109 protein-coding genes and 1 riboswitch (1 of these 110 cut by a window edge) are annotated in these 113,781 nt (G+C 33.4%); of the genes, 21 read left to right on the forward strand and 88 right to left on the reverse strand.

The annotated features are described in order from the left end of the window. The 7 genes from T335_RS21640 to T335_RS20370 all read right to left on the reverse strand — a co-directional run. Window positions 1-709: the 5' portion of an ATP-binding protein gene (locus T335_RS21640; RefSeq protein ID WP_051569249.1), read on the reverse strand. The gene continues 1,418 nt to the left of window position 1, outside the view; only the first 709 of its 2,127 coding nucleotides appear in the window; the start codon lies at window positions 707-709; its stop codon lies off the left edge, out of view. A 287-nt stretch (window positions 710-996) separates the two neighbouring features. Then, a complete protein-coding gene (gene proC / locus T335_RS0109975; RefSeq protein ID WP_026477422.1) occupies window positions 997-1,803 on the reverse strand; it encodes a pyrroline-5-carboxylate reductase in 807 nt (268 codons plus the stop codon). 210 nt (window positions 1,804-2,013) lie between these two features. Beyond that, on the reverse strand, window positions 2,014-3,786 hold the full coding sequence (locus tag T335_RS0109980; RefSeq protein WP_026477423.1) for an ABC transporter ATP-binding protein: 1,773 nt from the start codon (window positions 3,784-3,786) through the stop codon (window positions 2,014-2,016). 18 nt (window positions 3,787-3,804) lie between these two features. Then, window positions 3,805-4,527, reverse strand: a complete 723-nt coding sequence (locus T335_RS0109985; protein ID WP_051569250.1) for an ABC transporter ATP-binding protein — start codon at window positions 4,525-4,527, stop codon at window positions 3,805-3,807. Window positions 4,528-4,538: 11 nt separating this feature from the next. Next, on the reverse strand, window positions 4,539-6,935 hold the full coding sequence (locus T335_RS0109990) for a hypothetical protein (protein WP_026477425.1): 2,397 nt from the start codon (window positions 6,933-6,935) through the stop codon (window positions 4,539-4,541). Window positions 6,936-7,055: 120 nt separating this feature from the next. After that, the gene (locus T335_RS22265; RefSeq protein ID WP_156943665.1) at window positions 7,056-7,232 is read right to left on the reverse strand and encodes a hypothetical protein; all 177 of its coding nucleotides are present in this window, start codon (window positions 7,230-7,232) and stop codon (window positions 7,056-7,058) included. A 51-nt stretch (window positions 7,233-7,283) separates the two neighbouring features. Further along, the gene (locus tag T335_RS20370; RefSeq protein WP_051569251.1) at window positions 7,284-8,555 is read right to left on the reverse strand and encodes a radical SAM/SPASM domain-containing protein; all 1,272 of its coding nucleotides are present in this window, start codon (window positions 8,553-8,555) and stop codon (window positions 7,284-7,286) included. 610 nt (window positions 8,556-9,165) lie between these two features. Between T335_RS20370 and T335_RS0110005 the strand changes: the two genes are divergently transcribed. Further along, entirely contained in the window at window positions 9,166-10,242 is a 1,077-nt protein-coding gene (locus tag T335_RS0110005) for an AI-2E family transporter (RefSeq protein ID WP_026477426.1), read from the forward strand. Between the two features lie 167 nt (window positions 10,243-10,409). Here T335_RS0110005 and T335_RS0110010 read toward each other — a convergent pair whose 3' ends face one another. The 6 genes from T335_RS0110010 to T335_RS0110035 form a co-directional block, all read right to left on the reverse strand. Then, window positions 10,410-11,906, reverse strand: a complete 1,497-nt coding sequence (locus T335_RS0110010; RefSeq protein ID WP_026477427.1) for a stalk domain-containing protein — start codon at window positions 11,904-11,906, stop codon at window positions 10,410-10,412. 259 nt (window positions 11,907-12,165) lie between these two features. Continuing rightward, on the reverse strand, window positions 12,166-13,062 hold the full coding sequence (locus T335_RS0110015; protein ID WP_242837280.1) for a sensor histidine kinase: 897 nt from the start codon (window positions 13,060-13,062) through the stop codon (window positions 12,166-12,168). 11 nt (window positions 13,063-13,073) lie between these two features. After that, on the reverse strand, window positions 13,074-13,871 hold the full coding sequence (locus tag T335_RS0110020) for an ABC transporter permease (RefSeq protein WP_026477429.1): 798 nt from the start codon (window positions 13,869-13,871) through the stop codon (window positions 13,074-13,076). After that, window positions 13,864-14,787, reverse strand: a complete 924-nt coding sequence (locus tag T335_RS0110025) for an ABC transporter ATP-binding protein (RefSeq protein ID WP_026477430.1) — start codon at window positions 14,785-14,787, stop codon at window positions 13,864-13,866. The genes T335_RS0110020 and T335_RS0110025 overlap by 8 nt, the downstream gene beginning before the upstream one ends. A 91-nt stretch (window positions 14,788-14,878) precedes the next feature. Then, window positions 14,879-15,559: a response regulator transcription factor gene (locus tag T335_RS0110030; RefSeq protein ID WP_026477431.1), complete on the reverse strand. Its 681-nt coding sequence runs from the start codon at window positions 15,557-15,559 to the stop codon at window positions 14,879-14,881. A gap of 302 nt (window positions 15,560-15,861) precedes the next feature. Beyond that, on the reverse strand, window positions 15,862-16,731 hold the full coding sequence (locus T335_RS0110035; protein WP_330371222.1) for an AraC family transcriptional regulator: 870 nt from the start codon (window positions 16,729-16,731) through the stop codon (window positions 15,862-15,864). A gap of 293 nt (window positions 16,732-17,024) precedes the next feature. On the opposite strand from T335_RS0110035, the gene T335_RS0110040 reads away from it, so the two are divergent. Further along, window positions 17,025-17,588: a cupin domain-containing protein gene (locus T335_RS0110040; protein ID WP_156943666.1), complete on the forward strand. Its 564-nt coding sequence runs from the start codon at window positions 17,025-17,027 to the stop codon at window positions 17,586-17,588. A 70-nt stretch (window positions 17,589-17,658) separates the two neighbouring features. Here T335_RS0110040 and T335_RS0110045 read toward each other — a convergent pair whose 3' ends face one another. Further along, window positions 17,659-18,354 (reverse strand): helix-turn-helix domain-containing protein, encoded by a 696-nt coding sequence (locus T335_RS0110045; RefSeq protein WP_026477434.1) that lies wholly within the window; start codon window positions 18,352-18,354, stop codon window positions 17,659-17,661. Window positions 18,355-18,473: 119 nt separating this feature from the next. Here T335_RS0110045 and T335_RS0110050 point away from each other — a divergent pair, with 119 nt between their 5' ends. Then, the gene (locus T335_RS0110050) at window positions 18,474-18,896 is read left to right on the forward strand and encodes a DMT family transporter (protein WP_026477435.1); all 423 of its coding nucleotides are present in this window, start codon (window positions 18,474-18,476) and stop codon (window positions 18,894-18,896) included. 11 nt (window positions 18,897-18,907) lie between these two features. Continuing rightward, window positions 18,908-19,387 carry a DMT family transporter gene (locus T335_RS20375; protein WP_034328222.1) on the forward strand — a complete coding sequence of 160 codons (480 nt, stop codon included), beginning with the start codon at window positions 18,908-18,910 and terminating at the stop codon, window positions 19,385-19,387. Window positions 19,388-19,443: 56 nt separating this feature from the next. On the opposite strand, the gene T335_RS20380 is transcribed toward T335_RS20375, so the two are convergent. The 7 genes from T335_RS20380 to T335_RS0110090 all read right to left on the reverse strand — a co-directional run bounded on the left by T335_RS20380 (window position 19,444) and on the right by T335_RS0110090 (window position 29,960). Next, a complete protein-coding gene (locus T335_RS20380) occupies window positions 19,444-21,366 on the reverse strand; it encodes a right-handed parallel beta-helix repeat-containing protein (RefSeq protein WP_051569252.1) in 1,923 nt (640 codons plus the stop codon). A 727-nt stretch (window positions 21,367-22,093) separates the two neighbouring features. After that, complete coding sequence (locus tag T335_RS20385; RefSeq protein WP_051569253.1) at window positions 22,094-23,737, reverse strand: esterase/lipase family protein; 1,644 nt, start codon at window positions 23,735-23,737, stop codon at window positions 22,094-22,096. A 510-nt stretch (window positions 23,738-24,247) separates the two neighbouring features. Further along, window positions 24,248-25,156, reverse strand: coding sequence for a hypothetical protein (locus T335_RS0110070; protein ID WP_051569254.1), 909 nt, complete (start codon window positions 25,154-25,156; stop codon window positions 24,248-24,250). Between the two features lie 171 nt (window positions 25,157-25,327). After that, a complete protein-coding gene (locus T335_RS0110075) occupies window positions 25,328-26,563 on the reverse strand; it encodes a metallopeptidase TldD-related protein (protein ID WP_026477437.1) in 1,236 nt (411 codons plus the stop codon). Between the two features lie 12 nt (window positions 26,564-26,575). Continuing rightward, window positions 26,576-27,913 (reverse strand): TldD/PmbA family protein, encoded by a 1,338-nt coding sequence (locus T335_RS0110080; RefSeq protein WP_026477438.1) that lies wholly within the window; start codon window positions 27,911-27,913, stop codon window positions 26,576-26,578. Window positions 27,914-28,135: 222 nt separating this feature from the next. Next, window positions 28,136-28,882, reverse strand: a complete 747-nt coding sequence (locus tag T335_RS0110085) for a DUF2087 domain-containing protein (protein WP_026477439.1) — start codon at window positions 28,880-28,882, stop codon at window positions 28,136-28,138. 199 nt (window positions 28,883-29,081) lie between these two features. Beyond that, complete coding sequence (locus tag T335_RS0110090) at window positions 29,082-29,960, reverse strand: polysaccharide deacetylase family protein (protein WP_026477440.1); 879 nt, start codon at window positions 29,958-29,960, stop codon at window positions 29,082-29,084. A 190-nt stretch (window positions 29,961-30,150) separates the two neighbouring features. Between T335_RS0110090 and T335_RS0110095 the strand changes: the two genes are divergently transcribed. The 3 genes from T335_RS0110095 to T335_RS0110105 are packed head-to-tail and all read left to right on the forward strand — an operon-like array spanning window position 30,151 to window position 33,766. Then, window positions 30,151-30,867 carry a response regulator transcription factor gene (locus T335_RS0110095; protein WP_026477441.1) on the forward strand — a complete coding sequence of 239 codons (717 nt, stop codon included), beginning with the start codon at window positions 30,151-30,153 and terminating at the stop codon, window positions 30,865-30,867. Further along, window positions 30,854-32,245, forward strand: coding sequence for a sensor histidine kinase (locus T335_RS0110100; protein ID WP_026477442.1), 1,392 nt, complete (start codon window positions 30,854-30,856; stop codon window positions 32,243-32,245). The genes T335_RS0110095 and T335_RS0110100 overlap by 14 nt, the downstream gene beginning before the upstream one ends. After that, window positions 32,246-33,766 (forward strand): hypothetical protein, encoded by a 1,521-nt coding sequence (locus tag T335_RS0110105; protein WP_026477443.1) that lies wholly within the window; start codon window positions 32,246-32,248, stop codon window positions 33,764-33,766. A 114-nt stretch (window positions 33,767-33,880) separates the two neighbouring features. On the opposite strand, the gene T335_RS22670 is transcribed toward T335_RS0110105, so the two are convergent. The 14 genes from T335_RS22670 to T335_RS22675 all read right to left on the reverse strand — a co-directional run bounded on the left by T335_RS22670 (window position 33,881) and on the right by T335_RS22675 (window position 47,701). After that, on the reverse strand, window positions 33,881-34,348 hold the full coding sequence (locus T335_RS22670) for a zinc ribbon domain-containing protein (RefSeq protein WP_026477444.1): 468 nt from the start codon (window positions 34,346-34,348) through the stop codon (window positions 33,881-33,883). 148 nt (window positions 34,349-34,496) lie between these two features. Then, window positions 34,497-35,435, reverse strand: a complete 939-nt coding sequence (locus T335_RS0110115) for an alpha/beta hydrolase (protein WP_026477445.1) — start codon at window positions 35,433-35,435, stop codon at window positions 34,497-34,499. Between the two features lie 135 nt (window positions 35,436-35,570). Then, window positions 35,571-36,482: a pseudouridine-5'-phosphate glycosidase gene (locus T335_RS0110120; RefSeq protein ID WP_026477446.1), complete on the reverse strand. Its 912-nt coding sequence runs from the start codon at window positions 36,480-36,482 to the stop codon at window positions 35,571-35,573. A 37-nt stretch (window positions 36,483-36,519) separates the two neighbouring features. Next, window positions 36,520-37,626, reverse strand: coding sequence for a PfkB family carbohydrate kinase (locus T335_RS0110125; RefSeq protein ID WP_026477447.1), 1,107 nt, complete (start codon window positions 37,624-37,626; stop codon window positions 36,520-36,522). Between the two features lie 250 nt (window positions 37,627-37,876). Next, a complete protein-coding gene (locus T335_RS0110130) occupies window positions 37,877-38,506 on the reverse strand; it encodes a TetR/AcrR family transcriptional regulator (RefSeq protein WP_026477448.1) in 630 nt (209 codons plus the stop codon). Window positions 38,507-38,547: 41 nt separating this feature from the next. After that, the gene (locus tag T335_RS0110135) at window positions 38,548-38,949 is read right to left on the reverse strand and encodes a hypothetical protein (RefSeq protein WP_026477449.1); all 402 of its coding nucleotides are present in this window, start codon (window positions 38,947-38,949) and stop codon (window positions 38,548-38,550) included. Between the two features lie 44 nt (window positions 38,950-38,993). Next, entirely contained in the window at window positions 38,994-39,395 is a 402-nt protein-coding gene (locus T335_RS0110140; RefSeq protein WP_026477450.1) for a hypothetical protein, read from the reverse strand. Between the two features lie 461 nt (window positions 39,396-39,856). Further along, the gene (locus T335_RS0110145; protein WP_034328227.1) at window positions 39,857-41,149 is read right to left on the reverse strand and encodes a HAMP domain-containing sensor histidine kinase; all 1,293 of its coding nucleotides are present in this window, start codon (window positions 41,147-41,149) and stop codon (window positions 39,857-39,859) included. Next, on the reverse strand, window positions 41,142-41,828 hold the full coding sequence (locus T335_RS0110150) for a response regulator transcription factor (RefSeq protein WP_026477452.1): 687 nt from the start codon (window positions 41,826-41,828) through the stop codon (window positions 41,142-41,144). Before T335_RS0110150 ends, T335_RS0110145 begins: the two co-directional genes overlap by 8 nt. A gap of 211 nt (window positions 41,829-42,039) precedes the next feature. Further along, a complete protein-coding gene (locus tag T335_RS0110155) occupies window positions 42,040-44,028 on the reverse strand; it encodes a CotH kinase family protein (protein WP_026477453.1) in 1,989 nt (662 codons plus the stop codon). Window positions 44,029-44,060: 32 nt separating this feature from the next. Then, window positions 44,061-44,732 (reverse strand): DUF4956 domain-containing protein, encoded by a 672-nt coding sequence (locus T335_RS0110160; protein WP_026477454.1) that lies wholly within the window; start codon window positions 44,730-44,732, stop codon window positions 44,061-44,063. Between the two features lie 15 nt (window positions 44,733-44,747). Beyond that, window positions 44,748-45,425: a polyphosphate polymerase domain-containing protein gene (locus tag T335_RS0110165; protein ID WP_026477455.1), complete on the reverse strand. Its 678-nt coding sequence runs from the start codon at window positions 45,423-45,425 to the stop codon at window positions 44,748-44,750. Window positions 45,426-45,984: 559 nt separating this feature from the next. After that, complete coding sequence (locus tag T335_RS0110175; RefSeq protein ID WP_026477456.1) at window positions 45,985-46,611, reverse strand: response regulator transcription factor; 627 nt, start codon at window positions 46,609-46,611, stop codon at window positions 45,985-45,987. A gap of 25 nt (window positions 46,612-46,636) precedes the next feature. Then, on the reverse strand, window positions 46,637-47,701 hold the full coding sequence (locus tag T335_RS22675) for a sensor histidine kinase (protein WP_026477457.1): 1,065 nt from the start codon (window positions 47,699-47,701) through the stop codon (window positions 46,637-46,639). 218 nt (window positions 47,702-47,919) lie between these two features. On the opposite strand from T335_RS22675, the gene T335_RS0110185 reads away from it, so the two are divergent. The 6 genes from T335_RS0110185 (at window position 47,920) to T335_RS0110210 (ending at window position 54,830) form a co-directional block, all read left to right on the forward strand. Then, a complete protein-coding gene (locus T335_RS0110185) occupies window positions 47,920-48,852 on the forward strand; it encodes an ABC transporter ATP-binding protein (RefSeq protein ID WP_026477458.1) in 933 nt (310 codons plus the stop codon). Window positions 48,853-48,863: 11 nt separating this feature from the next. Then, complete coding sequence (locus tag T335_RS0110190) at window positions 48,864-49,979, forward strand: ABC transporter permease (protein ID WP_026477459.1); 1,116 nt, start codon at window positions 48,864-48,866, stop codon at window positions 49,977-49,979. Beyond that, a complete protein-coding gene (locus tag T335_RS0110195; protein ID WP_026477460.1) occupies window positions 49,966-51,129 on the forward strand; it encodes an ABC transporter permease in 1,164 nt (387 codons plus the stop codon). Before T335_RS0110190 ends, T335_RS0110195 begins: the two co-directional genes overlap by 14 nt. Before the next feature lie 634 nt (window positions 51,130-51,763). Then, window positions 51,764-52,417 carry a response regulator transcription factor gene (locus T335_RS0110200; RefSeq protein ID WP_026477461.1) on the forward strand — a complete coding sequence of 218 codons (654 nt, stop codon included), beginning with the start codon at window positions 51,764-51,766 and terminating at the stop codon, window positions 52,415-52,417. Next, the gene (locus T335_RS0110205) at window positions 52,414-53,808 is read left to right on the forward strand and encodes a sensor histidine kinase (protein WP_026477462.1); all 1,395 of its coding nucleotides are present in this window, start codon (window positions 52,414-52,416) and stop codon (window positions 53,806-53,808) included. Before T335_RS0110200 ends, T335_RS0110205 begins: the two co-directional genes overlap by 4 nt. Before the next feature lie 83 nt (window positions 53,809-53,891). Beyond that, a complete protein-coding gene (locus tag T335_RS0110210) occupies window positions 53,892-54,830 on the forward strand; it encodes a hypothetical protein (RefSeq protein ID WP_026477463.1) in 939 nt (312 codons plus the stop codon). 302 nt (window positions 54,831-55,132) lie between these two features. On the opposite strand, the gene T335_RS0110215 is transcribed toward T335_RS0110210, so the two are convergent. The 3 genes from T335_RS0110215 to T335_RS22275 all read right to left on the reverse strand — a co-directional run bounded on the left by T335_RS0110215 (window position 55,133) and on the right by T335_RS22275 (window position 57,194). Beyond that, window positions 55,133-56,392 (reverse strand): acyl-CoA thioesterase/bile acid-CoA:amino acid N-acyltransferase family protein, encoded by a 1,260-nt coding sequence (locus T335_RS0110215; RefSeq protein ID WP_026477464.1) that lies wholly within the window; start codon window positions 56,390-56,392, stop codon window positions 55,133-55,135. 2 nt (window positions 56,393-56,394) lie between these two features. Then, the gene (locus T335_RS0110220; protein ID WP_026477465.1) at window positions 56,395-56,979 is read right to left on the reverse strand and encodes a PadR family transcriptional regulator; all 585 of its coding nucleotides are present in this window, start codon (window positions 56,977-56,979) and stop codon (window positions 56,395-56,397) included. Window positions 56,980-57,050: 71 nt separating this feature from the next. Continuing rightward, entirely contained in the window at window positions 57,051-57,194 is a 144-nt protein-coding gene (locus T335_RS22275; RefSeq protein ID WP_156943667.1) for a hypothetical protein, read from the reverse strand. A 171-nt stretch (window positions 57,195-57,365) separates the two neighbouring features. Between T335_RS22275 and T335_RS22565 the strand changes: the two genes are divergently transcribed. Next, entirely contained in the window at window positions 57,366-57,524 is a 159-nt protein-coding gene (locus T335_RS22565; protein ID WP_207640663.1) for a hypothetical protein, read from the forward strand. 212 nt (window positions 57,525-57,736) lie between these two features. Here the strand turns inward: T335_RS22565 and T335_RS0110230 are convergent, their stop codons facing one another. The 31 genes from T335_RS0110230 to nikA form a co-directional block, all read right to left on the reverse strand. Further along, entirely contained in the window at window positions 57,737-58,261 is a 525-nt protein-coding gene (locus T335_RS0110230) for a GNAT family N-acetyltransferase (RefSeq protein ID WP_026477466.1), read from the reverse strand. A 51-nt stretch (window positions 58,262-58,312) separates the two neighbouring features. After that, complete coding sequence (locus tag T335_RS0110235; protein ID WP_026477467.1) at window positions 58,313-59,188, reverse strand: AraC family transcriptional regulator; 876 nt, start codon at window positions 59,186-59,188, stop codon at window positions 58,313-58,315. A gap of 307 nt (window positions 59,189-59,495) precedes the next feature. After that, complete coding sequence (locus tag T335_RS0110240; protein ID WP_026477468.1) at window positions 59,496-59,888, reverse strand: RNA polymerase sigma factor; 393 nt, start codon at window positions 59,886-59,888, stop codon at window positions 59,496-59,498. A 315-nt stretch (window positions 59,889-60,203) separates the two neighbouring features. Then, window positions 60,204-61,595, reverse strand: a complete 1,392-nt coding sequence (locus tag T335_RS0110245) for a S41 family peptidase (RefSeq protein ID WP_026477469.1) — start codon at window positions 61,593-61,595, stop codon at window positions 60,204-60,206. Window positions 61,596-61,811: 216 nt separating this feature from the next. After that, the gene (locus T335_RS0110250) at window positions 61,812-62,153 is read right to left on the reverse strand and encodes a hydrogenase maturation nickel metallochaperone HypA/HybF (RefSeq protein WP_026477470.1); all 342 of its coding nucleotides are present in this window, start codon (window positions 62,151-62,153) and stop codon (window positions 61,812-61,814) included. Window positions 62,154-62,188: 35 nt separating this feature from the next. Beyond that, window positions 62,189-63,100 (reverse strand): DUF5692 family protein, encoded by a 912-nt coding sequence (locus T335_RS0110255; protein WP_026477471.1) that lies wholly within the window; start codon window positions 63,098-63,100, stop codon window positions 62,189-62,191. A 92-nt stretch (window positions 63,101-63,192) separates the two neighbouring features. Continuing rightward, window positions 63,193-65,889 (reverse strand): FAD-dependent oxidoreductase, encoded by a 2,697-nt coding sequence (locus tag T335_RS0110260; RefSeq protein WP_026477472.1) that lies wholly within the window; start codon window positions 65,887-65,889, stop codon window positions 63,193-63,195. Window positions 65,890-65,915: 26 nt separating this feature from the next. Then, complete coding sequence (gene hypB, locus T335_RS0110265) at window positions 65,916-66,593, reverse strand: hydrogenase nickel incorporation protein HypB (protein WP_026477473.1); 678 nt, start codon at window positions 66,591-66,593, stop codon at window positions 65,916-65,918. Between the two features lie 394 nt (window positions 66,594-66,987). After that, entirely contained in the window at window positions 66,988-68,241 is a 1,254-nt protein-coding gene (locus T335_RS0110270; RefSeq protein ID WP_026477474.1) for an FAD-dependent oxidoreductase, read from the reverse strand. After that, the gene (locus T335_RS0110275; RefSeq protein WP_026477475.1) at window positions 68,234-69,301 is read right to left on the reverse strand and encodes a helix-turn-helix domain-containing protein; all 1,068 of its coding nucleotides are present in this window, start codon (window positions 69,299-69,301) and stop codon (window positions 68,234-68,236) included. The genes T335_RS0110270 and T335_RS0110275 overlap by 8 nt, the downstream gene beginning before the upstream one ends. Window positions 69,302-69,484: 183 nt before the next feature. Further along, complete coding sequence (locus T335_RS0110280; RefSeq protein WP_026477476.1) at window positions 69,485-70,228, reverse strand: MerR family transcriptional regulator; 744 nt, start codon at window positions 70,226-70,228, stop codon at window positions 69,485-69,487. A 95-nt stretch (window positions 70,229-70,323) separates the two neighbouring features. Then, window positions 70,324-71,100, reverse strand: coding sequence for an ABC transporter permease (locus T335_RS0110285; RefSeq protein ID WP_026477477.1), 777 nt, complete (start codon window positions 71,098-71,100; stop codon window positions 70,324-70,326). A 37-nt stretch (window positions 71,101-71,137) separates the two neighbouring features. Further along, window positions 71,138-72,109, reverse strand: a complete 972-nt coding sequence (locus T335_RS0110290) for a daunorubicin resistance protein DrrA family ABC transporter ATP-binding protein (RefSeq protein WP_026477478.1) — start codon at window positions 72,107-72,109, stop codon at window positions 71,138-71,140. Between the two features lie 274 nt (window positions 72,110-72,383). Then, window positions 72,384-73,148: an ABC transporter permease gene (locus tag T335_RS0110295; RefSeq protein ID WP_026477479.1), complete on the reverse strand. Its 765-nt coding sequence runs from the start codon at window positions 73,146-73,148 to the stop codon at window positions 72,384-72,386. Beyond that, the gene (locus T335_RS0110300; protein ID WP_026477480.1) at window positions 73,149-73,910 is read right to left on the reverse strand and encodes an ABC transporter ATP-binding protein; all 762 of its coding nucleotides are present in this window, start codon (window positions 73,908-73,910) and stop codon (window positions 73,149-73,151) included. Window positions 73,911-73,988: 78 nt separating this feature from the next. Then, complete coding sequence (locus tag T335_RS0110305) at window positions 73,989-74,177, reverse strand: cysteine-rich KTR domain-containing protein (RefSeq protein ID WP_026477481.1); 189 nt, start codon at window positions 74,175-74,177, stop codon at window positions 73,989-73,991. A gap of 80 nt (window positions 74,178-74,257) precedes the next feature. Then, window positions 74,258-74,629 carry a DUF1048 domain-containing protein gene (locus T335_RS0110310; protein ID WP_026477482.1) on the reverse strand — a complete coding sequence of 124 codons (372 nt, stop codon included), beginning with the start codon at window positions 74,627-74,629 and terminating at the stop codon, window positions 74,258-74,260. A 15-nt stretch (window positions 74,630-74,644) separates the two neighbouring features. After that, complete coding sequence (locus tag T335_RS0110315; protein WP_026477483.1) at window positions 74,645-74,995, reverse strand: DUF1048 domain-containing protein; 351 nt, start codon at window positions 74,993-74,995, stop codon at window positions 74,645-74,647. A gap of 10 nt (window positions 74,996-75,005) precedes the next feature. After that, the gene (locus tag T335_RS0110320) at window positions 75,006-75,353 is read right to left on the reverse strand and encodes a DUF1048 domain-containing protein (RefSeq protein ID WP_026477484.1); all 348 of its coding nucleotides are present in this window, start codon (window positions 75,351-75,353) and stop codon (window positions 75,006-75,008) included. Next, a complete protein-coding gene (locus tag T335_RS23000; protein WP_278246893.1) occupies window positions 75,353-75,658 on the reverse strand; it encodes a PadR family transcriptional regulator in 306 nt (101 codons plus the stop codon). Before T335_RS23000 ends, T335_RS0110320 begins: the two co-directional genes overlap by 1 nt. 229 nt (window positions 75,659-75,887) lie before the next feature. Then, window positions 75,888-77,909 (reverse strand): S9 family peptidase, encoded by a 2,022-nt coding sequence (locus tag T335_RS0110330; RefSeq protein WP_026477486.1) that lies wholly within the window; start codon window positions 77,907-77,909, stop codon window positions 75,888-75,890. A 222-nt stretch (window positions 77,910-78,131) separates the two neighbouring features. Next, the gene (locus tag T335_RS0110335; protein WP_026477487.1) at window positions 78,132-79,385 is read right to left on the reverse strand and encodes an ABC transporter permease subunit; all 1,254 of its coding nucleotides are present in this window, start codon (window positions 79,383-79,385) and stop codon (window positions 78,132-78,134) included. Between the two features lie 15 nt (window positions 79,386-79,400). After that, window positions 79,401-80,651 carry an ABC transporter permease gene (locus T335_RS0110340; RefSeq protein WP_026477488.1) on the reverse strand — a complete coding sequence of 417 codons (1,251 nt, stop codon included), beginning with the start codon at window positions 80,649-80,651 and terminating at the stop codon, window positions 79,401-79,403. Then, a complete protein-coding gene (locus T335_RS0110345; protein WP_026477489.1) occupies window positions 80,652-81,518 on the reverse strand; it encodes an ABC transporter ATP-binding protein in 867 nt (288 codons plus the stop codon). After that, window positions 81,509-82,261, reverse strand: coding sequence for a hypothetical protein (locus T335_RS0110350; protein ID WP_026477490.1), 753 nt, complete (start codon window positions 82,259-82,261; stop codon window positions 81,509-81,511). Before T335_RS0110350 ends, T335_RS0110345 begins: the two co-directional genes overlap by 10 nt. Then, complete coding sequence (locus tag T335_RS0110355; protein WP_207640664.1) at window positions 82,251-82,799, reverse strand: RNA polymerase sigma factor; 549 nt, start codon at window positions 82,797-82,799, stop codon at window positions 82,251-82,253. The genes T335_RS0110350 and T335_RS0110355 overlap by 11 nt, the downstream gene beginning before the upstream one ends. Window positions 82,800-83,140: 341 nt before the next feature. Next, window positions 83,141-83,893 (reverse strand): ABC transporter ATP-binding protein, encoded by a 753-nt coding sequence (locus T335_RS0110360; RefSeq protein ID WP_026477492.1) that lies wholly within the window; start codon window positions 83,891-83,893, stop codon window positions 83,141-83,143. Beyond that, complete coding sequence (locus T335_RS0110365) at window positions 83,868-84,713, reverse strand: ABC transporter ATP-binding protein (RefSeq protein ID WP_026477493.1); 846 nt, start codon at window positions 84,711-84,713, stop codon at window positions 83,868-83,870. Before T335_RS0110365 ends, T335_RS0110360 begins: the two co-directional genes overlap by 26 nt. Continuing rightward, window positions 84,676-85,554 carry a nickel/cobalt ABC transporter permease gene (gene opp1C, locus T335_RS0110370; RefSeq protein WP_026477494.1) on the reverse strand — a complete coding sequence of 293 codons (879 nt, stop codon included), beginning with the start codon at window positions 85,552-85,554 and terminating at the stop codon, window positions 84,676-84,678. Before opp1C ends, T335_RS0110365 begins: the two co-directional genes overlap by 38 nt. A gap of 1 nt (window position 85,555) precedes the next feature. After that, window positions 85,556-86,485 carry a nickel/cobalt ABC transporter permease gene (gene opp1B, locus T335_RS0110375; RefSeq protein ID WP_026477495.1) on the reverse strand — a complete coding sequence of 310 codons (930 nt, stop codon included), beginning with the start codon at window positions 86,483-86,485 and terminating at the stop codon, window positions 85,556-85,558. A gap of 92 nt (window positions 86,486-86,577) precedes the next feature. Beyond that, complete coding sequence (nikA, locus tag T335_RS0110380; RefSeq protein ID WP_026477496.1) at window positions 86,578-88,173, reverse strand: nickel ABC transporter substrate-binding protein; 1,596 nt, start codon at window positions 88,171-88,173, stop codon at window positions 86,578-86,580. Between the two features lie 141 nt (window positions 88,174-88,314). Continuing rightward, window positions 88,315-88,506, reverse strand: a riboswitch (cobalamin riboswitch). 280 nt (window positions 88,507-88,786) lie between these two features. Here nikA and T335_RS0110390 point away from each other — a divergent pair. From T335_RS0110390 to T335_RS0110410, 5 genes are all read left to right on the forward strand, one after another. Then, window positions 88,787-89,371, forward strand: coding sequence for a TetR/AcrR family transcriptional regulator (locus T335_RS0110390; protein WP_026477497.1), 585 nt, complete (start codon window positions 88,787-88,789; stop codon window positions 89,369-89,371). Window positions 89,372-89,440: 69 nt separating this feature from the next. Continuing rightward, on the forward strand, window positions 89,441-89,995 hold the full coding sequence (locus T335_RS0110395; RefSeq protein ID WP_026477498.1) for a hypothetical protein: 555 nt from the start codon (window positions 89,441-89,443) through the stop codon (window positions 89,993-89,995). Next, window positions 89,985-90,572, forward strand: coding sequence for a GNAT family N-acetyltransferase (locus T335_RS0110400; RefSeq protein WP_026477499.1), 588 nt, complete (start codon window positions 89,985-89,987; stop codon window positions 90,570-90,572). Before T335_RS0110395 ends, T335_RS0110400 begins: the two co-directional genes overlap by 11 nt. A 198-nt stretch (window positions 90,573-90,770) precedes the next feature. Next, complete coding sequence (locus T335_RS0110405; protein ID WP_026477500.1) at window positions 90,771-91,232, forward strand: MarR family winged helix-turn-helix transcriptional regulator; 462 nt, start codon at window positions 90,771-90,773, stop codon at window positions 91,230-91,232. 11 nt (window positions 91,233-91,243) lie between these two features. Further along, window positions 91,244-92,581 (forward strand): MATE family efflux transporter, encoded by a 1,338-nt coding sequence (locus T335_RS0110410; protein ID WP_026477501.1) that lies wholly within the window; start codon window positions 91,244-91,246, stop codon window positions 92,579-92,581. Between the two features lie 162 nt (window positions 92,582-92,743). On the opposite strand, the gene T335_RS0110415 is transcribed toward T335_RS0110410, so the two are convergent. Together T335_RS0110415 and T335_RS0110420 are read right to left on the reverse strand one after the other, a co-directional pair. Continuing rightward, window positions 92,744-93,652, reverse strand: coding sequence for a macrolide 2'-phosphotransferase (locus T335_RS0110415; RefSeq protein ID WP_026477502.1), 909 nt, complete (start codon window positions 93,650-93,652; stop codon window positions 92,744-92,746). Between the two features lie 119 nt (window positions 93,653-93,771). Continuing rightward, on the reverse strand, window positions 93,772-94,368 hold the full coding sequence (locus tag T335_RS0110420; protein ID WP_026477503.1) for a TetR/AcrR family transcriptional regulator: 597 nt from the start codon (window positions 94,366-94,368) through the stop codon (window positions 93,772-93,774). Window positions 94,369-94,746: 378 nt separating this feature from the next. Here T335_RS0110420 and T335_RS0110425 point away from each other — a divergent pair, with 378 nt between their 5' ends. Beyond that, on the forward strand, window positions 94,747-95,664 hold the full coding sequence (locus T335_RS0110425; protein ID WP_026477504.1) for a DUF4180 domain-containing protein: 918 nt from the start codon (window positions 94,747-94,749) through the stop codon (window positions 95,662-95,664). Between the two features lie 18 nt (window positions 95,665-95,682). On the opposite strand, the gene T335_RS21985 is transcribed toward T335_RS0110425, so the two are convergent. Together T335_RS21985 and T335_RS0110435 are read right to left on the reverse strand one after the other, a co-directional pair. Further along, window positions 95,683-96,030 (reverse strand): YdeI/OmpD-associated family protein, encoded by a 348-nt coding sequence (locus tag T335_RS21985; protein ID WP_242837281.1) that lies wholly within the window; start codon window positions 96,028-96,030, stop codon window positions 95,683-95,685. Between the two features lie 124 nt (window positions 96,031-96,154). After that, on the reverse strand, window positions 96,155-96,754 hold the full coding sequence (locus T335_RS0110435) for a TetR/AcrR family transcriptional regulator (protein ID WP_034328235.1): 600 nt from the start codon (window positions 96,752-96,754) through the stop codon (window positions 96,155-96,157). Between the two features lie 273 nt (window positions 96,755-97,027). On the opposite strand from T335_RS0110435, the gene T335_RS20400 reads away from it, so the two are divergent. Continuing rightward, window positions 97,028-97,273, forward strand: a complete 246-nt coding sequence (locus tag T335_RS20400) for an ATP-binding protein (RefSeq protein ID WP_051569255.1) — start codon at window positions 97,028-97,030, stop codon at window positions 97,271-97,273. A gap of 373 nt (window positions 97,274-97,646) precedes the next feature. Here the strand turns inward: T335_RS20400 and T335_RS0110455 are convergent, their stop codons facing one another. The 15 genes from T335_RS0110455 to T335_RS0110520 form a co-directional block, all read right to left on the reverse strand. Next, on the reverse strand, window positions 97,647-98,918 hold the full coding sequence (locus T335_RS0110455) for an anti sigma factor C-terminal domain-containing protein (protein ID WP_026477506.1): 1,272 nt from the start codon (window positions 98,916-98,918) through the stop codon (window positions 97,647-97,649). A 1-nt stretch (window position 98,919) separates the two neighbouring features. Continuing rightward, window positions 98,920-99,399 carry an RNA polymerase sigma factor gene (locus T335_RS0110460; RefSeq protein ID WP_026477507.1) on the reverse strand — a complete coding sequence of 160 codons (480 nt, stop codon included), beginning with the start codon at window positions 99,397-99,399 and terminating at the stop codon, window positions 98,920-98,922. A 337-nt stretch (window positions 99,400-99,736) separates the two neighbouring features. Further along, window positions 99,737-100,177 carry a DUF6773 family protein gene (locus T335_RS0110465; protein ID WP_026477508.1) on the reverse strand — a complete coding sequence of 147 codons (441 nt, stop codon included), beginning with the start codon at window positions 100,175-100,177 and terminating at the stop codon, window positions 99,737-99,739. A 3-nt stretch (window positions 100,178-100,180) separates the two neighbouring features. Beyond that, complete coding sequence (locus T335_RS0110470; protein WP_034328238.1) at window positions 100,181-100,366, reverse strand: helix-turn-helix transcriptional regulator; 186 nt, start codon at window positions 100,364-100,366, stop codon at window positions 100,181-100,183. A gap of 314 nt (window positions 100,367-100,680) precedes the next feature. Then, window positions 100,681-101,346, reverse strand: coding sequence for a HAMP domain-containing protein (locus T335_RS0110475; RefSeq protein WP_026477510.1), 666 nt, complete (start codon window positions 101,344-101,346; stop codon window positions 100,681-100,683). 323 nt (window positions 101,347-101,669) lie between these two features. Then, the gene (locus T335_RS0110480; protein WP_026477511.1) at window positions 101,670-103,571 is read right to left on the reverse strand and encodes an ABC transporter permease; all 1,902 of its coding nucleotides are present in this window, start codon (window positions 103,569-103,571) and stop codon (window positions 101,670-101,672) included. Beyond that, window positions 103,561-104,316: an ABC transporter ATP-binding protein gene (locus tag T335_RS0110485; RefSeq protein ID WP_026477512.1), complete on the reverse strand. Its 756-nt coding sequence runs from the start codon at window positions 104,314-104,316 to the stop codon at window positions 103,561-103,563. Before T335_RS0110485 ends, T335_RS0110480 begins: the two co-directional genes overlap by 11 nt. A gap of 125 nt (window positions 104,317-104,441) precedes the next feature. After that, complete coding sequence (locus T335_RS0110490) at window positions 104,442-105,419, reverse strand: sensor histidine kinase (protein WP_026477513.1); 978 nt, start codon at window positions 105,417-105,419, stop codon at window positions 104,442-104,444. Beyond that, window positions 105,420-106,109, reverse strand: a complete 690-nt coding sequence (locus T335_RS0110495; protein ID WP_026477514.1) for a response regulator transcription factor — start codon at window positions 106,107-106,109, stop codon at window positions 105,420-105,422. It lies immediately after the preceding gene. Between the two features lie 198 nt (window positions 106,110-106,307). Next, window positions 106,308-106,436, reverse strand: a complete 129-nt coding sequence (locus T335_RS23005) for an N-6 DNA methylase (RefSeq protein ID WP_156943670.1) — start codon at window positions 106,434-106,436, stop codon at window positions 106,308-106,310. A 373-nt stretch (window positions 106,437-106,809) separates the two neighbouring features. Beyond that, the gene (locus T335_RS0110500; RefSeq protein ID WP_026477515.1) at window positions 106,810-107,706 is read right to left on the reverse strand and encodes a macrolide 2'-phosphotransferase; all 897 of its coding nucleotides are present in this window, start codon (window positions 107,704-107,706) and stop codon (window positions 106,810-106,812) included. Window positions 107,707-107,749: 43 nt separating this feature from the next. Further along, window positions 107,750-109,018: an MFS transporter gene (locus T335_RS0110505; protein WP_026477516.1), complete on the reverse strand. Its 1,269-nt coding sequence runs from the start codon at window positions 109,016-109,018 to the stop codon at window positions 107,750-107,752. Window positions 109,019-109,059: 41 nt separating this feature from the next. Next, window positions 109,060-110,523: an Msr family ABC-F type ribosomal protection protein gene (locus T335_RS0110510; RefSeq protein ID WP_026477517.1), complete on the reverse strand. Its 1,464-nt coding sequence runs from the start codon at window positions 110,521-110,523 to the stop codon at window positions 109,060-109,062. A 1,196-nt stretch (window positions 110,524-111,719) separates the two neighbouring features. Next, on the reverse strand, window positions 111,720-112,079 hold the full coding sequence (locus T335_RS0110515) for a hypothetical protein (protein WP_026477518.1): 360 nt from the start codon (window positions 112,077-112,079) through the stop codon (window positions 111,720-111,722). A 700-nt stretch (window positions 112,080-112,779) separates the two neighbouring features. After that, entirely contained in the window at window positions 112,780-113,736 is a 957-nt protein-coding gene (locus tag T335_RS0110520) for a metallophosphoesterase family protein (protein WP_084281171.1), read from the reverse strand. Window positions 113,737-113,781 lie beyond the last annotated feature (45 nt).

Here is a 113,781-nt window from a genome sequence, read left to right on the forward strand (position 1 = left end):
AGATTGGCAGTACCACAGTAGAGCTGGAAACGTCCTTTACTAAAATAATTTGTCTTTTATTTAATTGATTTATCCACCCTAGATAAGCATCGGGTGTAATCTTCTCTATATCCTTATCTCCCTTTAGTAATTTTTCAACCCGCCATTCGTATATTTTTTCTATACGATTTTCTTTATTACAATAGGAATAGATATGGGCTCTACTGGCTCCACTAAAATGCACCATATCTTCTAGAGATTTTATAATTGCCTCATCATGATTAGCTAAGCTAATTAATCTCTTGGAGATTTTAGAAATTAGCTTTTCGAAGGCTAACCTACGAATAAAAGCTTCCTCCACTAATTTTCTTTTTCTGATTGGTTTTGCACTAATGCTAACTGAAATTACTTCTCCTGATTCTTTGTAAATTGGACTATAACAAAACTCAAACCAATTCTTTCTCCCTCTTTTGCATTTAAAATCCACTTCATATTCGACTATATTCCCCTTTAGAGCTTCATTTAATGAACACTTAATGTTTTTTCCGTTGTCTTCGTTAAAATATTTAAAAATTGATTCATTTGCCAGTAATTTCTCTTCAAGTATATCTTCAAAATAGTTATTTGCAACTCGATTAAAACCTAATATAATATAGTCCTTACTTACAATTACCAATGCATTTGGACCACTATCAAAAACTCGCTTATAATCTATTTCTTTAATTTCCATTTGATCACCACCAATAATATAATCCTAGGGGTTTTATATCCTTATACCCAATTTTTAGAAAACCCATCATATGAAAAGTCAATTAATTGCACATTCATTCCTTTTAATTTGTCAATATTCTTTAATTATTCACAATTATCTTCTGTTATTTTGAAAATAGTAGAATATATCACTATTATCTATTATCCCATAATTAACAAAAAAATTCATGATGTAATCTTTGGATATAGTAAAATAAAAACCTAACTTGAATTGACTTAATCAACTCAAGTTAGGTTTTTTAACGTTTATTCTGCCAGTTCTTGTATTTTCCTTCCACATGCCTCCATCGCTTCAATGACTGCACCTCGAAAGCCTAATTTTTCAAGAGTAGCAACACCTTGTACAGTAACTCCTCCTGGTGATGTTACTAGGTCTTTTAGTTCTCCTGGATGAAGTTGAAGCTCTAACAACATTTTTGCTGTCCCCAATAATGCTTGGGCAGCAAACTGGTATGCCTTATCTCGTGGAACTCCTTGTAGGACTGCTCCATCAGCTAGTGCCTCTGCAAATTGAGCAACAAAGGCTGGACTACATCCACTTACAGTTGTAACCATATCGATCATGGCTTCTTCTATTACATCTACTTTACCTATACTATTTAGTAAATCTACCACTAGCTTTAATTCATGATCTAATACCTTCTTATTTTGACTAATTACTGTTATTCCTTCCCTAACAGCCACTGCAACATTAGGCATAATACGTAAAATTTTCTTATCGGATGTAAAATAGTTTTCTAAGTCTTTGATTGCAATTCCTGCTGCCATCGATACAATGATTTGATCATCTCTAACAAAGTCTTTAATTTCTTCTAATACTCCATGATACTGGTCAGGCTTAATACTTAAGAAAATCACATCACTGTTATTAACTAACGCTAGATTGTCATCACATAAATTAATTCTCTTTTCTTGACTAAAGATCTCTCCTTTACTTCTTGTACGATTAGTAATAAAAATTAATTCGTTGATTCCATCAAAACTTTCCACTAATCCTGTTATTATAGTTTGGGCCATTTTCCCAACACCGATAAAGCCAATTCGCTTGTCCATTCTGTCACCTCTTAATTGAAATTATTATTTCCTTAGATTGGAGTCATATTATTTTTTTATTATATCATATTTTTAAAAGTATATTTTTAAAATCAATTAGGTGATCAGGCTTTTATCTGCATTAGTTCTTGAACATAAAATAAAAACTAAAAGAGTAATAATGTTGATAAAAGACATAATTAAAATTACATTTCTAGTTAACTTAGCTATTTAGACAGCCCTAGTTTCACTCATATACAATTCTTTATATTGATGATTATTATTAATAATATCTTCATGATAACCATCAACAATAATCGCTCCATGTCGAAGCATTATTATTCTACTATTTAATCTTGATACATTTGATAATCTATGACTAATAACTATCTTAATATTTCCTATATCCTCATTTTTTACTAAATCAAACATTTGATATTCCGATAAGGGGTCTAGGGCAGAGGTTGGCTCATCAAGTATTGTAATTTGTGATTGTCTTAGTAAAGTCCTAGCTATACCTATTTTTTGCCATTGACCGCCTGATAGTTCCGTTCCACCAAACCAGCTCCCAAGCCTACTATCTAATCCATTAGATAGTTTTTTCACAGTGTCTACTAGTCCCACTTTATTGATAATATTCATAATTAACTCATCGTCATCAATAAAATCTTCTTTAGATATTCCAATATTTTCCCTTAAGTTAAACTCATATTTATTAAAATCCTGAAAAAGAACTGCTATTTTACTATGATACTCTTTTTTATCTAACTCTTTCAGTTCAATCCCATTTATCTTTATCTCACCTTCATAGTCATCATAAAAACCAGCTAATAACTTTATAATGGTAGTTTTACCAGATCCATTTTCTCCTATTATACCTAAAGTCTCACCTTTAAGGATTTTAAAACTTACATTTTTAAGACTATATTCAGTCCTCGATTTGTATCGATAACTGACATTTTTAAACTCTATTTCTGCAATTTCTTCTAATTTAATTTTTCCCTTTGCTTCCTTAGACTGATACTCTAGCAACTTATATAATTCTTCGATATATAGATTTTCTCTGTATAATTCTATGATTGATCTTAGTATGCCAGTAATATTACTTTGTATTGTAGATAGGGTGTTTATTAATGCTACAATATCTCCCATTAACATTGTTCCTACAATCGAAATTTTTACCACATTGTATATAACTATAGCACCAACAATCTCGTCAAGAATAGATAAACAGGTTGTTACAGATACTTGCTCCTTTAAAATTTTTTTATCTTCGTTAATTATATTTTTATAATTATTCTTAAAGATATTAATTAAATAACCCCACGCATTATAAGATTTCAGTTCTTTGTAGGCAATATTGTTTGTCATTAAGTAATTGATATAAGATATCTTCCTTCGCTTATCCACTCGATTCATTTCAATTAGATAGCTTTTATGTCCAATATAGGCTGTATAGAGGGTATTAGCAATTGGAATAAGTATTATTACAATTAAGATTAATGGATTCCAAAATAAAATTATTGTTGATACACTAATTAGTGCTATAGATTGTGTAATAAAATCATTTATAATCATGTAAATATTAAAAAGTCTTGATGAATTACCATCTTGAGCCTTTCTAATCATATTATAAACATTTTCATCTTCATAATCTAATAAACTGAGGTTTTTGGTTTTTAAAAGAACCCTTTCATTTATTACATAATTTACCTCAATTCGAAATAGGTTGGTAATATAGCTCTTAAGGTTTGAAATAAGTATGGAAAATACATTTATAGTCAAATAAATCATTAGAGCATTTATGATGATCTCCAAACTATTATTGTTATTCTGTATACTATTAATTAATTTTTGCATGGATTTGATTGAAAATAAAGGTATAATTCCTGAAATTATTGTTAATATTGAAACAGATATAAACTGAAGCTTATTAATTCCATAAACAAGCTTCAGTGTCTTAAAAAGTTTAATTATTTCTTTGTTAAGTATTGATTTTTTCATATGCTATCATCCTTGATGTTAGATCGCTAGGGAATTCTCATAATGTTTCCCTACTACCTCTATTATTGTTTTCAATTTTTTACTTTGTTCTAATCCTTTTAATTCTAATTCAGTTTCGAACCTTCCTTCATAAAGATATAGCATCTTATCTGCATAGGAGGCAATTTGTGGACTATGAGTGATCATGATGATGCTATAGCCTTCCTCATTAAGCATTTTAAATATTTCCATAATTTCTGTTGAAGTTTTAGAATCTAGTGATGCTGTAGGCTCATCCGCTAAAATTATCTTTCTATTTCCTGCTAAGGCCCTGGCTATTGCAACTCTCTGTTTTTGCCCGCCACTAAGCTTAGTAATCTCTTTATTTTTTAATTCAGCTATGTTTAACTTTTCTAAAATTTTGTCGATTTCTTCTTCACTAGATTTACTATTAATTAGTTTTATATTTTCCTTTACATTCAAAAAATCTATTAACTGAAAATCCTGAAAGATCATTCCTAACTGCTCTCCTCTAATCTTTGTTAAACTACCTTTACTCTTTTTGTGGAGTGGAAGACTGTTAAAATATACCTCGCCTTCATAATTGCTTAAGATTCCTGATATTATTTTTAAGAAAGTTGTTTTCCCGCACCCACTCTCCCCCATTATTACAACAAAATCTCCTTTGCTAATTTGACACTCTAAGTCCTTTAGTACAAGTAGGTCTTCATACTTTTGATGTTTAATTTTTATATCATACATATTCATTCCCCCTATTTAATAACTTCCATGATTTCATAGATATAATTGGAAATATTACTTGAGATTGTTAGGTATAATATTAAACCAAATACTGTTCCAACAACCAGTGTTGAGACGTTTAAATGTGTAAAAGCCTTCTCAAAGCTACTGCTATCTGCACCTATATTATAAAAGGCATTAAGGTTATTTTCCTGAGATATCTTATCATCTACTCTTTTTGCCCATATAACTGCTCCTAGTAAAATTGTATAACATATGAATGTAATGAACATCATTACTCTAGAAATTAATGTACTTAGTTCACCAAGGTCATTTAGCCTTACTTTTCCATCATTGATTCTAAGGTCTCTAACTTCTCCTGTTTTTTGATGTTCTTTTAATTTTTTTATTACGATCTCCTTTTCTAAAGGATCATCATACTTCAATAAGAATGTAAAATACTCTTCGACGGTTCTTGGTAAGTTTTTCGTCATATCATTTAATAAGGCTTGCTTCTCTGGACTAGGAACTATATACACTGTATTCATATCATTAGAAAATATATTAGTAATCCCTGAAATAGGATACATTTGTGGTACATTCCGATGCAACTCTTCTAACATAATGATCCCATAGGAACCAATTTCAAAATTTAATCTATTAGCTACCGAATTCGATACTAACATGTCAAATCCTAGTTTTTCTTCATGAAGTTCCTCAGGATAAACATTACGATGAGGATATTTAGATATAAAATCACCTAAGGTTTCTTCATATTTTGGATAATCTCCTAGTGCTGGCTTTTTAAAAAAAGTTTCATAATCTCCATAAACCATAACTGCATTAACTAACATAGCTTTATGATTGTCTATACCTTCTCCATAGTGATGTATTAAATAACTTTCATGGTTTACAGAAATTACAGCCCATTTATCTGCTCCACCTAAAGTATCCATAACAATTTTACCCTGTAAATCTACATATATATCGTAATTTAATGGATTTGAATTAAGATAAACATTCTTCATTGTATTTATTCCACCATTAATGATGAATAGAGAACTAGCTATAACTAAGGTTACTAACGCCAAAAAAATATATTTTGATGTATATAAAGCTAAGATTCTTTTACGATAAAAAACAATATCATATATTTCATATTTTTTATTTTTAATTCTTTTTTCGCTACTCTTAATCATTAATAACTTATAAACTAGGTAGCTTATGAAAGTAGAAATTACATATATTAATATAGGAACCCATAAGTATTCCACTATATACTCATTGAATTGAAAAATATCTTGTAAATATATAAGGCGTACTTCGAATATTAAAATTAATAATAAATTAAAAAAGAACCATAAGATGATGCCTATAGCTAACAGAACTATTTCATGGAAAAGAGTAGAAATAAAAATTTTAAACTTTGCTATTCCTATCTGGAACAATACTTTTCTTCTAGAAACTAAATACTTATTTTGTAAATAAACTATATAAATTAAGCTTACAACAATAAGTATTAATAATGAAAAAAACTTAAATATGACAAAAAACTTAGTAGTAGAGTTAGATAAGCTAGAATTTTCCAACATTTTATGATTAAGTTCAGATTTAATATAATAAGAATTATAATTATCTACATATAAATTTAACCTTCCTCTAAGAAAGATTTCCTTTTGAGTATCATATTCATCAAAATAGATACTGTATTTTTTAAATAGGTTATAACTGTGATCCTCAAAGGTTATGTATTTATCATATATATTTTTATAATCAAAATCAGTCACAATGATTGTATCGCTGTACCTTATCTCCGGAGCACTATCCTCTGCATTATCACTATTTCCAAGTAAATTTAAGTATCGTTTATTAATTCCACTATTCTTATATATAGATGTTATTCTAAAGTTTAATGTGTCCTGCATTAATATCTCTGTATTTAACAAGCCCTCATAAACCATATATGTTATTGGAATCTCAACTGATTTACCAATCGCATTTCTTATGGAACCAAAATTAAGATAAGCAAAATATTCTGAGATAGCAATTTCACCTTCTTCTAAATCAGAAATCGCTTTTCCTTTAGAAATCTCTCTAAAATTAGTGTCAACAAAGTTTTCTATATAAATCCCATTACCTGTATCGAATACATCTCTAACTTTGTAATCTTTAACATGATAATTTTCCTTAATATCGATATGCTCCAACTGTTCATCAAATTTTTGAGGAAATTGGTACAGTCTTCTATAAGGAACATAGTAATTGGTTAAGTCTACCCCTTCTTTATTCAACTGATCCATCAAGATATCATTGCCATGAAACATCGGAATATATATTTGAAGTAGCGTAAGGGTAAGAAAAAGGATAAAGACTTTAAGATATTTAATTTTCTTAGAATAATAAGAATTTATAATATAAAGTTCTTTCAATAGATTATTCCTCCTATTCTAACACTTTTTAGAATCTAGTAATTCTGTAAATTTAATAAAACTTGACTCAAATTATAAAAATGTATAAGTTGAGTTAACTCAACTTATACATTTTAGATATTATTTTTCTTGACTTGGGATATTGTACGGATTAACTACAGGACTACATGGATTTGAAAAAATACTGCCACACATATATGACATTTCACAAGCATAATATCCCGCTGGATTTGTACATGGTGTACCATTTGTTGGTTGCACTAAATTTGTTCTTGTTGACTCAATAATTACTTTCATTTTTCTTCCCTCCTTTCACATTTGATATTCTATGTATAATAATAGATAGTTTTATCTATTATTAGCATATACTTCTGTAAGAATTGATTCTAAAATATATTTAGGAATATCACAGGAATCTTTTCCTTTCGTTCTCTTTAAACATCCTCCCATACATAATGGTAAGTATTTACATTCTTTGCATTTTTCTTCTTTTATCGGATTATTAAGCAAGTAGTCCATATTGGTTTTGTTATAAAAATTTAATTTATCGTTAATATTTCCTACAGATAATTCTTGTTTACCGATGTCTTCCCAACATTTATAGGCTTCTCCATCGGCTCCAATAACTAAGCTGAATATTCCCTCTGCTCCACAGGCTATAGATTTTATCTTTGGATACATATGGATTATGTTCTTATAATTTCTAATACTAAAGTTTAAATTTAGATTGCTGAATTCTTCGTTGTTGAAACATTCTTTATCTTTATAGCATCCTCCTGTGGCCATCACTTTCCCTAAGTAGCAATTGATTTTCTTTTTCTCATTGATTTCTGAAATTGAGTTGGTTACTTTTTCTACTGCGTTAATATTGCTTTTATCCACATTAATCCTTAAACTGATGGTCATTTCATAGTCATTAATTAATTTAAGATTATCCATTATTTTATCAAAGGATGGAGTTCCACCAGTCAAAAATCTTCTTTTGTCATGGGTCTCTCTATCTCCATCGATGGTTATTTGAAAGGATTTAATATGACATTGGGATAAAATATCTAAGTTTGCTTTATTTAATAAATATCCATTTGTTATCATAAAGGAGTAATATTGGACTTGATTTTCATTACAAATCTCTATAACGCTATCTGATATATATTTAATGATATCCACTCCTAATAGTGGCTCTCCTCCATACCAAGTTATACTTAATCCTTTGATGCTTTTTATCTTATTTTTAATAAACAAAATGATGTTATCTGCAGTCTTTAAATCCATATATTTAGGTTTAATTGAATCTTTTTCATAACAATAAATACATCTAAAGTTACAATCTTCTGTTGGTGCGATAGTTAATACTAATTGATCAGTAGAATACTTTGCCTTTAACATGCTGCACTCTATTGCATCAATTTCATTAAAATTTTCTTCAACTATGTACCCATTCTTTTTTAAAGCTTCAAACATTTCTTGATCTAAAGATTCAAATCCTATCTCTCTCGCCATCTTAAAGTTGTTAAACTCCTCCATACTCATTTCTGCCATTGCACTAGTATATGAGTTATATGCAATTATGCCAGTCTCATCTTCTTTAGTAATAAAAAAATTATAATTAGACTCTTTCATGTATTACCTCCATGATCTAAATTCTTTTGTTATTTTTATAACTTTATTAATCTTAAACTTTATTAATCCCATTATATACCAAACAAACCTTATCAGTTGTCGAAACATGTCATATTCATTTTTACATTTTAATTACAATTTTGCGTATTTATTAGTTAACACTTAAAAATATTCAAATTTTTCTTACACCTCTATCCTGCAAAATCAGAAAAATCAAATAAATAAATCGATTTAAGTGTATTTTCCTTTATGTTGACTAAAAAATCTTAGTAATATTTTAAATGTGTTATTATACAATTAGCATTTTATGTTTACCTAGGTTTTTTATTAAAAATTTTATAATCTTTAGATATGCTTATGTTTTTACGCCAATTCAACATTTACTTCAAGGGCCTCTGACTACATTGAACAAGCAATAAAATTGCAAAAAATGATGGTAACAGGCTTGGGTATGAGCAAAATTTTTGATATGATGGGATTAGAGATTTTAATTGAAAAGAAAAACAATAAGTGGAGATAAGTTTTTCAAAATCTTCTAAACTAAAAAAGAACTGGAATAAGTTTTATGTTTATTGTTAAGCCTATTCCTAATATAAAAAGGAGATATAATATGAATAAAAAGATATTTAAAATTGGCCATGCTATCTTACTTCTATTTTTAATAATTTATGTTGGTTCATTAATTAATTGGGTATTTAATCCACTAATCGTAATTTTTCAAACCTTGTTTATACCAATGATTATTGCAGGATTTCTTTTTTTCTTATTAAGGCCTCTTGTTAAACTTCTGAACAAAAAACTATCTAGGGGAGCATCTATTCTTCTATTATATTTCATCTTATTTTGTATTTTAATAGGTGTACTCTTAATCATTGTACCAATTCTTCAAAAGCAGTTTATTAGTTTGAGCAACAACATGCCCTTTATTATTGCAGAAATTCAAAAGGGTATTATTAATATTCAACAGGGTGAACTTCTTCAGCGGTTCCAAGCAGAAGCAATTATTGATGTAGAAGGAATTTTTCTACAACTAGGAGACCTATTAAATCAAGTTAGTAGATCCCTTGCATCAAACATAGCTAGTTTTATTGGGGTAATGGCTAATGCAGTACTAATACTAGTAATTGTTCCTTTTATCCTCTTTTACATATTGAAGGATGGCGAGAAGTTCGGACAATATATTATAAATCTTTTTAACGAAAAACACCGAAAAGATGTTCAAGAAATTTTCCGAGATATTGATAAAACCTTAAGTTCTTATATACAAGGTCAAGGAATTGTTTGTCTGTGTGTAGGGATATTATGTTATATCACCTTTTTAATTGTGGGTCTAGACTATGCATTATTACTAGCAGTTATTGCAGGTATTACAAATATTATTCCTTATGTAGGCCCATGGATAGGAACGATTCCAGCTGTTATTGTTGCTCTTTTTCACTCTCCCTTCATGGCATTAATCGTTACCCTTTTAGTCGTTGTCATTCAGCAGATTGAAAGTAGCTTTATTGCTCCTCAAGTAATTGGAAAAAAGTTAAAAATACATCCGATTACAGTTATGTTGTTAGTCTTGATTGCTGGCCGTTTAATTGGCTTAATCGGTATGATTCTAGCTGTACCTACTTATGGAACCAGCAGGGTTTTATTTACCCATGGGCTTAGAATTTGGAGATTAAAGTATAAAGATTAAACCCATATAATTTAAGATATATGCTACTTATAGATAGCAATAGCCCCCTAAATAGGGGGCTATTCTACTGTGCTGACTTCACTCTTTATTTAATAAGTGATAGTACTTCTAACTAATCACCTTTATAACATTGATATGATGCAGTACCATCTAGTTATAGATTTACTTTAGTCTACAAAAATCAGAATTTTATCCTCCCCACTAATCCATTCTACTCTTCCCCCCAAGGCTTCACTTATAAATCTTAAGGGTAAATAAGCAGTCCCACCAATAATGAAGGGTTGGTTTGCTATAATCATTTCTTGATTATTCATATGTACTACACCAGTTGTATAATTCACATTTATTGTAATAGCTTCCCTTTCTTCTCTTCTTTGACTGATTATTGCGGTTTTACTATAGGTATCCCAATCTATTGTTGCTCCCATATTCTCAAAAATAGAACGTAAAGGAATAAAAGCTTGGCCGTTTTTTATAATCACACCACTGTTCATTACAACAGTTTCACTATTTATATAAACTGAAACAGGCTTTTGCATAGGTTTGGGCGTATCATACATTACCTTAAAATCTCCGACTCCTAATTGACCATTTTTATTAATTCCCCATCCCCACAAAGATCCATCCTTTTTCTGTAGAATTAGATGACGTGCTCCCGCTTTTATTTCTTCTACATCTTCCATTAAATGTTGGAAGTTTGGATTTTCTGACATAGCTTCCCGTTGAATAGAAGTAACATATACATCGCCACTATCTGTTAATACGATTAGACTACGTTCAATAACAAAAGCATCTTTAACATCATTTATCGTGTTCAGTTTCACTGGTACCCACTGATAATGACGGGTTGTTCCATCTGAATAACCCGTAAGGGTTACCCCCCAAAACCAAAGGTTATTCTCTTGATCAATAGCAAGATTAGAGTTTCCATAGGTTTTTATTTTTTTAATGTCGGTTAATTCTTCTATTAAAGTTACAATAGGTGCAGCAACAACTTCATTATCGAATTCATAAGCCCATGTCCAAACTGTCCCATCCTGCTTTAATGCAATGTTTTGTTGGATGTCAACAACATTATTAAGCGATTGCATTGGTTCTAATTCTACGTTGGGAAAGCTTCCCTTATTTATCCATACCTTCCCATCCTTTTTTAGAAAGATCCATCTCAACTCAACATTTCTTGGGCGATATTCATAATAGCTACTTATACCGATAATGTCTTCTAAATCCTTTAAGTAATTAATATCCTTTATCTGATTAGTGTCTAACTTACCTTGTAGGTCAATATGAAAAACCCTACCCTCTTCATCTAGGGCTAACATGGTATTCCACTTTTGATGAATATCTACAAGTCTATTTAGTTGATTAATCTGATGAATTTCAATTTCCCTCGACGGATCATTCTGTTGCCAAAACCATGTACTTCCATCATTTTTCATTACAATGTTACTTTCAAAAGATTGTTTTACATTAGTTAAACCATGGATTTGGATAGGTACGGGCCTTTCCTCCCCCCATATCCAGTAGGAACCATCTGTTCTTGATAAAGAATTTGCATCAAAGGACTGGATATTTGATTCCATACTTGAAGCCAAGGTAGAATCATTAAATAAAGTTAGTAATAGACAAATAAGTAATGTAAAGAAAATCAATATCTTTTTCACAGAAATACTTCCTTTCTTAATATAATGACTATATGAATTGTATAGCAACTAAGATGCAAACTCTTCCATATAATACCTATATTATAACCTTATATCCTTTTATCGTCTATTAGATCTCTATTATAGAACTTTAAATCTATTAATTTCTATCGAGTTATCCTTATTTTTCAGCTTATTTACAACAATAGATATTATGACATTATGATAGCTACTGGAATTACACCTGCTAATTATTATTTATTGATATGATATGAGATTCTTAACATAAAGGCAGTCTCAGCCAGATTTCTATTATATTATTCTCAATAGATGCTCCTGCACTGCCTCCCATCTCCTGAACCAAGTGCTGTACAATGTGTAAACCTAGTCCAGTTGTTCTGCTCCTTGCTTGATCGCCAGTATAAAAACGGTCAAATACCCTATCAATATCTATTTTGTTTTTATCATTTACTGGATTTCTAAAGGAAATGATAGCCCAATCCTCAGCTGATACACTTACTTCAATATCACCAGCTGAATGATCGATACAATTCTGAATGAGATTTTGAATGATCCTTGTGGTCATATACTGATCTACCATTGCAAATATCTGGGGTCCATCTTGAAAGTTAATCCTTAGCCCACTTACTTCAAGATTCACTACAGATTCAGCAAGTCCCTCCATAACAAGATTTGTTAGGTCAATACATTGACTATTTAACTTTAAGTCTGAAGTAACTAAATATGAGTACTTAAAAAAGTTTTCTATTAATCCCTCTAACTCTTTTGCATGTTTTTGAGCTATTTGTAGCCTTACCCTCTGTTTATCGGTTAAATGATCCTTCTCTAAAAGTTGCTGGTATCCCCTTATGGCTGTAAGGGGCGTTCTTAAATCATGGGAAATATTAGCAATTACTTCTTTAAAGGCTTTTTCTTCACGGCTACTGTCAAGACGGAGAAGTTCTTCCTCCTTTAAGCACCTATTAATATTAACTACCAATGCATTAAGGTCTCGATTAAATAATTCCACTGTTAAAGGCTGGCGTGTTTTTTCTTCTAACCGTTTAGTTAACTGGCGATTTATATTGCGTAATTGCAACTGAAGAAAAAGAATATACGATAAACTTAATATTAATAAAATGCTTAAAATGCCAGCTACGATTACCAAAATTATCACCAGCCTTTCGACTACTTAATTTCTGCTTTTCTAAATAACGTGTAGGTTACAATAATTATTAAAATAATAAAGGTAAAACTTACCCCTAGAGCTTTTAGAATATCAGATGCTACTGTGTCTAATGTTAAAAAAGCATGATTACCTCCAAAGGGGGTTCTTGTAAAAATTTGATTAAAAATAGAAGAACTATCGGCCAGTAGCATCAATTGACCACTCAAGATCGACAATCCATAGTATATTGCTACAACATAAACTTGTTTCTTCAATATAAAAGCCAAAGGAACGCAGATACTCAATTGAGCCATATATACAATAGTTAATACCAACATTGTTATTAATAATTGTCCTATTGTCGATGTTGAGAAGACTGCCATAGTATCAGCAGTTAACATATTTAAAAATCCTATTGCCACTGATCCCATACTAAATTCAAATCCTGTGCTAAGGGCAATTATTGTTACAATTGCATAGGGTAATAATATAAGCCCTATTGAACAGAAATAGACAATTACTTTGCTAATGATGACAGTACCTCTATTAAAACCTGTAGAAATAGCATCATGAATTGTTTTATTCTCGAAATCACCACAGATAAAAACACCTGCAATTACTGCCCCTAGAATACTCACCATATTAATATCAGAAAACATAAATCCAATTCCAGTTAAACTACTGCTAATCTTGCCCTGGGGTATCAAGTATGCCATCAATGCCATAGCTATTGAGCTTAGAGATGTTATTCCAAATAGAATCTTTATTACCATTGATTTACGCAATTTGTAAAAATCAGCTACTACCAGATTATACATGCTTGCCACCTCCTACAATGGAAATAAAGTAATCTTCTAGGGTGTCTCCTTCATGAGAAAGGTTTGTTACAATAATTCCATTTTCAAAGAGAACTTCGGACACCTTTTCTTTTTGATCTAAATAATCATAGAGCTTAACAGTTTTATTTGGCATCACTTTATAATTAGAAGTATTCAATTTAATTTCTAGAATACTTACTAGCTTTTCAGTTTGCTGACAACTGATCAGAAGATGATGTTTGCAGCTTTGTTCTAGTTCTGATAAGGTTAAACTTCTCTTAATTTCACCTTTATGAATAATAATATAGTCTGTTGCAGTTTGATAAAGTTCTGGTAAATTATGACTAGATATTAAAATGGTCATTTGGCGTTCTTCACACAGTTTTTTTAGTAGATTCCTAATTTCTACTACCCCTAAAGGATCAAGTCCATTGATTGGTTCATCTAAAATTAAAAACTCGGGATTTCCGATTAAGGCAACAGCAATACCTAAACGTTGCTTCATACCAAGAGAAAAATCCCTTACCTTCTTCTTTCCTGTATCATCAAGGCCCACAAATTCTAACAGTTCTCTCTCTATTTCCTGATTAGGTATTCCCTTCATAATCCTTTGAAATCTTATATTTTCCTGTGCTGTCATATTGGGAACAAGACTAGGATGTTCGATCATACAACCAAGTCTTTTTCGTTCTAATTGTAAAGCCTGCTCTCCCTCATGGCCAAAAAGCCCTATCCTGCCACTGGTTGGAAAACTAAGACCTGCTACAAGCCTCATTAGCGTAGTCTTTCCAGCTCCATTTTGTCCGATTAGTCCATATATTTTACCAGCCTCTAAAGTAATCGTCACATCATCAAGTGCCTTCACACCACGATAGCTCTTAGTCAGGTTATTTGTTTTTAGAACCCATTTATTCATTATCCTTCACCTGTCCTTTCTATCTATAAGTGTAATGGTAAAAGGTTTAGAAAAGGTTTAGAAAAGAAAGAAATTGTATGGAATTAGATAATTATTCCTTAAAAAGTCTATACCCTAGTCCCCATACAGTCTCAATATACTCATCATTGGGATTTACCTTCTTTAACTTATTTCTCAAGTTGCTTATGTGGATTTTTACGGCATTTTCATCCCCCATGTATTGATCCTGCCAAATAGATTCATACAAATTAGATTTTGTAAAAACCTTCCCAGGATTTTTTAGCAATAGTTCTAAAATCATGTGCTCTTTAGCTGTTAATTCTATATCAATACCATTAATAGAAAGTCGTTTTAAATTGTTATCATAGATCATGTTCTTATATTTAAAAAGGCTGCCCTCATTACCACTTTTTCGATAACGTCGAAGATTAGTTTCAACCCTTGCAATAACCTCGCCTAGGTCAAAGGGCTTTGTAATATAATCATCAGCACCTAGCTTTAAAAGGTCAATCTTTACTCCAACTAAGTCCTTTGCTGAAATGACGATGACTGGTACATCTGAAAAGTTTCTTAAATCTTTAAGTATCTCATCTCCACTTTTGTAAGGAAGCATAATATCTAGTAAAATTAAATCATATGCATTGTTTTTAATTTCAGTAATTCCATCTATTCCATTATATACTGATTTTACATGATAGCCCCCATCTATTAAAACTTCTGCTATCATTTTATTAACATCAATACTATCTTCTATAATTAATATTCTATCCATTTAATCTTACCTCCCTTATCCTGCTTCTATGGTATAAATTTAAAATTCTTTTATGCTTAGTTTATTCTTAGTATATCATTTTCTATATTACTTCAATATATCAACTTAGCATTAACCATAAAGGACATAAAAAAACACCTATCCTTATGGTCTACTCCCCTCATGATGGCAGTTTTGATTCTTTTACTGTCCACCATAAAGGGAGCATATCATTTTTTCAGATAGATGTTTCTCGTTTCTTTATCTCTTTTATCTCTTTTATCTCTTTATCTCTTTTATTTCTTTTATTTCTTTTATTTCTTTTATTTCTTTTTTACTACAGGTATCCATATTTCACTTTTACAATTTGGCGAACTTAGATCTTTCTCTTCGATCCACAGAATTTCTGGTCCCTCTGCCTGTTCATAATTGGAAGATGGGAACCATTCGGAATAGATTCGTCCCCAAACTTCTTGTAGTGCATCAGGGAAAGGTCCTTCCGATGTAAATACCCCCCAAGTTGAAGCAGCAACTTCAAGTTGGGTAAATTCATTTGGACACTCTTTCGTCGTTGCAACACCGATATAATGATCTAGCTCTCCCTTTTCTTCCATTCGCTCTTCTGAAAAGTTTGTTGATGCACTAATTAACCCGTGGGGTTTTTCATTTGAAAGCGCTTTAAGCATTTTAATACTTTCATCAGTTAAACTTTCCCACATAGCTGCAATTTCTGGATTTACACCATTAAATATAATTGGAACTCTCTTTTTAATCCCCACAATTTGAAAAGATTCTTTTGTTTCAATTCTGTAATTCATTTCACTTCCTCCTTTAATAGATAATTGAAAGGTCATTGGAGGATAGGCCTTTAACAATTGACTATACTTTCTAACTTCCGATGGAATTACCCCATGCAAGTTTTGAAAAGCCCTCGTAAAAGAATCTGGTGAACTATATCCATATTTTATAGCGACATCGATAACTCTTAAATCGCTATTACTCAACTCTAAGGCTGCTAGCGTTAACCTTCTTCGTCGAATGTATTCTGACAGTGTTATCCCAGCAAGGAAGGAAAACATTCGTTGAAAATGATATTCTGAAGAACATGCCCGCCTAGCAACTTCCTTATAGTCAATATCGTTTGTCAGATTCTTTTCTATATAACCTAATGCTTCATTCATACTTTTTAGCATATCCAATTAAATGACCTCCTCTCATCAATAGAATATCAAATTTAGAAATGCTTAATCCGACTTTTTCTGCCAAGTTATGTGGGGTTAGCTAAAGACAACTTAATAATCAACCACTCAAAACTTCCAATTTTTAAATATATCATGTTGATTTCCTTTATAGTTCATCTGGATTTTCTGCTGGATTTTCTCCCTACAGAGATCATAAATGTTTTTTATATTTTAGAATTAAAATTGCACCTCTTTTATAGAATTAGCATACTATACTATAAAAAGTCTATGAGAGGATGAAAAACATGTATTATACTTACCCTGTAAACCCGTATCCTTATTATCCTAACCCACATATGCAACATCCTTACAATATGTATCATGACTATAGAATGTATCCCTACCCCCACTGGCCTACTCCACCAAAATGTTATCCTGATGTACCAAAACCCTATATTCCATTAAAGGATTATGGCCCAGAACCTTATGTGGTTAATATTGAAGAAGCTACTAAGCAAAATAATACTTTCCGCACCGCTCTATGGACAGGAGAATATTTACAACTTACCTTGATGAGTATCAACGTAGGTGATGACATAGGCTTAGAGATTCATACTGATCATGATCAATTCATTCGAATTGAAGAAGGTCAAGGGATTGTTATGATGGGAGACAGTAAAGATTGCTTAGATTTCAGAGCGGAGGTTTCTGATGATTACGCAATATTGATCCCTGCCGGTAAATGGCATAATCTTATTAATACAGGTTGTAACCCCCTTAAGTTATATTCTATTTATGCTCCCCCAGAACACCCACGGGGCACGGTTCATGAAACAAAAGAAGATGCTGAAGGCCACCATACACATTAACGAATAATAAATTGAAAAACTAAGAAATAGCTTTCTAATTTTCCTTTAGAAGGCTGTTTTTTATGTATTCTTACTTATATAAATCTGCAGCTAATTCTTCTAGCTCTTTTCGATTAATTACCTCTATAGAACTTCTATTTTTCTTTATGATTCTCTTATCAGTAAGCTGATTTATTGTTCTTAATAAATGTCTGTAACTTGTGCCTAACAATTCTGCCAGCTCACTGAAATTCTCATATACCTCAATTTTATAATCATCTTTATCATCTAAGCGCTCTCCAATTGCTAATATGTAACTAGCAAGCCTATTTTCTAATGGGTATAATAGGTTGATTGAGCTATTTTTCGAACAACGATTCAGCTTATTGCCTAATGAACTGCAAATATATCTCAAGAATTTTGCATCTTCTATCAAATTCACCTTTGCCTTTTCCATAGCAATTCCAATGCAATAAGCATCGTTTACCACTTGAACATTTGAAGAAGCATTTTCAATGCCACAAAATTCAACATCCCCCAAGATCTTAAACCCCTCATAAAAACATAACAATAAAGATTTTCCATTACTTAAGGTGGTATATACTTTAGCCCTTCCTTCAACAAAAAAATAAATATAGTGCATTTTTTCACTTTCCCGGCAAATATAATCATTTTTTTTAAACAGAAAGAGCTCCATAATTGAGGTCATATCCTTTGTAAACAATTGATTTATACTGTATTGTTTTATAAAATCATTTAAACGTTTTGAATCATTAACCTTCCGCATAACGCCACCTCCATCTCTATTTCAATTACATCTTCTATATTTAATATGACATATGTCATACTCCTTTTCAATCAATTTATGCTAAATTATTGTTAGCATGCAACAGAAAGGAGTTTTATATGATTAGTATTTTTTCTGTATTAGTTGGTGGACTTATATCTTTAATGATTATGTTTAATGGAAGCCTAGCTAATTCACTTAATAATTATACTTCTAATGTGATTATTCACTCAGTCGGGCTAGTAGCCCTTATATTCATCTTGATATTTAATAGAGAGCAAATTAAATTTAAAAAGAACATTCCCGTTTATTTCTATAGTGGTGGTGCAATAGGGGTATTTACAGTCCTTTTTACCAACATCAGCTTTGCTTCTTTAGGTATCACCATCCCCCTAGCCTTAGGCCTATTAGGTCAGTCCTTAGCCTCTATTTTAATTGATCACTTGGGATTAATGGGGGGCAAAGTTGTAAAATTTCAAAGAAAAAAATGTATTGGATTATTATTTATTTTAGTAGGCATTGTTGTAATGATTGCTTTTTAGGAGGTTCTATCATGTTTTATATAGCTATCGTATTATCTATTTTATCAGGGGTAACAATTGTTTTATCTCGTATGTTTAATGCCAGTCTTGCAAAGGAGATTGGTTTAATACAGAGTACCTTTTTCAATTTTGCTGTCGGTTGGTTATTTTCTGTTCTTTTCTTAATTTTTAGTAATGAATTTACTCATTTATCCTTCAATACCCTCGTATCTGCTCCTATATGGGCTTACTTTGGTGGTGCTGTTGGTGTTGTCGTTGTTTCCCTCTCAAGCTATCTGTCTTATAAGATACCTGTCTTTTATTTAACCCTTCTTCTTTTTATAGGACAATTATTTGCGGGAATATTAATTGATTTTGCCACCTTAAATCAACTATCAATTGGAAAAGTTATTGGAGGTATTTTTATTTTTATTGGTTTAAGTTATAATTTAATGCAGGACTATAAAAAAGAATTGGATCCTTCAGCATTAATTAGTACAGAGAAGCTATAACGGTAACCATAAAAGGCTGCCCATTATGGACAGCCCCTTTTATAAAATTGATGTAGTTATCTAGTTAAATTTGCACCAAGATCTCGACCACCTACACCGATTCCCTTAAATCTACTGTTATTAGCTAATTTAAGGAAGTTTCCAATGTTGATACTACCATCAGCGTTTCTCCATGTTTCATGGATATTTTTTAGGTTGGTTGGTACGGCTAGGCTAACAAATTCACTAGTGGTAGGAGGCGCAATCTCTGTTCCTCTAGTTGAACTGTTAGCTTGGTCTACCCTCATTTGATTCGTTATTTGATAGTATTTTCTTGAATTGTAAAATACGCTACTAGTTGCTGTTCCACGATACTTATCACTACCTGTTACTCCTATTGTTGTTGTAAAAGACAATAGATTTATAAATGTATTATCAGAATAGGAATGTCTTGCAAAATCAAAATTACTCTTAGACCCTGCACTTGCTTTACTATTATCAAAGCTTGTGCAATCAATTAAAGTTATTCTACCAGGATTACTATTATCAGTAAATCCATGGGCCTTATTATTAAAAGCAATAGAATTTTCTACAAGGTGATCTACTGCGATTCCTGATCCTCCAAGTTTAAACCCATTCCCGTCGCTTCCAGAACTGTTGACACCACTAGTTGTAATACCATTATTAAAGGCAATGGAATTTCTTATGGTAACTGAACCAATTGGACCTGTATCAGATTTAGTGAATAGATCCCACCCATCATCTACGTTGTTGTAGGCAATACATCCATCAAATACATTTCCTGGACCTGTAGTCAACTTCGCTGCAAAGCCGTCTGCATCTTCATAATTGTCTGGATCTGCATTATTAAAAGATGTAGAATTTAATATTAAGTTATTTGAAGGCCAATCCCTCATATTCGTTAGAGAAGAGTTTCTTCTCCCTAGCTGAATTCCAGTATCTCTATTAGCTTCTGCTATACAACCTTCTATAATATTATTACTTCCTGATATAAATAGACCGTTATCTGCTGATCCATAGAAGGTAATTCCTTTTATTTTCCAATAATTTCCATCTAACTGTAGTCCTCTAGCATTTCTACTTGGATCACTAGAATTATAAGGCTGTGAAGAAAAGTTCAATATCGGTTTTTCATTTCCGTATGCAACCATCTGCTTTAGTTGACCTGCCCTACCATTATTTCCATGTTCTATGGTAATTTGATTACTATAACGGTATTGGCCTCCCCTTAAATAAATTACACCACCTGGTGCAATTTTCTTAATAGCTTCTGTTAATGCGATTGGATTTGCCAAAGTACCAGCCCCATTAGTAGGTGCATTTGGCGCAGAATAAAGTAGCATTTCTGTACCAGGATTTTCTGGATTCCCTGGTTGTCCTGATCCATCTAAATACTCAATTTTAACTTCATCGATTACTACTGTCGAATTACTTTCATTACGAATCCCGATAAAGGATTCTCTAGTCCCCACATTTGATTCAATTACAAGATCACCTGTTGTAATATTTCTAATGCTTTCATCATAGATTCTTGAACTACTTCCGTGAATCGAGCTGGACCCACTAGTTGTATTGTTGTCTACTGTTACTTGAAATTTTTTACTGGTATCGCCACCTGTTTGAGCTATTCTTATTGTAATACGGTAAGGTCTTGAAAGATCAAATACGCCTCCTGGTGTATAACTACTGGTGGTAGAGTTGCTACCTTTTGCACCCATGGTCATTCTTCCACCATTGAGGGTAAGTCTGTTATTAGATAGACTAAGTGTGCCTCCCGTATTGATGTACATTGGCTTAGAAGAATCTCCTGGAAGTGAGCGGTATCCCGTTGTAAAAAAGTTATTTGACGTTGCTCCATTAAATTGCTCTTGAAATATTAGTGTATTCGCCCAAGCTGCCAGAGACCCAATACCTCCAACCATTAAAGTCATAATCATAGTAAAACACAAAAGAAAACTAAATATTTTTGATTTTCTCATCTCTAATTCCTCCCTTTGTAAGATACTCATTGCTTAAATCATTTTGATCTTTCTACAATCCCCCTTTCCAATAAGTTTTTTAAATCCCTTCATACCTCCTTTCCTTTTAAGAGAAGATAATTGTATCAAACTATTCAAATAATTTATTTAGTTTATGGATTATCATCTTTAAAGAGTAATCAAGCTATTGTTAACGTTTGCATAAAGTTCTTTAATTCAACATGCTATTTATAATTCTACAATTGTTAACGTTTGCATTTTGTTCCAAGAAAATTGTCAACAAAAATATTGACATCATTACATTTGTATGTAAATTCACTTTGATTATTTAAAAGGTTATAATTTTCATTAACATGATATTTAAAAATTAATTTAATGCAGTTATGATATTGCTATGTTCTAAATACGGCATATATATTTAAACTTCACTATTGTTTAACTTTTCAGAAAAGTTATGTAATAATTATATAAGATCTATTACCTTCAAGTCAATATAAAATTACATTTTTATATATTTATGTTTACTTTTTTATGTAAATTTCATATTTGACTTTTAAAACAAAGTTCCTTGCTAGAAGAATTCTTTATGGTTAATTCTTTCTAGCAAGGAACTAATTACTTAACATTAGTTAATTTTATTTTTAATTTTATTATTTTTTAAAAGTAAAATTGATGAGGTCCCTGAAGGAAATCTACAGAAATCTAAGAAGTTTAAAATCTAAAAATTTTAGTAGTAGATATTACCTTCGTCATCTATAAATATACTTTTTATGACAGTTCTTTGAAATTTACTACTTGAATTATTAAATCCACTAATATCCAGCGTAATATTAAGTATCCCTTTATTATTTTTAATAGCATTGTTAAATCTCACTAAATCACCCATTTCAATATCTTCATTCGAATTTACCTCTAGCGAAATTATTTCATGATCGTGATGGTCTACAGGAATAAATTCCATCTTCTTTGATATAATGTCTAAATTAGATAGTAGGTCTGAAGAGCTGGATTTCATCATTATAGTATCATCAGATATTAAAACAGAATCACTAATAGCATATATGATCTCTTCCATAGGAATATTTAAAGCTAGATCTGACTGATATGTAACTGTCATTAAATAAGCAGTCTCAGAATCAGTTATATCCTTATTTTTCCCTTTAGCATTACTAGAAGAAAAATATTTGTTATCTATAATTTCTAAACTCCATTCGCCTTCCATCGGATTATTAATTTCAATTGTGTGATGGTAGGCACCTTTAAAGTAATTCTGGTCTTTATTAACAGTCCATGAATCAAATTTTTTATTTTGATCTGGGGAAGTTATTCTTATGTGATTTGATTTTATAGGTGTATTTGAAATGAAGTTAATTGTAATACTATCAACCCCCTCTTCTACAAAGAAAACCTCTTTAGAAGTTTCTTTACTAAGAAGGTTACCCCTAACTAAAGTATCAGCAACTACTTTACTGGCAACACTATGACTTCTCACCTCTTCAACTATGTCGTTAGCACTAAGCGTCCCTAGTGTAGTAGTAAGATATGGTTTAAACCAATCAAAAGTTGTATTCCCATGGGTAAGATTATAGTGATCCCAGTTAGCTATTCTTACCATATTTCCATAAGGCAGGTAAGCGTTGTTTACAACCACTGCTCCGTCATTGGGTCCATAGGAAGATAGGTAAAGCCCTCCCCAATAAAGGGCAGAGAAAAATGAACCAGTAGAAGTACCTGCAAATGTATAATAATTGTTTCGTAGTCTGTTGCTATTTGAGTCTGTAACGCTTCTAAAATAGCTCATGTATCCCGTTTGTAAGCTCTCTGTGGCATCATTTTTTTGGCCTAGAATCGCTCCCAACCACGATGCCCAGCTGCTATAGGCTAAATCTGCCAATTGAGATCCGTAATGGGGGCTTCCTAATGTTATCACGTTTGATACATAAGGATGGGCATTATAATGAATTAATGCAGATTGGGTGTCCAAACCACCTTTACTATGGGAAACAATAACTATTTTTTTATTATACTCGTTATATATTTCTTGAATTTTTGTAGCCAATAAGGCACCATTTGTCCACATATTTTTATCGGGATGTAAATTAATAAACACCGTCTGATACCCTTCGCTAAGGGCTTTATTGTACATACTATTAGAACCGTCAGTCCAGGTGCTATAATCACTGTTTAAGCCATGAACAAACAATAGAACGGGTTTATTAGGATCAAGATTGGAGGGGGTATTTCCTTCAAACCAACCACCTACAGGTAAATCACTTGGATTTCCGATGAACTTACCTCCATAAACTGTTGATATTGATGCTAGCGTTAAAACCATAACTAATAATAATATAAAATATTTTCTTTTAGCCATACTAATAACCTCCTTATAATTTAGAATAAAAAATAACTAATAACTAAAACTTATAAACAAGTCATAAAACAAGAAAATGAGTCCCCATATAAGCACCTCCTTTACAATTTATCTAAGTAACAAATCATATATTATCTTTTTAATAAAACACCTGTGGGCTAATGTAATCATTAGTATTAACTAATACAGTGTTATATGAACACCACTTTCACCGAACTGCTAATAATTAATTACCCTATTTAAAAGTTTAAAAGACTCTATCAATTTTTGCTTTTTACATTGTGTTATAAAATCAGTAAATTTTTCTATTAATTTGTAGTTCTATTCATAATTAAAATCTCCTTCTTTTTTTACGCAATTTTTACAAAATTCTTAATAAACTGATAATTCTTCTTTTTCCTTATCAAAATCAAAAAAAGACAAACTTAAAGTAAAAAAAATCCCTTAAACGATATTGTCTAAGGGATAATCTCTTTTTACTATTTTTTTTTGAAATTAATGCTATAGATGCTATAATAGTAAAGCAAAATAATTGGTTATTCTATTTAATGTATCGGATAATAGGGCATCCACTCTTTCAGTAACAGCTTCTTGATAAGGTCGATTTACCCTTTCGACAACTGATTCAATAGCTTTTTCTTTCATTTTTTCTATACTAATTAATAAATCCGATTGATCCTTTACTTCAACTAGCAAATCTCTATAAGTATTTAACAACTTATCTAAAGAACCTTCCTCCAGTTGTGCTAATGCCATTGTATTCGTAATATCTAATTCTCTTCGTTGCGTTGCTGGAAGACTAACGTTAGTGGCTGATAATTTAGATCTAGCTTGATAAAATTTTTCTTCAATAGATAGATGTCCCCTTACTTTTTTCTCATTATGTTCAACATAATCCTCTATCAGGGAATCAAAACCTTCCTTTAAATCATCAGTTAAATATTTTTCACTAAAAAGTTCTAAAGCTTTTGTTGATGCTATCAATTCCAAACGTGCTTCATGGGAAGTTAACTGTTTATTCGTTCCGCTAAAACTAATACCTGTAGATGTCAAACTATCTAATCCATCGGTGATCTGTTTAAGGATATTTTCTAACTCATATGCTTCTTGATTTGTCATCCCCTCGAATCCACCTTTATCATGTAAATACTGACTAAAGACCAACCATTGGTCTCGTGGTCTATAAGAAAAAACGTCATTTGGATCAGCCTTTTTCACATTATAATCATTTAACAAAAATTGTTCCATAGAATTATTTAACTCAATATACTCATCTGATATGGTAAGAGAAAAAGCTTCACCATTTAACTCTCCCGAAATAGTTTGTCCTGCCAATAGGGAGTTATTGGTTTTCATGTTTCCTTCAGCATATCTAGCAGAAACTACACCTTGGTAAGTAAGATTAATTCCAATACTCATAAAGTTCTTCCTTTCATCTTATATTTAGTACCATATATATACAATGTCGGTTTATTTTACTAAACTCTTTAATTCTTCTAGTAATATTTATACAAAAACTAACTGCTCCATAAATATTCTTCTTAATAGCACAAAAAGAACACCTACATAGTAGATGCTCTATCAAATCGTCTATATCTTAGAAACATTCATTTCCGTTACAAAATATCTTTCATTTGAAAGGGGTCCTATTGTATCTTTACTAACTCCTACAAAGTCCTTACCAAACATGTCAAACAAATTAGATGAGATAGTTAGTTCAGGTAATCTGCCTATCATTTTCTCTCCGTCAAATAAAAAGGCTAATTGTACAGGACTACCAAAATTCCCTTGGGGTGTAAAGTCTCCTCCTGAAGCTACCATAACTAATACCCCTAGTTGGCCCCCCAATAATTCTTTTGCTGTGTAAGCAGACTCTTTAATCTTTAAATTTGGATATCCAATCGTTGGAACACCATCATATTGTGCCGTTGCTGCTCCTGATAGAGGTAAATTGTACTTGTTTGCCACCTTTTTATCTGTGTAGGGAGCAATAAATACACCATTTTCAATTAAGGCAAACCTATCATTATGATTAACTGTACCTTCCGCATCAAAGAATGGTACCAAAGTGGTATCTTCAAAATTCTTAGTTTGATATAGGCTAAAGCCATCATTAAATAATTTTTCTCTGCTTTTACCACTCAAGATGGAGCTTCCTGTTCCGAAGATATTACCATTTAAATCCTGCATCAATTTTCGATAAATTATCTCCTCACCAGTAGAGAATATCACAGGGATTTTTTCTTTTTTAGGAAGATCCACTTTATTTTTATAAGCCCCACAAATTTGATTTACTAAATCAACAGTAAGTTTACGATTATATTTTCTGCCATCGAAACCAACAAAGCCATCCATGATGTTTATAGATGATTTTTCCTTAAAAATTAAAGATACCTCTACAGCCTTATCAAGATAGGATAAATCTAATCCATTATCATTAATCATTTGATATTCATGTTCTCGTATCTTTAATTTATTAGAAAAATAAAAATCTGGCTGCTCTTTTCTAATTTCCCTTAACAGTCCTTCAAATTCCTCAATTATCTGTTCCTCCCTTATTATTTCCCCTCGTAAATCCTCCCTTCTTGAAAGATTTCCCTTTAGTTCATAATGATAAGAAATTTTATTATTAAACCCTTCAGCTGCTTTAGCTTCTAATTCTTTTTCATCATATTTTCCAATTGCTCCTGAACAGCCTATATAACCATCTTTGTAAAGTCTTAGACTTGTTTTAACGATCTCCTTTTTCCTTACAGATTCTATTCTACTCTGAACAACATTCACAGACGTTTCTTTTACCTTGCTAATATATTTTTCTTTTAACATGACCCATCCCCCCTATTGAACATTAAGATTTTTAACTCTAACATAAGGACCGCCAAAGCCCACAGGCAAAGGATACTGTTCCATCTTTCCGCACCCACCTGTAACAAAGGATAGAAGTTCCACTTCGTCGGATACGCCATCAATCTCTCCTAAGGTCTCCATAACATTTCCACTTAAAACAGAAATATTAACTGGCTCTGCAATTTTTCCATCTCTAATGTAATAGGCTAATGAAGGAGCTATTGTAAAAGTAGACATCCCAGAACCATGATTGATAGTGTAAACATAGATCCCCTCTTTAATCTCTGAAATCAACTCTTCTTTTTTCTTTGTACCTCTTTCAATATAGGTTGTTGTCATCCTTACAATTGGCTCATATTCAAAACTAACGGCTCTAGCATTTCCAGTTAATTCTTCATGAAGGGATGTAGCTGTTGCTACACTATGAAGTCGACCATTTAATATCCCATCTTTTATAATATAAGTCTTAGATGCCCTAGTCCCCTCATCATCAAAGGGTATGTATCCACTTCCATAAACAGTGCCGTCATCAATGATTGAAAGGATACTAGCCCCTACCTCTTTACCTATCGCCCATTCTCTTTTCATCGTTTCATCACTAACCATAAAGTCTGCTTCACTTTTATGCCCAAAACTTTCATGTGCAAAAACACCTGCAGCTAATGGTGATAAAACTACAGTATATTTACCTGGCTTAACAGGTTTTGCTTCCCTAACAAATCTTTCGCATTCATTGATAAATGCTTTAACTTCATGGCCCAAATTAGCTAGATCATGATAGTTGTGGGAAGCCTTCTGATATGCGTCCATAAACCTATTCTCACCATCTATAAAGTTCATTGTCATAGCAATGCCCGCCAGCTGTGTATCAAATATAATTTCTGATCCTTTACTAGAATAAAATTCTTTAATTACTTTTTTATCGGTATAAACCGCCCTCCAAAATTTAATTAGATTATTGGATTCTAGTAATGGAAAATAGGATTTTATCAGGTCTTGTTTCTCACCGATAGTAATATTTGAAACGCTGTTTTCCTTATAGTTCAATAGTTCTTCTTTATTAATTTGAAAGTTTAACACATGTTGATTTTTATCAATTTCCCCATTGGGCTTCCCATACCTTGCAAGGATTTCAATTTCCATTTGAATACTTTCTACATCTGATGTCGAACTATAATACCATCTCTCTCCATCGAAAACCCTAATAAAAGCTGCCTTATAGCTTCTGGTTTTCGATTCTTGTATTTCACCTAATTGATAAATAATATTTGTTTCATAAACATTTTCTATCCGTACATCTGTATACAGATTTTCTGGAAATTTAAACATTTAGATTCCCCCTTTTATTATTTTTTATTAAGTCTCTTTATGCCTTTCCCCTGTTAGCTATATTATTTATATTTTACATGATAAAGTTCTTACTTAAAACAGTCCTTAGACTATTTTTTTCTCAGCCTTTAGTCTGAGATTTTCTAAACCATTGAAAAATAATTATTCCACAATTGGAAATCCCATGAGAATTATCTCCCATGGGATTCAGTAATCAATTTTTTATTTTAGCCAATAAGTTTTACAATCTTTGGTTCTTTCCATAAATCTATAATCTATTAAATAACGTCTAATAACTACATAATCATCAAAAATCTCTTTTAATATCTCATTTAATTCCTTCTCTGTATAACGTTTCCCAACTTGAAGTTCCTCTGCTATTTTAGCTAAAATTACAATCTTTTTCTTTTCTTTTTTGGGGAAAGTTTTAAGCTTCAAAGGGGATAAACTCTCAAATGTTGTTTTTAAGATTTGCTCTTTTTCTTTTTCTGTTGTGATGTATCGATCATCCACCATCACTGCATTACTATGGATAGGCACAATCATCTCTTCACTTGATAACTTCTTTTCCATAACTTGTTCATAGATTGCTAAATACATTTTAGCTTGTTTAGCTTTTTCTCGAAACATAAACCTCTGATGCCTAACTGTAGATGGCGAAATGCCTAGTTGTTTTGCAATGTCCTTATCCGAAAAATCAGCATATATTAAAGATAATATTTCTTTTTGATTTTCTGTAAAAGTATTATACTTAGATTCTGTGTTTAGTAATTGATTAAAATTATCACCATGTTCAGCTTGAACATGGATTTTGACAGCCCTAACTGCTTCAAAGAATCTCTTATCAAATTGATAAATTTCCCCTGTCTCAAAATTCCTATTACAAACATTACAGATATAAGAACTGCTATCTTCATTAAATCTATAACCTTGCTTTAGTTCTTCTACAGAAAGTTTTTCTATTTCCATACCAATCACTCCCTCAATACAGTTTGTTTATATTATAAACATATTTTATAATTGTTTATGATATATGTCAACACTTAAACTGTATTTAGTACTTAATAACTTAATAAATCTATACATGCAATATATCTTTCTACTAATTATCATTACAGTTTAGTTGGGATTTAATATTAGGGATCGCTATCAATTTTGGAGACATATGTTAAAAGTTTGATTCATCAAGAATCTCAAAAACATAACCCTGTGACATAATATATTCAATGAGATCTGGCAATGCATCAACCGTCGTTTGCTTTGTGTTACTATCATGCATTAAAATAACAGCTTCTCTTTTATTTTGAAGGGTTTCCTGTAGTCTTTTTAATTGCTTTTCAGGTGAAACATTATTCCCTTCAGCATCTCCATTTACTACATTCCAATCTATATTAATATAACCTGCTGCTGTTACAGCTTGGCGGAAGGGCTTTAATTTTTCTCCAAAGGAACCGCCTGGAAATCTCATAAAACTTGACCGCTTATATTGGCTCCCTAATATTGATGTAAATAGTTCATCTGTCTTTTCTAACTCAGCGATAAGCTTCTTGGGATGAGAATAAATATGTTTATAGTTATGGCTATAGGTATGATTAGCTATTAAATGGCCCTCGGAGTGTATCCGTAATAGTATATCGGGATATTTTTCTGCCAAATCTCCAATAACAAAAAAAGTAGCCTTTATATCATAATCTTTAAGTATATCTAAAATTTGAGGTGTTATTTTAGGGGAAGGTCCATCGTCAAAGGTGAGATAAGCCACTTTAACATCTTCATTTTCCACTGTATCTTCATCCTTCTCCTGAAGATCTTCTTTTACTAAGTCTTCATATGACCCTTCATGAAAATTATCTTCAAAACCATCTGGCAACTCCTGTAAATCTTCCACTACATCCTCCATAGGTAGATTTCCTACTAACTCCTTCTCAACATTACCTCCATCTACAATGGCGGCTGTTTGGAATGGAATTCCCCTAAAGCCTAAAAGACCAGTTATGACAATGGTAAATACTAATAGAATCATAATTGTTTTTAAGTAACCCTTCATCGTTTGTTCCCCCTTGCTGTTTTCATTTCCTACTAAAATTTTATCGTTTTTTGTCGTTTATTGATTTACAAATTGATTAAAAAAGGTTACGAAAAAATTAAGGTTTGCAAATGGAGCTAATAGAAACTAGAAGTGAAGTGAAAACTATAGTACAATATGCTTAAAAATAAATTGATATTAGGTGATTACGATGAAAGACACACAAAAAAAGGTACTGGTGGTGGAGGATGAATCCTCTATTAGAAAATTTTTAGCTATTAATCTTAACAGAAGTGGTTTTCAAGTATTAGAATGTGAAAGTGGAGAAGAAGCCTTAGTTCTATTAGAAAAGGAAGAGGCTACTGTGGCTATTCTAGATGTGATGCTACCAGGAATGGATGGCTTTGAACTTTGTCAAAAAATAAGAAAGACTAATCCCGAAATGATTATTATTATGCTGACGGCGAAGGGTCAGGATATGGACAAGATTATGGGGTTAGAGCTAGGGGCAGATGATTATATGATTAAACCATTTAATCCCCTAGAACTTATTGCCCGCATTAATGCCCACTTAAGAAAAATAGCAATCAATAAAAAGAGTAACCATAAAATGATTGAATTTCATGGTTTAAAATTAGATTTAGATGGCCAAAGATTCTTTAAGGAAAATAATGAAGTTGAGTTAACCCCTACTGAATTTGCCATGATGAAGCTCCTCATGACAGATCCGGGCAAGGCCTTTAGTCGAGATGATATTTTAAATGGTATCTGGGGCAAAGCCTATTTTGGAGATATAAAAACGGTTGATGTTCATATTCGTCGTATTCGAGAAAAAATAGAAAATAACCCATCAGACCCCCAATGGATTGAAACTGTTTGGGGATTTGGATATCGACTGCGGGGAGTGAGGAACAATGAAAAGTATTAAAAAAAGGTTAGTTTTTTATTTTGTATTTATTATCATAATTACCGTAGTTATTCTTGAAATTGTTTTGCTTATTAACATACAGCAGTATTACTATAGTAATCTAGAAGGTACGCTAGTTAATCAGCTCCATACTTCTACAGATCTCTACGAAAAATACTTTTCTGATGCTACATTACAGGAAAATGTCCTTAATAACGTAGATACTTTTTGGAACCAGACCTCTGCCCAAGTAGGCATTATTGATATGAAGGGGCGGGTTTTAATGGACTCCATTGGGGTAATGCCCCCCACCACTGAAGGTATGGAGGATGTCAAAAGAGGACTAGAAGGCCAGAGTGGAAAGTGGATAGGCAATGTCGATTATGATACCGAAAAGGTAATGGCCCTTTCCTCTCCCCTCTACTCTAGAGGCCAGCAAGTAGGCGTATTACGGTTTGTCGCTTCCCTTAGGGAAGTAAATAATGATATTAAAAAAATTGCTTATATTTTTATTGCCTTTGGATTATTAGTAACATTAATCACAGGGTTAGTTAGTATCTTTTTGGCAAATACAATAACAGACCCCCTAGAAGAAGTAACCCGTACAGCGGAAAAAATGGCTGAAGGTGACTATTATGTAGAGAATAATAAAAGGACCGATGATGAAATTGGCAAACTCTCAGATACTTTAAATCACATGGCAAGGGAAATTATAAAAAAGGATCAGATCAAAAACGACTTTATATCATCGGTATCCCATGAACTTCGAACCCCTCTTACTTCTATTAAAGGTTGGGCAGTTACCCTAAAACAAGATTATGAAGATAAAGAAATTTTATCGGACGGTCTTGAAATTATTGAGAAGGAAAGCGATCGATTAACCCTTATGGTGGAAGACCTATTAGATTTTTCTAAATTTGTATCTGGTAAAATTAGCCTTACTATAAAGTCAGTTGATTTGATAGAAATATTAGAGCATGTAAAAAAGCAGCTCACACCAAGGGCATTAAGGGAAGAAATAGATTTTCAGTTCCACTATGCCAACAACTTTCCTTTAATTTATTCTGATGAAAATCGCCTCAAACAAGTGCTAATTAATTTACTTGATAACGCCTTAAAATTTACCCCCTCAAATGGGAAAATCAGTTTATTAGCTAAAGAAGAGGATGGCAAAATCATAATCATTATCGAGGATACAGGTAGTGGTATAGACCCCCAAGAGCTTCCAAAAATTAAAGAGAAGTTCTACAAAGGAAAAACTAGTAAGTCTCAGAATGGAATTGGTTTGACCATCTCTGATGAAATTATTAAAATGATGGGTGGAAACCTAGACATCAGTAGTCAATTAGATAAAGGGACTAAAGTTACCCTTACATTGCCCTTACAGGAGGTTGTATAGATGAGACCCTTTAAACTAATTTGTTCTTTACTGATGATCATTTTATTGCTAACTGCTTGTGTAGGTACTGCCAATGACTTAAGTATGCAAATAGTTCCTCCTAAAATTACAGATATTTCAATTGGTGGCACCTGGGAAGTTGTCGATGTATTAAATCAATCTTCTTTTACTGATGAAGATCAGCAATGGCTGGGTAAGCCCATACTGTTCTCTAGTCAATATGGAGTAATAGCAGATTACTTTATCAAGGATATCAGTTACCAAGTGAAGCGAGTAAATGCAGATGAATATCTACTTTATCATTATAAAGCCTTTCCAGAGGGTTATCATTTTTCTGAAGAAGAAATTGAAGTAATTACAATTATGGATCAAGATGTTTTGTTTGCTGAGATTTTGAGAGAACATGGAGAGCATTTAATATTAAAAATCAATAATGACAGCTTTATCTTGAAAATGGTTTCTCAAGAAGTCGATGAAGAACTGTTGAAACAACGACAACAAGAAAACAGCCTAACAGAGTTGGTTGAAAATAACCCACAATCTACTTTGCTACGTACTGGCGTATTTATAGGTCTACGTCAAGACATCGAAGAAAATCAAGGTGAGATTGAAAGTCATCTGTATAGAACCCTTTGGATCGCTTCTGAAAATAAAGACTTGTATTCTTTTTTAGAGACGGAAAATATATTTTTCCCAAGACGGAAGGGATTTTGGAAAATGGAAGTAAATAGAGTACTTGAAGGCAATAGAATTGAAGATTTGTTAGTCTCTAACAATATTCTAAGTAAAGAAGCGTATTATTCCTTAGATAACATAACTCATCAATCTCTTCTACAACCAAGTAAATTAGAAGTCATCTATCGAAAAATTAATTATATCAGTAATGATTATGTTTCCATTGAAGAGAAAGTTTTTCAACAATACAAAGAAGAGAAAGTTTTACAACGGGAAGGATTGCATATTTTAGCCATTGACAGCCTCCCCAATATTAGAAGGATAAATATATTAGATTTATTAGGGAGTTCTGGTTTAGAGGCCATAGAGACTGGAACAAAGAAAATTTTAGAGCAAAATAACGAGAATAATTTACTCCTTCAACAGAACTTAGGAGAAAACTTTGGCCTCGAAAGAAGATTTGGACATTGGTTTTTAAAAGGTCGAGTCAATTTTTATGAGGATGACCAACTGAAGACTTCAGATTATAATATTAATCTTATCCCCCCCTCCGAACTGGTCTTTTATGATGACTTAAGCATTCCCTGGACATCTGTAAAGGATAGGGTCCCTGCTACCCATGATCTCTACACCTCTCCAAACAAAGATATTGCTTTAGTTGTAACAAAAGATGAAATAATGGTGTTTTCAATAAAAGGTAGAAATCTACAACTAGAACCTTTAGAGAGGATTCCCTTGAAGGATGGCGAAGTTGTAATTATGACAGAATGGGCAACAGGTCTATATGTAGAAAGTTGGCAAAGAACCTTTGAGAATTATGTTTTTGAAAATTACCTTGATGACTAATTTAAAAATAGTTGCAAAAAATGAAATAAGCAACTGGTGGAAATTTATTCCCTAGTTGCTTATTTGGGGTATATATCAATTCTTGTATATGATACTAAAATTATGTATTATTTATTAAATTCCCTTACCACAGTCCTTGCAAAACTTAGCATCTTCATCATTTAGAATACCACAACTTGGGCATTTAATTTTTATTACTTCTTTAACAATATTTTGACTTTTTTTATTATCAGTAATACGCTTACCAACATCCACTTCCTCAATGGCATCCTTCAGCATTCCCCCTGCCATCTTAGTCCATGGCTTTACATCTTCCCTTGCCTTTTTAGGGTCAAGCACTAACCCAGAGCCTGCAACGCCCATTCTTCCTATGCCCATTAGTACAGAGCCTGCAACCATTAAGATCATTCCAGTAACTGCCCTGCTAAATTCTTGTTGTGCTCTTTGCTCAAAATTATGGAAGTCACCAAAGTTAGCGGCACTTGAAAGAAACGTTGATAAAAACATTATTATTCCAATGGCTATTAGCACCATACCTAAGTAATACATAATCTTTCTACCACCTGAAATATTATGATCCATAAACTCCCTCCTTTTTATTCCATTTTAACATATGCCCTACTTAATAGACACTATTTCATTGTTATTACTTCAAGTACTAATTATACTACAAAAAATCCCCCAACTTTTCAAGTCGAAGGAAATTTTAATGTCCATTTTTAATTTAAATTTAAAAGTTTGTTTCTACATTTTTCTCTATCCAGCTTACAACATCATAGAATACTTCTTCTTTACCAATTTCATTTAATATTTCATGTCTTTTGTCTTGATAGAGCTTAAGATCTACCTTTTCTATTTTTAGATTAACATAATTTTTATAGAGTTTTTTAACTAAAGTGCCGTAATTCCCTACAGGGTCTTCCTCCCCTGCAATAATGAAAATTGGAAGTTCTTTAGGAATCCTATTTAATCTATCAGCATGATATAGTTTTGTAAGGCCTTTTAAAAAATAATAATAAAAGCCTGCTGTAAAAACGGTTCCGCAAAGGGGGTCTTCTTGATATTTTTTAATCTCTTGGTCATCCGATGTAAGCCAAGCAAAATTTGATTCACTCTCTTTAAATTTCTTATTATAGTTATAAAAGCTCAAGAAATCTAACAGCTTGCTTTTTTTATTGTCATTAAAAAGGATTTTTTCCATGTAGGCAATGGTTTTACCAGCATATACATCTAACCCTGTCCTTGCGGCAGAACCACATAGTATAATTCCTGCCAGCTCATTTCCATATCTCATAATGTATTCTTGAGCAATAAAAGAACCAAAACTATGGGCAAAAACAATAATGGGAAGCCCCTTATGTTTCTCCTGAATTAAATTCTTTATTACAGCTTCATCCTCAACAATTTTATTAAAACCATCTTCACCTATACACCCTAGGTTTTCAATACTTCCTGCTGTTTTACCATGACCTCTGTGGTCATCAGCATAAACAATAAAGCCTTCATTGTTAAGGTACTTTGCAAATTCTTTATATCTACCTGCATGTTCTGCCATACCATGGAAAATTTGTACTACTCCTTTAGGTTCTTTAACTTCATCCCAACAATATACAAAAATCTCTTTACCATCTTTCCCCTTAACAAAAAATCCATCACTGATTTTTCCCATTATGCTTCCCCCTATTGGTTTAGTGGCTAAAGGTTTTCATTTTTTATGCTATATTTTATTGAAGAAATTGAGTTAGCTAATTACCAATTTACTGCAGCTTCTTTTTATCATGAAAATCTCAAAATTACTAAATTACTATAGTTTTTGCAACTCTACAGCGATGGCAGAACCTACCCTAGCATTGTTGTAAACTAACTCTATATTAGCCTTTAGACTATCTCCTTTTGTAATCTCTTTTAGATAATCTAGTAAAAATGGAGTAACTTTTTTCCCTTTAATCCCTTTTTCATCTGCTTTTCTTAAGGCGTCTTCTATCGCTTTGTTAATAAAATCTGGGTTTAGCTCATACTCTTGTGGAATTGGATTTCCAATTACAACTCCACCCTTTAACCCCATAGCCCATTTGTCATAAATGAGTTGTGCCATTGTTTTAGCATCTTCTATTTTATAGTCGGCCTTAAATCCACTTTCCCTTGTATAGAAGGCTGGAAATTCTTCTGTACCATATCCCAATACTGGTACGCCTTCTGTTTCTAGATATTCTAAAGTTAGACCTATATCTAGTATTGATTTTGCTCCTGCACATATTACTGCCACCTCTGTATTGGCTAGCTCCTTTAAGTCAGCAGAGATGTCAAAGGTTTCTTCTGCACCTCTATGAACCCCACCAATACCTCCTGTAACAAAGACTTTGATCCCTGCCATTTTTGCAATAATCATGGTGGATGCTACTGTTGTAGCGCCATCTAGCTTATTAGCAGTAATATAGGGTAAATCTCTTCTACTGGCCTTTACAATAGACTTGGCAGTAGCAAAATATTCCAGTTCTTCCCTAGTAAGACCTGCCTTTAATTTTCCTTTGATAATTCCTATAGTTGCAGGAACCCCTCCCACTTCTCTAACGATTGCTTCTACCTTTAGGGCTGTTTCTAAATTTTGAGGATAAGGCATACCGTGGGATATAATAGTAGACTCTAAGGCAACAACTGGTTTTCCAGTTGCTAGTGCCTCTTGTACCTCTGGACTAATTTCTAAGTATTGTTTCATATCTATTTCCTCCTTTTAAGTTGCTAAAATATTTTTCTTAGTATTCCTTTACATCAATAGTCCCTGCGTTAATAATTTTTTGTATCTCTTCTTGAGACATACAAGGATTAATAGTGCTGTAGCTTCCAATGGCTATTAAAGAGGCTGCAGTGGCATAAATTGTGGTCTCCTCTAGGTTCCTCTCCTCTAAGTGACTGTCTATAAGACCTGCCATAAAGGCATCGCCAGCGCCTGTTGCTCCTTTTATTTCTTTTAGACTCCCCTTAACCACCAGTTCCTTCTTCCCATCGAAGGCATAAACACCCTCTTGCCCCATACTAATGAAGACTCTTTTAATCCCTTTTTGAAGAAGGACTTCTCCTGCCCGCCTCACATCATTTAGGGTTGTCACCTTCATATCTAAGAGCTTTGCGACTTCATAAATATTGGGTTTTAATGTATGAATTTTGTCTAGGGAATCTTTAATTCTCATTACCTTTGTTGTAGAAACAGCATCACAATAAATAGGGATTTCTTTTATACTACTACATAAGTGGTCTATGGTCTCCTTTGGAATATTAGTATCAAATACTAATAAGCTTGAGTTACTAATCAGTAGTTGATTTACGTCAATGAAGGTGGGGTTTAATTCTTCATAGATGTCCATTTGAGAAATAGCCACCTGCATATCATGATCTTCATCCATTATTGAGAGGTACATGGAGGTGGGATATTTTTTTGATATATGAACATTTTTCATGTCTATTCCAACAGCCATTCCCTCTTCTATCAATTTTCTTCCATAGAAATCATCCCCTACTGCCGATAGTAATCGGACGGGAATTAATAGGCGGGCAATATTTTCTGCTATATTCCGTCCTACTCCCCCTAATGAAGTATCAATTTTACCAGGATTAGAGTCCTTTAGAATGAGTTTTTCCTTTGGGAACCCTTGTAGGTCTACGTTTGACCCACCCAGCACCGACACTGCTTTTTCTTCTGTGACAATATATCCCTTACCTTTTATATAGCCTTTTTTCATGAGGTTTGCTATATGGACTGCCACCGATGATCTATTAATATTTAGAAGATCGGCAATTTCCTGCTGAGGAATTAAAGGATTATTTTTAATTATTTCAAGTATTTCTTTTTCTCTTGAAGTCATTTTATCCTTCCTTTTTATAAACTTTAGTTGCTAGTTATAAACTTTAGTTTAATTTTATAATATTTGTTTAGATAATTCAAGTCTTTGTAAAAAAAATATAAATTAAATCTATAAATGTTAGCTTTTCCTAAAAACAATAAATTCTCTACATTTTTTAATGACAACTCACTACTTCCCTTTTATAATACAGGTTCTTATCGACTTGATTAAGGATTAATTCAGCGTTATGGTATTATATATTAGCATTATTTTAATCTATTTTAATCCCTTGTTTAACCAATTCAATTGTCTGATCAACCAATTTATAATAGTGTATTTCATCCATTTCATATAAGTCTATAAATTTATTTCTACAATAATCGCCTAGAGCTATGGATAAAGATGTTAACATATAAGCAATAAAGTCTATATCAATATTAGAATTAATTTCTCCCTTATATATTCCTTTTTGAAGTAATTCTTTTAAGAACTCATTACTTTTCTCAATCCCCACTCCTAGTATCTCCTCTTTAAATTCTCTATCAGTGTTCTTAGCAAAGTCATCGCTAATTAGTGCTAGTTTTGGATTTTCTCTTAAAAATTGTAAAGCAACCCTATATAATACTCTAAGTAATTCAAAAAAATCAAGGCTACTAGCTTTTATCTGACTTTCTCCTAGATAGCTAACTTTCTTTATACTAGCCACTTCAATAATATACTTAAATAAGTCCTTTTTATCTTCGAAATATTGATAAAAACTTCCTTTAGCTATACCTGCATTTTTTACTATATTACTTATACTAGCATTTTCATACCCCTGTCGACTAAATTCATCAATGCTAACCTCTAAGATTAAGTTGCGTTTATTTTCTTGTAAATTAAAATAGGTATTCTTAGGCATATTGATCCGCTCCTTTAATTAAATACTTTTACGAACAATTACTAATAGATAAAAATTGCTAGTAAAAGTATTACTAGTCCAAATATTCCTACCCCTATGTCTATTAGTAAAACGTCTTTCCCCTTGTCTTTTCTTAACATCTTAGCAACCCAAACCTGAAATTTTTCGTAATTAAAGATAAAGATAATTGATTTAATCGCTATAAAAGTAAATAAGATCGCTAGTATAATGGAATAGGGAATATTACTAACTATATGTTTATACCAAGTAAAACCTACTAAAAGAAAAGCAGCTACAGCTACTGGAACTATCCATACAGGACGACGTTCAACGTATGTTTTTTCTAAGAAACTATTTTCATCCCAGGGTAGTAGATGCATATAAACAGGCTTTAGGAAAGCTATCGTACCAAATAATATCCCCAAAATTTTAAAATAATTCATTTTATCCTCTCCTCCTTTAACCATCTATTAAGGATTTCATATCTCTAATAGACAAATATCCCCAAAAGTACCAGAGCAATTCCTAAGACTGTTGTAGCAATATTAATTTTTACAATTATGCTTCTATCATCTATTAAAGCTTTTTTTACAAACTTTCTGAAATTATCATAATTGAATAAAACCTGTGATACTTTAATGAGTGTTGAGGTAATAACTAGAGTCAAAATAATTGAAAACCTAACATCACTAGTTAGCTCCATATACCAGGTAACTCCTACAACAACTATTCCTATAATTGCAACAAACCATATCCATAAAGGTCGCTTCTGTGTGTAGGCGTGATTAAGTTCAAAATCGTTCCATTTTTCCGGTATTAAGTGTATTAGTAACCTAACACCAACCATTAGTAACCCAAACACGATACTGAAACTTTGAAAGTAATTCATCTTTTTTTCCTCCTCTTTGATCTTTATTTACGTTCCAATTGCGGGGCTAAAATACATGTAGATTTAATCATGGAAATCTTTATGACTATCTAGTCATGTGACTATATAGTCATAATATGTTAAATTTCTCTAATTGTCAATAAGTAAATTTTTTGATCTACTCAAGACACAAAAAAGCCTTCTCAAAACTTAAATAGCTTGAGAAGACCCAACAATTAATTCGTCAAATAAAACTTTACAACTTAGCATCAAATCCATCTGCATTCATCTCTTTTATTCCACAATTGTATAAAATAACCAACATATTTCTCATGTACATCACCACTAGCATAAACTTTCGAATAAGCTCTTAGCTGTAAATTCGAAGTAGACCTATCATTAAAACATATTACTATAATCCACCTGTTTATAGATAGCGTTTGATATAAGCAACCATAACATAAATAAGTGTAGCTATACCTTCATTCTAACTCTAACTGAAACCAAAAAACACTACCTTTACCCACTTCTGATTCAACTCCATAATCACCACCGTGGATGTCTATCATTTTCTTTACAATAGAAAGTCCAAGACCCGTACCCATAAGAGCCCTTTTGTGTTTTTGATCAACCTTGTAATAGCGATCCCATATATATGGTAAATCATCTTGACTGATGCCGTCTCCATGGTCAACCACCTCAATCCTCACACAATTTCCCTTAAGAATTTGGCGCATAATAATGGTTTTATCCTGACCGCTATATGTAATTGCATTTACTAAGATGTTATAGAAGGCCTGTGTAATCTTTACCTCATCTGCGTATATATAGATTTCTTCGTCATACGTAAATTGCAGGTGATATCCCTCTTTTTTAGTAAGTTCTTTAAATCGATTGATGGTTTTCCTTATACTTTCAGTCAAATTATAGTTTGTCTTATTTAGTTTTGTTATACCTGTCTCAAAACTTGAAATATCAAGCACATCATTTACAAGAGAGGTTAGTCGCTTTGCTTCGTCCATAATAATTTGACTTTGTTCTGATGTAACTTCATGAGGAAAATCATGCATCATCTCGGCATAGCTATAGATAAAGGCAAGGGGGGTTCGTAGATCATGGGAAATATTAGACATTAACTCTCGACGCATTCCCTCCACCTTAGAAAGTTCTAAAGCAGTAGTGTTTAGAGTGTCGGCTAACTCTCTAATTTCTAAAAAGCCTTTACCTTCAAACTCAATTTCGTAGTTACCCTTTGCAAGCACTTTAGCACTTTGATTAATCTGCTCAATGGGATTTGATATGTGTTTTGATATGATCATTGCCAGCAACGTAGCGAGAAGTAGTATAATTCCCGTTATAATTAAAAGTTGCATTTGAAGGGTAGATACTGTAGCATCAACTGGTGTTACCATTGCATGAAAAGTAAGAGAAATTTTACTTCCATCAGCTAAAACAAATACTTTTTCCTTCGTAATCGATTCAGGCTGCCTACGGTTGTGTAGGTCGGCCACTGGCCTAGCCGGTGGTATAAAATTTCTTGTTGGCCTTACAATGATCTCTTTATTTAGTTCAAGGTCGTATAAAACATCTTCAAGCTTTGGGCTATTGATGTTTTTCTCCACTAACGTAATCCCTCTCTCTATCTCAATCTTACGAATCATCTTATACATGTCACTTAAAAATACCGTTTGAAATATCCATAGGATAACTAATAGCAAAGCACAAAATCCCAAAAGGAATCCGAATATTTTCCATTGTAATTTAAGTTTATCCATCGAACCGATACCCCAATCCTCTCAAAGTTTTTATATGATACGCATAAGGGCCTAGGGATTTACGCAACAATTTCATATGGGTGTCCAACGTCCTATCATCGCCATAATAATCAAAACCCCACACTTCTGACATGATCCTTTCCCGTGGTACAGCAATGTTTTTATTACGTATTAGAAAAAAAAGTAGGTCATATTCTTTGGGAGCCATATCTATTTGTACTCCATCAATAGACACCTTATATGCAGTGATATCGGCCTTAAACCCATCTTTTTCAAAGATGATATGCCCATTGTCTTCTGACTTCTTAAGGCTGCTTTTCTCTACTCTTCGTAAAATAGCACCTACTCTAAGCATAATTTCCTTTGAAGAAAATGGCTTAACAACATAATCATCCACTCCAACCTCAAAGCCCAACACCTTATCATATTCCTCACCTCGAGCAGACAACATAATTACCGGGGTATCAGAGGTTTTACGTATTTCCTTTACAGCCGAGAAACCGTCAAGTTCTGGCATCATAATATCCATAATAATTATATCAAAGGTATTATTACGGCAAAGTTCTACAGCTTCCATACCATCTCCTGCCTCGGTAACTTCATGGCCTTCAAATATAGCATAACGCTTAATTACAGCACGAAGTCCTGCTTCATCATCACATATTAAAATTTTAGCCATTCTATCCCATCCCTTCTAGAACTACTTTGGGAGCACAAGAAAACTGATAATTGCCTATATAAAGCTAAATCAATTTATTTGTATAAATGCCTTTACAGTTCTACGCTAATTCTCTGTTAATTATAGCACTTAATTAATATTAATGAAAAATTATCTGTATTTGTTAAACAATATAGAGTCGCAAATGATAATTTTCTGCGACTCTTAGGACTTAATAACTTTTTTTGAAGAAGGAAACAAATAATAGAGCAATAATTAGCATAAGTGACAACATACCCATTTGAATAAGATTATTGGTCGCCATTTTGGGGCCTTCTGTAGCACTATTCAGCATTACAGGGAGCATCTGAATCTGATCAACAGTTAATCCTATAGAAGTAAGTATTTCCACTACTTCGCTAGTTATTTCTCCATTAGTCTGCTGGATGATTTCCATCCCTTTGCTCATAATTTCTATATCTAGCGTATTATTCATGCCTCCTGGAAATGGGTTCATATTTTGCCCATTCCTTCTATCGGAGAAATCTCCGTTATTGCCACCTCTTCCCCCCATCATACTACCAAGGTCTGATAAATTTAAATTCTCTGCAGATACTAGCTGATCAGGATTTGCATTTTGCCCTTCTGTAGTAGAAGGAATAGTGCCATCAAGCTGCCCCTGTACACTATCAGCCCGAAGATTACCAAGGGTAATAAAGGTTGAAACAGCAGTCTTATACTGATCATAGGTAATAAATGCAGTTGCGTCTTTTTCTACATAATCAGATATTAAGGAATCAAGTTCATTAACTCTTTCCTCAAACTTACCATTTGCAAAGTAAGTATCAATCAATTGCTGCAAGTAGTTGTGATACCTTTCTGTATACTCAGTATTTGCAAATAGCTTTTCTATCAAGGGCCTACTTGACATATCAACCCCACTTAATGGTGTATCAATGGGAAAATTTATTACAGATGATGCATTTCCACTTTGAAACCCACCCCAAGCAAGATTATAGTCCCACGGTAGAACAGTAATTTGACCGTCACGCTCATATATATAGTAATTTTGTGCCATACTTGAGCTATAACTATCAAGATTTACAACAATAGTATGGGCAGCCAAATAGCGTAATATCTGGTCAACATCAAAATATGTTTCTAATTCTCTATCCTCAGAAAGGGCTTTTAGCGCTTCTACAACCCGCTGAAAATCTCCCTCTGTTCCTTTTCCTACCACATTATTAAAAATTGCGCTGTAACTTTCGGTGTTATCATCTGTATATTCGAGACTCCCCCCCGAATCACCCCGCCCACCTATATTTGCAAAATTTCTATCCATACCCCCAATTCCACCTTCTGTTTGTGCTGAAGGTATTACTCTGTCTCTGTCGGTATTAATTTGCGGGCTTAAATTAGGTCTAGTATTTCCACCAGATGGTTGAGAAGGTTGAACTTCATTATTCTGTTGAGGGGTTTCTCCTCCTCTTGGCCTTTCTATAGGGACATTTTCAGGTCTTTGAGACCTATTATTTTCTTCATCTGGCATATTTGGAAGATTTCCTCCTTGCTGTCCGGGCTGGTTCCCTCCTAAATCCATGCTTTTTACGTTGTACAGCATTCCTGCTGTGTCTCCAAAAACCCGTTGTTCATAACTTTTGTTATATAGTTCAACTGCAAGGTAAAGTCCCCAATTTTCACCGTTTACTTTTATGTCGGCATAGCCGAAATAGGGGGCATCTACGCCAATTTTTTGCATTAATTCATAGGAAACATACTCCTTCATATAAGTGTTATCGGCATGGATATTATTTACAACAAAACTCTCAAGCCCAAAGCAAGTCTGTCCTTTAATATACTGGTCAAATTTTAAGCGAAAACTATATCTATCGCTTTCTGAACTTGCCACTTGGGTTAAGCTAGAATTACCCTTTGGACGAATACCTACATTTTTAAACTTCCTTCCATTTACAATTACATCTACCATGATATATTCTTCACTTATGGCACTATCCAGCATCTCTTGCCAATCGTCTTCATTTGCAATAATTTCAATAGAAATAATATCATGACCAAAAATCTTAGTTGCATATTCTGGCTCGGTTTTTAGAATGCCCTTTGCCTTATGAATATTTCCTATTACCACTAAAGCTATGCTTGTTATCAAGGCAAAAACCAAGGCTATCGTTACAATTATGTTAATTTTTTTATTTTTTATCATGATTTCACCTCGAATTTTCTTATTGTAATAAATTAAGCGACATATTCGCCGTTATAGCTTACAAGACAAGCATTGTTAACACCATTTATAGTCAGCAATTCATTAAGAACCTTTGCAGACATATCTAAAAGTCGAACTTCAACAGTAAGTTCAATGCCGTTTCTAGAAACAGTTTTCGCCTTAATCAAACTTTTCTTAGTTTTTTCTTTTATTATTGCCATGCAGTCCCTTTCGGCTTCATCATTATCCAGATTAAGCACCACAATATATGGTGTGTCATTACTTTTCTTATTTACAAACACAAGGAGAATAATTCCAATAAAAACCGATCCAATAATACCAAGGGGAATCAACCCTGCACCTATTACAATTCCTGCCGAAATAGCCCAAAACAGAAATGCAATGTCTAGCGGCTCTTTAACAGCTGTTCTAAAACGAACGATAGACAAGGCACCTACCATACCAAGAGACAAAATGATGTTTGATGTCACTGCAAGTATAATAAGGGTTGTAATTAAGGTCATAGCCATAATTGAAACACCAAAGGATGCTGAGTACATAACCCCTGAAAAAGTTGCTTTATAAACATAAAATATAAAAAGCCCTATGGCAAAGGATAAAAGCATTGCAATTCCTACATCTAAAATTGAAAACTCCACTGCCTTTTCTAAAAAACTTGATTTAAAAATATCATTAAATGTCATTATAATACCTCCTAGTTATATCATTCTTGTGACTGCATATTTTGAAAATGCAGTACTACTCCTACTGGAAAGAGAAACCATACCTCGAATAATCTCTGGCAGAAAGCTATCATATTTCACTTCGAGAATATAGACTCCTGAAAGTGGTACAGGAATAGCCTCAGTTCTCAGAAAATCTTGGACGTTATTGCTTGTACGAATATCATAATCTAAGGTGACACGCACATTTCCCATATTGTAGATAAAAGCCTCCCGCATATAGTCCACAATGTTTTTGGGTCTAAGCTGCTGGTATAGCATTTTGCTGTACAACTCCATACACAAGGTATTTCCATTATCCTTTAGGGTAGCAATATCTCCATTAAGCAAACGTCTACATTCATTTGCCGTTATGATAGCATTTTCCTTATAACAAAATCCATTTTTCTTGCTCTTTTTTTCAAGACGGATAAAGGATATATCGTTGTTATAAAGACGTAATCGGAACTTTTCTCGTTCGTTTACACCGTCAATTTTTTCTTTTAAGGCTTTGTCGTTATAGTTGTCAAAGTATAGACTCTTCACCCTATATCCATTTTCTATTGCGGCATTTTTGTCAATATCAGCCACAAATGGAAGCCTTGCTCTAAGCTGCAATATGTCAGCATAGTTTATATAATGCTTCATTTCATGTCTGCCTGTTGATTCTCTCATTTTTCTCACCCCTTTTCTTTGGAATAACTTAATACTAAACTAAGAAACTGAAATGTAATTGTTTGTTATCTGAACTTTGTCTGAATTATTATAAAAATTTACCTAGTCATATTAGTTATGTATGAGACATTCCATATAAGTCTTAATAAAATAAAATTCCCCTAAACTCTTAGTTTAAGGGAACAGAAAATACATATTTATTTTTACTTAAAAACCAACAGAAATATTATGGTCCATTCTTAATATAGCAAAAATTCTAAAATAGGATAAAAAATGTAGGTATTTTTTAGTCCCTCGTAACCTTCAGATGCTTCAGGCTCTTTGCAAGTTCATCGTAATCTATGCAATCTAGTATTTCTTTCATCTTAGCATCAATATGCTTATCTATCATCTTAAGTACAAAATCAGCTATTTTACAAGTAACACCCGCAATGCTTAAAGGCACAGGAATAAAAAACTTTAATGAAATTATCCTTATCTACACTTCTTTGCTATCACGCAATTTAAACTTGCAATGGCTATTAAATTCTATTTGAATAAACTAAACCACTTAAAACTACTAATGTAGATGGTTGAAGAAAAAAATTGCAAGCTGAGTTCGGTCTCTTAATTCCAATTTCTCTAAAATAACGCTTATGTAGTTTCTCACCGTCCCCTCACTTAAAAACAATTCCTTAGCAATTTCCTTGTTTGATAGGCCCTTTGAAACCAAAGAAATAATCTCAAATTCCTTATCTAAAATGCTGTAGTCTTGATAATTTTTTTTATTAGCTTGATTAGTCATAACCGATGGGAGCTTATTAATAATTTCTTCACCAAAAACATTCTGACCAGAATAAACTGCATTTAATGCTGGTATGATGCTGTTGTAATGCTGTTTTAAAATATATCCCTTTGCTCCTATCTTTAAAGCTTTAATAATGTACTCATCATCTGCAAAGGTAGTTAAAAAAAGAACCCTTCCATTGGGAAAAGTATTTAATATTTCTTCAGCTGCTTCTAACCCATTTATATTTCCCATTCTAATATCCATTAAAATGATGTCAGGTTGATAGACTTCATATAGTTTTATAGCGTCTTCCCCACTATTGGCCACGGCCAACACTTCAAAACCATTCTCTGCCTCTATTATCGTTTTTAATGATGATGAAACAAGAATATCATCGTCTACAATTACTATTTTCATATTCTCCGCCCCCTAAACATACATATTATGCCTTCATAAATGAAATAAATATTTTAAATCCTTTTGATTGATCGAAATTCACGATTCCATTTAGTGATGCAACTCGTTGCTTAATACTCTCAAGGCCCATTCCTTTGAAATTATCAGGGTTCAATTTCTTATTGCCATTATCATATATAATAAGTTGAAAAAGCTTTGGGTGTTCATATAAACTTATAGAAACCAAGTCAGCATTAGAGTGCTTTATCACATTCGATAGTGCCTCTTTAATAATGGCTATGATAGCATATTTAGCCTTTGCAGGCATATCTCCAGTTATTTCATAATTTAATGTTGTTTTACAAAATGTAAAATTATTAAGTAATTTATTTATCTCCCCATAAAGGTCAATAGAATGATCGTGTAGGTTGTGTACACTATCTCTTATAGAGTTCATGCCTTCATTCAAAGTTTCCTTAACCACTTCAAGATGTTTTATAGTATTCTGATCTTTACTCACAGCTATGATAGCCCCAATCTGTAAAATGGAGCTAGAAAGTAGATGTCCTACATTATCATGTATTTCTCGTGCAATTCTATTTCTTTCGTTTAAAGTAGCAAGATTAACCTCTACGTCTTGTTTACTAACTAACTCATTAATTTTTTCTTCAAGAGAAATAGAAATCTCTGTTAGATAGTCCCTTTGGTTTATATATTCATCTCTAAGTTTCTTTTCATTAGTTTCTCTTAATTTTAATAGATATACAATTACACTTATGGCTATTAAAACACCCATAGTGCCTGATGAAAATTGGTTAATGTGTATGGCATAGGGAATTAAGGCTAACAGTGTTAATATTTGTCTTTTAGTTCTTAGTAGGTCATAGCTTATTAAGGGCAAAAAGAAAACAAATTGTACATAAAACCCAGATAATATTAAAGAAATAAAAAATAAACCTTTATCCAATTTGTCATTATTAAAATATTCTAATAATCCACTTATTGCAATAGCAAATGCCATTGCAATAATCCCTTCATAGGGAGTGAACTCAATCAAAAGAAGCCAGCAGGTTCCCACAAAAATAATCAGTTTGTTTAGTATATTCCCCATAACTTGCCTCCCTTACTTGACATCACCTTAATTATAGCATATCAAGACCCTTCAATTAAACAAGGTCTTATCGCAAAATATCTAAATATTTCCTTTGCTGAAATCTATTATACAGTAATATTACAATTGTCATATTAATCTGATGACAAATTACACTGCCCCTTACTAATTATTTCTACTACAATAGTATTATAAAGAAAAAGAAAGGGATGTTGATTATGATCGTAAAAATTGAAAATTTAGTCAAACGATATGGAGATTTAATAGCTCTTGACCATTTAAACATTGAAATTAAGGAAGGTGAAATTTTTGGACTTTTAGGACCAAATGGTTCTGGAAAAACAACGGCTATAAATTGCCTACTATCTTTACTAAAATTTGATAAAGGTAGCATCGAAATATTTGGGAAAGAGATGAAGCCTTCCGCCTATAGCATAAAACACAATATAGGTATTGTTATGCAACATGTAGCAGTTTTTGAAGAATTAACTGTTTACGAGAATATTGATTACTTCTGTGGTCTTTATATTACCGACAAGAAAAAACGTAGAGAGCTGGTGGAAGAGGCAATTGATTTTGTTGCTTTAAAAGACTTTGTAAAGTTTTATCCAAAAAAATTAAGTGGTGGTCTTTTAAGAAGACTTAACATTGCCTGCGGAATTGCCCACAAGCCAAAGCTAATCATTTTAGATGAGCCAACTGTCGCCGTTGACCCTCAAAGTAGAAACAATATTCTAGAAGGCATCAAACGACTAAATGCTGAGGGGGCAACCATTATATATACCTCCCATTATATGGAGGAGATTGAGCAGCTTTGCTCCAGATTAGCTATATTAGATAAGGGTAAGGTCATTGCATCGGGAACAAAGGAAGAAGTTAAGGGAATGATCTCACTAGGAGAAAAGATTGTGGTAGAAACCTTCAATATCAACGAAGATCATCTAGCTCAAATATGTGAAATACCTAATGTTATTGATGTTGAACTAAAGGAGAATACATTAACCATCAAACAAAGGAATGGTGCAAGTAATCTCGTTAATATAATAAATTTTATTGCAGAAAATGATATAAGCTACGGTAAAATTTATTCGGAATTACCAACGCTAAATGATGTATTCCTTGAAATAACAGGCAAAGAATTAAGAGATTAAGGAGGTCTATTATGTCATTTCATATTTTCAAATATAGCTTTAAGTCCCTACTTAAAGACAGGATGTCTTTATTCTGGTTGCTTTGTTTCCCCCTTATTTTAGCTACATTCTTTAATCTAGCCTTTTCAAACCTAATGTCAAATGAATCCTTTGAAAAAGTTAAAATCGCCATATCAACGGATCATGTAGTGCCAGAAGGACTTGAGGAGGCAATGAAGGAAAGTAATCTTTTTGATATATCTTTTATAACTGAAGCAGAGGCTAAAGCGCTTTTATCAGAAAAAGAAATAACAGGTTATATCAAAAATACCCACGAACTTGAATTAGTAATTTTTGATTCTGGTCTTAATCAATCTATTGCTAAAGTTTTTTTAGACAGTTATCTTCAGGTTTCCACCACCATTTATAATATTATCGACGGTAATCCTCAGATAATTCAAATGGGATTCCTAGAAAACTTAAGTTTAAATGATGGGTTTACAGAGGAAATACCCGCAAGTAGCTCAATGAACATGGTGGTTGTCTACTTTTTTGCCCTACTGGCAATGACCTGTCTCTTCTCAGCCGTAGCAGGTTCCTATTCCATCTCAATAATTCAAGCAAATCAAAGTACCCTTGCAGCAAGAATTAATGTTGCACCTACCCCTAAGCTAAAAGCGTTTTTATCGATGATCTCTGCTACTATATGTTTTCAGTTCATGTCGGCAATTATTGCAATAACCTACATTACACAAATTTTGAAGATAGACTTCGGTGATAAAATCCTACACATTGGCCTACTGTGTTTAGTGGGTTGTTTTACAGGAACGATGTTTGGTACTTTATTCGGTTTGGTTGTAAAATTAAAGGCGGAAATTAAAGATATGTTGGTCTCTAACATCATCATGATTATGTGTTTTCTATCGGGTATGATGGTTTTACAGATAAAGTATATTGTCCAAGAAAAAGCTCCAATTATCGCCTACATCAATCCTGCAAACTTAATCACCGATGGCCTTTACGCCCTATACTATTACGATACATTTAATAGATACTTCCTAAACCTTGCTTTACTAGGTGGACTGGGATTAGTCTTTTGTACCATTACCATATTGGTTTTAAGGAGGCAAAAATATGCAAGTATTTAAAGCTTTTACTAAAATTGTTCCAAAAAAATTCCTTGGTGTTTTTATGATCTATACAATTATATTTGTTGTGCTAGCCATCTTTTTCTCAAGAAGTGGTTTAACCCAGATGGAAGATGCCTTTGAACTATCAAAGGTTAAGGTTTCTGTTATCAATGAAGACAATACAGTACTAGCCAATGGATTAGAGAGTTATATTAGCCATATTGCAAAACCTGTAGAAATTGAAATAGATGAGGAAAGCATTAAAGATGCACTTTTCTTTCGCCATACAGAATTTGTTATTTTTATTCCTAAAGGTTTTCAGGAAAGTTTCACATCTTCAAATTATCAAAGGATAAATACTATGTCTGTTCCCAATTCCACAAATTCGGAATATGCAAAGTCCCTTATTGATAGATATTTAAACACTGCTAAACTATATATTGTAGCCTACCCTGAAATTTCTCTTGAAGAGATACATGAAAAAGTACTCAGGGATATATCAACAGAAGTTAATGTATCTTTTCTTGACAAAGTTGCTAATAATAGTATGTCTTACCTCAATGGATACTTTAATTTTTTATCTTATATATTGATAGCTATGCTGATATCAATGGTGGGTCGTATCATGTTAATATTTAATAATAAAGAAATTAAAATGCGTAACTATTGTGCACCTATTAATATCAAAAGCTATAATCTCCAGCTTATTTTCGGTAATCTGTCAATTGCCCTCATTATTTGGTTGATATTTGTTGTATTGGCTTTTGTTTTATATAAAAACACATTTACCCAAACTGGTTCATTTTTATTTATAATTAATTCCTTTATTCTAACTTTACTTTGTTTAAGCATAAGCTTTTTAGTTGCTACCTTTGCAACAAAAAATTCCATAGATCCTATCGGAAACTGCCTTTCCCTTGGGTTATCATTTTTAGGTGGTACCTTTGTACCACAAGCGCTTTTAAGTAATACTTTACAAACCATTGGAACCTTCAATCCAATATTCTGGTATATAAAGGTCAATGATGCTATCGGAAACCTTACTAGCCTTACTCAATCAACACTGGAGCCCATCATCTACGGTTTTCTCGTTCAATTAGCTTTTGTTGTTGCCTTACTTTCTATTTCGTTAGTAGTAATTAAACAAAAACGATATTCCCAGCAGTAAAAGTATCATTTAATATATCTAAAAAATTAAGGGGCTATCTTAACATGATTTCTTAAATCATTAAAAGACAGCCCCTTTTTGCTTTGGCTACTAAATTAGCCTACTCTATAGGATTTTCACCCCATTTTTTGTCACTCCAGCAATAGAGTTTTTTATCCTTCTCATATACATAGTCAATTCGAACATACAAAGGGGGTTCTTCTAATAGGCTAAATATATCTTTTAAAAATAATAGATCCTCTTCTGTAGGAGCAATTTGCCTATAGGTCCCTCCCCAAGTCCCTTGCTATAAGTTCATCCCTTAATGCAATATCATCAATATAAGCTTCATTTGACTAACTAAGATCGTAAAATCCGTCATCCTTCTGCACCTCCAAACCTTAATCAATATTTGTAGATAAAATGAGTTAAGTTTATCTTAAAAGTTAACTCAGATAAATGACAACGATATTCATTAGTATTTATGTTATAGAACTAAAGACGGAATTATTCAGGACCGATGGTTTTTGATAGCATGTTAAATTGGAGTATAATAGTGATATAAAAAGCTATGCAAATTGTAAAAATAACGTTACACTTTACAACTCTATAATATAATGATGGTAACATTATTGAAATAAGGAGGTTGATCAATATGACATCCATTTTAATCGTTGAGGATGAAGTTGCTATCAATGAACTAGTTAAAAGAAATCTACAGCTTGTGGGATATCACTGCACTTCTGTTTTTGACGGAAAAACTGCTATTTCCGAAATGCAGCGTCAATCCTATGATCTAATTGTTTTAGACATTATGCTGCCAGGACTCGACGGATTTGAGGTGATAAAACATGCTAATGAAACACCCACAATCTTTCTAACGGCCAAAAACAATCTACCAGACCGAATAAAAGGCTTTTCAATGGGTGCAGATGATTATTTAACAAAACCCTTCGAAATGCTAGAGTTACTGGCCCGTGTAGAAGCAGTACTAAGACGGACTCAAAAAAACAGAAACTATTTTGAAGTAGGAGATGTAAAAATTGATTTCAATAGTCATCAGGTATATCTTAATGGACAGCTTGTAGAGTGTACCCCGAAAGAATATGAATTATTAGAGGTTCTGGTGAACAATCGCAATATAGCCCTCTCCAGAGAAAGGTTATTGGATTTGGTTTGGGGCTATGATTTTGAGAGAGACTCTCGTACCATAGATGTACACATACAAAAACTGAGAAAAAAATTGGGTTGGGAAGATGTGATAAAAACAATTTATAAGCTGGGTTACCGTCTGGAGGTCCTCCAATGAAACAAAGAACTTTTTCTACCACCCTTGCGCTCTTTCTCTTCTTTTTCAATCTTGGGATATTTATTATTTCAGTTACTATATTTAAAGACACTATAAGTCGAGCAGAGGAAAGAAGCCTAGGAGAACACTATTTTATCACATCAGCTCTTATAAAAGATTTCCACGCCGTAGAAAGTCGAGGAATTGCTATAGAGGGATCTTTCAGCTCTCTACTCCAGCCATACAGCTATCTATCTGGAGATAAAAAAACTGGACTTGCGTTTTTTAAAAACAATCAGCTTGTCTATTCAAGTCAGGATACATCAATGCTTCAAAATAATTTATTAAAGTCTTCGAAGGATGGAATCCGTGTTTCAACGGTACGTAAAGTAGAAAAAAAAACTTATGTCATCGTCTCAGGAAAACTTCCCGTTCCTTATGACTCCTACGCATTGGTTTATATTTATGATATATCAGAAGCCATAAGTTCTTGGAGCAATCTAAAAAATATGCTATTCCTGGCGGGATTTCTTCTTTCTGTTTTACTTTCTTTTGGTCTTCTTATTATACTTAATCAGATATTCAAGCCCCTAAAACAGATCTCACAGACCTCCAAGAACATCGCAAAGGGCGCATATGAAACTAGGCTTCCAATTTACGGACATGATGAGCTCTCTGAAATGGCACGGAGCTTTAATCACATGGCCGAGGAAATCCAGCATCAGATGGCAGAGCTTATTGATACTGCGGATAAAAAGCAGCAGTTTATTGATAACTTCGCCCATGAGATTCGTACACCGCTGACCGCTATCTATGGGTATGCAGAATACATGCAAAAAGCCCTTTTATCGGAGGACGACAGGTTATCAGCATTAAATTACATCATGTCTGAAAGCCGACGTCTTCAGACCATATCATTTCAGCTGCTGGAACTGGCAAACCTGCAAAATAATCTGATCACTTGTGAGGAGCAAAAAATATCCCGTCTCTTCGAGATGGTCAGGCAAACTTTATACAGCAAGCTTGCAGAAAAAAACATAAATATAGAGTTCAGCAGCGAAATAGAGACGATTTGGGGAGACGCCTGTCTGTTAGAAAGTCTGCTTATAAACTTGATTGATAATGCAATAAAGGCCTGCGGAAAAGGCGGACACATTTTTGTATGTGGGGCTAATGAAGCTGGTAAAAAAACGATCAGCATCCGTGACAACGGAAAAGGCATGACTCCCGAAGTCCTTTCACAAATCATGGAACCCTTCTACCGGGGAGAAAAATCCCGTAACCGTAGCACCGGTGGAGCGGGACTGGGGCTTGCTATCTGCAAACAAATTGCTTTGCACCATGGAGCAGAGCTAAGTTTCACCAGTTTTCCTTGTAATGGAACAACAGCAAAAATAACTTTTACAACTTAATCATAACTCGATTACAATTCTATAATTAAGACCACCTATACTACTTATGTGATCACAAATAAATTTATAAAGGAGAGATTTACATGAAAAAAACAAGCTCAGAAAAAAACCATTTTAAAAAGCCCATTATAGCTGCCGCAATAATCATCGGGGCAAACATAATAGCATTTCAAGGATTTACACAGGCAGCCGCAACGGCGGAATATAATAAGACAAATATTATTCCAACAAGCTACGCAAATAGTACGAGCATTTCATTCCATACAGTGGAAAACAGTTTACTAGAAGGCTATACAAAAGCGAATTATACAGTTGGAACAATTGAACTTCCCTATTACAAAGATCAAATGCCTGCTGAAAAAGACATGACAAAAGAAGTAGCGGCTGAACTTGCGGCACAATACCTTTGGCAGATGTACGGTGCAGATTTAGAGGGTCAGACCATCAAAATGGGTTATAATGCACCGACAGACAACACTCCACGTCCAATGTGGATTGCCGATGTGGAGATGAAAGACCAAGCCTACAACGATGGATATCGTGTACATGCTTATAGAGTGGAGATCGATTCTGTTACCGGGGAGCTTTACAATATCTATTTAAACAGAGCACTAAAAGAAAAGGTTCATGCAGGCCCAGACTGGTCTCTTGACGAAAGTGAATATGAGGCTGTGGCAAAAAAGCTGGCAGAAAAATATAATATCGTCCACAGCGCCGTCCAATCGATTCACAGCACCGGACAAGGATCCTATTTTTCAACAAATACTAGTAGCACTTACGGCGACCCAACCATCAGTTTTCAAATTCATGGAGAAAACGGGGAAGTTGCCCTCATGACAATTTCCAGATACGATAAAGTATTATTAGGTGTGATGTATAATGGACAATATAAATATGATCTCATAAGAATCGAAGAGCTGATACAAGAAATGGAAACAAAGACAAAAATAAAGGATGACACAAGAAAAGAAGCCGCAACCTCTACCAAACGCGATGTCCCAACTTTAATGGATGAATATTAAAAGACCTCACAATATAAAGTAAATATCAATACTCGAGAGTCCAGAAAACAGGATAGTGAATTCTGTTTTCTGGACTCTCATAGAATCAGACTTATGTTTACTTTTACGGTTCTTAACTCATGAAAATATCACACGGGATAATAGACCATGGCTATATTAAATATATTACTATCAAACTATGCCATTGTTGACTACGCTCTTCTTGAAAGGAATATGAACGCTGTATATCTCCTTCCCTACAATAGAGATGTGACCTATTCTTACTGACTGTTTCATATACCATTGTAAACAGATCCGTTTATCTACAACTCATTGAAATTCTCTGACAAAAATTTTAGTGTTGTATCCCAAGCTTTTTTGTTAGCATTTGCAGCATTTTGTGCTGTAACTGATGGGTGATCAATCATAGGGGGTATATTGGGCAGAAAGAAAGTGTGTCCCATATCATTAAAATCAAGGTGTTTTGATTGATAAAAATTATTAATTTTCTCTAAAGTTTGCATCATATCTTTACACATTTTTGAGGAAGACCAAGTAGTATCTTTTTCTCCTGAGATCATTAGAATAGGACATACTATTTTTTCAATTGGTATACGAGCTCTTTCTAATTGTTTAGGAGTAGAAGTATTTAACGCAATATCATGGATTTTACGTATGTCAATGGGATTCATGTCTTTTGAGAATTTTGTATCCACTGGATACTTTACAAAATCTATCGGATGGTTATTATAAGTCCATGATGATTTATTTTGATGCTCGTTCATTGAAATTCCTTCAAACACGTGGGAAGAAGGAACATAAGCAATAATAGAAGCTAAATGTTTAGAAAAATATGCCCCAAACAGTAATGATAATTCACCACCTTTAGAAATACCCATTAAGCTTATATTATTTTTATCAATTTCCGATTTACCTTTAAGCCAGTCAAATGCTTTTTTAAAATATTCTATTTTAATTTCAATGAGTTCACTTGGCAAATTGTCATTTTGTACGTCAAAATAATTCAAAGCTAGAGTTGCATATCCTTTAGTACTAAGCAGTGCTGCCATTTGTTCTGCCCATAGAAGACCTCCAGTAGACCCCCCAATAACTATTACAGCTGGTAAATTATTTTCTTTTTTAGGTTTAAATAGTTTGCCTATTATTGGATTTTGAACGATTTCTTGTTCAGTATTAGAGTTTGTAAAGTTAATCTGCACTTCTCTTTTATCTTTTACTTTACCTTCTACTAACAAAGATAAACTTACCTTATGAGATCGAGTACTCATTTTTAAAAATATAGGAGGAAAATGAGCATTACTTTCTTTTAACTGCATAGACCATAGCAAACCATTAGGATCACAATTATTATAAAACCCTTCGTCAGGTGCTACTTTTTCTAAATTAATTTTCCCCTCATGATCAGATGTGAAAATTGCATAGGAATACCATGTTCTCTCCATATCATCCTGCATTTCTGCAGATAGCTTTACCTGTTGCTTAGGTTTCAATCCTGTAATTAAAACATTTAGATTTTCGTAGATTAACTGATTAGTTGATGGCAAAACTATTTTAGGATTCATCCTTAATCTCTCCTTTTTATTTTATTTATGTCTGGTAGATGAACTTCAAATGATTCTTTAGATAATAGATCCTTTATTTCTTTTAAAAAATTTATATTTACTTCTATGTGAGTACAACCATTTTTAAACAGAGCTTTCATATAATTTGGCAATTTTTTAGATTGTATTTCTTCTTTTGCTTTCTCAGCCTCTTTCCAACTTCCTAACTCTTTTTCCAGATTTTTTATATGGGTATCTATAGCTTTTATTGCTTTTTCATAGGGTAATTCTCCTAAAAAAGTTACAGCAGTGTATAAAGAATTGGGGAAATTTAGGTCTACTTGACTGAGGGTATCTTCTAATTCTCTTTCAAAAAAGTGTTCTCCTTTTTCAGTAATGGAATAAATTGTTCGTGAGCGATTTCCAACGCTTTCAATAGATTGAACTTTTATTAGATTTTCTTCTTCCATTTTATTGAGAGCATAATATATAGATCCTATTTTAATACCTGCCCAACTTTCTGCATGACTTAATTTTAAATATTGAAGGATTTCATAACCAGTCAAATCTCTTTGTTGTAATAAACCTAATACCATTATTTTTATCAAACAATTTCCTCCTTCTGTCATATATTCAAATTTGATTATTAAAATTTGAATATATGATATAATAATTATACTTAAATGTCAACTGTATTTGTCGTTTCATTTAGATATTTGATATGCTTTTCATTCTGTAATTCCTTATTAACTGACTCTGATCTCCACTTTGGCTTTTTAGCTACGGTAAAATAGTTGTGGATTTCTATTTCTTTTTTTAACATTTTTTCAAAATTTCATACCATTTCACAAAACACTTCATTCTTCAAAATTTCTTCTCCCCTATAAAGCAAACTCCCCTAAACTTATATCGCCTAGGGGAGCATATATTATTCTTTGACTTTTATTTAAACCTTATAAACCTTTTTAAATATTAAAGCAAGGAGGCGTTACAATTGACCTACAATGCATATTATAGTCAACCACATCTTGAACCTCCACTACCATTCGATGATTTTCAACAACCCTACGCAGTAGATCCAGGAGCAATTAGATTCTGTCTATTTAGGTTTACCTTCGTAGAACTAATTAATGGAAGAACATTTGTATTCTAGCCCGTATTTGAAAAGCCCTACCTTAGTTTCTGGCTGGCAGCATACTAGACGAGGATGGAACGTTATTGGTATTGATTAAAGAGAAATTAGAATTTTTAGGTGTTATTTTAAAATTTAGTTTAGATTAATAAAAAAGAAAGTAAAAACAGTTACATTGATTGAAAGATCCATCTACCTGTCCACCATACACTCGTCAATTGGGCATGATGCAATTAAAAATTTAATGAATATATACTATGTAAATACTTTTTCCCTCTAAAAAGCTCATGCTTTGAACCAGTTAATACGAAACCTAGTTTTTCTGCCAAACCTATAGACTTATGATTTTCAATATAAATACAGGCATTTATCTCTTTTATATCCATTGAGCCCTTAGCAAATTCAAGAATTCCATTTAAGGCTTCATGATACATGTATCCTTTTCCCCAAAATTCTTTTTTCAAATCATAGCCTATTTCAACTTTAGAATCTTTAATACTCCAACAGTGGAATCCACAACTTCCCACCTTCACCCCATCAGCTTTTCGAATTACTATCCATCTATGGTGTAGTCGTGGTTCAGGTTCTAAATAAAATTCTATAATTTCATCTGCCCCACTAATATCTGTCAATGGTTCAGCATCAAATAAGTATCTATTTATATCATCATCAGAAAATTGACTAAAGATAAATTCCCGATCTTTTTTATCAATGTTTCTCAGTAATAACCGATCTGTTTCTATATCATTAAAAAACATGTTTTTTTCCTCCTCTTTTTTTTTGCCAATATCATTAATAAAAAATTATATTTACTTTATTGAAATGTAATAATCTACAAGATTTTCATTTTCATAAATAATCTCATAGTCAGGAGTTTCAGCAAGCTGGAAGCCCGAATTAGGAAGCCATAGACCGTCAATATAATCATATACTGACTGACTCAATATTTCACCATTTAGAGTGTTATTTTTAGTATCATAGCTAAAAACAGCATATTTCCCTTGAGGTAAAATTTTTTTTACCATACCAGTAGGAATATTCTCATATTCTAGTACTTCAACACAATAGAAATAAGTGTAATTAATTTCATCGTCCACTTTACCGATATCATCCGAATTATAATCATATACAGCATAGTAGGTTTCATTATTTACTCTTTTTTCGATAGTTCTTACCATTTCCATAAATTGATTTTTTACTTTTACTAAAAGTTCAAACTTTATATTTTCTTCTTGATTGATTTTTCTAGCTATACCTAAAAGTCGTCTCTCCTCTTTACAAATAATCTCTGGTTTTAATATTACTCCTTCACCTTCATTATCTTTACAAAGTAAATTAACCTTTTCATAAAGAATTGGCTCTATTTTAAGCTTTCGAAAACCGCTTGGTGGCATACCATAAGCCAATTTAAATGATCGGGTAAATGCCTCGTGGGATTCGAATCCATACTGAAAAGCTATTTCTATTATGCTTCTCTTTGAGGTTACTATATCAAACATTGCCTCGCTCAGTTTTCTTTTACGCACATATTCCTTTATTGGGCACCCTACAATTGCAGAGAACACCCTATAGAAATGAGGAATTGAATACCCAGCAACTTTGGATATTTGCTCCAGACTAACATTATTTTTCAAATTCCTCTCAATATAATCTATTGATTTTTGAAGGTTAACATAATAACTCAAATTAAATCCTCCCTTTGGACCCTAAGTTTAATAATACATTCTAGAAATGCTAAAATCTTGATATTTTTTATCATCTTTATATAATGATACATAGTGTTATTTGAACAAATAAATAATATCTAAGAATCTAGGTTATCATATTTCATTGTTATTATATTGAAAATTCTGTATCTGTACAACCCTATAGATGATCCATCTAGTCCCTCACTAAAAAGTATGACAAAGAAAGGAAAGTTTTCACTTTAACATTTAGATTGGCAATTAACAAGAAACTAGCCTAAAGTTATTGTATAGGCTAGTTTCTTGACTATTTTATTAATTTTAGTTTCATCTCTTCTTCTACATTTTTAGTTTCATGGTAGCCTTTAATCTGAACTGTCAAAGGTATTTTATCTATAGAGTCTTTATCAGAATTAGAAAAAATATCTTGATCTAACGATTCAAGTTTTATATCATAGGAGGTCACATAATACTTTATTCCCTCTTTATTCTCCTTAGAATGGTTTTGAAATATATCCTCTATATCGTGATGATTATATAAATAAGACCAAGCAATTTTATAGTATTTACTTCTTTTGCTCTGCATCCATCTCATAAAGGACTTTACATCTTTTTTTCTAATATCTTTAATAATACTTCTATTAGACGCTACAGAAGCATTATTTCCTAATACGCTACTAATAAGATGACCAAGTTTCACTTCCCCCTCACCTTCCCTTCATCAATTAGAGTGAAAACACTATGGAAAAGTTCCACAAATCTTTATTTTTTATTTTTCCTACATAGTTTAATAATTGTGGGCTATAGCAATGATTAAATTAATCATCATCTATAAAAAATTTAGCTAATGTGACTCCTTTATATTCTATTCTTGAATAAAAAAATGAAGTCAACCCTATTGGATGATTGACTTCATAGTTCTAACAATTGAATTCGTCTTCTTGTGAAGTTCCGACTAGAGGCATAGATCTTCTTCTTCAACCCCCTACACCTCCACAGGTAGTGCTATAAATCATCAAAAACTGTCTTCTTCAATTAACTGCAACACAGTCTCTAGGGCATCTATGCCGGGACGATTTAAATGGTGGGGTGTGGTGGGGAACTCATTTAAAGCTCGACCATCACTATCGGTTAAATAATCTATATCCCATCTTAATATAATGCCAGTCTTAGGCAAGGTAAAGAAAGACCCTGCACTACTTGTGGTATATGCACCACCAGTCTCTTCTCCTACAAGGGTAGCAAAGCCCATTTCTTTTGCATGGCGGGCAAACAGCGCAGAACCAGAAAAATTATTCCCATTGGTTAGAAGCCATATTTGCCCATTAAAAGGATAATAATTTAAAATCCCCGCCTGCCGCACATACCATTCATCAATATTACTAATACTAGTATTAAACTTAACCCCATAAGCTAAATCTACTATATCATCTTCATTAATATGTAGCAAATTATTAGTTTCTATTATTTCCTTTGCCGGTAGCAAATGCTCTGTTTCCGGTACATTACGGGTATGCTGTCCTTCCATTTTAAGATTCTTTTCTCCTAAAGATTTTCCAAGTTTGGTTCCTCGGTGAAAAGCAAACAATGGCATATCAGGCATATTCTTCCCATCGGCCCAAAGGGGCTTCATAATAAGCATTCTCCATAAATCTGGTGATCCTCCCGAATTGTCTCTGATATCAATAATTAAATGCTCATACCCTTGGATATCACGGTAAAATTTTGCCAACTCTGAAGTAGTACTAGTGTAGAAATTCATAAAACTTGGCACTTCTAAATAAGCGATCTTGTCTTCCTCAATAATTTCTGTATTTACTGTCCTGTCCGTCAACTGAATCTGAGGGTAGCCTCTAAAAATAAATTGAAAAAGAGCTTCTTCCTCTTCAACAAGGGTATTAAAAAGAGCTTCCTGTTCTTTGTAAAACCTTTGAGAGACAGAATTAGTAAAGGCATGGTAATTATCAGATGTGTAAAAGGGACTCTGCCGACTTAAATATTGGGGTTGAAATAGTTTATATAACCCGGAATCCAGCGGATAGGCATGGGCTAACCCTGCGAAATGAGAAAAAAATTCATGCCTAATAATGCTCCAAAAAATATGTTCATCTAAGTCAGGCATATCCTCCAAATCAATACCCTGTTCATTTGCATAACCTTCAAGGGAATTGGGGTAATTTTCTATCATATCCCGTGTTTCTTTCCCTAGCGCTCTTATATCGACACCAAATCTTCTTTCTGCCACACCAAAATAAGGGAAGGTGTCTTCCATTGTTTTCATCAAGTAATCAAAATCATTTAAAAAATCTTTCTTTGTTAGCTGTTTATTAGAGTTTCCACATGCCACAAATATAAGCATTACCATTAATAGTATAGCCACCATAACTAGATGAAGGAATTTTTTCATTGTCTTAACACCTCGCCATTTATGAGTTCTGTTTTTGTTTTTATATATTAACTTCTAATATCGAAAATACCCATTTCCTAAATATTCCACGAAAAACTTTAAACTCCTTTTTTAATTTGTAATATATAAAACAGTATTTCCATCTGGAATTAAAATGCCCCTAAACTAATTGTCAAGGGGCATTTTACACTTAAAGTGTTATTCAAATTCTTATATTTAACAAGCAATGATTTCTTTTATCATAAATTCTTTACCACCTAATAACTGGAAGTTTTCACTTAAACAATCTGGACATTTGCTTTTATGCTCAATGAGGTTAAAGACTTTATTACAGCTTTTACAGATACCATTACCGGGCAATATTTCAATTTTTAATTTTGTCTCTTGTAATAGGGTTCCATCGACGGCAGCTGGGTAACAGGCTTCTATATATTTAGGAATCATTGATGAAAGCTCACCAATTTGAAGAACCAACGTATCAATTTGGGTCACTCCATTTTTTTTAGCAAAACCTTCAACTGTTTTAATTACTTCCATCACAACACCTAATTCATGCATATGAACTCACCTCTGCTCCTATGGGGTTATGAATCTCACGATATGAACTGACTTTTCTTAATTTCTTTTGTATCGACCCAAATTTCATCCTTAAGGGGATTAAATCGATACTTAGCTATTCGATATAACTGCCAAATAGCAAGGATACCATTAAGCCCTAAAGATATCCAAGCCAAGGTCCAATTAGCTGTAGGATTGTAGCTTACACTCACATTAAAACCGCTGCCTGTAGCAAAGAAATAGGGGAATGTCATTACCCACATCATCCAAAAGGATAAGGTATGGGCACGATTTTGCATCCAAGTCCCTTTTGCCCAAAATAGAGCAGGAACAATAGGTGCAATATTTAATGCAACACCAGAATAGAAGGCATTACCTGGTGCACATGAATATACGTATGAAATATTCCAGACGGCGTAGGCTATAATATACATAATGGTCTGATCTGGCCAAACCATATCTTTGCGCTTACCAGTAGTTCCATAAATACCAGTCCAACCACAGATTAATAGCATACTTAGAATACCTGCAATAGCATTTACGTAATTCCAGCCACCAGAGATATAATACATACCATCAACCATTCCATTAAAGCCCCCTAACCCTACCTGCAGTTCACGTATCGCCGCTTCTAGTATATTTAAGGCTAAGATGGCTGGAACGAGATTGATGTACCATTTATGCTTTTTAGGATAATCAGTAAATCTAATCACCATATAGATCATACTACCTGTTAGAGCAGAGTATACCTTTACCCAATGAAACCAAGATGTGATTTCATCTCCCTTCATTAACCAAATTGGAGTAAGTAGCACGGGTAAGACCATAAATATAGCAATACTTCCCCATTTACTTAAGCGTATGAATTCATTTAGTCCAATAAGAACTCCCAGTACTGCTAACCACATTAAAGCATTATACCAAGGGATTGCTTCGAAAAACCACATAAAACAACACTCCTTTTCAATGAATTATTTTAGCTAGAAAAAGCAACGCTGCGTGGGAGAAAAAACGGTTAAAGATGCACTTAATTGGGTTTTTAGACACGCCCTAGGGTAAATAATTTACCTATGGAGGTTTTTACCTTTTTAACCACAATTCGCCCCTTGCGTTTTACTATGTATTTCGCTACTGTAGGTCTTAATTCACTTAACTCTATATTGCTGGCATCGTATTTCCGTACTAAAGAGATAGCATCAAACTTACATTTTGTCACACATACGCCACACCCTACACATAGATACTCATCTACCACCGTAGAACCACAACCGAGACAGCGTTCTGTTTCCTTCTTGATTTGTTCTTCTGTAAATGTAGTTCGTAAATCCCTGAAGGTCTCTTTGGATTGATCTCCGTCTACATGGCTAGATTTCTGTCTTGGAAGCCTATCGTAGCCTTCAAGATTAAGATTTTCTTTATCAAATCCACGGTATTCTCTATTAATACGACCAAGGGTGAGGCTTTGCCCAGGTTGAACATAACGATGAATTGAAATTGCGCCTTCCTTTCCTAAAGCAATGGCATCGATGGCAAACCTTGGACCAGTCAAAACATCTCCCCCAGCAAATACATCAGCTTCACCAGTTTGGAAGGTAATAGAATCTGCTTTTATAGTCTTGTTGGGATTTAATTCTATTTTACTATCTACTATTAAGTTGCCCCAATCTATTGCTTGACCTACAGAAATTAGTACATGGTCTGCCTTGACAATCTTAGTTTCATTTTCATCATACTGAGGATTAAACCTGTTATTCTCATCAAAGACAGAAATGCATTTTTTAAATTCTACCCCGATGACACTTCCGTTTTCCACAAGAATACGTTTTGGACCCCAAGAATTGTTGATACTAATAGCTTCTGATAAGGCTTCCTCAATTTCTTCAGTAAGTGCAGGCATTTCCGCTCTACTTTCTAGACAATATAGTTCTACCTGTGATGCGCCAATTCGTGTCGCCGTTCGTGCAACATCAATTGCAACATTACCACCACCTATTACAATTGCCGATCCATTTATTTCAAGCTTTTCCTTTAGGTTGACCTTCCTTAAGAAATCAACACCAGTGATAACCCCCTCAGCATCTTCACCTTCTAGCCCCAGCCTTCTGCCTGCTTGAGCTCCAATTGCAAGATAAAATGCTTCAAAGCCTTGGCTTCTTAAATCATTAAGACTTACATCCTTACCAACTTCGATGCCTGTCTTAAACTCAACCCCCAATTCCTTCAGTATGTCAATCTCTGCATTAACGACATCCTTTTCCAATCTGTAGGAGGGAATTCCCAGTGTCAACATACCACCCAGTACTTTTTCCTTTTCAAACACTGTCACCTTATAACCATCAACAGCCAGGTAGAAAGCACAAGAGAGTCCAGAAGGGCCTGCACCAATAACAGCAATTTTATTGCCGTATTGATGTTTTACTCTAGGTACATAGCGACGATCAATATTTAAATCTTGTTCTGCAATAAATTTCTTGATATCATCAATCGCAATAGGGTCATCAATATCTGTTCTGGTACAGGCGGATTCACAGCTTCTTGGGCAGATACGTCCACATACGGCTGGGAAAGGATTTTCCTGCTTGATCAGTTCAAGTGCTTCTGTATATCTTCCTTGGGAAGCCAGCTTGATATAGCCCTGAATACCAATATGTGCAGGACATTGGGCTTTACAAGGACTTGTGCCTGTATCAACAACAACCTGACTATTAATACGATAATCGGGATTCCATTTGTCGGGTCCCCATTCTGTATCATAGGGAAGAGGGCGCTCCTTTTCAACGATAGGTGTTTTGGTGCAAATTTTTTGCCCTAATTTTACTGCATTTACACAGCAATTTTCAACACATTCTCCACAGGCTACGCATTTTTCTTTATCTACACGGGAAACATAGTTTGAGCGTACCATATCAGTATTTAAAAACATCCCAGCTGTTCTTAAGGAAAGACAGGAGCATCCACAACAGTTACAAATCGCATGGGTTTTTCCTGGCCCGTCTGTGTTGGGTATCTGATGCATAAGGCCATTCTCTTCTGCTTTTTTAATAATTTCGATAGCTTCTTCACGGGTAATCTCCCTACCCCTACCTGTACGTATATAATACTCGGCAGCATGACCCATCTGAATACACATGTCTTCCTTCAGATGCCCACAGCCTTCTCCCATAACTTCTCTTGCTGTACGACAAGAACAGTCGGAAACTGAAAATAGGTCATTTTCATTGAGATATTTTGATACTTCCTCATAGGAGGCTCTTTTTGTTTCCCCCATAATAGATTTTTCGATGGGGATCACCCGCATTAAGCCTAGTCCTACTGGGAAATTACCAGCTGTCTTAGGGCCTCTTACTCTTCCATAGGCTTCAAAGGCTTCAGCTATCTGTGGATACTTTTTTACATTTTCCTTATTGTTAGCCATCATTTCCATGTGTCCTGGAATCCAAAGGTCATGCCAGTATTTATCTACTCCATCAATTTCATTAACAAAGGAAACCCCTGCCACTGCTAGTTCCCATAAGAGCTTTGATGTTTCCTCTACAGATTTACTGCACAGAGCAGCAACCTCTTCTGCACTCTTGGGCTTACGTAATTCAAGACAAAGGGCTACCTCTGCCATTTCCTCTGTAACAACTGGCTCTAGAATTTTATATTCTGGATCTTCAGGCTTAATTTCTGATTTTGAGCCACGTTTTGTCCTGCTAATTTTATTGGCAAGATCAAGTACCTTCTCTTTTACCATATGGTATCCCTCCAAATACAGTTTAGTTAAATCTCATTCTCATTCCAATTTTTTACCTCTCTACGTATCCAATCCGCCCACTCTGTAAACCCTTCACCTGTTTTGGCAGAAACAGGTATAATCTTGATATTTGGATTTAATTTCTTTACACGGCTTTTCACTGCTTCTAGGTCAAAATCAAAATAATCTATTGCATCTATTTTGTTAATCAGCAGTATATCAACTAGCGAAAACATTAAGGGATATTTTAGGGGCTTGTCATCTCCCTCTGGCACACTTAAAATCATGGCATTTTTTGATGCACCAGTATCAAACTCCGCTGGACATACTAAATTCCCTACATTTTCTAGAATGACAAAATCAACATCTTCTGTCCCTAGTCCTAAAAGACCTTGCTTAGTCATATCGGCGTCTAGATGACACATTCCTCCGGTATGCAACTGGATTACCTTTGTTCCTGTTTTTGCAACCGCTTGGGCATCTACATCGGAGTCTATATCAGCTTCCAATATACCGATCTTCATTTCATCCTTCAAAACCTCAATTGTTCTTAGTACAGTCGTTGTTTTACCTGAGCCTGGTGATGACATCAAGTTCAATAAAAATGTCTTTGTCTTTTTCAATTCTTCTCTAAGCAAATTTGCCTGTTGATCGTTATCTTCAAAAACACTTTCCTTAATTTCTAGAACCTTAAATGTATCCATATCTGATCCCCCTCTTTATCTTTAGAATTATTAAGCCTTAATCCGATGATGTTCAAACCCTCGTTAAGATTGTTATTATTTTGTCACTTTCAGTATATTCATTAAAATTGACACTGTCAAAATTGATATATACCTTGTAATTTCAATATTTCAATGTATTTATATTTCATGTTTGTTTTACACTTTAAAATCAAAAATAGCCATCTGCTAATGGTTGGTAAGAATGCTTACTAGAGATAAAAGTGTAAACTCTACTTGAAAGTAAAAAAATCTTCCTTCTTAAGATTTAAAACTCATTACGTAAAACCTTTTAAAAAATAAATAAAGTAGAACTTTCCTATTAAATAAAAAAGTTGCTTAAATGACTTAAATTCATTTAGCAACTCGATACACATTAAAAATATTTATTTATCAAGTAGTTGGAATATCGAATACAGTTCTCCATTGAAACGGTGCTCATAATTTCTCCCGCTAAGTAAATGTTATTCTTCCCCTGCATTGCTTCCATTTTTTCATAGAAGCCCTTTTGCAATGTATCGGTATCAACATAAGGACACTGCTTCCAGCTTTTAAACTGATATAGCCTTGGATTTTCAATACCCAATGCTAATAAATCACTTTTTACCAACTGTAAAGATTTTACCCTAGAGTCTGCAGGATGATTGTAGGCATAAACCGTTAAAAGATTTTCCTCATTATTTGAATCCCACCGAGAATTCCAAAGGATGATATGACCCTTCCTTTTTGCAGACAGATTGTCTAACACACATCCGCACCCCTTTGGGAGTTGATCTACAATAAAAGTGTAAACGTTGTAATTTTGATATTTTATACAGCTGAAAAAATCCTTCATTTGACTATCTTCATTAAAAAGATTAGAAAATTGATTAAGAGGGGCTGTTATGACAACCCGATCAAATTCTAGTTCCTCAACCTCTGTTTGAATCAACAAAGTGTTACCTTTTGATAAGGAAATTTGAGTTATATTTTGCCCTAATCTTAAATTTTTTACCTTCTGACCTAAGCTCTCGATTAAGGAGAATACACCCGCTTTCCATGTGAAAAATTCAGGCACCTCCATAAAAGACATTACAGTCTCATAGTTCAATATTCTTAACACATAAAGAGCTGGAACTGTATCAATGTCTCCTAGCCCGTAACTAGTGAAATAATGCATATAAATTTTTTTTAAAACCTTAAATTGGTGGTAATCACACCACTTTGAAAATGGCAGCATCAATGGCTCCTCAATGTGATGGATGTTGGTTTTATCTAATGATTTATAATCCTCTAAAACATCAGGCAGGCGATCGACCTCTTCCAGAAAATCTCCAAGTTCCTCCTTCTGAATTTGCATAATCTTATTACCCTTTATATCATAATTGACTCGAGACAAATTTGGACCATCAATTCTAATATTGAATTCCTTCATAAGATTTTTCAAATGCTTCTGAACAGGTAAACCAAAGACAGCACCCAATTCGTAAGACTTACCCTTATACCAAATCGTATGGAGCTTACCACCTAACCGATTATCACTTTCAAATACAGTAACATTTCTATAACCCTTTTTTTGTAGTCCAGTGGCTATAACAAGCCCTGAGAGTCCGCCGCCGATCACAACAACCCTACATTTCGCTTTATCCATTGCCATTGCCCCCTTTTCTTTGATTCAGCAAAGCAAAAAGCCAAAGGGGTAATGTGTCGAAGTCCACATTATTCTGGGCAGCTCTTTCAAGAATAATCTCTGCCGGCACTTTTCCTTCATTGCTACCGCTAGAGATGCTCCTAGAGAAATTGTAATTTCTTAAAAACTTTTGAAATGCTCTTTCAAACTTATGAAAAGAGTCAATCCCCTTATCCGTTGGGATTTTGTTATAAAACTCTTTGACCAAGAATTCATTAAAGCCATCTATATTATCAAATAAAGGACTTTCTTCATCTTCAATGAAACTGTGTTTTATATTTAAATGTTCAAGGATTTCCCGATCCTTATTACCCTTCACAAAATAAGCTACAAATTCTTTTGTTTTTTTAGTAATTAAATAATCTATTTTTAAATTAAATGTCTTAAGCAAATACACAATTTTCAACTGAAAAAAATGCCAAATATCTATATCTTGCTTTTTATTGTATAGTTTTACAACACCAAATTTGGAGTAGAAATCATAAAAACTGTACTGATATATTTTACCAATCCCATCAAATTTTCCGATAAAGTCAATACGTTGAACTACATAATGACCTGGATAATGAGCTTCTTGCTCGTTGACCACTGGTTTTATCTTTTCTTTGTTTTTTTGACTGGCCCTTGATTGTAGGGCTTTATTTTTCGAATATAAAATACGTTGAGCTTTTCTTGACAAGTTATTCCGTTTTAAGACGTTATAAATTCCTGATTCACCAATATTAAGATTTTCTGATTTTAGTTCGTAGTAAATCCTCTTGGGGCCATCTGAGGGGTGTTTCTCTACATAGGCTAAAATTTCGCCCTCAATGGTTTTATTTACTTTATTGGGCATTTGAGGCTTTTTAGGTTCCTTATTTTTCAATCCACTGAAGCCATACTTCTGATAAGACCTGTACCAATTATAAAATGTCGTCCTTGAAATACCAAATAATTTACAGGTATGAGATACATTATTTTCCTTAAAACCATGCTTCAATATCATATATTTGCTATGGGCATTAAACCCTTCTGATTTCATAATAGTTCTCCCCCCTGGTTCCTACTTTAACTTTTTTGAGTACTAGTGCCTCTTGGCAATTAATTTCTTCTATGTTTTAACTGCCAAAAGGCACTAGCTATCTTGTATAAAATATATAATAAGGGGAGCTATTTGTAAATAGATGATACTAGTTGATAAACTTATCTAAATAAGCAATTTACTTTAATTATTTAATGCATTCATTTCTGCTACTGTATAAAAGTAGTAGCTAAGTCCAGTTTGTTGACTCTCTAGCATATCTCTGTGAAAGTCATCCTCAATAAAAAACCGGGCTGTCTCAACAAGTTCTTTAGCGTCAGTAGGCATATCATGAGAATTCAAGAACGCTATATGTCTTTCTAGTTCTTTTTTTAGTCTCTCGTCATTTGGTCTCCATCCATTTTTTAACCCATTAGCTAAAAAGCTCATAAACCTTTCGGATTCTATTGCCATTTCATTTAGTTCATTTACATCAATTGAATCTGTATCCATCTCAAATTCATACGCTTCACTTAAATATTCTTTTTGCTCAGCAAGTACCTCTTTCCATTCCTCTTTATTCAGTCCTTTAAACATTTTTGATTGCTCCATATTTTCTCCTTTCTCAGCACAAATGATTGATTCTTCAATTGTCTTTAATATCCCATCCATTCTTTCACTCCGTTCACTTAGAAGCTTGTATTGCCGTTTTAAGGTCTCAATTCTATTTGATTCATTATCCATAGCCGTTTTTATGTCTTTTAATGAAAAATCTAATTCTCTATAAAACAATATTTGCTGTAATCTTTCTAATTCTTTTATTCCATAAATTCTATACCCACCCTCTGTTACTTTAAGTGGTTCCAACAGACCTACCTTATGATAATGATGTAATGTCTTCACAGTAGTTCCTGCTAATCGGGCAACCTCTTTAACTGTATACGCCATGATACTTCACCCCTTTCATTTTTTTCCTAAAATAGAATTCCATAGCTTATTTAACCTTCTTAGTAGCAAGTAAATTTGATGTTTTTTAGCAATTATTATATTGAATTTTGAAATTTTTTAAATGACTGTAGTGAAATTAAAACGCATATCACTCCAAATAGGAGCACCATTGCTCCATTATTAATCACCTCTGTCCAATTAATTTGTGAGCTTAGCACCTCACGAGCTCCTACTATTGCCCAATCAATAGGATTTACAGTGCTTATTGTACGAATCCAAGCAGGCATAAGATGTCTTGGCATAAATGCTGATGATAGAAACATAAGGGGCAAGGTAAAAAATTGCAGGGCAGTTATCATAGCTTCATGCTTACGTGTTATAAGTGCTAAACTAATCGATAGAGCACTAACCCCTAGCCCCAACAATATAGGGATAGTTAAAAATATTATTATACTAGAGATATTTAAGGTAAATCTTGCCCCCATAGTTAAAGCCAATAACACTATAATAATAAACTGAGCCAGCAAAAGAACAATTAGCTGCACTAATTCACTTAAGATTATTACGATTTTATTTATAGGGGATACTAAAAAACGTTCCAATGCTCCATAATTTAAATCTGTTAATGTACCCATCCCAGTATAGATACCGATAAACAATGTATTCATTACTATCATACCCGGCAGAATATATACTACATAGGAATCAGTGAAAAAACCTGGAATCTGAACGATTCCTTTAAATAGATTACCAAACAGTAATAACCATATGATCGGTTGTGCCATTGACATAAAAATAGTCATTGGTCTACGAAATGTTGGTCTAATACGGCGTAGGGCCAAATTCCAAGTATCCTTTATTAATTTTTTCATATCTATCGCTCCTTTGTCATTATATAAATTCATGATATTAATATTCAATGCTTTTACCTGTATATTTTAGATATACTACATCAAGGGATGGGGGAATAACCTCGACTGAAGCTACATCTATTGATAATGATTGTAATACCTGTAGTATATTAGGTAATATACTTGAACCTCTGCTGACTATCAGCTGTAGGTCTTTACTTTTGACTTTTACCTCTTTCACACCTTCTTGCTTTTTTAAAACATCTTCAATGTGAACAATGCTGTTTGAATAATTTTTTAGTAGTTCTATCTTAATTATATCCCCTGCCAATTCTTCCTTTAATTCTCTAGGAGACCCTTCAACAATAACCTTGCCTTGATCAATAATCGCCACTCGATCTGCAAGACGGTCAATTTCATCTAAATAGTGAGAAGTCAGTAAAATAGTAACCTTCTCCTTTTTTGAGAGATTAGAAATTATTTCCCAAAGAGTAGACCTTGCCTCTGGATCGAGACCAGTAGTTGGTTCATCTAAAAATAAGATTTGAGGGTTGTGGATGATTCCCATGGCTATATCCAGTTTCCGCAGCATTCCACCGGAATAAGTCAAGGTAGACCTATTAGCAGCATCTTCTAATCTAAAAATACTAATTAATTCATCTACCCTATCCTTTAGATTCTTGCCTTTTATCCCGTGTAGTTGTCCCTGAAGAATTAAATTTTCTCTACCAGTTGAGTCATAACAAACTCCTGATTTTTGAGAGACACACCCAATGACACGTCGAACCTTATCAGGCTGCAATAAGACATCGATTCCTAATACATTAGCTTCACCACTATCAGGCCTTGATAATGTAGTCAAAATTTTTACTGTTGTCGATTTTCCTGCTCCATTAGGACCAAGAAGCCCATAAATAGTTCCAGATCTAATACTAAAGGTTAGTCCATCTAATGCTTTTATGCTACCTCTATAGGTCTTTACTAAATTATTGACTTCAATGGCGTTATTGTTTTCGTTCTTTAATAACATTTGATTACCTCCTTGGAATTATTGATATTGAAACTGTAATCTTTCAGCTGGTATTTCTTAATGTATAAATTGCCACTAATATCATTCCTTTTAAGTTTATAATATTGCAATATTATCTCTAAATTAATGTTAATGCCTCCCCTAAGGTAAGAGTCAAGTAATTAGAATAAAAAATTTTTAGATCTCAATATTAAAGAGAATTTGAATAGTTCTTATAATGGTATGCTAATGAAAATCCCCCAAACTTTTTAGTCTGAGGGAACACATAAAATAATTATATTTTTTTATATACTCTCATTGCAAAGAGATAAGCAACAACAATTATTGCTATACACCAAGCAAGGGCAACCCAGATATCATTTCCTACTGGTTGGCTTGCTAGTAAATTACGAATTGCTTCTACAATAGGCGTTACAGGTTGATTTTTTGCAAAGGCACCTACTACTGGAGGCATCGTATCTGTTGGTACAAAGGCAGAACTGATAAATGGCAAGAAGACGATTGGATATGCGAATGCCCCTGCACCATCTGGTGTTTTAGCAGCAAGCCCCGCAATTACAGCAATCCAAGTCAAGGCAAGGGTAAAAATCCCAAGAATTCCAAATACCGCTAACCATTCTAAGATTCCTGCCGAAGAACGGAATCCCATTAATAATGCAACAAGTATAATCACTACTACAGAAATTCCATTTGAAATTAATGAGGTTAATACATGTCCCCACAAAACTGTAGAACGAGCAATAGGCATAGAGTGAAAACGTTCAAAGATCCCCCGCTGTTTATCTGTAAACAAACGGTAAGCTACATATGCAATCCCACTACCAATAGCCATTAACATTATACCTGGCAATAGATAGTTAACATAATTTTCTGTACCCGTTTCAATTGCACCACCAAATACATAAACGAACAATAACATCATGGCAATTGGTGTGATACAAACTGTAATAATTGTATCCATACTTCTAAAAATATGACGCATCGACCGGCCAAACATAACACTCAAATCTTTTAAAAAATATTTATTTGTTGATTCCATTTATTTCTCCCCCTTTTTACCAATGATTGTTAGGAATATTTCTTCTAATGTAGGTTGTTTTTCAACATATTCAATTTTTGCAGGTGGAAATAACTTTTTCAAGCCTTCTAGTGTATCTAGCGCAATAATTTTCCCCCCATGAAGAATAGCAATTTTATCTGCAAGTTGTTCTGCTTCCTCTAAATATTGTGTCGTTAAAAATACCGTAGTTCCTGTAGCTGATAACTCTTTTATAATACTCCAAACTTCTAAACGTGCTTCTGGATCAAGACCTGTTGTTGGTTCATCTAGAAAAATAATCTTTGGATTTCCCACAAGACTCATTGCGATATCAATTCTTCTTTTCATACCTCCTGAGTAAGTATCCACTCTACGGTCTGCAGCTTCTGACATACCAAAACGATTAATTAACTCATCTACTACTTGATTTGGATTTTTAAGATGTCTAAGCTTTGCTATCATTTGAAGATTTTCACGTCCAGTCAAAATTTCATCAATAGCAGCAAACTGACCAGTAAGACTGATAGAACCTCTTATCTCACTGGGATTTTTTTCAACATCAAAACCATTGATCACAACACTTCCAGCATCTAATTTAAGTAAAGTAGCCATGATTCTAATCATCGTAGTTTTTCCTGCTCCATTAGAACCTAGTAATGCAAAGATACCTCCCTCCTCTACTTCCATATCTACTCCCTTGAGGACTTCTACATCCTTGTAAGCCTTCTTAACCCCTTTAACTTGAATTATATTTTTTTTCATCTATTTTCCTCCTTTACAATATAGCTTGATCGTTGTTATAAATAAATAAAGAGCCGATAACAGTGATTTCACTCACGATTATCGGCTCTGCGTCTTTACGTCTGGCTCTTTGATAACTGATATATTCAGTTGTTTTACATTGATTTTCGTCTCCTGCTTACACTTAGGACAAAATAGTGGAAAGTTTTCCATTACCGTATCAACACCTATCTTGACCCTTGTTTTGTTACCACAGACTGGGCATAATATCCATTCGTATTTAAACACGCTATCCCCCCTTTTACTTTATGTTTTTGTAAATTCTTATCATTTTAATGCCTTTATACATTAAGCTCATGGTGATGTCTTTATTTTGAGTTCCTTCCCTTTCCGACTTTTTTCAGTATGTCGCGGTTTAACGTCTCCCGCCAGTTTGCTGTGTATGTGCTGGCATTTCGCAGAAGCTCGTCGCAGAATGCCGCCACGTCATCACCAGTAATATCTAAAACATGTATTCCGTCCGCTACACCTGTTTCAAACAATTCTATAAGATCATAATGGATTTTCATCATGTCATAGCCGGATCCCGCCGCAAACATCCACATGTGTCCCTGTATTTTCTTAAAGACGTATTGATAATCTGTCGGCAAAGCCTCTACTCTGGCCATTTGTTGCTTGTACTCACGCTTGCTCTTAATTATTTTTTTGATATTGAAGTAACTATCGAAAAACTCAGACATTTGATTGCTCCTCCTTTACTTTTTCTTATCCGTTATCTTTTTCATTTCCTTGCTATATTCTTGGTCAATAGATTCTTGAATGATGTCAGCAAAAGTTTTTGAATCTTTGACTAGATCGTCGCAGAAAGCCGCTACGTCACTGCCCGTCACTTCGAGCACGGCTTTCCCCAAGGCCGCCCCCTCTTCAAAAAGATCGATAATCCCCGAGAGCATATCCGTCTCTTCTGTTAGCTCAACAAGACCAACCTTAAAGAGGTATTTTTCAATCTCTTTATAAACAATCTGATAATCTTGGGGTAGGGCCTTGACCCGAGCAACATGGGCCCGCCACTTTTTTTTACCTTCAATGATATCTTTTATGCTCATATTATTCCTCCTATTTACCTAATTTTTTTGCGATATTATTATTCAGTTGCTGGCGCCACTTGTCGCGATAAGACTTTGTCCCTTCTTCACCAGCCAGAGCTGAACAGAATCCTTCTATATCCTCACCCAAAACCTCCTGTACACTCTGCCCCTCCACCGCGGCTTCCTCCAAGAGGCCAAGGACACCATCAAGAATTGACATGAGGTTGCGACCAGTGAAATCTGAGTACTGCCAAAGATTGGTGTCTATTTTTTCCCATGCCTCTTGAAAATCAACAGGCAGCTTCTTGATCCGGGAATCGAAGTCTTGCGCTTGTTTTTCCATGTCTCTACCTGTGATTTTATCCCAAAAATTCATTATATCTCCTCCTTCAATTGGTTAATTTTAGATGATAGAAACTCCCATTTTTCCCAAAACTTCTGTAGTTCCTTCCGACCCCCGTCATTGAGGACGAAAAATTTTCGTGGCGGCCCTGTATCCGATGGTTTTTTCGTAATTTCCACCAACTTATTTTTCTCAAGCCGCACCAAGATTGTATAAACCGTCCCATCTACAACGTCCGAAAAACCGAGGGCCTTCAGTCGACGGGTGATCTCGTAGCCGTAGGTTTCTCCCCGACTTATAATTTCAAGTATACAGCCCTCTAGTACGCCTTTAAGCATTTCTGTTAGGTTTTCCAGCGTAATCCCTCCTTACTATTCAGTAATACTAATTACCAGTATTCCGTATTACTTACTACCACTATATAGTATCACGTAGTAGTAGTGGTGTCAACATGAATAAGAAAAATTCCCCCAAACCATCAGTCTGAGGGAATATAAAACATACTTTAATATCTATTTTTAACCGAGTGAATATCGCTTTTTATCATCATCCTTCACTTTTTTATAATCATAGAACCCTAAAATCTTTCATGCTTTCACCTAAAATATAATGGGAAAACCACATCAAATTCTGTTTCATAATTGCCACATTAATTCCTGGCTGGTCCGGGCTATATGCCATTCCTTTAAATATAATTAATTCTGCATCAACCTTCATATCCTTAAGCCCTTGATATAGCTCATATGCATTTGTAATTGGATTTCTTGCATCCTTATCGCCATGCTGGATTAAGGTGGGAGTACATGCTGATTTAATATATGTGATTGGTGACGCTTGAGCATATATCTCTGGATCATTCCATGGATTATTTCCTAAATACATCCTAACAAAGTAAGGTATATCTGTATTTGCATAATGGGTACTCCAATTAGTAATGCCCCCTCCAACTGAAATAGCTCTAAATCTATCACTATATGTGGAACAGAAGGCTGCTATATATCCTCCGTTGCTCCATCCCATAACCCCTACTCTATCTTTATCTACGTTCCCCATGTCAACTAGTTTATCGACTCCAGATATAACATCATCGTAGTTAGCAATTCCTAGTTTTCTGTAGTTTGATTTTAAGAATTCATTACCATAGCCAGAGCTTCCCCTGTAATTTGGTTCTAAAACTATAAAGCCTTTTTCGATAAACTGTTCAATAGGATATTTCTCATTAAAACAGTCTGAAAATATTGGAAAAGATGCCCACGCTGGGCCACCATGGATTACCAGTAATAAAGGATATTTTTTATTTGCATTAAAATCTACAGGGGTTGATAAAATCCCTTCTATTTCATGACCATCACTATTTTGCCATACAATTATTTCCCTGTTACTTTTTTGTTTCCCTTCAAAAATGATATTTTCATTTGTTATTTTTTCATCATCTAAATAAATTTCAAAGGTTTCATTTGTTATCGCCTTATTATAGGACAAATGATTTCCATCACGGGTTATAGAAGCTTCCATTATAAAGCCATCTACTTTTTCCCTTAGCATTTTCACTTTGCCATCCTCAGATAGCAACCCAATAAGATAATTCGTTTTATCCTGCCATCTAATTAAAATTCCTTTAGCTGTCCATCGTAATGGAATAACTGTACTATCAAAATCTGTCAAAGGTTGAATTAGTTCTCCACTATTAATATCGTATATCTCTATTGTGCTGTCTTGTATATTGTTTTTATAATATTCCTTCTCCTTAACGCTTGCCGTGTAACATATTTTGCTGCCTTCAGGAGAAAAGCAAACCCTCCCTCTCAACAACTTATCTATATTCATCTTTTTTAACTCTGCAGCTTTAACATCTAGTATATATAGATCCCCATTAATATAATCTCCCATATATGGGCTTGGTGTAGCCATAAATACAACCTTGTCACCATCATTTGAAATATCAAATTCGTGGATATGAAAATTTTTACCATTAGTTAGTTGATGCACAACGCTATTATCGTTTTCAAGTTCATTCTTACCAGCACTATTAGATTCTTCTAAACCCTCATGTTTACCATTGGATTTTGGTATCCCTTTTGCTATTTCAATGTACTTTAAACAATTATTCTGGTTTTCCTTGCCTATGTGATGGAAATCTCCATAGATCTCCTTGCGTCTCTTTATCGTTTCAGCTTCTTTTGCCAGCGTAATATAGAAAAAACCCTTGCCATTAGGCTCCCATTTGAATTTACTGACCCCGTCTTTCTCATCAGTAATTTGAATACTACCATCCCTATCAAATGACCTAACAAAGATCTGATTTCTCTTGTTATCACCGTCACCAGCAGGGGTAAGGTATGCGATATGTCTAGAATCTGGAGACCATAATGGGTATGTACAATCTTTATTTCCATGTGTTAGTGGGTAACATTGCCCCTTGTCTTTTTCATATATCCATATATGGTTACTATATTTATTGTCCTTCCAGTTAGTTGTCCTCTTTACAAATGCAACTTTTTTGCCATCATCACTTATGTTTGTACCTGATAGCTTTGGTAACGAAACAATCTCTTCTATACTTAGATAATTTTTTTTATTAATACTCATTGTAAACCTCCCCTTATCATTTGATTCCCCAAAGTCCCCATTCTAACTAAAAAATCTAATCCACTCTGCTCTACTAAATCTTTGCTAAATCATTTCTATTTCATTATTAATGATATTTTCCATGTACTAACTTTCCATTAGTTATTATTCATTATATCGAACAAAGACTGACAACAGTATGTCAGTCTTTGAAGGTTTATCCTTATTATTTTTTATTGTACTCTAATTCTTCACTTGATGCCTTTTAAAACTAAAGTATGCCCCAATTAGCATAATAATCGATAAGACAACAGCTACAAATGCTGTAACCCATGGCAACATAATTACTTTGTCAAACAGATAAACGGCATCGAAGGTTTTAAAATGATCAACACCAATTAAAACTTTAGTAGGCATAAACATAATCATTCTATTTAGCATCCTGCCTCCAAACATCCCCGAAAGAATGATAGGAAACAAAGTTAAAACTCCAGCTGTAACCAATGAGGTAACAGATCCTTTTGATCGAGATGAAATAAACAAAATGGTTGATGTTAAAAATATTAGTCCTAAAAAACTCATTGCTGTGATCACAAAGTAACTTGTCATATAGGTGAAGGGATAGGGACTTGGATTCTGCGCCCAATTCTGAAGAAAAGATCTGGCTCCTTCAGTCCCAAAGAAAGTGAATATCAGGACAATATTAATGAACTGTATCATCATCCATGATAAAATTGATACTAAAAATGCTGTAATCATCTTTGCTTTTATTACCTTATTTTTTCCATGTTTTGCACTTAAAATAAGGGAATCTGTTTTTCTGACGTATTCTTGAGAAAATATAGGCGATAGGACCACAATTAGCAACAGCCCCACCGTATAAGGTAATACCGTCTGCATAGCATGAAGTCTTGACCACCCCCAGCTGTAACCGTAATAAGCCCTATAGCCATTACTTAGATACCCATACATATCTTCTGCTTTTGTAGCTAATGCTTCTCCCTTTTCATCCTCGTAAACTTCACGATAATAGTTAGCTTTTTCTGCTCCTATTTCTTTTGCCACCCTGTAAAAGTTTGATGCTACTTCAGGCTCTTCCAAACGTTGAAGCTCTTGGCTAAACAAAACCTCCTCTTTAATAAAAAAGATGATATTTGAGTCGATCATTTCTCTAGAGAATCCCCGTGCAAGCAATTCTTCTGTTTTTTCTATAGCCTCTTCTTCGCTTATTTGATTAGCAGGATTAAACAATATTGAATTTTTTTCATCTTCTACATTCTGTATCCATTCATCATCAATGAAGCCTGCAAATTCTGATTTCTCATTTTGCAATTGGTTTACCTTCTCTTTACTATATGGCATCCCATAGGTGGGCTCACTGTCAAACGTTGAATAAAAAATCATTAAAACATTATAAAAAAGAATAATAGCTAAAATACCAAAAACCACAGGTCGCTTCATACTTTTTCTTATCTCTAATCCAATTAAATCCTTCAAATATGGTCACCTCCATTAATTTTCCACTTGATGTCTCTTAAATGTTTTAAATGCAATTGAAACCACCAGAATAGATAGCAAAATAGCCACCATCGGTACTACCCATTGCATTAATACAACCTTTCCTACAATATAATAACCTCTGAAAAAAGTGAAATAATCAGTTGCTATTAATAACCTAACAGGCATAAAAAGCATTGCCTCTGAAATGAACCTCCCAACTATACCACCTACATTCGGTATCGATATAACAACGGGAAATAGTAAAAGAATCGTACTTATGACAGTTGTTAAAAATGAACTCTTTGATTTGACCGATATTAAAATAATTATACTGGTTAAAAAGATTACACCAATTAAACTAACTATCCTTACTGCAATATAATTTGTTAGTTGTGGGATGGCAAATGGACTATTGTTAAATAACCAATCCTGCACATAGGTCTCTGCCCCTTGCAAACCAAAGAGCCCTGCTGTCACAAGTAAGTTCATGCCCTGTATCGTTATCCAAAAGCCTATAGCCAATATAAATGAAGCCCCTAACTTTGCATAAATCAACCTACTCTTACCATATTTAGTAGATAATAAAAGGCTATCTGTTTTTTGACTATACTCCTTTGAAAATATAGTAGATATTGTCACGATTAGAAATAGTCCCACAATAAAGGGCATCAGACTTTGCATAAAGCTGAGTTTAAGCCAACCTAAGTTGTAGCCATAATGGGCTATATAGTCCTGTGCTAGGTACCCATACATTGCTTCAGCTTTAGATGCTAAGGCTTCACCCTTCTTTCCATCCCCCTCCCTTCGATATAGTTCTCCCTGCATATCAGAAAATTGCTGGGCATAATCATAAAATTCTGAGGAATATTTGGCATCCAGAAGTATGTTATAGGATAGACTATTTAATATCTCTGGTTTTAAAAAATTTGTATTGTCCATCTTATCGACATATTCCTGTGTATAGCCCCTTTGTAAATATCCTTGCTGCACCTTTATCTTCTCATCTTTAGATATCAAATTATCAGGATTCTCCTTAAGACTCTTCAGCTTTTCCGTTATGCTTGTCGTCCAATTTTCATTAATTGCACCTGCATATTGAGATTGCTCTGCCCTTTGCATTTCTATATCTTGTCGGGATACAATACTCCCCTCACTATTAAATAGTAAGACAATCCCATTAACGGCAAGTAATATCAAAATTAGCATAAGAGATAAAGGCTGTATTAACATCTTTTTGAGTTCGTACTGAATGATAGTGATCATTTACACTTCTCCTTTAAAATGATAGAGATACAGATCTTCAAGGTTTGGAGAAACATTTACTGCTTTTTCTGAAGGCCGTTCTTCTGAGACAATACGAAGTTCCACCTGCTCACCGCTATGTTTTAGATTACTTACAATAAAATTACTATTGTAACTGTCCACATCATTAGGTGCAACCTGTAGGCTCCATACGAAGTCCTTTATAGAATCACATATACGGTCTGTGGTAGCTTGCTGAGAAAGTTGTCCCTCCTTCATAATCATAATTCTATCTGCAATGTATTCAACATCAGAGACAATATGGGTAGAGAGTAATACGATCTTTCCAGTGGAGTTCTCACTGATGATGTTACGGAATTTAGCCCGCTCTTTTGGGTCAAGTCCCACTGTAGGCTCATCTAAAATGAGTATCTTAGGATCATTAATTAAAGCTTGGGCAATTCCTAACCTCTGCCGCATGCCACCGGAATAAGTCTTGATTTTCTTTTTCCTTACCTCATAGAGTCCCACCATGTTGAGTAACTCTTTACACCTATTCTCAGCAGTCAACCGAGGCAGTCCTTTTAGGGATGAAAAATAGAGCATAAAGTCCCAAGCTGAAAAATCAGGATAATATCCAAAGTTTTGTGGCAAATACCCTAATAATTCTCGGTAGGCTTCATCTAGGGTTGTTATATTAACTCCATCTAACAACACTTCCCCCGATGTGGGTCGCAATATATCGCACATCATTCGCATTAATGTTGTTTTACCCGAACCATTTGCACCCAACAAGCCATTAATCCCTTCAGTAAATGTGACGGAAAACCGATCCACCGCTATTTTATTTCCATATTGTTTTGTCAATTTATTTATTTTTAGTTCCATTGGATGAATACCTCCTTGTTAGTTATCCCTCTCATAAAGTAATAGAGTTCAATTAGAAAAAATACTGTTGTTACCACAAATAAGACAATCCAGATTGTTTCGGTAATGGCTATAAAAAAGCTAAGATCTGTTAACATCTTCATCAAAGCAACCAGACAGAGGGAAATGCTTATAGATGCAACAGAAGATCGAATCTTTATAAAATGAAGCATGAATAAGTGAATTCCATTTACGATGTTAAAGGGCACTAAACCATAGAGTACAACTTGAGTAAATGGTATTTGGTGTTGAATAGATAAAAAAGTAATCATTATTGTTAACGCTACAAGATTGATACTTCCAATAATGAACAACCTTGCTACCAAAATTTTTGACATACTATTTTTGCAGGTGTCCTCCAATTCGGACATGCCATAAATCATACTTTTAATTAGTTCTGGTACTGCAAAAAAAGCGAGTATAGGTGTTAAGATAAATAATATCCTTTGGACTTCAAGGTATGGATCAATTAAATTAATAGAAAGTACTATTGTCATAATGATAGCAATTATCTGTGTTAGCCAAAGATAGGGTGAGATATATCTTGCTTGTTCCCTCAGTAGTCCACTAAATGCTGTTTTAGAAGGTGTCATTCTCTCCATTATTTTTTGTCCTGCCAATATAGTCTTAGAAATATTCTCTTCTCTTCCATGGGGCACTTGATATTGATGAAGCACTTCTTTAAACCGATCTTTATCTTTCAAAGTAATCCTCCTCACTTAACATTTTTTTCAGCTTATCCTTGCCTTGCTTCAGTCGTGATTTTACTGTAGCTAAACTTACCCCTGTAATCTTAGCAATATCCTTAGCCTTCAAATCATGATAGTAATAAAGAATAAGGGTATCCTTCTGTATATCAGGAAGTACATCTAATTTTTTCTTAATAGCCCTTGCTTCCTCATTTCTGACAATACTTTCTATCGGTTCGGGTTTTCCATCACTTTTCTGCAGGCTATTAACATCTACATAGCTCTGTTGGGGCTTCTTATAATAATCGTTGCAGGTATTAACGGCTATTGTAAATAAAAAATTAGTAAATTTTCCTGAAAAACGAAAGTTATATATGGCTTTTACCAGCTTTAGAAAAATATCCTGTGTTAAGTCGGCGGCCACCACTTGATTCCCTACCCGTCTTAAACAATAGCTATAGATATTTTGATAGTGTTTTCTTACGAGAATATCAAAGGCTTGCTTATCACCTTTTTTTATCTGCCATATTAGTTGGTAATCTTCAATAATGATCGCCTCCTTTCAATTTGAAAATGTTCTACACCTATATCAACGAGTATAACTTAAAAAAAGATTTAAAATTCATCCTAGAAATAAATGTATTTTTTTATGGCTGCAAATCCATGATCTATACTTTACGATGATCAATGTCTTCCTTCAGAAGATTTATAGATTTAGCATCATGGGTGTTTCCTATTCGTTATATAAAAAAAGGGCCTCAGCCCTAAACTTTATTTTCTATTTTGAGACAGCTCCTCCTTTAAGAAAAGATTTATTATTTTTAATTTCCTTAATATATATTTAAATGAGGAAATTGCATAACTTATTGAAGATAAAGCAGAGAAGTTCCAGTATTAATCAAAAGTGATTACAGAAGACACTAGTTTCTTAGCATATTGGTTTTCTGTTTTTGCTAAATCAGTAACAAGTAATTCTTCTTCTATCTTGCCTTTATATAAAAATAATACTTTATCACATAAACTGGCTACAGCCTGAAGATCATGGGCAATAAACAAATAGGTAAGGTTTAAATCTGCCCTTAGCTCCTTTAGTAAATCTAATATTTGAGCTTGTACCGAAACATCTAGAGAACTTATGGCTTCATCTAAAATAATAAATCTTGGATTCGTAGATATTGCTCTAGCAATACACACCCTCTGTAATTGCCCTCCACTTAGTTCATGGGGGTATCTTTGTAAAAGCTTCGATGGTAAGGCCACCCTATCTAAAAGTTGAGTTACTTTAGTTGCTGTCTTCGCTATATTTTCCTTTACCAACATAGGCTCTATAATCGCTTCTTCTACAGTGAATCTGGGGTTTACAGATGAGGTATAGTCTTGAAACACTACACTTATTTCACCGGGATTTTTCTTTTTCCATACTGGTATACTTTCTCCCTCTAAAGTAATTGTACCTTCATCTGGTTTCTCTAAATCCATAATTAATCTAGATAATGTGCTTTTTCCGCTACCACTTTCTCCTATCAGCCCAACACACTCACCTTCTTTAATTTCAAAACTAATTCCTGAAAGTACTGTAAATCGATTTTTTTTAAATAAAGATCCTGCCTTTGGATAACTTTTATATACATTCTGCACTTTTAACATTTACAACTTCAACTTCCTCCCTATCCATGATTTTGCGAAAAGGTTGTGAAAGAGCCATACGAGTTTCTACTAAATAACGAGTATAATCATTTTGGGGTCTTCTAAAAATCTGATTTGCATCTCCATATTCTACACAACTGCCCTCCTTCATCACCAATACCTTTTGAGCTAATCGTTGTACAACACCTAAATCATGGGATATAAATAAGATGGCAGTTCCAGTTGTACGTTGTAATAGCTCAAACTGTTCTACTACATCCCGCTGATTAATAGCATCCAAGGCAGTAGTAGGTTCATCTGCTATCATAATATCTGGCTCTATAGCCATAGCAATGGCTATCATACACCTTTGGAGCATACCCCCTGACAATTGATGAGGATATTTTTTTATTACATTTTTTGCATCATATATCCCCATCCTATTCATCGCTTCTATTCCCATAGCCTGTGCAGCTTTTTTAGACATCTTTAGGTTTGTACAAAGGGTCTCTTCTATTTGATATCCTATGGTATAGAGGGGATCAAAGGCTGTCATTGCATCCTGCAGAATCATTGAAATTTTTTTACCTCTAATTTTTTGCATTTCATTAGGATTATTTTTAGGAATCTCTTTTCCATGAAGATAAACAGATCCCTTTACTTCCAGCCAAGGGTTAGTCAACTGCAATAGAGCTTTACATGTCATAGACTTACCACTGCCGCTTTCTCCTACTATGGCTAGACAACTATTAGGTTCAAGAGAAAAGGTAAGACCATGGAGGATTCTTTCCCCATTACGTAGGTCAGTTACTGATAGATTTTCTACTTTTAGCAAAGTCACCTTTTTTCACCCTCCTGTCTACATATTTAGGATCCATAATATCCCTCACCTTATCGCCAATAAAATTAAATGCAGATACCACCAATAATATGGCGATACCAGGGGGGAGCATCTTGGTAGGATGGGTAATCATAATGTTTTTAGCCTCATTCAACATCATTCCCCATTCTGGGGTGGGTGCCTGTACCCCTAATCCTAAGAAGGATAATGCAGAAACACTTAATATAACCGTCCCCGTATCTAAAGAGGCTAGTACTACAATTTCACCTAAAGCCCCAGGAAACAAGTGTTTTTTCATAATGTGTAGAGGGCTACAACCAACCACCTTTGCAAAATGAATGTAGTTTTTCCCCATATACTGCACCACGATAGCTCTTATCATCCTAGTATACCAAGCCCACTTGGCGATAATATTTGCTATGATAATATTTTCAAGACCAGGTCCTAACATTCCTACAATTGCTAATATCATTACTTCACTAGGAAAGGATAACATTACATCACATAAGCGCATAACCATTTCATCTACCCATCCTCTAAAGTAACCTGCCACCACTCCTAGTATTGTTCCTATAGAAATGGTTATGATCATGGTCAAAATTGACATCCCTACTGTAGTACGGATTCCATAAAGTAATCGTGATAAAACACATCTTCCCAGTTGGTCTGTACCAAAGGGATATTGAAGACTGCTACCAGAAAGTTTTTCCCTAACATTTGTTTCCACCGGGTCATTTGGTGCCACCAATGGTGCCATGACCCCTAACAAAACAATTATGACAAGGAGGATTAAGCAACCAATTGCAAGTTTACTGGATTTGAATTTTCCCCATACATTCATGCTACGTCATCCTCCTTATCCTTGGATCTAAGAATGCACTGAAGATATCCACCAACAGATTACATACTACAAACAATGTGGCCATCATGACAATATAGGCCTGAATGATAGGGTAATCTCTATTAAAGATAGCACTAACACATAATCTCCCAATACCTGGCCATGCAAAAATATTTTCTACGATTACAGTCCCCGATATAAGTTTGGGAATCGACATTCCCAATGCCGTAATAGACGATTGGATTGAATTTTTAAGGATATGTTTTATGATAACCCAATTACCTAACCCCCTTATACGACCATACAATATGTAATTCTCGTTTTTATTTTGTATCATACTGTTTCGGATCAGTCTTGTATAGATGGCAATATAGCTTAAGGAAAGGGTAGTTGCTGGTAATACTACTGAGGTGAACCCCCTCATCCCACTGGTGGGAAATAGGTCCAGCTTAACAGCAAATAGCCACATCAGCAGCAGTCCTACCCAAAAGTTAGGCATTGCCGTAGCTACAAAAATAATACCTCTTGTTATTTTATCCCCTATAGAATCTTCGAAAATAGCACATAAAATCCCTGCTATCATGCTAATTCCTAAGGTCATGATGAGGGCTACTGCCGCTAGATATAAAGTAGCAGGTAATGCATTTAAAATTTCACCTGAAACAGGTTTGTTATTTACATAACTATTTCCAAAGTCAAGGCGAAGACTATTTCCTAGCCAAATAATATACCGCTGAAAAAAAGGTTTATCTAGCCCCAATTCTTCCCTCATAGCTGTTACTGCTTCATCGGTGGGGACAATCTCGTTGACCCTCAAAGCAACTTCTGCGGGGTCGCTGGGGTTCAGATTAATTAATAAAAATGAAATAAAGGATATCCCTATCAATATCGGTATAATAAGCAATATGCGGCGAATAATATAGTTTCTCATTGGTTTCCTCCCCTACAGCAATCCGATTAAACCAATTTATTAGGAGGATTCCCTACTAGGAGGGAATCCTCAAATTAGTTAATTACCTCTATCTAAAAATACATTTTTTCAAAGGGTATTTCATATTGAGAAGCATTAAAATCTACACCTTTTAAGGATGGTACATGGACTGCTTTTGTCCTAGAATAAGTTAATGGTATATATACACTAGCATCATGAATATAGGTTAATATTTCCTGATACATTTCTTGACGTTTGTCTTCATCGGTTTCAATCATAACCTTTCCAATCCTTCCATCTAACCATGCCTTCTCTTCTAGTCCTACTTGGGCTTGATAATCGCCATGGGCAGGAATTCGCCAGGATGATAAGTAGGATTGAGGATCATAGGGAGTCCCCCAAGATAAGGAGTATTGTAGGTCAAAATCGCCTGTTTTTTGTCGATCTAAGAAGGCCTGTTTTTCTTCACCAAAGATTTTTAAGTCTACACCAATATTTTTAAAATTGTCTTGAAGGTATTCACTGATGGTTCGCTCTTGACTATTATCGGAATTGTAATAGATGGTCATTTCCATTTTAGTGCCATCTTTATACCTGTAACCATCATTACCGATAATCCACCCAGCCTCATCTAAAAGCTTTGATGCTGTATCTACATCATAGGTCCTCTTTTTCAAATCTATATCGCAATAGGTGACAGTAGGAGACAATAGGGTATCTGCTATAGTTTCAGAACCATTCAATATCCCCTCAGCTATGGATTCTTTATCCACAGCATATTGTAGTGCTTCTCTTACTTTGATATCTCCAGTAATCTCTTTGTTAGAATTTAATAGAATAGCCCTAGAAGCTATTGGTTGACTCATAATGGTAACATATTTTCCTTGATTTTCTAAGGCTTTAAAGGAATCTAGGTCAATCATGTCTCCATCTGCTCCAAATAACAGGTGGATTTCTCCTTTTTCAAGGGCAAGAAGTATGGTTTGATGATCCGGCATAACTTGCCATTTAACCTCTTTAAGCTTTGCTTTTTCACCCCAGTAGGATTCATTGGCGGTAAATATGGCATATTGGTTTTCTCTATGTTCAGTAAGTATCCAAGGACCTGTTCCAATATAGCCATCTACACCATTCTTGGTGTTATCATCAATAAAACAGTTAGGTGATATAAATCTAAAGGGTCTTGTTAATGCCAATTCACTAAGGGTAGGGTAATAGGGATTTTTTAGTACTAAATCAATAGTAAAATCATCTACAATGTCCACATAGTCTATCTGATTTACTAACTCTAGCCAAGCATGTCTTTCGTAATTATTCATAACAGCATCGATATTCAGCTTAGCTGCTGTTGCATCAAATATCTCTCCATCAGTAAATTTTACATCCTCCCTTAATTTGAAGGTGTAGGTTTTTCCATCCTCTGATATCTCCCAACTTTCAGCTAACCAAGGTTCTACTCCATCTTCTGTATTGATAACTAAAGATTCGAAAACCATATTTTGTGCTGCCATTTCTCCAGAGTAGGTATGGGGGTTTATGTCCCTTATATCCTTTGTACTGGCATATACCAGCTGGGTTTGTTCTTCTCCCGCCTCATTATTTGTTTCTGTAGTTGATGTATTACACGCTACTATAGAAAAACTTAAGGCAAGTATTAATAGCATTGCTGCTACTTTATTGTATTTCATCATTCTTCCTCCTAATTTTAGATGTACTTTGTGTTTTAATTCTAAGAACTGAACAGCAAAAAATCTCCTCAATTGCATAAGGAGATCATGATTAAAATAGTCCATATTTTATCAAGTCATACCCCCTATCCTCCGTAGAGTTATGCTTCCTAGTAATAGGCAGGTCTTCTGACTCAAGTATCACCACAGTGCAAAGCCTTCCCATATCAACAGTGGCATATTTTGCACTACTCCTCTTTTACAGCGGCGGGACCGTACAGGATTTGCACCTGTTTCCCTTTTAATCGAAGACCAAAATTTCTAGTTCTTCGAACCTATTACCTTTAAATAATTAAATTTTCAACAATTTATATTATATGCCTTCAGTAATTTCTTGTCAATATCTGCTATTTTTATCTTTATTCTTACTAACTGTATAACTTGTGATAATATCACCTTTGTATAAATTGATTCTACAATCTCAATCTCCAAAACACAGTCAATATGGTTTTGTTCAGCCAAGCGATACATTTCCCACAAAGTAATAAAGAGTACTTTCCCAATAAAAAAACAATTGACTGACCATTCGGTTAGTATTATAATGAAAATAAGAATAAATAGAAGGAGGCTTGCAATGACTCAAGATCTAAGAATCGCTAAGGGCAACGAAACGAAAGATCGCATTTTAGCTGCATCTATGAAAATCATTGCTAAAGAAGGAATTGAGGGATTAAGTGCCAAAAAAATAGCTGATCTTTTAGGTATTAGTAAAAGCAATATTTTTCACCACTTTGGCTCTATAGATGAAGTTTTAAATGTGATTTTTGAGAACATCCTAGCTGATCTGGTGAAGCCAGTTAAATCCCATGAGGGTCCAAACTTAAAAGTGTTTCTCCTTTTCCTTGGGGAGAGTATTTACTCACTAACCGAAGAAGAAAAGTTATCTTATTCGGTTTTACTTCATTTCTATAATTCTTGCTTATACAATGAAAAATATAGAACTTATTTGTTAAAAACTAAGGATGAGATGGTTGATGCTATCGCTACACAATTATCCCATTATAGCTCCCAAGAAAAAGACAGACTTTTAAAAATTTCAGAAATGATTATCATGACATTAGATGGTTACGGTCTGCATTTTTTACTAGAATCTGATATCAAAAGATTTAGAGACGTTTGGACTTTACAAGTAGAAGCATGGCAGTCTTTATTAAAATAAACAATAAACCTCTGCCATTTTTTTACACTATAAAAATTGACCGTTCGGACGGTCAGAAGGAGGTTCTCTATGATTAAAATTCCAAAATTTTTCCACGAAATTCTAGGTGAATATCAGACAAAATCATCCTTAGTTATTATTACTATTTTTGTGCTGATTTCTGGTTTTGCAATAGGTATTTTAGGTTACGATGAATGGAAAGGGTTATCTTTACTAAAACAAATTGTAACTTGGTTTTTGTTCTTAGATATCTCAGGGGGTGTTGTAGCAAATTTAACCAAGGGTACAGATCTTTTTTATAATCGATATCCAAGGAAAAGGTGGATATTTATAGCCATCCACCTTCAACCCATAGTCCTTTCGTGGTCGATGGAATTTTCTATCTATTCTGGGATTATCATTTGTACCTACACTTTAATTACGGCAGCCCTTTTAAATTTAACGAGAAATTATTCATTTCATAATCTCTTAGCTGGAAGCTTAACAGGATTGGGTTTCCTCGTAGTAGCTTATTTAGGGCAAACATCTCCCTTCTTTGCAGCTACGCTACTGTACTTTTATGTTTTTAAGGTGTTATTTAGTTTTTCAGTTCTTCACCATAGGGGGGAACAACATGAACATTAATGAAACTCATGTTTCCTTACTATCTCGGGCATTTGAGAAAGACCCCATGTTTAATTATTTATTTTCAAACAAAAATGGCAAAGAGCAATCAAAAAATTTAATTAGATTTATCATTAAACGAAATCACTTATTAGATGGTCTGATCCTTACAGATGATACTAAAGAGCCTACTTATGTGGCGATTGTAGATCGACCAAAAAACCTTAAGAATGTATCTATAAGAGCTAAACTTAGATTAAATATAGAGATGCTTTTATTAGTATTTCGGCTACCATTTCATGGGCTTAGATTCTTAACTAAGTACGAAAAACTAACTTCTACAAGTGGACCACATCAACCCCATTACTATTTAACCATGATTGGTGTAGCGCCTTCCTCTCAAGGAAAGGGCATTGGTAAAAAAGTTCTAAGAGAGATCCATGAAATTGCTGAATCCTCACAGCCCTCCTACCCAATTGCACTTGATACAGAAAATCAGCATAATGTCTCTTATTATGAAAGTTTTGGATATCAGCTAAAGGATACTAACATCATTGATGGCATAAAGATCTATTGTATGACTCGACCTGCAAAATAAATCAAATAACTTCTTATTTTTTCTATAAAACAAACCTAGCCTCCTTTTATCCATGAGGCTAGGTTTTAATTACTTTATACTTAGAAATATATCTAGGGTATAGGCCTATCTCTAAGCTAGTAATGTTACACTTGACAAAATTTCAATAATAGTTTAAGATATTAGTCTGATATCGGACTAAAAAGGAGGTATTTTTTTATGAATTTACACAAACAATTAATGGAGTTCTATGCTATCTCCAATGAGATAGATGCTTTTTTTACTAACTTAGCAATAAAAAGCGGACTTTCTGTAAGTGCCCATTGGACTCTATACTTTATCCGCCAATCTCAAAATGGATGCACACAAAAAAGCATCTGTAAACAATGGTCTATGAGCAAGCAAACTGTAAATTCAGCACTAAAAGTACTTATTAAAAAAGGATTGATTACTTTACATCCTTCCGAGGATGATCGGCGTAGTAAACAGATTCAATTAACCCAAGAAGGAGAGGCCTTTGCAAAAAAGCATCTGGATACTATCTTTGCAGCAGAAGAGAAGACCTTTATGGAGCTCAGTGAATTATCACGAACTGCTTTGATTCAAGGTTGCAGAGATTACCTTAATGGGTTACGAAAAAATTTAGCAGACATTTTACAGAAACAAGAATATGAAGAATAAAAGAGGTACTTATGAAAATTCAATTATCAGATCATTTCAACTATCGACACTTATTAAGATTCACAATACCTTCAATTGTAATGATGGTCTTCACCTCCATTTATGGCGTAGTAGATGGCTTATTTGTATCTAACTTTGTAGGGAGCAACGCACTCTCTTCTATCAATATTATTATGCCTCTAGTTATGTCAATTGGTGCTTTTGGTTTTATGCTGGGCGCTGGTGGCAGTGCCGTTATTTCTAAGGCTTTAGGTGAAGGAAAAACAAATCAAGCAAAGCAGTATTTTACCACCTTAATTCTTACCATTATTGCTTGTGGTATCGTTTTATCAGCAGTCTGTATTATACTGATTCGCCCAATTTCCTATTTGCTTGGTGCAAGCGATTTATTAATTGAAGATTGTGTTACCTATGGTTCTATTTTAATATTTGGAAGTGTTTTCTTTATGCTTCAAACATCCTTTCAAACTTTTTTTATAGTAGCAGAAAAACCTAAACTAGGTCTTTTATTGACAGTGGCTTCGGGTATTACAAATATTTTCTTGGATTTTTTATTTATATATGTATTTAAGTGGGGAATTGCAGGGGCGGCCTGGGCAACGGTTAGCGGATATATCATCGGGGCCGTGATTCCCATTGCTTATTTTTTTGTTGGTGAAAATCCTATACTGCATTTTACTAAAACCAAACTATATCCTAGAATGATTCTAAGTAGCTGTTTGAATGGTTCTTCAGAAATGGTATCAAATATATCTATGTCCTTTGTTACGGTGCTTTACAACCTGCAAATGATGAAACTTATCGGTGAGTCTGGCGTGGCGGCATATTCTGCTATTATGTATGTGAGTTTTGTTTTTGTTGCAATTTTTATAGGATTTTCTATTGGTACAGCACCGATTATCAGTTTTCATTATGGTGCTGGGAATAAAGGGGAGTTGAAAAACCTGCTTCAAAAAAGCTTTGTTATTATCTGTGTTGTATCATTATCCATGGTAATTTTAGCACAGCTATTTTCAAGTTTTATTGCAACCTCTTTTTCCAGTGGTGACACTGCACTTGCTGCTTTTACAAACAAAGGTTTCCGGCTATATTCTCTATCATTTCTCTTCACTGGCTTTGGTATCTTTGGCTCTGCTTTTTTCACTGCACTTTGCAACGGAACAGTTTCTGCAACCCTATCTTTTCTAAGAACACTTCTACTCCCTACGGTGATCATCCTCACCTTGCCATCAATTATAGGAATTAATGGAGTTTGGCTGACTGTTGTGGTGGCAGATGGGCTTGCCTTTTTCATTGCACTTTGGTTTATTCTAAAGAAAAGAAAGCAGTATGGATACCTTTCACCATAATTTAGTTATATTTTTAATCATATCAGCCAAATACAGGCCTATATTAATTAAGTCCTATTCATGATAAGCTCATCATGAATAGGACTTTTAATGTTTATTTTTATAGTGGAAAGAATTAGATCGATTTTTTAAACATAGCTTTTGATAGCAATATAAGTTTTTTTAGTTTTCACTTACCTCTAGGGTTTGTTTAGCCATCTGTTCATACTCTTCTTGACCAGATATGATGGCGAATTCTGCAATGTCAACTGGATAGGCGGCAACCAATTCGATGATATGCTCTTTCATCTTTGGCCAATGGTATCCTCCTGCTGCTTTATACGCCTCGATAAGAGATTCAAGCCCTTCCTCTCCAAAGGCTTTATACTGGAATACAAAATCATTTGATATATCTGCCACCTTTGCTTCTGTCCAGTCAATTAAGCCAGTCACATTAGCATCCTTATCAATTAAAGTGTGCCCTGCGTGGATATCCCCATGTATGAACCCCGTATCCTGCGGCCACAATCCATCATCATTTAACCATCTCTGCCATCTATTCCATAAGGTTTCACCAACTCCAAATTTAGCCTTCACGTCATCCATTCTTTTTTTCATTAACAACCTTACTTCTTCAGACGTATAAACCTCCAGTCCAGCCTCTTTTGCCTTGTCTTTTGAAATACTATGCAGTGCTGCCAATACCTTCCCTAAGGTTTTATGAAAGCAGTCTGGAACATTATTAATATCAATTTCCCAAACATAGTTTTGTATTTCATGATCAATTGTTCCTGCTGGTACACCCTTTAACTTCTTATATGCGATCAACTCATCTGCGTAGATAGACCAATTTGGTACTTCAAATGTGGCTATATGTTGATTTACTAAATCAAGTGCCTGTTTTTCAGCCTTTGTTCTTATCATTACATCTTCACGCCTAGGTAATCTTAAGACCCATTCATTCCCTTTTAAGTCAAGGGCAAACACCACCTGGAAGTCAAGCCCTGACTCATTAAATGTTAATGTATCCTCTTTTAAATTTAGACCATGTTTTTTTGCTATTTCTATAACTTGTTTTAAGGTTCTACTCATTCAAATCACCCCACCATTTTTTTTTGAGAATTCACTTTAAGATAATCCGTAAATCATAACTCTTAAGGGGATCCCCCCCTCGTGACAAATATCTTCAAAGTCCCTATTGAACTTAAAGACTATTTAGTAAGTTCATTAGCTATAGCATTAAAAAGAATTTCTTGCACTTTAGGATAAATATCCTCACTAACATCCTTTTTATGAATAATCATTGCTAAAGTTGATCGAATAACACCAGCAATAACTTCAACATCTTCATTGATTAGTTTCTTTGACTCCTTATTTTTCTTGATGAAGTCCATAAGGGGAACAATACTTCTTAGGGTCTTTGTTGCTAAATATTGGGGAGTTACCTTTCGAGCTACCATTTTGTATTCTTCTATATCAGTTATTAATCTTTGTGTTAAAATGTTTGATTCCAACTCAGAAACCATTGCATATAGATATGCCTTAATTGCATCACGTACATTCTTTGCTTCTTGAACCTTAGGCCAAACCTTTTTTTCAATTTCTTGCCCTTCAAGGGTTAATAGTTGGAGATAAAGTATCTCTTTTGATTCGAAGAAAACATAAAAACTACTCTTTGCTATCGACACAGAAGAAGTTATCTCTTCAATAGATGTATTTTTCAATCCCTTGGCGATAAAACTCTTATGGGCAGCCTGCATCATTTCTGATTTAATTCTTTCTTTTTCTATTTCTGTAAATTTCGGCATTTATTTCACCTCAAATAGTATTTTAATAATTATAAAAACAATTTGTTTATTTGTTTTTATTGTAGCAAAATCATGTTGTCCTGTCAATTAGTAACAACCAATTGCTCAAATACCTTTAAATTCAACGTTTTAGTACGTCTCCTTAAGAAAAAACTTCTTCATACGCTATACTCTAAGGGAACCTATAAAACCTTCTAAACCCCCTCTATAACACGACGGGATTCAGACAAAACTATCATAATAACAATAATAAAAAAACGTTGATATCTATTTTTTTTATTGTTTTAAAAGAACTAGCAAAATATTTTTAATCCTCATTGACCATAATAGTAACATATGTTACTATTAACACATGTTATTTAAAGAGAGGTGTAGTTAATGTCAATAAAGTTTGCAATACTAGGTATGCTGAGTTGGAAAGCTTCCACAGGATATGAACTAAAGAAGATATTTGAGGAGTCTTCTATCCTGTATTGGTCTGGTAATAATAATCAAATTTACAAAGCCCTTAGTCAAATGCTAGATGAAGAGCTGGTTAAAAGCGAGGTTGTTCATCAGGATAGCTCTCCTTCAAAAAAAATCTATACAATAACTGAAGAAGGTCTTAACGAACTAAAAGAATGGGTTATATCGTCACCAGAAGCTCCTGAGATAAAGAAAACTTTTTTGGTTCAACTAGCATGGTCAAACATGTTAAGTGATCAGGAACTAAATACCTTATTAATAAGGTATGAGAATGAACTTAAAAATCAATTAATGATGGAGCAGGAAAAAATCAGACGTAGGCTTCCTTCACCCAACAGAAGCTCTAGAGAAAGTTTTATATGGAATATGATTTCAGAAAACATAATTTCTACCTATAATAACGAATTGAATTGGGTTCGAGAAACCCGACAAAAATTACTTGAAAATCAAATAATAGAGGAGAAGGAAAAAATGAACTATCAAATAAGAGAAATAGAGAATAAAAAATATATAGAGCTGATTTCCAGTACTGAACCTTTAAGTACAGAGAATGATTTACTTGATCTGATAGCTTTAAGCTGGGAGCAAGAGACCTCCCTTCTTATGATTCACCATACAGCTTTAGCACAGGATTTTTTCAAACTTAAGACCAGAGTAGCAGGAAATTTCATTCAAAAGTTTACAAATTATAATATAAAAGCTGTAGTAATTATCCCGCAGGAGACCATTCTAAAAGGCAAAATTAAAGAAATGGCCACAGAAACCAACAAAGGCAATCATTTTAGAATATATGAAAGTAAAGAAGAAGCTGAAAGATGGCTTCTAACATAGAAAAAAGGTGAGGTATGCTTACTCACCTTCTCCCTTTATAGGTTTAGTGTATTCTATACAGTTGCAACTATAATAGATTTGGCTGCATAGCATTTTTCTACAGAGACGACCATGATTATTCCATGCGCCATACATCTTGCCCTGCTTTGTATTTTCTATAAATTTATCTAACCTTTTTTTAAATAATTCAGGTTGATTCTTCACCTGCTGAATTGTGTCTATTCTTATTAGCCTATAAAACTCTGGGAATTTCATGAAATTTAAATATCTTTCTTCATCTTCCTTCAATCTTCTCTCTATAACCTCATCGATTATAAATGCATTACGACTCATATCTGGTAGCACTTTTCTCCCATTATCAGTCATAAGTCCAAGCCTTTCAAGACGTCGTACTCTTTCTTTGTTCAATTCTGTCCATGAACTTTTCTTAGTTCTTCTCTTGTTATTACATTAAGTATTTTCCATATCTGTCATTCATCCTTTCCAACCGTCATTCTGCACCCTTTAATATTGCGGGTAACACAATGAAATCAACCAAGACTTCCAGTTTTTTAGTTGAAATAGGTTCATTTTCTAAAATAATTGCATGACGAATCAGTTGAAATAGTGCTAGTTTCGTTTCTACAATAGGCATTTTAGTAATTTCTTTTTTTTCTATTGCGATTAGCAGAATATCATCAATTATCTGGAGATGGCTCTTTCTTGCTTCTGCTAGCATTTCCTTTATACGCTTGGGACTATTTTGCATCTCATATAAAACCATACGGTTGAATTCCAATGGGAAACTATTCAACTGTTTTATGAACATTTGACCTATTAGTATAAGGTTGTCGCGTAGATTACCTTTGTCAAAACTTATTTTTTGACTTTCGCCCTCTAATTCTTGAAATCGATTGTGAACTGTCTCAAAGACTAAATCAAACGCAGTATCCCAATGTCTGTATATAACAGAACGGCTTGTCTTCGCTTCTCTCGCTATGCGAGCAAAATTGATAGCGTTAAATCCCTCTGTCGTTAACAGACGATAGGTAACCTCATATATAGCACTTTGAAGCTGATCACCACGACGACGCATTGTATTATTAGCCATTTTAATCCCTCCTAAAAGTCATTATATCGTAAAATGTACCTTAAAAGCAATAAGATACACCTTGAACCTTATTGACATTTTGAGTTTTTTTGAGTATTCTATATACATTAGATACACAGTGTATCTAATGTGCATGGTTATCATATCAAAATAATTGATAAATTTGTTTTATACTTGTTAATCCATACCACATGAAGGGATTAGTGTATTCAGATGAGCATGTTTTTAAAGTAGCCAAGATTTTTAATAAAGTATAGAGAGGAGAATTTAAGTATGTCAAAGCTTAAAAGAAATATTGCTGAAATAAAATGTTTAAGAAAAATTTTTGAAGCCAAAGGAAGCATAAAAAATGATTTTAAAAAATGTGTTTACTGCGGCTTATGTCAAAAGGTATGTTCGGTTGATGCTATAGCTGTATCTAAAGATCAAAAAACATGGAGCATTGAAGATGACATTTGTGTTCGTTGTACCCATTGCGTTTTCAAATGTCCAATCAAAGCACTAACATTACAAAAGTAAGCTGGATTAGAGAAAGTAGAAGCTAGAAACTTCTGGTACAGGAGGGATACCTATCATGGCTAATGGAAGAAAAACCATTTATGAAGAAATCGTTAAATATTGTATTAAACACCAGAAGAATTATGCAGAAACAGCTGACAAATATCAAGTGTCCTATTAGCAGGTTATATGTGGACAAGTAAATATGAAAATAATGGCGTTGAAGCCCTTCAGTATAGACACGGAAAGCGAAAAGATAGAGGAGCAAATGTCAGAGTTAGAAAAACTAAAGGCACAAAATAAGCTTGAGATTTTCATTATACAATAATAAAAAGGGGTAATAAAAACACATTTACCCCCTTTCATAAGAGTTTTAAACTCATATGATTTTTATTTAGTCATAATAGATGTTTGGTTTTGTTGGTAAAACTTCATTAATATACATACTTTCATGAGGAATATGATTAATACTGTCTAAAAATTCTTCTGCTGTTCCAAAAACTAGAACTCCATAGGTTTTAACTCCGTGCTCAGCAATATACTTGAGTGCTTCAGCATAGAAATCTGTCTTATAATAATTATAATCAAACATATTTACATAGTCTTCTCGGTTTCTAAGATACGCTAGCCTAGACTTGAAATGAATCCCATAGCTTTCATATATTTTTTCCGGATAATCTTTATTTGCTAAGTCAAAATAATCTCTAAAATCTATCAGATAGAACAGAGGATATTTCTCTGGGTCAGGCCGTGTACTAGATGAAGGTTCATCGTTGTAGTTCGGGTTAAAACCCACTAGGTGAATCTGTTGAGTTTCACTCCATTGAACGCCAGGCTTTACCGTTCGGATACCTACCCATTTAAAGTCTAATGATGGATGTTCTTGGCTCATGTGATAAAATTCTTTCATAGTAAGATCTTCATCAAACACGATACTCATAGAAATATAGGACAGTGGATTAAGTTCATTTAAATAACGAAGCGTTTTTTCATTTTTTTGTTGGATTTCTTTATTCCTTAATGTAGCCTCATCTTCACTGGCATATTCACTATAATCATGTTTTATTCTCTCAAATCCTTCCCAAATTCCAAATCGATTTTCTATACTAAAGATTCCATCTATTGCATAGGTCAATTTTCCTCTTGAAAGATTAACAAAATGACGTTGCTCTTTTTTTGTAAAAAGATCCCGTAAAGAGTAGCTTACTTCATATTTGCCAAATCCTTTGGGTTCTTGGAATGTAACTAAGTTACTTGAGTATCCAGGTATATTAAGGCTTACATAAGCCTGCATGTCATAGTAAAAATCTGGTGATTGATACTCTTGATCCTCTGACTGAGTAGTAGCTGTTGGGTCATAATATACCCAGTCTATGATGCCTGATACTACGTAAAAAATTCCGATATAAAGTGCCACAACTACCATCACTGAGGTAAGCACTACTTTTCTCAATCTTTTGTTTACACTCTTCTTTAGTTTACTCGTTTCCTCTTCCTGATACTCAAAACTAGATGTATTCCAACCCCCATAAATCTCCTCATCCATTACATCCGATAAATATTCTTCTAAAACTTCGTGCCTTTCTATCTCTTGCTCAATCAAATCTCTCTCTTCATCATTTACTAGACCTTTCTTATACCGATTAAATAAGTCTTTATAATCCATTTCATCCCTCCATCTCCTTCTTAAGCTTCTTCCTTGCTCTGAATAACATAGTCTTAGCAGCACTTTCTGTGCTATTCATTAGCTTACTTATATCCTTAACAGAAAAATCACAAAAGTAATATAGAATAAGAATCTCTTTGTAGGAGTCATTTAATTTTATCACTAAATTGTATAAGTACTTCTTTTCCTCATCATCAATAACCTTATCCAATGGAGTTTCATTATTTATAAGTATTCTCTCAAGAATTCTTTCACTGCTATACTCCCTGTTTTTCTTAAGATGATCTAAGTATAAATTCTTGCAAACTCTTAATAACCAGTACTTAATGTAACTTACATCATCAAGAGACAAATAGGCTTTGAAAAAGGTGTCACTAGTCAAATCCTGTGCTAAATGATGATTTTTACACAGTGAAAAAGCGTATAGAAATAATTCTCTATGATATTTAATAAATAATTGTTCTATCTGATCATTTATCACACTGGCACCCCTTTCACTACATAAACGAATTATATAGATTTAGGTTACACTATTAATTAAAATTTTTAAAATTCTTTCTCAAGCTAAATTTAAAGCTGACTCAACAATAATGATATAAGTCAGCTTTATAAATACTTCAATTCTATTTTGTTAAATCATTCAATAATAACGGCAAAGAATAACCTTAACTGGTAGGATGACTTAATCAATCCAAATTAATCAATATCTGCAATCTTTTCTCTCTTCCATTTTATAGTGATTCAGGATAAGCTTCTAATTTTAAATTTTTCAACTTTATCTCTTTGCTTTTTAAGGTAACAGGGTCCAAGCAGAAAATTTATTCTATATCCTGATTAGCCTTGTTATCACTAATCTTAAATAGAATACTTTGACTAATCACCCACATAGTAAAAAATATGATTAGGGATGCAAGTAGCTTAAATATATCTTCTATATTGGATAATTTACCCTTCATCATAAAAAACTTCACAATTGTAAATGTAATTGAGCCTACGAAGGCCCCGATAATGCTTACCTTTTTTCTTGAATATTTATTTCTGTGGGTTAAATAAAAGCCTTTTAAAACATTATTTACTACTACATATATAGAAAGTCCTACTGTAAGCAAGAAAATATCTATATACTCTGCTACATTCTGCTGAAGCATAAATTGTCGATAGAGCAAGATCCCCCATAAAGCTAAAAAACATAAACCAAAGGCACTTGAGTTAATCTTTCTTTTCTCTGAAACAATCCTTTCATCTTCAATCCTCTTCATTCATTATTCCTCCCAAAAAATGTCATTTAAAGTCTTATCCAATACTTTACATATGGAGATACAAAGTTTCAATGTGGGATTGTAATTGCCTGATTCAATCATACCAATTGTCTGCCTTGTAACTCCAACTAAATCCGCCAACTGTTCCTGCGATAAATCCTTCTCTACTCGTGAAAGCTTTAATTTCATATTTTTTTGACTAACGGGACTCACCTCCTATGTAAATTATTGTAAGTTTATTATAATATATAATTAACTTAATGTCAAATATATTTTGCATTTTGTATGTATTATATTCCATTAGCGTTAATTGTAAAAATAAATTTCCATTTGTATTGGGATGAAAAATAGTTAACATCCATCTGATGAATAAAAGCAGACTTAACGCTGTTAATGTTAAGTCTGCTTTTATTCCAAATTCTTTGTCATCTTGACATAAAAAAAGTCCTATTGGCAGTTAATCTTCACCAATAGGACTTTTTTTAGATTAGGGGAAAGGGCAACTATATTTTAAATTGTGCTACTGCCTTAGTAAGGCTTTCAGAATTTTCCTCAGTATCCTTCATGAAGTCAGCAAATTTTGTAGCCATCTCCATTACGAGGTTTGTTTGAGATGTAATTTGCAAAATGGATTCCGTCAATACATTAATTTTCTCCACTGCTTTTGATTGCTGGATGGATGTCCTCATATCTTCATCAATCGTCTGTCGTATATCATATGCTGCCCTCTGGGAAGTAATGGCATTCTCCTTTAATTCCTCTGCACGATTACTGATTTTTTCAACAATCATAGAACTATTTAGTGCTTTTGTGGCTATGGAATCGGCTGTACTTTCAATTTCTGTTGAAGTTGCGTTCATTTCCTCTGTTGATGCTGCGGTTCCCTCCATTCCAACAGACATCTTTTCTGTGGTTGCAGAAACTTCTTCTATTTGGGAGACTAGCTCAGATAAATTTTGTAATGATGCATCAACTTTATCCCTCATATTATCAGCTTCACTGACAATATCATGAAGAACAGACCGAATTGACTTACTCATAACCTCCACAGAATTTGCTAGTAATCCAAGTTCATCCTTTCTAGTTAATAATTTTCTATCTACTTCCTTGGTAAAATCTGCATTTGCTAGGACATTCATATGTTCTGCCAAGGACTTTATTGGGGCCATTCAGCTACAAGTAAAGGTACCAGAATGACCTGGTGAGTACCCCATGAAAATTATTACTATCATCAAGTATCGGTGTACTTATTGGGATTTCCTTTAACTCTGTATTAATATTTTCGATCATATCAATAATAGCAGTGCTTTTTGTATCTCTTGCTTTAATGAAATATTCTCTATGGCTAATGTCAATAGGTTTATTGTTAGCCAGCATAACGCCTGCATGGCCATTTTTATCTGCAACGGTGGTCGTAAAGAAAAATGCCCTAACCGTCTACAAAAATTGTATAGTTCATGTGTTGGGAGAAAGTCTAATCAAATTTAACTTTTTACTTAATTATATTTAATATAGATTTCTTATAGTTTTTTACTGTTATAAGATATCCTATAGTTTGAAGTGCTAAAAATATTATAAAACTTATTGTCGTTACTTTAGAATAATTCAAATTCAGTTTTGAAATTAGCATCCAATTCTGCATAAATAAAAATATTGTAGCTATGATAAAGGGTGTATACATCAGTATTGCTATATTTTTATAATGTATCGTTGAAAATTCCCTTTTAGATAATCCCAACTTCATTAAATTTTTATATTTGATAGCTTCTTTTTCCTTTTCTGTGACTAATCTGAAATATATCATGCTGGCAGAGGCTAATAAAAATATCACACTCAATGCCCCACCTATATAAAGCATTAAATTTTTCGCCATATTTTCAGTTTCATATAATATTCCAGCAACAAAAAAACCAGTAGGGTTTTCTCCATTGTCTGTGATGATAGATACTAAACTATTAGCAGTACTTAAATCTTCCTTCCAGTCACCAACATTAAAAACATTTACTTGATTTATACTAAATTCTTCTTCGTCTAAACTATTATATAGTTCATCCTCTATTACTAAAAGATTTCTATAATAACCTTCAGGTGTAATTAATCTTTCACCTTCTCCTATAACTTCTAAATTTCTATCTGATTTACTGTTCAAGACTTTATAACTATCATTATTCTCTACATCAACAGTACTAACTTTAGTTCTAGTTGATCCTTGTACGATAAATATTTGATTACTCTTTAAATCTAATTCCTCTAACATTAGTATTGCTGCTGCCTTATTATATTCTCTCTGAGAAATAATCCCTGTACGTGAATTATCTTTTAAAGTAAGAATATCAAAGGTTAGTCCTACATATTCTTCCTTTTTAGATAATGTATTTTTTAAAGTTTCTACTTTTTCTTCCCCTCTTACCGTATCTTCACTGACAATATAAATATAATTAAATGGATATACTTCTAAGGTTTTAGTCTCTACATCTTTTGTCATTCCATATAACAGTGTAGTGGTAGAAAAAACTGCAATTAATAAAAAGGTTACTGAAAATATCATATTGACATTAGTTTTAAACTTAGAATTAAGCTCTGCTATTAAGAGCATATTGGTCCTTTTATAATAATGTTTACTTTTAATAACTAACCATAGAATTAACTTTCCTAACACTATAATTAAAAAATATAAACTGATTAATCCAAGTAAAAAAACAACTAACAAGCCAAGTGTATTACTTAAAACTAATTCTATTTTTTTAAGAATAGTTAAAGCTACTAAAGTAAATACAGAAAGTACTCCTAATAACATAAAAACAATTGGTATCCTTGCATTCTTTTCATCCTTCTTATCTGATTTTAATAAATTTAAAGCCTTTTCTTTTCTTATAAATCTAGGTGATAAAGTAGCCACTAAGAAAAATAGTCCCAAAAACATCACAGTTGTTAATATAATAGCTTTTATTGGAAAATACATATTAAAGTTTTCTACCCCTATAGCGTAACTGGAAGCCATAAGGGAAAGAGGTGTAATAACCAATCCTAAAATAATAGCCACTATAATTGCCATAATTCCAATTAGCATATTCTCTATAAATATCATTTTATTTATTTGCCTTTTACTTGCACCACTTAATATAAATATCCCTAGTGTTTTCTGTTTGTTTTTTAAAAAAGCACCTATGGAATAAGAAATAAATATAAAGGTAAATAAATATATTAGTATATTGCCTGCTCCCATAGCCAGAGCTAAAGAAGAACCAAATTGTATCACATTTAAAGCTGGATGGAACATAGAGACTGAAAACAAGAAAAATAGTAATACTGAGAACATGCTACTTAGAAAGTATGCAAAGTAGGTCCACATATCTCTCCATACATTATTAAATGCTAACTTTTTAAAGGTCATCTACATTACCTCCTAAGAAACTCAACATATCTATTATTTTCTTATAAAACACAGTTGTATTATCTCCCCTATGAATCTCATTATAAAGATTGCCATCTTTTATAAAAATAACTCTATTGCAAAAGCTTGCTATATATGGATCATGGGTAACCATTAAAATAGATGTAGTAAGTTCTTCATTAATGGTAGTAAATATTTTCATTACATCTTTTGCAGCTTTCGTATCTAAATTACCTGTAGGTTCATCGGCTAATAGTAACGATGGATTATGAATTAATGCCCTTGCTATAGCAACTCTCTGGGCTTGCCCTCCTGAAATTTCAAAAGTCCTTTTATTTAATATCTTTTCTATCCCTAAAAGGTTTATGATTTTGTTAAGCTTCTCTTCCATAACTTTTGAATCTATACTATCTAGTACTAATGGTAGTATAATATTTTCTTTTACTGTTAGAGTGTGTACTAAATTAAAATCCTGAAATACAAAACCTAATTCCTTTCTGCGGAATTTAGATAACTCTTCTTCATTTAATTTATGTGGATTTTTGCCATTTACTAAAACTTCACCAGTTGAGGGTTCATCTATTGTAGAAACGCAATTCAATAAAGTGGTTTTACCGCTGCCAGAAGATCCCATCACTCCTACAAATTCCCCTTCTTTTAAATTAAAATCAATATTTTCTAATGCTGTATAATTTATTTTTCCTAAATAAATTTTCGATAGATTCTTTACTTCTAAAACATTCATATATGTTTCCTCCTTTTTTGTCCTAAATCATAAATTAATTATAGTCCATTATGTAAAGTCTCTCTATTTAAATACCTTACACCATCATTACATGTTTGTAATAAAACAAAAAAACCATGAGCTACTCATGATTTTTTAAAGTATATACTAAATGTAGTTTTTTCACTTGGGATAGACTTTATGCTGATCTGGTGGGATAAAAGATCTAAAACCTTCTTAACTATATACAGTCCCACACCGCTGGATTCCCCATATGTCCTTCCATTTTCTCCTGTATAAAATATATCAAATACTCTATCTATATCACTAGCAATTATTCCAATTCCCTCGTTAGTTATATTTAAAATAGTATTTCCTATATCTCTTTTAACATCAAATACTAATTTGCTATCCTTCCTACCATACTTTATTCCATTGTTTGTAATCTGATAAATAACATTTTTAATTTGCTTTTTATCTGTAAAAACAAATAGTTCCTCATCAATATTTACAGAAGGATAGATAGCGTTTAATATGAAAAAATCTTTTAAATCATTAATAACTTCTACCACTAAAGCTCTTAGATTTACCTTTTCAATTTGTATATCCTTTTCAATATCACTTAGTCTTAAAAACTCTAACGTCTGAGATAAATAGTAATCCAAGTTATTTACTTGAGCTAACACCTTTTTAAAGCTTTCGTCTTCTCTATTATTTTGGGAAATCATACTGATTACAGATAAAGGTGTTTTCATCTGATGAATGCTCTGATCTATAAACATTTTGTATTGTTTTTGAATACTTTCTAATTCCAATATCTTGTTATTAAATATTTTAAAATATTCTCTTTGGTTTTGTGAAAATTCCTCTTCTAAGGCTGATTTAGGATTATGCAATAATATTTCTTTAAGTTCCTTAGGTTTATTTGAAAGAGCATTATAAATTCTATAATTTCTAAAATATTCAATGGCTAAAAAAATAAGCAACTGAAAAAAACTTAGAAAAATAAAGTATTTGAAGTTATTTTCAATTCCTCCTAAAAATTCAATAGTAAACCCTAAACATATAAATACTAGTATAAATAAAACTATAAATGAAAGATGATGTTTTATAAATAGTTTCATTTACTCGCCCTCCACAAGCCTATAGCCTACTCCTCTTACAGACTCAATAAGGAATCTTGCATCTACCTCTGTTAATCTTTTTCTGATCCTTGTAATATTTACATTTAAAGTATTCTCTTCTACAAACATTTCATCATCCCATAAAGCCCTTAGTAATTCTTCTCTTGAAATAACTTTTGGATGTTTTTCAATAAATAATGATAAAAGTTCAACTTCCTTTTTAGTTAATCTTACTTCTTGATCCCCATTCTTTAATATGAAAGATTCACAATATAGGTTTAAATCTTCTAATTTTAAGATTCGTTCTTTAGTCAAATTGCTGTAATCCCCATAAGCCCTTCTAATATTGGCATTTATTTTTGCTATAACTACATCTAGGGAAAATGGTTTAACAATATAATCATCAGCACCATTGTCCATAGCATATATTTGTTCTAAATCACCTGTCCTAGCAGATATAAATATTATAGGCAAACTAGATATATTTCTAATTTCTCTACACCAGAAAAAACCATCATATATTGGTAAATTTACGTCTAAGAGTATTAAATCAGGTTTATATTCATTAAACTCATCCATTATCTTTTCAAACTGCCTTACTATAAACACTTCATAATTATATTTTACAATATAGGCTTTTAAACTCTCCGCTATAGTAATATCGTCTTCTATAATCATAATCTTATACATAATATTCCTCCTAGATTACTAAATGAATTCCACACAAAAACTATATCTATATCCTATATAGTTTGAGTAAGGTACTAAATATCCTCTCTTAATAATCTCTAAAGATTCTCTCAATGAATCATATTTTACATCATCACTTTTAAGGTATTTAAAAATATTTCAATCTAAATATACATAAGGTTTCAACTATAGGCTCCTCTAAAAGTATAGTAATACGATTGATAATGTATTTAGAATCCATAATGATACTGGAACCCCTGTCGAATAGAAAAGTTTATCTGGCATGGCAACAGTACAATCTATTCCTGCCTCTATTTCAAATAACAATTAATTAAATACTTTATCTCATTACACCGACTTTAATAATATTCTACAAGTGTACAATTTTCACCTTCTAATATTACAAATCTATCCATTGATATCTTTTAACAAAGTCTTCCTTCGGAAGATTTATAGGATGACTTTGTTGAAACTCATTTACAGAAAGTTCATATTTATTAAATTTCAAAGTAGAACTTTCCTATTCGTTATAAAAAAGACATCCGCTTGAGCAGATGTCTTTTAAATGGATCGCCTTTTATAAAGAAATTTCATAACTGTGTTATTATCAATCATATATCATTAAACTCTTTAAAAATTTATCAGTTACTTTATAAGGCTGACTAGTCATTAGACTCTGCTTATCAACTATTTACATTTGTTAACTTTCACTTGCAAGCATATATGCAGCTGTCTCCTGCATATCTTTCATACCCGACACTTGAGCATATTCTGCAACAGTGATACCACTTGTTGTTAGAAGTTCGACAATATGCTCATCCATTCTTGACCAAGTTTTACCTCCTGCATTATCATAAGCGTCAATCAACTTCTTTAGTCCATCTTTGCCAAAGAGTAGATAGTGGGACATGAAATCTGCAGACACATCAGCTATCCCTACTTCTGTCCAATCAATAATTCCAGTAACATGATTGTTCTTATTAATAAGGATATGGCCTGGATGTAGATCTCCATGTCTTACCCCTATATGAGATGGCCAAAGAGAGTCTTCAGCTAACCATGCTTGCCATCGGCTCCACAAACTGGGATTAACATGATATTTTTCTTTCACACGTTCCATTCGCTGTTTCATGGATGCTCTTAACTCACTAGCCCCAAGAATTTCAACACCGATATTTTTGAATTTATCCTGAGGTAATGAGTGTAAATTTGCTAGAGCTTTTCCTAATGAGTGATAATATTCAGATGGTACATTGTTTTCATCGAAACTCCATACATAACCTTGTTTTTCAACGTCAATAGTAGCGGCAGGAATACCACTTAGCTGCTTATATGCAATTAAGTCTTCTGAAAAAACAGACCAGTTGGGAACTTGAAAGCTTGCATAGTTACTTATGATATCTAACGCTTTTTTCTCTTGTATTGCATGTCTCATAGATTCAGGTCTTCGGGGAATCCTTAGTATCCATTTATCGCCATTTTCCACTTTAGCATGAGCTACTAGAAAGTCCACACCAGAACCATTAATTTTTATTGTGTCTTCTAAAATATCTAGACCTTTATTATTTGCTAATTGTTTAACTTTAAGTTTATTCATTTTCATTTCCTCCTAATATTCATTTTAGTATTGTCGTTATAAATCATAAAAACCGTCTTTCATCTTCATTATTTATCAAAGATATGAATATCTTACAAATCACCATCATTAATATGGCAGCCATCAATACTGTCCAGTGTATTTCAATCCATTCGAGAACAATTCCATATGCTAATGCACCAAGGGGCATACCCCCTCTAGAAATCATACTCACTAAAGAAAATACCCTAGACATATATTCATCTGGCGTTTCTCTCTGTATATAAGTTTGCACAGGAACAGATATCACTATATTGGCAAGACTAAAAAGACCTAGTGCTCCTGCCAATACAACCAAATATATCATTGTATCATTCCCCAATATATCTAAACTCTTTGGGAAAAGCAAAATAGAAAATAGTAGCATAGTCCCTAAAAGTAAACCACTACCAATTGTAAAAGGTTTCGTTATTCGCTCCTCTTTTCCAAACCAGACACCTACTACTACACTTCCTACTAAAGAGCCTAATATAATAATTGTTTGCAAATACCCGTATTGAGTATCAGAATATTGTAAATTAATCTTAAAAAACAATGGTAAAATGACACTAAAAATTGGTTGAACCACAGAGTAGATTACTAAAAAGAAATAACACATATAACGAGTGATCCTGTTTTTCATGATGAATTGAATACCTTCCATCAGATCATTAACAATTCCCTGTGCTCCCTCTGTTCTTTTGGGTTTTACATGAATATACTGAATCATCATCTCACTGGCTCCCGATAGAAGAAATGATATTCCGTTAATCATAAAAACCATTGTAATCCCGAACTTAGCGTATAAGATAGTGCCTATCACTGGTCCCATCATAATCGATAGACTCCTCATAGATGCGACAATAGAATTACATCCTGTCAGCTCCTCTTTATCAACAAGCTGTGGTAGCATCCCTCTTGTGGCTGGTTCAAACAAGCCATTCAACAAGGAAATTACTGCCTGAACTATTAATAATAGAGGAATACTCATAAATCTCCAATATGAGATAAGTCCCAAGGCTAATATAACCCCTGCACTAATCCAGTCTGTTACTACCATAATCATTTTTCTATTCATCCTATCCCCAATTACTCCTGCAAATGGATAAATAATCAGGGCTGGTAATAGTGATAAGAAGGAGAATAATCCAATTGTAGTAGCTGAGCCTCCAATATCTATAATATATAGTGGCATAATCATCATTTGTACGCTATTTCCTATATCAGATACCATTCTGCCCAGTAGGAACAATGTAAAATTAGTATTTAAGATATTTTTCCTTTTTTGATTCATTACTTCACTCCTATCTTAAAGTCTGTAAATGTCCCTACTTGTTATTTTACTTGTACGATCTTTTTATCTTTAATTTCATATATTACATCTGCAACATTGTCAACTAGCCTTTTATCATGGCTAATAAATATAATTGTACCAGCATACTCCTTCATCAACTTCTCTAAAGCCTCTAAGCTCATTAGATCCAGATAATTGCTTGGTTCATCCATTAATAAGATATTATATTTACCTAGTAACATTTGGGCTAGCTTTAACTTAATCATCTCTCCTCCGCTTAAAACATCTAATTTTTTGCTGACATCATTCTGATTAAAACCCATTGACGCCAATACTGAACGTATTTCAGATACATTATAATCACAGTTTTCCAACATAAACTCTATGACTTTTTGATTAAGATTATATTTATAAGTGTTTTGAGCAAAGTATCCAAATTCAACTTTAGGAGATATATCAATACCTGGTTCACGATTTAAAATTATTTCCATTAAGGTGGTTTTTCCTGATCCATTGCTACCAGTTAGAGCTACTTTGGCTCCAAGGGGAATATTAAAAGATGCATCTTCAAGTAACACCTTATCACCAAAACGTTTCGTTATTTCAGTTCCTATAATCGGATAGATGTTATGAAGCGCCAATACTGCACTCTGACGAAAATGAATCCTTTGATAGTTTTCTGGGGCTTCCACATCTCCGAGAGTCTCAATCTTATGCTCAATTGATTTAGCAGCATTGTGCATCTTCTTTTGCTTACTTCCAACAGACTTCTGATGTGCCAGACGTCCACCGCCTTCAGAACTATTTTTCCTAGCAGCACCTTTAGCCTTCTGATCAATTTTTTGTGCCTGTCTTCGCTTCTCTTCAGCAGCCTTCTCTAAACGTTCTCGTTCCGCAACAAATTTTTCATACTTTACAGCCTGAGCTTTACGTTCTTCTTCTTTTTGGCGAAGATACGCTGAATAGGTCCCCCAATACTCGGTAATTTTTCCATCTTTCAATTCCCATATCTTATCTACTACCTCATCTAGAAAATAACGGTCATGACTAATCACTAGCAATGCTCCAGGAAAATATTTGAGCTGACCGATTAAGAAATCAATTCCTTCACGGTCTAAATGACTGGTAGGTTCATCTGCAAAAATACCGTGTACTTGTTCCGAAAGGGCCTGAGCTATTTTAAGTCTTGTTTCTTCACCACCGCTCATGGTTTTTATCTCTTTCTGTTCAACGCCAAACTTACCCATCAATGCAAAATCCTTGGGTTCTTGCAAAATTACTTCATCTAGCTGAGTGATATAAGCGAATTCTCCTAAGCGTTTGATTTTACCTGTTGAAGGTGTTAATTTACCTAAAAGCACTTTTAGTAACGTACTTTTTCCTGCTCCATTTGCTCCAACTAAACCGATCTTGTCATAGCTATATAATTCTAATTCATCAATATCTAAAACATCACGTCCTGCATATTCCACACATATATCTTTTCCTTTTATTAGTAATTCCAATTTTTATTCCTCCTGTCTAAAATCGCATGTTTTTAAATACCTTGTCGCAGAAAAAAACTACGACTTAAACAGAAAGATTACATGAAAATATAATGCATATGTGTTCCTCCTTTTTATTTTTTTCCAACAAAAAAACACAGGTTGGCTACCTGTGCATTGAATAAGCGGAAAATGTATAACAAAATAGAAACACCTTGCATTTCATTATAGAAACAAGTTGTTCTTACACTTTAAATATATGGGTCATTTTAAGAAAACTTTTCAATATAAATAAGCAAAACCAAGTACTATTATTTATACAGATACATGCTTTTCAATTAATGAATCTAAAGTTAAAAAGCACGCAAAAATAGACATTCTTTAGCTTTACTGATAATATAATGATAAGATTTTTTATTGAATATGATTCTATTTTTAGGCACACAAAAAGAGGGTAGATTTGTCCCTCCTTTTTAACGTCCTATATAAATTTAATCATCGTTAATAAGGTTTTCTTAAAAATAGGCAGACCAATCCCGATTACTCTACACATAGGTAGATCCTTTAAGCACTATTCAATTAGTTACATAAAGTATAAAATCGAGATCTGAAAATTCCACACATTTTTAAGCACCCCTCCATTCATTCTAAATCATTTAATATGATAACATAAATAATTGATTTTTGCAAACATAAATAATTAAAATGAAATACTTAATAAAAGACAAGTACAACCTAACAAAGCACCAAACCTAATCTTTAATGCAAATATCGCTGATTCTACGCATCAAGTAGCCCCCTCTAATGCATACCCTTAAAACCGTAGTAAGGAACATAAAACACATCAATATTTACTTAAAATTCTTTTAATCCTTTGATTTCAAGAAATTCCTTCTCTATCTTTTAGTAATTTCTTTCTACTTCATGTTATTTTTACTGGAAAACTCTAATAAATCTTTATCTACACCAAGAATTATCTTAAAGTCTCGTTGTTTTATATTATATACCATAAAAAGGATTGTTCGATTATATATAATCCCAAGCATTCTGTGGTATAACAAATATCCGCATAATGTTTTGGAAATATATTTGGTTAGATGTTGTATTTTAACTAGTGATTAAATCCGATATCAATAATCTTCAATTTCTATATCACATTAGTGAATTGAATTATGCTACCGTGTGAAGGCACAAATTTTTTATAAAAAATTAATAGTTTATCTGTTTATGTAGTCATCGATATCTTCATCAATATTACTTAATTGCTGTTTTGCTTTCTCCAAACCCCAATCGTTGGGCATCTCGTTTTCATCATTGAACTTCCACTTACACCCACTATTTATCCACTTTGCTCTTAATAATCGATGGGCTACCTCGACTGGCATACGATCATATTTTTCTAAATCACTTTTAACATAGCCTGCACTATTAAAATCTTGATTGGTGAATTTTTCTAATTCTTCAGGCAATAAATCATCACTCACACACGATTCATTACCACAACAAGCACAAATATACCCAATAGTAAACTCTTCTAATAATACTTTTCCACAAATGGAACAAAAATACCTACTCATATTGAAATAGTCACCTCTTATTTTATATTATTTACATAATAGTTATATGCATCCTGACTCCATTTTGCTATATTACGGGCATTACTACTACTCATTTGACCAGTCTTCTAGGATTGGTTAGCTAACCTATCAACATCAAAGGCACTATTAGTTAGTACATTTTCATTACTAAGGGCTATCATCTAACAACTTTTATATGAAAAGTAAAAGATGATGTCAGTAACCCTTGACATGTCATTTAAGAGTTTACTGAATAAGTATAACATAGTAATCCCTGTTTTATTTTAAAATCATTGTCGAATATGTTGAATTTTGCTCTGGAATGACTAGAAATTCACATCAATCTTATTATACGAACTTGTTCTATTAACTGTTGAATTTTTCCTAGAAAAAACTCATAAAGACCCATATCTTTTAGCACATCGAAGTGCATCACATAACAAATATATAAATCAAGTTATGCATAGAAAATATTTAATATATATCCACTTGTTAAATTAAGGTTATATTTTCCAATACAGAAAAATAATACAAGCACCTACCCTAAGATAGATGCTCTCCTATATCCCTACTCCCCAACAACCCCAATAATACTATACCACCTCTACATCCCTTGCGACCACAACCTTTTTTTATTTATTCCTTAGATAGCTTTACTATACACTCCACATGCATGGAGACGTTGGTAATACTATATATTTTATAATTTAATTGTAAAATGTGAAACTGGTCTTTCTTTATCTCCCCACCGACAATCTGCTTCCCAAATTCCATTTACTTTTTCTTTCTTTCTAGTATGAACTGTAATTTCATTATTATAAAGTTCGATTATATTGTATTGTAGGGGTATTCCTGCCCTCTGTTCCTTATGAGGGGCACCAAATGTGCCTGCTCCAATAATATGTATACCTTTTTTGATATCATAACTAAAATAACTATTTTGTGATTGATGAATATGCCCATGCATACATATCTTAAAACCATGTATAACCAATAAGTCCATAAAGTCATTATTCATCTGTTCCTCCCCAATTACAGGGTGATGAAAGATAGCTATTTTAAGATAGTCATCATATTTCTTACTAAATATTTTATCCAACTGAAATGATAAAGCGGATAAATTAATAGAGGCTCTTTTCTTATTTAAATGATCTATTTCCCAAGCAGAATTTAGCCCCATAAAAATGATTCTATCTTCATCATTAATATTAACATCACCTTGTTCTTCAACTTTCTTTGAATACTTCTTGTCTAATATTTTAGAGTAAAGGTAATTATTAAAATTATCAAACTTTTTCTGATACAAACTCTTGTTAATGATTTCTGTAGCATCCATTGCATTTTTACACACAGCCCAATCTAAATCATGATTTCCAGGTACAATAACTATAGCATTTGTACTAACTTGAAAGACACATATAACAGAATTTAAAAAATCATTTGCATATTGAAACTCTTGTTTTGAAGAATAATTAGTTAAATCTCCTGAAACAACAAGATAATCAATTTTTTCTTTATTAAAAGTTTTGATTAAGTCTGTTCTGAGTTGTAGTCTATATTTATCAACATCTTGCTTTTCTCCAAAGTGTAAATCTGATAGATGAACTATGATATGCTCCCTATTAGGTAGACAGATTAAAAAATAAAATCTGTTTATCTAAGGGGAGTATATTTATGTCCAAAACAAAAAGTTATTCAGCTG

Source organism: Alkaliphilus transvaalensis ATCC 700919, from assembly GCF_000621485.1.
Taxonomy (GTDB): domain Bacteria; phylum Bacillota; class Clostridia; order Peptostreptococcales; family Natronincolaceae; genus Alkaliphilus; species Alkaliphilus transvaalensis.

Excerpts from the sequence above, each read along its gene's own strand:
- T335_RS0110405 (WP_026477500.1), top strand. The coding sequence starts at position 90,771 with ATGAATTTACACAAACAATTAATGGAGTTCTATGCTATCTCCAATGAG.
- T335_RS20380 (WP_051569252.1), bottom strand. The coding sequence starts at position 21,366 with ATGAGAAAATCAAAAATATTTAGTTTTCTTTTGTGTTTTACTATGATT.
- T335_RS0110230 (WP_026477466.1), bottom strand. The coding sequence starts at position 58,261 with ATGTTTTTTAATGATATAGAAACAGATCGGTTATTACTGAGAAACATT.
- T335_RS0110125 (WP_026477447.1), bottom strand. The coding sequence starts at position 37,626 with ATGACTTCAAGAGAAAAAGAAATACTTGAAATAATTAAAAATAATCCT.
- T335_RS0110135 (WP_026477449.1), bottom strand. The coding sequence starts at position 38,949 with ATGAATTATTTTAAAATTTTGGGGATATTATTTGGTACGATAGCTTTC.
- nikA (WP_026477496.1), bottom strand. The coding sequence starts at position 88,173 with ATGAAATACAATAAAGTAGCAGCAATGCTATTAATACTTGCCTTAAGT.
- T335_RS22275 (WP_156943667.1), bottom strand. The coding sequence starts at position 57,194 with ATGTTAAAAAAAGAAATAGAAATCCACAACTATTTTACCGTAGCTAAA.
- proC (WP_026477422.1), bottom strand. The coding sequence starts at position 1,803 with ATGGACAAGCGAATTGGCTTTATCGGTGTTGGGAAAATGGCCCAAACT.
- T335_RS20400 (WP_051569255.1), top strand. The coding sequence starts at position 97,028 with ATGTCAAAGCTTAAAAGAAATATTGCTGAAATAAAATGTTTAAGAAAA.
- T335_RS0110415 (WP_026477502.1), bottom strand. The coding sequence starts at position 93,652 with ATGAGTAGAACCTTAAAACAAGTTATAGAAATAGCAAAAAAACATGGT.
- T335_RS0110295 (WP_026477479.1), bottom strand. The coding sequence starts at position 73,148 with ATGGAATCAACAAATAAATATTTTTTAAAAGATTTGAGTGTTATGTTT.
- T335_RS20370 (WP_051569251.1), bottom strand. The coding sequence starts at position 8,555 with ATGAAAGAGTCTAATTATAATTTTTTTATTACTAAAGAAGATGAGACT.
- T335_RS0110195 (WP_026477460.1), top strand. The coding sequence starts at position 49,966 with ATGCAAGTATTTAAAGCTTTTACTAAAATTGTTCCAAAAAAATTCCTT.
- T335_RS0110250 (WP_026477470.1), bottom strand. The coding sequence starts at position 62,153 with ATGCATGAATTAGGTGTTGTGATGGAAGTAATTAAAACAGTTGAAGGT.
- T335_RS0110105 (WP_026477443.1), top strand. The coding sequence starts at position 32,246 with ATGAGACCCTTTAAACTAATTTGTTCTTTACTGATGATCATTTTATTG.
- T335_RS0110030 (WP_026477431.1), bottom strand. The coding sequence starts at position 15,559 with ATGGATAGAATATTAATTATAGAAGATAGTATTGATGTTAATAAAATG.
- T335_RS0110310 (WP_026477482.1), bottom strand. The coding sequence starts at position 74,629 with ATGTCTGAGTTTTTCGATAGTTACTTCAATATCAAAAAAATAATTAAG.
- T335_RS0110455 (WP_026477506.1), bottom strand. The coding sequence starts at position 98,918 with ATGGATTATAAAGACTTATTTAATCGGTATAAGAAAGGTCTAGTAAAT.
- T335_RS0110470 (WP_034328238.1), bottom strand. The coding sequence starts at position 100,366 with ATGAAATTAAAGCTTTCACGAGTAGAGAAGGATTTATCGCAGGAACAG.
- T335_RS0110340 (WP_026477488.1), bottom strand. The coding sequence starts at position 80,651 with ATGATCACTATCATTCAGTACGAACTCAAAAAGATGTTAATACAGCCT.
- T335_RS0110005 (WP_026477426.1), top strand. The coding sequence starts at position 9,166 with ATGAATAAAAAGATATTTAAAATTGGCCATGCTATCTTACTTCTATTT.
- T335_RS0109985 (WP_051569250.1), bottom strand. The coding sequence starts at position 4,527 with ATGTATGATATAAAAATTAAACATCAAAAGTATGAAGACCTACTTGTA.
- T335_RS0110505 (WP_026477516.1), bottom strand. The coding sequence starts at position 109,018 with ATGAATCAAAAAAGGAAAAATATCTTAAATACTAATTTTACATTGTTC.
- T335_RS0110270 (WP_026477474.1), bottom strand. The coding sequence starts at position 68,241 with ATGGATAAAGCGAAATGTAGGGTTGTTGTGATCGGCGGCGGACTCTCA.
- T335_RS0110020 (WP_026477429.1), bottom strand. The coding sequence starts at position 13,871 with ATGTATAATCTGGTAGTAGCTGATTTTTACAAATTGCGTAAATCAATG.
- T335_RS0110360 (WP_026477492.1), bottom strand. The coding sequence starts at position 83,893 with ATGTTAAAAGTGCAGAATGTATATAAAAGTTATCCAAAGGCAGGATCT.
- T335_RS0110255 (WP_026477471.1), bottom strand. The coding sequence starts at position 63,100 with ATGTGGTTTTTCGAAGCAATCCCTTGGTATAATGCTTTAATGTGGTTA.
- T335_RS0110145 (WP_034328227.1), bottom strand. The coding sequence starts at position 41,149 with ATGGATAAACTTAAATTACAATGGAAAATATTCGGATTCCTTTTGGGA.
- T335_RS0110490 (WP_026477513.1), bottom strand. The coding sequence starts at position 105,419 with ATGAAACTATTTATAAAACATCATCTTTCATTTATAGTTTTATTTATA.
- T335_RS0110495 (WP_026477514.1), bottom strand. The coding sequence starts at position 106,109 with ATGTATAAGATTATGATTATAGAAGACGATATTACTATAGCGGAGAGT.
- T335_RS0110190 (WP_026477459.1), top strand. The coding sequence starts at position 48,864 with ATGTCATTTCATATTTTCAAATATAGCTTTAAGTCCCTACTTAAAGAC.
- T335_RS0110085 (WP_026477439.1), bottom strand. The coding sequence starts at position 28,882 with ATGGAAATAGAAAAACTTTCTGTAGAAGAACTAAAGCAAGGTTATAGA.
- opp1C (WP_026477494.1), bottom strand. The coding sequence starts at position 85,554 with ATGAATGTATGGGGAAAATTCAAATCCAGTAAACTTGCAATTGGTTGC.
- T335_RS0110140 (WP_026477450.1), bottom strand. The coding sequence starts at position 39,395 with ATGAATTACTTTCAAAGTTTCAGTATCGTGTTTGGGTTACTAATGGTT.
- T335_RS0110090 (WP_026477440.1), bottom strand. The coding sequence starts at position 29,960 with ATGAAGGGTTACTTAAAAACAATTATGATTCTATTAGTATTTACCATT.
- T335_RS0110095 (WP_026477441.1), top strand. The coding sequence starts at position 30,151 with ATGAAAGACACACAAAAAAAGGTACTGGTGGTGGAGGATGAATCCTCT.
- T335_RS0110395 (WP_026477498.1), top strand. The coding sequence starts at position 89,441 with ATGATTAAAATTCCAAAATTTTTCCACGAAATTCTAGGTGAATATCAG.
- T335_RS22670 (WP_026477444.1), bottom strand. The coding sequence starts at position 34,348 with ATGGATCATAATATTTCAGGTGGTAGAAAGATTATGTATTACTTAGGT.
- T335_RS0110285 (WP_026477477.1), bottom strand. The coding sequence starts at position 71,100 with ATGAAAAAATTAATAAAGGATACTTGGAATTTGGCCCTACGCCGTATT.
- T335_RS0110075 (WP_026477437.1), bottom strand. The coding sequence starts at position 26,563 with ATGTTAAAAGAAAAATATATTAGCAAGGTAAAAGAAACGTCTGTGAAT.
- T335_RS0109980 (WP_026477423.1), bottom strand. The coding sequence starts at position 3,786 with ATGAAAAAATCAATACTTAACAAAGAAATAATTAAACTTTTTAAGACA.
- T335_RS0110245 (WP_026477469.1), bottom strand. The coding sequence starts at position 61,595 with ATGAAAAAATTCCTTCATCTAGTTATGGTGGCTATACTATTAATGGTA.
- T335_RS20375 (WP_034328222.1), top strand. The coding sequence starts at position 18,908 with ATGTTTTATATAGCTATCGTATTATCTATTTTATCAGGGGTAACAATT.
- T335_RS0110500 (WP_026477515.1), bottom strand. The coding sequence starts at position 107,706 with ATGAATAAACTTAAAGTTAAACAATTAGCAAATAATAAAGGTCTAGAT.
- T335_RS0110320 (WP_026477484.1), bottom strand. The coding sequence starts at position 75,353 with ATGAATTTTTGGGATAAAATCACAGGTAGAGACATGGAAAAACAAGCG.
- T335_RS0110290 (WP_026477478.1), bottom strand. The coding sequence starts at position 72,109 with ATGTTATTAAAGAACGAAAACAATAACGCCATTGAAGTCAATAATTTA.
- T335_RS20385 (WP_051569253.1), bottom strand. The coding sequence starts at position 23,737 with ATGGCTAAAAGAAAATATTTTATATTATTATTAGTTATGGTTTTAACG.
- T335_RS0110425 (WP_026477504.1), top strand. The coding sequence starts at position 94,747 with ATGTCAATAAAGTTTGCAATACTAGGTATGCTGAGTTGGAAAGCTTCC.
- T335_RS0110390 (WP_026477497.1), top strand. The coding sequence starts at position 88,787 with ATGACTCAAGATCTAAGAATCGCTAAGGGCAACGAAACGAAAGATCGC.
- T335_RS0110100 (WP_026477442.1), top strand. The coding sequence starts at position 30,854 with ATGAAAAGTATTAAAAAAAGGTTAGTTTTTTATTTTGTATTTATTATC.
- T335_RS0110515 (WP_026477518.1), bottom strand. The coding sequence starts at position 112,079 with ATGAGTAGGTATTTTTGTTCCATTTGTGGAAAAGTATTATTAGAAGAG.
- T335_RS0110155 (WP_026477453.1), bottom strand. The coding sequence starts at position 44,028 with ATGATAAAAAATAAAAAAATTAACATAATTGTAACGATAGCCTTGGTT.
- T335_RS0110130 (WP_026477448.1), bottom strand. The coding sequence starts at position 38,506 with ATGCCTAAGAATACCTATTTTAATTTACAAGAAAATAAACGCAACTTA.
- T335_RS0110150 (WP_026477452.1), bottom strand. The coding sequence starts at position 41,828 with ATGGCTAAAATTTTAATATGTGATGATGAAGCAGGACTTCGTGCTGTA.
- T335_RS0110050 (WP_026477435.1), top strand. The coding sequence starts at position 18,474 with ATGATTAGTATTTTTTCTGTATTAGTTGGTGGACTTATATCTTTAATG.
- T335_RS0110300 (WP_026477480.1), bottom strand. The coding sequence starts at position 73,910 with ATGAAAAAAAATATAATTCAAGTTAAAGGGGTTAAGAAGGCTTACAAG.
- T335_RS0110205 (WP_026477462.1), top strand. The coding sequence starts at position 52,414 with ATGAAACAAAGAACTTTTTCTACCACCCTTGCGCTCTTTCTCTTCTTT.
- T335_RS0110210 (WP_026477463.1), top strand. The coding sequence starts at position 53,892 with ATGAAAAAAACAAGCTCAGAAAAAAACCATTTTAAAAAGCCCATTATA.
- hypB (WP_026477473.1), bottom strand. The coding sequence starts at position 66,593 with ATGGATACATTTAAGGTTCTAGAAATTAAGGAAAGTGTTTTTGAAGAT.
- T335_RS0110260 (WP_026477472.1), bottom strand. The coding sequence starts at position 65,889 with ATGGTAAAAGAGAAGGTACTTGATCTTGCCAATAAAATTAGCAGGACA.
- T335_RS0110070 (WP_051569254.1), bottom strand. The coding sequence starts at position 25,156 with ATGAGTATTGGAATTAATCTTACTTACCAAGGTGTAGTTTCTGCTAGA.
- T335_RS0110315 (WP_026477483.1), bottom strand. The coding sequence starts at position 74,995 with ATGAGCATAAAAGATATCATTGAAGGTAAAAAAAAGTGGCGGGCCCAT.
- T335_RS0110200 (WP_026477461.1), top strand. The coding sequence starts at position 51,764 with ATGACATCCATTTTAATCGTTGAGGATGAAGTTGCTATCAATGAACTA.
- T335_RS0110040 (WP_156943666.1), top strand. The coding sequence starts at position 17,025 with ATGTATTATACTTACCCTGTAAACCCGTATCCTTATTATCCTAACCCA.
- T335_RS0110115 (WP_026477445.1), bottom strand. The coding sequence starts at position 35,435 with ATGGGAAAAATCAGTGATGGATTTTTTGTTAAGGGGAAAGATGGTAAA.
- T335_RS23000 (WP_278246893.1), bottom strand. The coding sequence starts at position 75,658 with ATGCTTAAAGGCGTACTAGAGGGCTGTATACTTGAAATTATAAGTCGG.
- T335_RS0110410 (WP_026477501.1), top strand. The coding sequence starts at position 91,244 with ATGAAAATTCAATTATCAGATCATTTCAACTATCGACACTTATTAAGA.
- T335_RS0110045 (WP_026477434.1), bottom strand. The coding sequence starts at position 18,354 with ATGCGGAAGGTTAATGATTCAAAACGTTTAAATGATTTTATAAAACAA.
- T335_RS0110330 (WP_026477486.1), bottom strand. The coding sequence starts at position 77,909 with ATGAGTATTAATAAAAAAAATTATCTAAGTATAGAAGAGATTGTTTCG.
- T335_RS0110160 (WP_026477454.1), bottom strand. The coding sequence starts at position 44,732 with ATGACATTTAATGATATTTTTAAATCAAGTTTTTTAGAAAAGGCAGTG.
- T335_RS22675 (WP_026477457.1), bottom strand. The coding sequence starts at position 47,701 with ATGGGGAATATACTAAACAAACTGATTATTTTTGTGGGAACCTGCTGG.
- T335_RS0110215 (WP_026477464.1), bottom strand. The coding sequence starts at position 56,392 with ATGAATCCTAAAATAGTTTTGCCATCAACTAATCAGTTAATCTACGAA.
- T335_RS0110175 (WP_026477456.1), bottom strand. The coding sequence starts at position 46,611 with ATGAAAATAGTAATTGTAGACGATGATATTCTTGTTTCATCATCATTA.
- T335_RS0110280 (WP_026477476.1), bottom strand. The coding sequence starts at position 70,228 with ATGGCGTATACAGTTAAAGAGGTTGCCCGATTAGCAGGAACTACTGTG.
- T335_RS0110025 (WP_026477430.1), bottom strand. The coding sequence starts at position 14,787 with ATGAATAAATGGGTTCTAAAAACAAATAACCTGACTAAGAGCTATCGT.
- T335_RS0110475 (WP_026477510.1), bottom strand. The coding sequence starts at position 101,346 with ATGGCCCCAATAAAGTCCTTGGCAGAACATATGAATGTCCTAGCAAAT.
- T335_RS0110420 (WP_026477503.1), bottom strand. The coding sequence starts at position 94,368 with ATGCCGAAATTTACAGAAATAGAAAAAGAAAGAATTAAATCAGAAATG.
- T335_RS0110080 (WP_026477438.1), bottom strand. The coding sequence starts at position 27,913 with ATGTTTAAATTTCCAGAAAATCTGTATACAGATGTACGGATAGAAAAT.
- T335_RS0110435 (WP_034328235.1), bottom strand. The coding sequence starts at position 96,754 with ATGGCTAATAATACAATGCGTCGTCGTGGTGATCAGCTTCAAAGTGCT.
- T335_RS0110480 (WP_026477511.1), bottom strand. The coding sequence starts at position 103,571 with ATGACCTTTAAAAAGTTAGCATTTAATAATGTATGGAGAGATATGTGG.
- T335_RS0110400 (WP_026477499.1), top strand. The coding sequence starts at position 89,985 with ATGAACATTAATGAAACTCATGTTTCCTTACTATCTCGGGCATTTGAG.
- T335_RS0110120 (WP_026477446.1), bottom strand. The coding sequence starts at position 36,482 with ATGAAACAATACTTAGAAATTAGTCCAGAGGTACAAGAGGCACTAGCA.
- T335_RS0110465 (WP_026477508.1), bottom strand. The coding sequence starts at position 100,177 with ATGAAGAGGATTGAAGATGAAAGGATTGTTTCAGAGAAAAGAAAGATT.
- T335_RS0110485 (WP_026477512.1), bottom strand. The coding sequence starts at position 104,316 with ATGAATGTTTTAGAAGTAAAGAATCTATCGAAAATTTATTTAGGAAAA.
- T335_RS0110165 (WP_026477455.1), bottom strand. The coding sequence starts at position 45,425 with ATGAGAGAATCAACAGGCAGACATGAAATGAAGCATTATATAAACTAT.
- T335_RS0110185 (WP_026477458.1), top strand. The coding sequence starts at position 47,920 with ATGATCGTAAAAATTGAAAATTTAGTCAAACGATATGGAGATTTAATA.
- T335_RS21985 (WP_242837281.1), bottom strand. The coding sequence starts at position 96,030 with ATGACTGATAATGGGAGAAAAGTGCTACCAGATATGAGTCGTAATGCA.
- T335_RS0110035 (WP_330371222.1), bottom strand. The coding sequence starts at position 16,731 with ATGCTAAAAAGTATGAATGAAGCATTAGGTTATATAGAAAAGAATCTG.
- T335_RS0110345 (WP_026477489.1), bottom strand. The coding sequence starts at position 81,518 with ATGGAACTAAAAATAAATAAATTGACAAAACAATATGGAAATAAAATA.
- T335_RS0110275 (WP_026477475.1), bottom strand. The coding sequence starts at position 69,301 with ATGAAATCAGAAGGGTTTAATGCCCATAGCAAATATATGATATTGAAG.
- T335_RS22265 (WP_156943665.1), bottom strand. The coding sequence starts at position 7,232 with ATGAAAGTAATTATTGAGTCAACAAGAACAAATTTAGTGCAACCAACA.
- opp1B (WP_026477495.1), bottom strand. The coding sequence starts at position 86,485 with ATGAGAAACTATATTATTCGCCGCATATTGCTTATTATACCGATATTG.